The 111269-nt window shown below is 66.8% G+C and carries 119 protein-coding genes, 1 tRNA gene, 1 other RNA gene and 1 pseudogene (2 of these 122 only partly in view); 46 read left to right on the top strand and 76 right to left on the bottom strand.

Translation table 11 applies throughout. The features are described 5' to 3' along the window. The 7 genes in view from QGN30_RS09460 to ctaD are tightly spaced (at most 24 nt apart) and all read right to left on the bottom strand, a layout consistent with a single transcriptional unit that may run on beyond the window. A protein-coding gene (locus QGN30_RS09460) for a THUMP-like domain-containing protein (RefSeq protein WP_179960106.1) crosses the window boundary here: on the bottom strand, positions 1 to 177 show its beginning. It extends 1062 nt beyond the left edge of the window; only the first 177 of its 1239 coding nucleotides appear in the window; it begins with the start codon at positions 175 to 177; its stop codon lies off the left edge, out of view. Beyond that, positions 135 to 1106, bottom strand: coding sequence for a class I SAM-dependent methyltransferase (locus tag QGN30_RS09455; protein ID WP_248923177.1), 972 nt, complete (start codon positions 1104 to 1106; stop codon positions 135 to 137). Before QGN30_RS09455 ends, QGN30_RS09460 begins: the two co-directional genes overlap by 43 nt. Positions 1107 to 1116: 10 nt before the next feature. Then, positions 1117 to 1881 carry an enoyl-CoA hydratase gene (locus QGN30_RS09450; protein ID WP_051019792.1) on the bottom strand — a complete coding sequence of 255 codons (765 nt, stop codon included), beginning with the start codon at positions 1879 to 1881 and terminating at the stop codon, positions 1117 to 1119. Further along, complete coding sequence (locus tag QGN30_RS09445) at positions 1878 to 2708, bottom strand: NUDIX hydrolase (RefSeq protein WP_038537100.1); 831 nt, start codon at positions 2706 to 2708, stop codon at positions 1878 to 1880. Before QGN30_RS09445 ends, QGN30_RS09450 begins: the two co-directional genes overlap by 4 nt. Further along, the gene (locus QGN30_RS09440; RefSeq protein WP_095763605.1) at positions 2705 to 3565 is read right to left on the bottom strand and encodes an ABC transporter ATP-binding protein; all 861 of its coding nucleotides are present in this window, start codon (positions 3563 to 3565) and stop codon (positions 2705 to 2707) included. Before QGN30_RS09440 ends, QGN30_RS09445 begins: the two co-directional genes overlap by 4 nt. A gap of 24 nt (positions 3566 to 3589) precedes the next feature. Further along, positions 3590 to 4825, bottom strand: a complete 1236-nt coding sequence (gene serB / locus QGN30_RS09435) for a phosphoserine phosphatase SerB (RefSeq protein WP_038537105.1) — start codon at positions 4823 to 4825, stop codon at positions 3590 to 3592. 24 nt (positions 4826 to 4849) lie between these two features. Beyond that, positions 4850 to 6595 (bottom strand): aa3-type cytochrome oxidase subunit I, encoded by a 1746-nt coding sequence (gene ctaD, locus QGN30_RS09430; RefSeq protein WP_008259158.1) that lies wholly within the window; start codon positions 6593 to 6595, stop codon positions 4850 to 4852. 232 nt (positions 6596 to 6827) lie between these two features. On the opposite strand from ctaD, the gene QGN30_RS09425 reads away from it, so the two are divergent. Further along, positions 6828 to 7946 (top strand): iron-siderophore ABC transporter substrate-binding protein, encoded by a 1119-nt coding sequence (locus tag QGN30_RS09425; RefSeq protein ID WP_136245881.1) that lies wholly within the window; start codon positions 6828 to 6830, stop codon positions 7944 to 7946. Positions 7947 to 8047: 101 nt separating this feature from the next. Then, positions 8048 to 9088 carry an NAD(P)-dependent alcohol dehydrogenase gene (locus QGN30_RS09420; RefSeq protein ID WP_248923178.1) on the top strand — a complete coding sequence of 347 codons (1041 nt, stop codon included), beginning with the start codon at positions 8048 to 8050 and terminating at the stop codon, positions 9086 to 9088. 4 nt (positions 9089 to 9092) lie between these two features. Here QGN30_RS09420 and QGN30_RS09415 read toward each other — a convergent pair whose 3' ends face one another. Both QGN30_RS09415 and nrdF read right to left on the bottom strand, forming a co-directional pair. Beyond that, entirely contained in the window at positions 9093 to 9443 is a 351-nt protein-coding gene (locus QGN30_RS09415; RefSeq protein ID WP_038537111.1) for a DUF3349 domain-containing protein, read from the bottom strand. Positions 9444 to 9586: 143 nt separating this feature from the next. Beyond that, positions 9587 to 10561, bottom strand: coding sequence for a class 1b ribonucleoside-diphosphate reductase subunit beta (nrdF, locus tag QGN30_RS09410; RefSeq protein WP_009954743.1), 975 nt, complete (start codon positions 10559 to 10561; stop codon positions 9587 to 9589). Positions 10562 to 10771: 210 nt separating this feature from the next. Between nrdF and QGN30_RS09405 the strand changes: the two genes are divergently transcribed. Both QGN30_RS09405 and QGN30_RS09400 read left to right on the top strand, forming a co-directional pair. After that, a complete protein-coding gene (locus QGN30_RS09405; protein ID WP_008259170.1) occupies positions 10772 to 11218 on the top strand; it encodes an SRPBCC family protein in 447 nt (148 codons plus the stop codon). Next, positions 11202 to 11738, top strand: a complete 537-nt coding sequence (locus QGN30_RS09400; RefSeq protein WP_201358893.1) for a TetR/AcrR family transcriptional regulator — start codon at positions 11202 to 11204, stop codon at positions 11736 to 11738. Before QGN30_RS09405 ends, QGN30_RS09400 begins: the two co-directional genes overlap by 17 nt. 14 nt (positions 11739 to 11752) lie before the next feature. Here the strand turns inward: QGN30_RS09400 and QGN30_RS09395 are convergent, their stop codons facing one another. From QGN30_RS09395 to QGN30_RS09380, 4 genes are all read right to left on the bottom strand, one after another. Then, on the bottom strand, positions 11753 to 12211 hold the full coding sequence (locus tag QGN30_RS09395) for a universal stress protein (protein WP_008259174.1): 459 nt from the start codon (positions 12209 to 12211) through the stop codon (positions 11753 to 11755). A 51-nt stretch (positions 12212 to 12262) separates the two neighbouring features. Next, positions 12263 to 13816: a flavin-containing monooxygenase gene (locus tag QGN30_RS09390; protein WP_014383029.1), complete on the bottom strand. Its 1554-nt coding sequence runs from the start codon at positions 13814 to 13816 to the stop codon at positions 12263 to 12265. A gap of 155 nt (positions 13817 to 13971) precedes the next feature. Beyond that, on the bottom strand, positions 13972 to 14700 hold the full coding sequence (locus QGN30_RS09385; protein WP_026071260.1) for a TetR/AcrR family transcriptional regulator: 729 nt from the start codon (positions 14698 to 14700) through the stop codon (positions 13972 to 13974). 74 nt (positions 14701 to 14774) lie between these two features. Further along, positions 14775 to 15605, bottom strand: a complete 831-nt coding sequence (locus tag QGN30_RS09380; RefSeq protein ID WP_136245882.1) for a helix-turn-helix domain-containing protein — start codon at positions 15603 to 15605, stop codon at positions 14775 to 14777. 27 nt (positions 15606 to 15632) lie between these two features. On the opposite strand from QGN30_RS09380, the gene QGN30_RS09375 reads away from it, so the two are divergent. Further along, on the top strand, positions 15633 to 16100 hold the full coding sequence (locus QGN30_RS09375) for a VOC family protein (RefSeq protein ID WP_165576416.1): 468 nt from the start codon (positions 15633 to 15635) through the stop codon (positions 16098 to 16100). Positions 16101 to 16127: 27 nt separating this feature from the next. Here the strand turns inward: QGN30_RS09375 and nrdE are convergent, their stop codons facing one another. From nrdE to QGN30_RS09355, 4 genes are all read right to left on the bottom strand, one after another. Then, positions 16128 to 18245 carry a class 1b ribonucleoside-diphosphate reductase subunit alpha gene (gene nrdE, locus QGN30_RS09370; protein ID WP_014942701.1) on the bottom strand — a complete coding sequence of 706 codons (2118 nt, stop codon included), beginning with the start codon at positions 18243 to 18245 and terminating at the stop codon, positions 16128 to 16130. A 17-nt stretch (positions 18246 to 18262) separates the two neighbouring features. Next, entirely contained in the window at positions 18263 to 18715 is a 453-nt protein-coding gene (nrdI, locus tag QGN30_RS09365; RefSeq protein ID WP_008259183.1) for a class Ib ribonucleoside-diphosphate reductase assembly flavoprotein NrdI, read from the bottom strand. A 31-nt stretch (positions 18716 to 18746) separates the two neighbouring features. Further along, positions 18747 to 18986, bottom strand: a complete 240-nt coding sequence (locus QGN30_RS09360) for a redoxin NrdH (protein WP_008259184.1) — start codon at positions 18984 to 18986, stop codon at positions 18747 to 18749. Positions 18987 to 19514: 528 nt separating this feature from the next. After that, on the bottom strand, positions 19515 to 20057 hold the full coding sequence (locus QGN30_RS09355) for an NAD(P)H-dependent oxidoreductase (protein ID WP_248923689.1): 543 nt from the start codon (positions 20055 to 20057) through the stop codon (positions 19515 to 19517). A 103-nt stretch (positions 20058 to 20160) separates the two neighbouring features. Between QGN30_RS09355 and QGN30_RS09350 the strand changes: the two genes are divergently transcribed. Next, positions 20161 to 20775: a TetR/AcrR family transcriptional regulator gene (locus tag QGN30_RS09350; protein ID WP_009954736.1), complete on the top strand. Its 615-nt coding sequence runs from the start codon at positions 20161 to 20163 to the stop codon at positions 20773 to 20775. Positions 20776 to 20783: 8 nt separating this feature from the next. Beyond that, complete coding sequence (locus QGN30_RS09345) at positions 20784 to 21827, top strand: DNA polymerase IV (protein ID WP_248923690.1); 1044 nt, start codon at positions 20784 to 20786, stop codon at positions 21825 to 21827. Here QGN30_RS09345 and QGN30_RS09340 read toward each other — a convergent pair. Next, the gene (locus QGN30_RS09340; RefSeq protein WP_201407480.1) at positions 21762 to 22703 is read right to left on the bottom strand and encodes an SDR family oxidoreductase; all 942 of its coding nucleotides are present in this window, start codon (positions 22701 to 22703) and stop codon (positions 21762 to 21764) included. The genes QGN30_RS09345 and QGN30_RS09340 overlap by 66 nt on opposite strands. Positions 22704 to 22740: 37 nt before the next feature. Then, positions 22741 to 23376 carry a TetR/AcrR family transcriptional regulator gene (locus tag QGN30_RS09335; RefSeq protein ID WP_014383033.1) on the bottom strand — a complete coding sequence of 212 codons (636 nt, stop codon included), beginning with the start codon at positions 23374 to 23376 and terminating at the stop codon, positions 22741 to 22743. A 113-nt stretch (positions 23377 to 23489) separates the two neighbouring features. On the opposite strand from QGN30_RS09335, the gene QGN30_RS09330 reads away from it, so the two are divergent. Beyond that, a complete protein-coding gene (locus QGN30_RS09330) occupies positions 23490 to 24968 on the top strand; it encodes a cytochrome P450 (RefSeq protein WP_014383034.1) in 1479 nt (492 codons plus the stop codon). A gap of 119 nt (positions 24969 to 25087) precedes the next feature. On the opposite strand, the gene QGN30_RS09325 is transcribed toward QGN30_RS09330, so the two are convergent. The 5 genes from QGN30_RS09325 to QGN30_RS09305 form a co-directional block, all read right to left on the bottom strand. Continuing rightward, on the bottom strand, positions 25088 to 25582 hold the full coding sequence (locus QGN30_RS09325; RefSeq protein WP_136245798.1) for a homocitrate synthase: 495 nt from the start codon (positions 25580 to 25582) through the stop codon (positions 25088 to 25090). 294 nt (positions 25583 to 25876) lie between these two features. Next, on the bottom strand, positions 25877 to 26014 hold the full coding sequence (locus QGN30_RS09320) for a hypothetical protein (protein ID WP_168710553.1): 138 nt from the start codon (positions 26012 to 26014) through the stop codon (positions 25877 to 25879). A gap of 854 nt (positions 26015 to 26868) precedes the next feature. Then, entirely contained in the window at positions 26869 to 27861 is a 993-nt protein-coding gene (locus QGN30_RS09315; RefSeq protein ID WP_136245796.1) for a sensor histidine kinase, read from the bottom strand. 128 nt (positions 27862 to 27989) lie between these two features. Beyond that, positions 27990 to 29447 carry a FadR/GntR family transcriptional regulator gene (locus QGN30_RS09310; protein ID WP_136245795.1) on the bottom strand — a complete coding sequence of 486 codons (1458 nt, stop codon included), beginning with the start codon at positions 29445 to 29447 and terminating at the stop codon, positions 27990 to 27992. A gap of 18 nt (positions 29448 to 29465) precedes the next feature. After that, complete coding sequence (locus QGN30_RS09305) at positions 29466 to 30659, bottom strand: thiolase family protein (RefSeq protein ID WP_136245794.1); 1194 nt, start codon at positions 30657 to 30659, stop codon at positions 29466 to 29468. A gap of 62 nt (positions 30660 to 30721) precedes the next feature. Between QGN30_RS09305 and QGN30_RS09300 the strand changes: the two genes are divergently transcribed. Beyond that, complete coding sequence (locus tag QGN30_RS09300) at positions 30722 to 31057, top strand: Zn-ribbon domain-containing OB-fold protein (protein ID WP_008259204.1); 336 nt, start codon at positions 30722 to 30724, stop codon at positions 31055 to 31057. Between the two features lie 9 nt (positions 31058 to 31066). Here the strand turns inward: QGN30_RS09300 and QGN30_RS09295 are convergent, their stop codons facing one another. Both QGN30_RS09295 and QGN30_RS09290 read right to left on the bottom strand, forming a co-directional pair. Continuing rightward, positions 31067 to 33244 carry an acyl-CoA dehydrogenase gene (locus QGN30_RS09295; protein WP_136245793.1) on the bottom strand — a complete coding sequence of 726 codons (2178 nt, stop codon included), beginning with the start codon at positions 33242 to 33244 and terminating at the stop codon, positions 31067 to 31069. Between the two features lie 128 nt (positions 33245 to 33372). Next, positions 33373 to 34140, bottom strand: coding sequence for an SDR family NAD(P)-dependent oxidoreductase (locus tag QGN30_RS09290; protein WP_008259206.1), 768 nt, complete (start codon positions 34138 to 34140; stop codon positions 33373 to 33375). A gap of 112 nt (positions 34141 to 34252) precedes the next feature. Between QGN30_RS09290 and QGN30_RS09285 the strand changes: the two genes are divergently transcribed. The 3 genes from QGN30_RS09285 (at position 34253) to QGN30_RS09275 (ending at position 38068) form a co-directional block, all read left to right on the top strand. After that, positions 34253 to 35782: an ATP-dependent DNA ligase gene (locus QGN30_RS09285; RefSeq protein WP_038538758.1), complete on the top strand. Its 1530-nt coding sequence runs from the start codon at positions 34253 to 34255 to the stop codon at positions 35780 to 35782. An 82-nt stretch (positions 35783 to 35864) separates the two neighbouring features. Then, entirely contained in the window at positions 35865 to 37391 is a 1527-nt protein-coding gene (locus QGN30_RS09280) for an Hsp70 family protein (RefSeq protein ID WP_038537137.1), read from the top strand. Between the two features lie 14 nt (positions 37392 to 37405). Then, positions 37406 to 38068, top strand: coding sequence for a nitroreductase family protein (locus QGN30_RS09275; protein ID WP_198347195.1), 663 nt, complete (start codon positions 37406 to 37408; stop codon positions 38066 to 38068). A 3-nt stretch (positions 38069 to 38071) separates the two neighbouring features. On the opposite strand, the gene QGN30_RS09270 is transcribed toward QGN30_RS09275, so the two are convergent. Further along, positions 38072 to 39037, bottom strand: coding sequence for an LLM class F420-dependent oxidoreductase (locus tag QGN30_RS09270; RefSeq protein ID WP_038537143.1), 966 nt, complete (start codon positions 39035 to 39037; stop codon positions 38072 to 38074). 501 nt (positions 39038 to 39538) lie between these two features. On the opposite strand from QGN30_RS09270, the gene QGN30_RS09265 reads away from it, so the two are divergent. From QGN30_RS09265 to QGN30_RS09250, 4 genes are read left to right on the top strand one after another with little or no spacing between them, the layout of a single operon-like run. Continuing rightward, the gene (locus QGN30_RS09265) at positions 39539 to 40747 is read left to right on the top strand and encodes an acetyl-CoA C-acetyltransferase (protein WP_225331047.1); all 1209 of its coding nucleotides are present in this window, start codon (positions 39539 to 39541) and stop codon (positions 40745 to 40747) included. After that, positions 40744 to 41526, top strand: coding sequence for an enoyl-CoA hydratase/isomerase family protein (locus tag QGN30_RS09260; protein WP_009954717.1), 783 nt, complete (start codon positions 40744 to 40746; stop codon positions 41524 to 41526). The genes QGN30_RS09265 and QGN30_RS09260 overlap by 4 nt, the downstream gene beginning before the upstream one ends. Beyond that, complete coding sequence (locus QGN30_RS09255) at positions 41523 to 42668, top strand: CaiB/BaiF CoA transferase family protein (RefSeq protein WP_009954716.1); 1146 nt, start codon at positions 41523 to 41525, stop codon at positions 42666 to 42668. Before QGN30_RS09260 ends, QGN30_RS09255 begins: the two co-directional genes overlap by 4 nt. Beyond that, on the top strand, positions 42669 to 43964 hold the full coding sequence (locus QGN30_RS09250; RefSeq protein ID WP_248923179.1) for an acyl-CoA dehydrogenase family protein: 1296 nt from the start codon (positions 42669 to 42671) through the stop codon (positions 43962 to 43964). On the opposite strand, the gene QGN30_RS09245 is transcribed toward QGN30_RS09250, so the two are convergent. Then, positions 43961 to 44632: an MspA family porin gene (locus tag QGN30_RS09245; protein WP_008259228.1), complete on the bottom strand. Its 672-nt coding sequence runs from the start codon at positions 44630 to 44632 to the stop codon at positions 43961 to 43963. The two genes, QGN30_RS09250 and QGN30_RS09245, sit on opposite strands and share 4 nt — an antisense overlap. A 107-nt stretch (positions 44633 to 44739) precedes the next feature. On the opposite strand from QGN30_RS09245, the gene QGN30_RS09240 reads away from it, so the two are divergent. Then, on the top strand, positions 44740 to 45069 hold the full coding sequence (locus QGN30_RS09240) for a hypothetical protein (protein WP_225344783.1): 330 nt from the start codon (positions 44740 to 44742) through the stop codon (positions 45067 to 45069). A 6-nt stretch (positions 45070 to 45075) separates the two neighbouring features. Here the strand turns inward: QGN30_RS09240 and QGN30_RS09235 are convergent, their stop codons facing one another. The 4 genes from QGN30_RS09235 to QGN30_RS09220 form a co-directional block, all read right to left on the bottom strand. Next, positions 45076 to 46035, bottom strand: coding sequence for a phosphotransferase family protein (locus QGN30_RS09235; RefSeq protein WP_248923180.1), 960 nt, complete (start codon positions 46033 to 46035; stop codon positions 45076 to 45078). After that, the gene (locus QGN30_RS09230) at positions 46035 to 46832 is read right to left on the bottom strand and encodes an SDR family NAD(P)-dependent oxidoreductase (protein WP_014380797.1); all 798 of its coding nucleotides are present in this window, start codon (positions 46830 to 46832) and stop codon (positions 46035 to 46037) included. Before QGN30_RS09230 ends, QGN30_RS09235 begins: the two co-directional genes overlap by 1 nt. A gap of 61 nt (positions 46833 to 46893) precedes the next feature. Next, positions 46894 to 47334, bottom strand: coding sequence for a DoxX family protein (locus tag QGN30_RS09225; protein ID WP_014380798.1), 441 nt, complete (start codon positions 47332 to 47334; stop codon positions 46894 to 46896). Next, on the bottom strand, positions 47331 to 48341 hold the full coding sequence (locus QGN30_RS09220) for an alpha/beta hydrolase (RefSeq protein WP_014380799.1): 1011 nt from the start codon (positions 48339 to 48341) through the stop codon (positions 47331 to 47333). Before QGN30_RS09220 ends, QGN30_RS09225 begins: the two co-directional genes overlap by 4 nt. Position 48342: 1 nt before the next feature. Here QGN30_RS09220 and QGN30_RS09215 point away from each other — a divergent pair, with 1 nt between their 5' ends. From QGN30_RS09215 to QGN30_RS09185, 7 genes are all read left to right on the top strand, one after another. Next, a complete protein-coding gene (locus QGN30_RS09215; protein ID WP_041787211.1) occupies positions 48343 to 48666 on the top strand; it encodes a DMT family transporter in 324 nt (107 codons plus the stop codon). Positions 48667 to 48710: 44 nt separating this feature from the next. Next, entirely contained in the window at positions 48711 to 49370 is a 660-nt protein-coding gene (locus QGN30_RS09210; RefSeq protein WP_095580395.1) for a hypothetical protein, read from the top strand. Positions 49371 to 49380: 10 nt separating this feature from the next. Next, a complete protein-coding gene (locus QGN30_RS09205; RefSeq protein WP_009954707.1) occupies positions 49381 to 49566 on the top strand; it encodes a hypothetical protein in 186 nt (61 codons plus the stop codon). Between the two features lie 77 nt (positions 49567 to 49643). Continuing rightward, positions 49644 to 50069, top strand: coding sequence for a hypothetical protein (locus QGN30_RS09200; RefSeq protein WP_014380802.1), 426 nt, complete (start codon positions 49644 to 49646; stop codon positions 50067 to 50069). A gap of 147 nt (positions 50070 to 50216) precedes the next feature. Continuing rightward, complete coding sequence (locus QGN30_RS09195; RefSeq protein WP_009954705.1) at positions 50217 to 50615, top strand: MmpS family transport accessory protein; 399 nt, start codon at positions 50217 to 50219, stop codon at positions 50613 to 50615. After that, the gene (locus QGN30_RS09190; protein ID WP_248923181.1) at positions 50612 to 53440 is read left to right on the top strand and encodes an MMPL/RND family transporter; all 2829 of its coding nucleotides are present in this window, start codon (positions 50612 to 50614) and stop codon (positions 53438 to 53440) included. Before QGN30_RS09195 ends, QGN30_RS09190 begins: the two co-directional genes overlap by 4 nt. 44 nt (positions 53441 to 53484) lie before the next feature. After that, a complete protein-coding gene (locus QGN30_RS09185; RefSeq protein ID WP_014385529.1) occupies positions 53485 to 54312 on the top strand; it encodes a mycofactocin-coupled SDR family oxidoreductase in 828 nt (275 codons plus the stop codon). A 2-nt stretch (positions 54313 to 54314) separates the two neighbouring features. Here the strand turns inward: QGN30_RS09185 and QGN30_RS09180 are convergent, their stop codons facing one another. The 10 genes from QGN30_RS09180 to QGN30_RS09135 are packed head-to-tail and all read right to left on the bottom strand — an operon-like array spanning position 54315 to position 62576. Beyond that, complete coding sequence (locus QGN30_RS09180) at positions 54315 to 54869, bottom strand: carboxymuconolactone decarboxylase family protein (RefSeq protein ID WP_014385530.1); 555 nt, start codon at positions 54867 to 54869, stop codon at positions 54315 to 54317. Next, positions 54866 to 55708 (bottom strand): TauD/TfdA dioxygenase family protein, encoded by an 843-nt coding sequence (locus QGN30_RS09175; RefSeq protein WP_009954700.1) that lies wholly within the window; start codon positions 55706 to 55708, stop codon positions 54866 to 54868. The genes QGN30_RS09180 and QGN30_RS09175 overlap by 4 nt, the downstream gene beginning before the upstream one ends. 27 nt (positions 55709 to 55735) lie before the next feature. Next, entirely contained in the window at positions 55736 to 56074 is a 339-nt protein-coding gene (locus tag QGN30_RS09170; protein ID WP_009954699.1) for a hypothetical protein, read from the bottom strand. After that, positions 56071 to 57333 carry an aromatic ring-hydroxylating oxygenase subunit alpha gene (locus QGN30_RS09165; protein ID WP_009954698.1) on the bottom strand — a complete coding sequence of 421 codons (1263 nt, stop codon included), beginning with the start codon at positions 57331 to 57333 and terminating at the stop codon, positions 56071 to 56073. The genes QGN30_RS09170 and QGN30_RS09165 overlap by 4 nt, the downstream gene beginning before the upstream one ends. A 13-nt stretch (positions 57334 to 57346) precedes the next feature. Continuing rightward, a complete protein-coding gene (locus tag QGN30_RS09160; protein WP_014383055.1) occupies positions 57347 to 58090 on the bottom strand; it encodes an SDR family NAD(P)-dependent oxidoreductase in 744 nt (247 codons plus the stop codon). 20 nt (positions 58091 to 58110) lie between these two features. After that, the gene (locus QGN30_RS09155) at positions 58111 to 59205 is read right to left on the bottom strand and encodes a ferredoxin--NADP reductase (RefSeq protein WP_248923182.1); all 1095 of its coding nucleotides are present in this window, start codon (positions 59203 to 59205) and stop codon (positions 58111 to 58113) included. A 56-nt stretch (positions 59206 to 59261) separates the two neighbouring features. After that, the gene (locus tag QGN30_RS09150; protein ID WP_008259268.1) at positions 59262 to 59714 is read right to left on the bottom strand and encodes a MarR family winged helix-turn-helix transcriptional regulator; all 453 of its coding nucleotides are present in this window, start codon (positions 59712 to 59714) and stop codon (positions 59262 to 59264) included. 11 nt (positions 59715 to 59725) lie between these two features. Further along, complete coding sequence (locus QGN30_RS09145) at positions 59726 to 60979, bottom strand: metal-dependent hydrolase family protein (RefSeq protein ID WP_014383058.1); 1254 nt, start codon at positions 60977 to 60979, stop codon at positions 59726 to 59728. After that, on the bottom strand, positions 60976 to 61311 hold the full coding sequence (locus QGN30_RS09140) for a hypothetical protein (protein WP_248923183.1): 336 nt from the start codon (positions 61309 to 61311) through the stop codon (positions 60976 to 60978). Before QGN30_RS09140 ends, QGN30_RS09145 begins: the two co-directional genes overlap by 4 nt. Next, positions 61308 to 62576 carry an aromatic ring-hydroxylating oxygenase subunit alpha gene (locus tag QGN30_RS09135; RefSeq protein ID WP_014942713.1) on the bottom strand — a complete coding sequence of 423 codons (1269 nt, stop codon included), beginning with the start codon at positions 62574 to 62576 and terminating at the stop codon, positions 61308 to 61310. The genes QGN30_RS09140 and QGN30_RS09135 overlap by 4 nt, the downstream gene beginning before the upstream one ends. A 164-nt stretch (positions 62577 to 62740) precedes the next feature. Here QGN30_RS09135 and QGN30_RS09130 point away from each other — a divergent pair, with 164 nt between their 5' ends. After that, positions 62741 to 64186, top strand: a complete 1446-nt coding sequence (locus QGN30_RS09130; protein ID WP_014385535.1) for an aldehyde dehydrogenase — start codon at positions 62741 to 62743, stop codon at positions 64184 to 64186. A 43-nt stretch (positions 64187 to 64229) separates the two neighbouring features. Here the strand turns inward: QGN30_RS09130 and QGN30_RS09125 are convergent, their stop codons facing one another. Beyond that, positions 64230 to 64463 (bottom strand): hypothetical protein, encoded by a 234-nt coding sequence (locus QGN30_RS09125; protein WP_026071254.1) that lies wholly within the window; start codon positions 64461 to 64463, stop codon positions 64230 to 64232. A 209-nt stretch (positions 64464 to 64672) separates the two neighbouring features. Here QGN30_RS09125 and QGN30_RS09120 point away from each other — a divergent pair. Together QGN30_RS09120 and QGN30_RS09115 are read left to right on the top strand one after the other, a co-directional pair. After that, positions 64673 to 66306 (top strand): annotated as a pseudogene (locus QGN30_RS09120) (fatty acyl-AMP ligase). Between the two features lie 169 nt (positions 66307 to 66475). Further along, entirely contained in the window at positions 66476 to 66916 is a 441-nt protein-coding gene (locus QGN30_RS09115; protein ID WP_009954687.1) for a DUF5994 family protein, read from the top strand. Here the strand turns inward: QGN30_RS09115 and QGN30_RS09110 are convergent. From QGN30_RS09110 to QGN30_RS09100, 3 genes are all read right to left on the bottom strand, one after another. Beyond that, a complete protein-coding gene (locus tag QGN30_RS09110; RefSeq protein WP_014380809.1) occupies positions 66913 to 67107 on the bottom strand; it encodes a hypothetical protein in 195 nt (64 codons plus the stop codon). The two genes, QGN30_RS09115 and QGN30_RS09110, sit on opposite strands and share 4 nt — an antisense overlap. Positions 67108 to 67311: 204 nt before the next feature. Next, the gene (locus QGN30_RS09105) at positions 67312 to 67689 is read right to left on the bottom strand and encodes a type II toxin-antitoxin system death-on-curing family toxin (RefSeq protein ID WP_009954685.1); all 378 of its coding nucleotides are present in this window, start codon (positions 67687 to 67689) and stop codon (positions 67312 to 67314) included. Next, positions 67686 to 67892 carry a hypothetical protein gene (locus tag QGN30_RS09100; protein ID WP_026071253.1) on the bottom strand — a complete coding sequence of 69 codons (207 nt, stop codon included), beginning with the start codon at positions 67890 to 67892 and terminating at the stop codon, positions 67686 to 67688. Before QGN30_RS09100 ends, QGN30_RS09105 begins: the two co-directional genes overlap by 4 nt. Before the next feature lie 102 nt (positions 67893 to 67994). On the opposite strand from QGN30_RS09100, the gene QGN30_RS09095 reads away from it, so the two are divergent. Next, positions 67995 to 68210, top strand: coding sequence for a hypothetical protein (locus tag QGN30_RS09095; protein ID WP_009954684.1), 216 nt, complete (start codon positions 67995 to 67997; stop codon positions 68208 to 68210). 41 nt (positions 68211 to 68251) lie between these two features. Here QGN30_RS09095 and QGN30_RS09090 read toward each other — a convergent pair. From QGN30_RS09090 to pgm, 3 genes are all read right to left on the bottom strand, one after another. After that, positions 68252 to 68324 (bottom strand) — tRNA-Ala (locus QGN30_RS09090). Between the two features lie 40 nt (positions 68325 to 68364). Further along, positions 68365 to 69546 carry an MFS transporter gene (locus QGN30_RS09085; RefSeq protein WP_014385537.1) on the bottom strand — a complete coding sequence of 394 codons (1182 nt, stop codon included), beginning with the start codon at positions 69544 to 69546 and terminating at the stop codon, positions 68365 to 68367. Positions 69547 to 69638: 92 nt separating this feature from the next. Beyond that, positions 69639 to 71282: a phosphoglucomutase (alpha-D-glucose-1,6-bisphosphate-dependent) gene (gene pgm, locus QGN30_RS09080; RefSeq protein WP_014385538.1), complete on the bottom strand. Its 1644-nt coding sequence runs from the start codon at positions 71280 to 71282 to the stop codon at positions 69639 to 69641. Between the two features lie 102 nt (positions 71283 to 71384). Here pgm and crcB (QGN30_RS09075) point away from each other — a divergent pair, with 102 nt between their 5' ends. Continuing rightward, entirely contained in the window at positions 71385 to 71783 is a 399-nt protein-coding gene (crcB, locus tag QGN30_RS09075; RefSeq protein ID WP_008259297.1) for a fluoride efflux transporter CrcB, read from the top strand. Then, the gene (crcB, locus tag QGN30_RS09070) at positions 71780 to 72157 is read left to right on the top strand and encodes a fluoride efflux transporter CrcB (protein ID WP_009954680.1); all 378 of its coding nucleotides are present in this window, start codon (positions 71780 to 71782) and stop codon (positions 72155 to 72157) included. Before crcB (QGN30_RS09075) ends, crcB (QGN30_RS09070) begins: the two co-directional genes overlap by 4 nt. A gap of 1 nt (position 72158) precedes the next feature. Here crcB (QGN30_RS09070) and QGN30_RS09065 read toward each other — a convergent pair whose 3' ends face one another. Together QGN30_RS09065 and QGN30_RS09060 are read right to left on the bottom strand one after the other, a co-directional pair. Then, positions 72159 to 72776: a GNAT family N-acetyltransferase gene (locus QGN30_RS09065; RefSeq protein WP_009954679.1), complete on the bottom strand. Its 618-nt coding sequence runs from the start codon at positions 72774 to 72776 to the stop codon at positions 72159 to 72161. 1 nt (position 72777) lies between these two features. Further along, positions 72778 to 73134, bottom strand: coding sequence for a DUF488 domain-containing protein (locus QGN30_RS09060; RefSeq protein ID WP_029384705.1), 357 nt, complete (start codon positions 73132 to 73134; stop codon positions 72778 to 72780). Between the two features lie 55 nt (positions 73135 to 73189). On the opposite strand from QGN30_RS09060, the gene QGN30_RS09055 reads away from it, so the two are divergent. After that, positions 73190 to 74464: an HNH endonuclease gene (locus tag QGN30_RS09055; RefSeq protein ID WP_248923184.1), complete on the top strand. Its 1275-nt coding sequence runs from the start codon at positions 73190 to 73192 to the stop codon at positions 74462 to 74464. Positions 74465 to 74467: 3 nt separating this feature from the next. Here QGN30_RS09055 and QGN30_RS09050 read toward each other — a convergent pair whose 3' ends face one another. Further along, the gene (locus QGN30_RS09050) at positions 74468 to 75388 is read right to left on the bottom strand and encodes an HpcH/HpaI aldolase/citrate lyase family protein (RefSeq protein WP_009955149.1); all 921 of its coding nucleotides are present in this window, start codon (positions 75386 to 75388) and stop codon (positions 74468 to 74470) included. 341 nt (positions 75389 to 75729) lie between these two features. Between QGN30_RS09050 and QGN30_RS09045 the strand changes: the two genes are divergently transcribed. The 3 genes from QGN30_RS09045 to QGN30_RS09035 all read left to right on the top strand — a co-directional run bounded on the left by QGN30_RS09045 (position 75730) and on the right by QGN30_RS09035 (position 78252). Further along, positions 75730 to 76002, top strand: a complete 273-nt coding sequence (locus QGN30_RS09045) for a WGxxGxxG family protein (RefSeq protein ID WP_014380816.1) — start codon at positions 75730 to 75732, stop codon at positions 76000 to 76002. A 199-nt stretch (positions 76003 to 76201) separates the two neighbouring features. Beyond that, complete coding sequence (locus QGN30_RS09040) at positions 76202 to 76768, top strand: hemerythrin domain-containing protein (protein WP_248923185.1); 567 nt, start codon at positions 76202 to 76204, stop codon at positions 76766 to 76768. 20 nt (positions 76769 to 76788) lie between these two features. Beyond that, positions 76789 to 78252, top strand: coding sequence for a protein adenylyltransferase SelO (locus QGN30_RS09035; protein WP_009955147.1), 1464 nt, complete (start codon positions 76789 to 76791; stop codon positions 78250 to 78252). Between the two features lie 2 nt (positions 78253 to 78254). On the opposite strand, the gene QGN30_RS09030 is transcribed toward QGN30_RS09035, so the two are convergent. From QGN30_RS09030 to QGN30_RS09015, 4 genes are read right to left on the bottom strand one after another with little or no spacing between them, the layout of a single operon-like run. After that, on the bottom strand, positions 78255 to 79082 hold the full coding sequence (locus tag QGN30_RS09030) for an LLM class F420-dependent oxidoreductase (protein WP_009955146.1): 828 nt from the start codon (positions 79080 to 79082) through the stop codon (positions 78255 to 78257). 39 nt (positions 79083 to 79121) lie between these two features. Next, positions 79122 to 79520: a DUF4267 domain-containing protein gene (locus tag QGN30_RS09025; protein WP_009955144.1), complete on the bottom strand. Its 399-nt coding sequence runs from the start codon at positions 79518 to 79520 to the stop codon at positions 79122 to 79124. Positions 79521 to 79578: 58 nt separating this feature from the next. Next, positions 79579 to 79851 (bottom strand): hypothetical protein, encoded by a 273-nt coding sequence (locus tag QGN30_RS09020; protein ID WP_008259319.1) that lies wholly within the window; start codon positions 79849 to 79851, stop codon positions 79579 to 79581. Positions 79852 to 79865: 14 nt separating this feature from the next. After that, positions 79866 to 80462, bottom strand: a complete 597-nt coding sequence (locus QGN30_RS09015) for a TetR/AcrR family transcriptional regulator (protein ID WP_014380820.1) — start codon at positions 80460 to 80462, stop codon at positions 79866 to 79868. Positions 80463 to 80560: 98 nt separating this feature from the next. On the opposite strand from QGN30_RS09015, the gene QGN30_RS09010 reads away from it, so the two are divergent. After that, on the top strand, positions 80561 to 81565 hold the full coding sequence (locus QGN30_RS09010) for an oxygenase MpaB family protein (protein WP_014380821.1): 1005 nt from the start codon (positions 80561 to 80563) through the stop codon (positions 81563 to 81565). Here the strand turns inward: QGN30_RS09010 and QGN30_RS09005 are convergent. Further along, the gene (locus QGN30_RS09005; RefSeq protein ID WP_014942721.1) at positions 81546 to 81884 is read right to left on the bottom strand and encodes a DUF732 domain-containing protein; all 339 of its coding nucleotides are present in this window, start codon (positions 81882 to 81884) and stop codon (positions 81546 to 81548) included. The genes QGN30_RS09010 and QGN30_RS09005 overlap by 20 nt on opposite strands. Positions 81885 to 82013: 129 nt before the next feature. Here QGN30_RS09005 and QGN30_RS09000 point away from each other — a divergent pair, with 129 nt between their 5' ends. The 4 genes from QGN30_RS09000 to QGN30_RS08985 all read left to right on the top strand — a co-directional run bounded on the left by QGN30_RS09000 (position 82014) and on the right by QGN30_RS08985 (position 85378). Then, positions 82014 to 83468, top strand: a complete 1455-nt coding sequence (locus tag QGN30_RS09000) for a phospholipase D-like domain-containing protein (RefSeq protein ID WP_136245782.1) — start codon at positions 82014 to 82016, stop codon at positions 83466 to 83468. Between the two features lie 80 nt (positions 83469 to 83548). Further along, positions 83549 to 84412: a phytanoyl-CoA dioxygenase family protein gene (locus QGN30_RS08995; protein ID WP_248923186.1), complete on the top strand. Its 864-nt coding sequence runs from the start codon at positions 83549 to 83551 to the stop codon at positions 84410 to 84412. A gap of 54 nt (positions 84413 to 84466) precedes the next feature. Next, positions 84467 to 84973 carry a DUF2505 domain-containing protein gene (locus QGN30_RS08990; RefSeq protein ID WP_038538771.1) on the top strand — a complete coding sequence of 169 codons (507 nt, stop codon included), beginning with the start codon at positions 84467 to 84469 and terminating at the stop codon, positions 84971 to 84973. A 45-nt stretch (positions 84974 to 85018) separates the two neighbouring features. Beyond that, positions 85019 to 85378: a DUF732 domain-containing protein gene (locus tag QGN30_RS08985; protein ID WP_038537215.1), complete on the top strand. Its 360-nt coding sequence runs from the start codon at positions 85019 to 85021 to the stop codon at positions 85376 to 85378. Positions 85379 to 85394: 16 nt separating this feature from the next. Here the strand turns inward: QGN30_RS08985 and QGN30_RS08980 are convergent, their stop codons facing one another. The 9 genes from QGN30_RS08980 to QGN30_RS08940 form a co-directional block, all read right to left on the bottom strand. Beyond that, positions 85395 to 85727, bottom strand: a complete 333-nt coding sequence (locus tag QGN30_RS08980; RefSeq protein ID WP_014383065.1) for a hypothetical protein — start codon at positions 85725 to 85727, stop codon at positions 85395 to 85397. 172 nt (positions 85728 to 85899) lie between these two features. After that, complete coding sequence (locus tag QGN30_RS08975; protein WP_225331895.1) at positions 85900 to 86190, bottom strand: hypothetical protein; 291 nt, start codon at positions 86188 to 86190, stop codon at positions 85900 to 85902. A gap of 8 nt (positions 86191 to 86198) precedes the next feature. Then, positions 86199 to 88154, bottom strand: a complete 1956-nt coding sequence (locus QGN30_RS08970; protein WP_014383066.1) for a hypothetical protein — start codon at positions 88152 to 88154, stop codon at positions 86199 to 86201. A 9-nt stretch (positions 88155 to 88163) separates the two neighbouring features. Then, positions 88164 to 88466 (bottom strand): RNA 2'-phosphotransferase, encoded by a 303-nt coding sequence (locus QGN30_RS08965; RefSeq protein WP_225331030.1) that lies wholly within the window; start codon positions 88464 to 88466, stop codon positions 88164 to 88166. 80 nt (positions 88467 to 88546) lie between these two features. Then, positions 88547 to 90067 (bottom strand): adenylate/guanylate cyclase domain-containing protein, encoded by a 1521-nt coding sequence (locus QGN30_RS08960; RefSeq protein ID WP_014383067.1) that lies wholly within the window; start codon positions 90065 to 90067, stop codon positions 88547 to 88549. 54 nt (positions 90068 to 90121) lie between these two features. Next, positions 90122 to 90979, bottom strand: a complete 858-nt coding sequence (locus QGN30_RS08955) for a TIGR03619 family F420-dependent LLM class oxidoreductase (RefSeq protein WP_038537218.1) — start codon at positions 90977 to 90979, stop codon at positions 90122 to 90124. After that, positions 90976 to 91806 carry a TauD/TfdA dioxygenase family protein gene (locus QGN30_RS08950; RefSeq protein ID WP_248923187.1) on the bottom strand — a complete coding sequence of 277 codons (831 nt, stop codon included), beginning with the start codon at positions 91804 to 91806 and terminating at the stop codon, positions 90976 to 90978. The genes QGN30_RS08955 and QGN30_RS08950 overlap by 4 nt, the downstream gene beginning before the upstream one ends. A gap of 3 nt (positions 91807 to 91809) precedes the next feature. Continuing rightward, positions 91810 to 92133 carry a hypothetical protein gene (locus QGN30_RS08945; RefSeq protein ID WP_014380833.1) on the bottom strand — a complete coding sequence of 108 codons (324 nt, stop codon included), beginning with the start codon at positions 92131 to 92133 and terminating at the stop codon, positions 91810 to 91812. After that, on the bottom strand, positions 92130 to 93413 hold the full coding sequence (locus QGN30_RS08940; protein ID WP_008259341.1) for an aromatic ring-hydroxylating oxygenase subunit alpha: 1284 nt from the start codon (positions 93411 to 93413) through the stop codon (positions 92130 to 92132). Before QGN30_RS08940 ends, QGN30_RS08945 begins: the two co-directional genes overlap by 4 nt. A gap of 96 nt (positions 93414 to 93509) precedes the next feature. Between QGN30_RS08940 and QGN30_RS08935 the strand changes: the two genes are divergently transcribed. Together QGN30_RS08935 and QGN30_RS08930 are read left to right on the top strand one after the other, a co-directional pair. Then, positions 93510 to 94430: a LysR family transcriptional regulator gene (locus QGN30_RS08935; RefSeq protein ID WP_136245779.1), complete on the top strand. Its 921-nt coding sequence runs from the start codon at positions 93510 to 93512 to the stop codon at positions 94428 to 94430. Between the two features lie 76 nt (positions 94431 to 94506). After that, on the top strand, positions 94507 to 97044 hold the full coding sequence (locus tag QGN30_RS08930; protein ID WP_036389977.1) for an ATP-binding cassette domain-containing protein: 2538 nt from the start codon (positions 94507 to 94509) through the stop codon (positions 97042 to 97044). Between the two features lie 7 nt (positions 97045 to 97051). On the opposite strand, the gene QGN30_RS08925 is transcribed toward QGN30_RS08930, so the two are convergent. Further along, positions 97052 to 100177, bottom strand: coding sequence for a Kelch repeat-containing protein (locus QGN30_RS08925; RefSeq protein ID WP_136246366.1), 3126 nt, complete (start codon positions 100175 to 100177; stop codon positions 97052 to 97054). Between the two features lie 97 nt (positions 100178 to 100274). Further along, entirely contained in the window at positions 100275 to 102476 is a 2202-nt protein-coding gene (locus QGN30_RS08920; RefSeq protein WP_042791977.1) for an acyltransferase family protein, read from the bottom strand. 215 nt (positions 102477 to 102691) lie between these two features. On the opposite strand from QGN30_RS08920, the gene QGN30_RS08915 reads away from it, so the two are divergent. The 5 genes from QGN30_RS08915 (at position 102692) to QGN30_RS08900 (ending at position 105953) form a co-directional block, all read left to right on the top strand. Continuing rightward, positions 102692 to 103132 (top strand): nitroreductase family deazaflavin-dependent oxidoreductase, encoded by a 441-nt coding sequence (locus QGN30_RS08915; RefSeq protein WP_009954255.1) that lies wholly within the window; start codon positions 102692 to 102694, stop codon positions 103130 to 103132. Between the two features lie 123 nt (positions 103133 to 103255). Next, a complete protein-coding gene (locus tag QGN30_RS08910; protein ID WP_014380839.1) occupies positions 103256 to 103717 on the top strand; it encodes a DUF1942 domain-containing protein in 462 nt (153 codons plus the stop codon). Between the two features lie 704 nt (positions 103718 to 104421). After that, the gene (locus QGN30_RS25740; protein ID WP_080552517.1) at positions 104422 to 104613 is read left to right on the top strand and encodes a DUF3263 domain-containing protein; all 192 of its coding nucleotides are present in this window, start codon (positions 104422 to 104424) and stop codon (positions 104611 to 104613) included. Then, a complete protein-coding gene (locus QGN30_RS08905) occupies positions 104610 to 105323 on the top strand; it encodes a DUF4352 domain-containing protein (protein ID WP_029384585.1) in 714 nt (237 codons plus the stop codon). Before QGN30_RS25740 ends, QGN30_RS08905 begins: the two co-directional genes overlap by 4 nt. A gap of 171 nt (positions 105324 to 105494) precedes the next feature. Beyond that, positions 105495 to 105953: a hypothetical protein gene (locus QGN30_RS08900; RefSeq protein WP_009954259.1), complete on the top strand. Its 459-nt coding sequence runs from the start codon at positions 105495 to 105497 to the stop codon at positions 105951 to 105953. 96 nt (positions 105954 to 106049) lie between these two features. Here QGN30_RS08900 and ssrA read toward each other — a convergent pair. The 8 genes from ssrA to QGN30_RS08860 all read right to left on the bottom strand — a co-directional run. Continuing rightward, positions 106050 to 106417, bottom strand: a transfer-messenger RNA (tmRNA) gene (ssrA, locus tag QGN30_RS08895). A 165-nt stretch (positions 106418 to 106582) separates the two neighbouring features. Beyond that, positions 106583 to 107428, bottom strand: coding sequence for a maleylpyruvate isomerase family mycothiol-dependent enzyme (locus QGN30_RS08890; protein ID WP_248923189.1), 846 nt, complete (start codon positions 107426 to 107428; stop codon positions 106583 to 106585). A gap of 19 nt (positions 107429 to 107447) precedes the next feature. After that, positions 107448 to 108191: an EamA family transporter gene (locus QGN30_RS08885; protein ID WP_434089309.1), complete on the bottom strand. Its 744-nt coding sequence runs from the start codon at positions 108189 to 108191 to the stop codon at positions 107448 to 107450. Positions 108192 to 108286: 95 nt separating this feature from the next. After that, positions 108287 to 108796, bottom strand: a complete 510-nt coding sequence (gene smpB / locus QGN30_RS08880; RefSeq protein WP_009954261.1) for an SsrA-binding protein SmpB — start codon at positions 108794 to 108796, stop codon at positions 108287 to 108289. A gap of 2 nt (positions 108797 to 108798) precedes the next feature. After that, positions 108799 to 109692, bottom strand: coding sequence for a permease-like cell division protein FtsX (ftsX, locus tag QGN30_RS08875; RefSeq protein WP_009954262.1), 894 nt, complete (start codon positions 109690 to 109692; stop codon positions 108799 to 108801). Further along, positions 109693 to 110382 (bottom strand): cell division ATP-binding protein FtsE, encoded by a 690-nt coding sequence (ftsE, locus tag QGN30_RS08870; RefSeq protein WP_020415574.1) that lies wholly within the window; start codon positions 110380 to 110382, stop codon positions 109693 to 109695. 43 nt (positions 110383 to 110425) lie between these two features. Then, positions 110426 to 110914, bottom strand: a complete 489-nt coding sequence (locus QGN30_RS08865) for a hypothetical protein (protein ID WP_014380843.1) — start codon at positions 110912 to 110914, stop codon at positions 110426 to 110428. After that, positions 110911 to 111269, bottom strand: partial view of a mechanosensitive ion channel family protein gene (locus tag QGN30_RS08860; protein WP_026071243.1) — the final stretch only. It continues 619 nt past the right edge of the window; only the last 359 of its 978 coding nucleotides appear in the window; its start codon lies beyond the right edge, outside the window — the gene reads right to left on this strand; the stop codon is at positions 110911 to 110913. The genes QGN30_RS08865 and QGN30_RS08860 overlap by 4 nt, the downstream gene beginning before the upstream one ends.

Below are 111269 nucleotides of genomic sequence, written 5' to 3'. Positions count from 1 at the left end.
GGCGCGGGTCGCGGCGACGTCGGCGACCCGGGTGGCGTCCGTCAGCTCGAGTTCGGCGACGGCCGCCAGCGCCGCGGCGCCGGCTTGCGACCGCAGGTAGCCGACGTCGTCGGCGCTGAACCGCAGCCCACCGCTCAGGAGGGTTTGACCCCGGTCACCATCACGTTGTAGAACCAGCCCTTCGGCACCACGCGCCGCCACACATTGGCATCCGCCCAGCTCAGGGCCTTCCAGCCGTTGAACGCGAATTTCGCCCAGCCCCAGCCGAGCCGCCCGGCCGGCACCGACGCCTCGAAGGTGCGCACCGGCCAGCCGAACATCGCGGCGGTGAACTCCTCGCTGACGGTCCGCACCTCGGCGGCGCCGGCGTTGGCGGCCATCCGCTCGAGGTCACCGGGGGTGAAGGTGTGCAGGTCGACGATGGCCTCCAGCGCCGCGGCGCGGGAGGATTCGTCGAGCTCGGCCTGCGGGCGCCGCCAGCTGCCCAGGCCCGGCAGCTTGGTGACGTTGGTGGCGATCCGCCAGGTCAGCGTGGACAGCTCGCGGGCGTAGACGTCGCCGGCGCTGGTCGGTTCGCCGGCGAAGACGAACCGCCCGCCCGGGCGCAGCACCCGGATCACCTCGCGCAGCGAAAGCTCGACATCGGGTATGTGGTGCAGCACGGCATGCCCGACGACCAAATCGAAGGTGTTGTCCTCATACGGGATGCCCTCGGCGTCGGCCACCCGGCCGTCGATGTCCAGGCCCAGGGACTGCCCGTTGCGGGTGGCGACCTTCACCATGCCCGGCGACAGGTCGGTCACCGACCCGCGGCGAGCGACCCCGGACTGGATCAGATTCAGCAGGAAAAACCCTGTGCCGCAGCCCAATTCGAGGGCCCGGTCGTAGGGCAACTCACGCAGCACCGCGTCGGGCACGATGGCGTCGAAACGGCCCCGCGCGTAGTCGATGCAGCGCTGGTCATAGGAGATCGACCACTTCTCGTCGTAGGTTTCGGCCTCCCAGTCGTGATAGAGCACCTGGGCCAGCTTGCTGTCGTGCCGGGCGGCCTCCACCTGCTCGGCGGTGGCGTGGGGCGTCGGAACGGCGTCGGTCGAACTCGTCATGCAGGGCAGCCTAACGGCCGCCGGGATCCGCCCGATCGCCACCGCCCTGACCAGCGGAAAACACCTCCGCGTAGCGGCGGCGTTCGGCGGCGAGCCGCTCGGCGCGCTCCAGGTCGAACACGTCGTTGATCCCGGCCTTGGCGGCGGCCAGCGCGTGCCGGGGGCCGTCGAGGAAACGGCGCGCCCATCGTGCGGCGGCGTCGTAGACGTCGTCGGGCGCCACCATCTCGTCGATGAGGCCCAGCGCCAGGGCTTCCTCGGCGTCGAAGAATCGCCCGCTGAACACCAGCTCCTTGGCCTTGCTCACCCCGGCGGCCCGGGTCAGGCGGGCCATCGCGTCGCCGCCGGGCACCAGGCCGGCCAGGATTTCGGTCGCGCCGAACTTCACGTTGTCCCCGCTGATGCGCCAATCGGCGGCCAGCGCCAGCGTGAGCCCCGCGCCCAGCGCGTATCCGGTGATCGCGGCCACGGTCGGCTTGGGGATGGCCGCCACCGCGTCGATGGCCTCCTGCCGGACCCGGGCGGCGGTCTCGGCTTCGGCGCCCCGCAGCGTCCGCAGTTCGGGCATGTCATCGCCGGCCGAGAAGATCTCGTGGCCGCCGAACAGGATCACGACGGCGACGTCGTCCCGGCGCCCCAGTTCCTCGGCCGCGGCGATGACCTCCCGGTAGACCTGGCGGGTCATCGCGTTCGTCGGTGGCCGCGACAGCAGCAGCATGGCCAGGCCGGCGTCCTGCGAGCCGTCGCTGACCACGACGCTGACGAACTCGCTCAATGCCGCCACCCCAGCCCGCCCGCTTCCCGCGCCTGGTGGTAGCGGTCGGAATCGAAGAACTCGAAAACCCAGTTGTCGCCCTGGATTTCGAGGTGCGGCTGCACCGCCACGATCTGGCGCTCCACGGCCAGCACCTCGGCGACGGTCCGCCCGGCCAGCGAGTCCAGCTGCGTCCACGTCGGCGGCAGCAAAAAGCTACGTCCGGCCGCGAAGTCCTCGATCGCCGCCTCCGGCGTCGTCCAGCCCGCCCGGTCGGATTCGGTGTTCAAACCATCGGCGCGCTGCCCCTTCGGCAGGGCGCCCACGAAGAAATAGGTGTCGTAGCGCCGCGTGCGCTCGGCCTCCGGGGTGACCCAGTTGGCCCACGGCCGCAACAGGTCCGAGCGCAGCTCCAGGTTCTCCCGCCGCAGGAAATCCGCGAACGACAACGTCCCATCGGCCAGCGCCCGGCGGGCGTCGCCGTACACCGACGCGTCGCCAACGATACTGTCCGGCGCCGAACGGCCCCGGCCCGCCGGCCCCGCGAACAGCACCCCGGATTCCTCGAACGTCTCGCGGGCCGCGGCGCAGACCAGCGCCTCGGCCAGGTCGGGTTCGATGCCGAAGCGCTGCGCCCACCACTCCGGCGGCGGTCCGGCCCAGGCGATGTCGGCGTTGCGGTCGCGGTCGTCGACGCCGCCTCCGGGGAACACCATCGTCCCGGCCGCGAACTCCATCTTGGCGTGCCGCCGCATCAGGAAGACGCCCAGTCCCGGACCCGTGTCTCGGACCAGCATCACGGTCGCCGCCGGCCTGGGGACCAGCGGGGCTTCCTCGGGTGACGTCATAGTTGCCTCCGGTGGGCTGCGCGGGTGCGGACTCGCCGCGCGAAGTAGCGCCCGTCGACGACGTCGAGGGCGATCGCTTGGCCGAACGCGGTGGACAGATTCTCCGCGGTCAGCACGTCGGCGAGCAATCCCGCGGCCACCACCCGACCTTCCGCGAGCAGCATGCAGTGACTGAACCCGGGCGGGATCTCCTCGACGTGGTGCGTGACCAGCACCAGGGCGGGGGCGTCGGGGTCGGCGGCCAGGTCGGCCAGCCGCGCCACCAGCTCCTCGCGGCCGCCCAGGTCCAGGCCGGCGGCGGGTTCGTCGAGCAGCAGCAGTTCGGGGTCGGTCATCAGCGCGCGGGCGATCAGCACCCGCTTGCGCTCGCCCTCCGACAGCGTGCCGTAGGTGCGGTCCGCCAGATGCTCCGCGCCCAGGCTCTCTAGCATGTCGATCGCCCGGCGGTAGTCGACGTCTTCGTAGCGCTCGCGCCAGCGGCCCAGGACCGCGTAGCCGGCCGAGACCACGAGATCGCGCACCACCTCGTCGCCGGGGACGCGCTGCGCCAACGCCGAGGAACTGAGGCCGATGCGGGAACGCAACTCCGTCACGTCGACCCGGCCCAGCCGCTCACCGAGCACGAAAGCCACGCCGGACGAGGGATGTTCGGCGGCCGCGGCGATCCGCAGCAGCGAGGTTTTGCCCGCCCCGTTGGGCCCGACGATGACCCAGCGCTCGTCGAGTTCGACCGCCCAATCCAACGGCCCGACCAGGACGTTGCCGCCGCGCTGCAGCGCCACCTCGCGCAATTCGATCAGCAGATCGGGGTCGGCTGCCTCGCTTCCGTTTTCGGGCACCCGACCATGGTGCCGTATGCCCATCGGATCGACACAAGCAACCTACTCGGGCGGGATTTCCACCCGGCGGACCTCGCCGTCGATCGCGTCGGCCGCCTCGATCTCGCCGCGGGTGATGCCCAGCAGGAACAGCACCGTGTCCAGATACGGGTGGCTCAGCGACGCGTCGGCGACCTCGCGCAGCGCGGGCTTGGCGTTGAACGCGATCCCCAGCCCGGCGGCGGCCAGCATGTCGATGTCGTTGGCGCCGTCGCCCACGGCGACGGTCTGCGCCATCGGAACACCGGCGTGCTGCGCGAATTCCCTTAGCGCCGTTGCTTTTCCGGCCCGGTCAACGATGGGGCCGATCACACGCCCGGTGAGGGTGCCGTCGACGATCTCGAGCTCGTTGGCCGCGACGTAGTCCAGCATCAGCTCCTCGGCCAGCGGCTCGATGATCCGGCGGAAGCCCCCGGAGACCACGCCGCACGCGTAACCCAGCCGCCGCAGGGTCCGCAGCGTGGTCCGCGCGCCCGGCATCAGCTCCAGCTGATCGGCGACCTCGTCGATCACCGTGGCGGGCAGGCCCGCCAGCGTCGCGACCCGCTGCTCGAGCGACTGCGCGAAGTCCAGCTCGCCGCGCATCGCGGCGTCGGTGATCGCGGCGACCTTGCCCTCGGCGCCCGCCTTGGCCGCCAGCATCTCGATGACCTCACCCTGCACCAGGGTGGAGTCCACGTCGAACACGATGAGCCGCTTGGCCCGCCGCTCCAGCGTGTAGTCCTCGACCGCGACGTCGACGTGCTCCTCGCTGGACACCCGGTTCAGGGCGGTCCGCAGCCGGCCGTCGGTCCCGGGCGGCACCGAGACACGCAACTCCAGCCCCGTCACCGGATAGTCGGAGACCCCGCGGATCAGGTCGATGTTGACGCCCAGCGCGGCCACCTCGCGGGCTACCGCGCCGAACGCGCCGGCGGTGATGGGCCGGCCCAGGACGAAGATGGTGTGCGTCGAGGGTTCCCGGATGATCGGCACGTCGTCGCTGCGCTCGATGCTGACGTCCAGGCCCACCTTGCGGATGGCCGACTCGACGTCGTGGCGAAGCTCGTCGCCGTCGGCGACGGCCGCCGGGCAGCGCACCAGCACGCCGAGCGTCAGCCGGTGCCGGATCACCACCTGTTCGACGTTGAGCAGCTCGACCCCGTGCCGCGACAACGCCTCGAAAAGGGTCGCGGTCACACCCGGTTGGTCCACGCCGGTGACGGTGATCAGCACCGACACCTTGGGTGGTGAGTTCACTCGCGACAGCCGCCCGTCAGGCCATCAGCTGCGAACCTGGACGTCGTCCAGCCTGGTGACGTCCTTGTCCGCGGGCCCGTGCGCCCGGCCCACATGCGCCTCGGCGCGCAGCCGTTCCACCATGTGCGGGTAGTGCAACTCGAATGCCGGCCGCTCCGAACGGATTCGGGGCAGCTCGGTGAAGTTGTGCCGCGGCGGCGGGCAGCTGGTCGCCCACTCCAGGGAGTTGCCGTAGCCCCACGGGTCGTCGACCGTGACGACCTCGCCGTAGCGCCAGCTCTTGAAGACGTTCCAGACGAACGGGAACATCGACGCGCCCAGGATGAAGGCGCCCACGGTCGACGCGATGTTGTAGGGCTGGAAGCCGTCGCTGGGCAGGTAGTCGGCGTAGCGCCGCGGCATGCCGAGGTCGCCCAGCCAGTGCTGCACCAGGAAGGTGGTGTGGAACCCGATGAACGTCAACCAGAAGTGCAGCTTGCCCAGCCGCTCGTCGAGCAGGCGGCCGGTCATCTTCGGGAACCAGAAGTAGATGCCCGCATACGTCGCGAACACGATGGTGCCGAACAGCACGTAGTGGAAGTGGGCGACGACGAAGTAGCTGTCGGTGACGTGAAAGTCGAGCGGCGGGCTGGCCAGCATCACGCCGGTCAGGCCACCGAGCAGGAAGGTGAGCAGGAAGCCGACCGAGAACAGCATCGGTGTCTCAAAGGTCAACTGCCCCTTCCACATTGTGCCGATCCAGTTGAAGAACTTGATCCCGGTGGGCACCGCGATCAGGTACGTCATGAACGAGAAGAACGGCAGCAGAACGGCTCCGGTGGCGAACATGTGGTGCGCCCACACCGCGACCGACAGGGCCGCGATCGACAGCGTCGCGTACACCAGCGTGGTGTAGCCGAAGACCGGCTTGCGCGAGAACACCGGGATGATCTCGGTGACGATGCCGAAGAACGGCAGCGCGATGATGTAGACCTCGGGGTGGCCGAAGAACCAGAACAGGTGCTGCCACAACAGGACTCCGCCGTTGGACGCGTCGTAGATGTGGGCGCCCAGATGGCGGTCGGCGGCCAGTCCGAACAGCGCGGCGGTCAGGATCGGGAACGCGATCAGGATCAGGATCGAAGTCACCAGGATGTTCCAGGTGAAGATCGGCATCCGGAACATCGTCATCCCGGGCGCGCGCATGCACACCACGGTGGTGATCATGTTGACCGCCCCGAGGATGGTCCCCAGACCGGCGAGGATCAGCCCGGTGATCCACAGGTCTCCCCCAGCGCCGGGCGAGTGGACGGCGTCAGACAGCGGTGTGTAGGCGGTCCAGCCGAAGTCGGCGGCCCCACCCGGGACGATGAAGCCGGACGCGGCGATCAGCCCGCCGAACAAGAACAGCCAGTACGAGAAGGCGTTCAGCCGCGGGAACGCCACGTCGGGCGCCCCGATCTGCAGCGGCAGCACCAGGTTGGCGAAACCGAACACCACCGGGGTGGCGTAGAGCAGCAGCATGATCGTGCCGTGCATGGTGAACAGCTGGTTGAACTGCTCGTTGGACAGGAACTGCAGCCCGGGAGCGGCCAACTCGGTGCGCATCAGCAACGCCATCAGCCCGCCTATGAAGAAGAAGGCGAAGCAGGTGACGGTGTACATCACGCCGATCAGCTTGTGATCGGTGGTCGTGATCAGTTTGTAGACGAGGTTCCCTTTGGGGCCCATGCGGTCCGGGTACGGACGAACGGCCTCGAGTTCTCCCAAGGGGGGCGCTTCGGCTGTCAACAGCTTCTCCAAACATCCGGATCGGACACTGGCCCAACATCACTATTGAGTCGAATCTTAGCCGTCGATGATGGCGACGTCAGGGCTGGTCCTACAAACTGTCGTAAACGGGTCTGCGGGGCGCCGCGTCCTTCGTCGTGGCGCCGGGAGGGGTCGATGGTGGCGACCCGCTTCGCCCGGCTCCGCCGCGCTCGCGATCGCCATGGGGGTCGGCGATGTTAGCGTCTGACGCGTGTCGTTCGGCGTGATCAGACCCCCCCGGCTGGCCCCCGGGTTCGCCGTCGCCGCCGCCGTGGCGTCCGCGGTCGTGCTGGCATGCGGCGGCTGCGGATCCCACCGGCCCGCCGCCACGCCCCCGGCCCGTTCGCTGGTCACCCCCACCACGCAAATCGCGGGGGCCGGGGTGCTCGGAAACGACCGCCGGCCCGACGATTCGTGCGCCCGCGAGGCCGCCGAGGCCGACGCGGGGGCCGCGAAGCGGCGCGTCCACAACGCCGCCGGCGTCGAGCCGGACGTGGTGCAGGTGCCCGCCGACCCGCAGCGCATCGTGGTGCTCTCCGGCGATCAGCTCGACGCGTTGTGCGCGTTGGGCCTGCAATCGCGGGTGGTCGCCGCCGCGCTGCCGGACGGCTCGCCGACCCAGCCCGCCTATCTCGGTGGCGCGGTGCACGGTGTGCCCGGCGCCGGCACGCGCTCCCACCCGGACGTGAAGGCGATCGAGGCGGCCCACCCCGATCTCATCCTGGGCTCCCAGGGGTTGACGCCCACCCTGTATCCGCAGCTGGCGGCGATCGCCCCGACGGTGTTCACCGGCGCGCCGGGCGCGGGGTGGGAGGACAACCTGCGCGCCGTCGGCGCCGCCACCGCGCGCGGCACCGCGATGGACGGGTTGCTCGGCGGGTTCGCGAAACGGGCGACCGACGTAGGCGCGCGCCACGACGCCTCCCACTTTCAGGCGTCGATCGTGCGACTGACCACCGAGGCGATCCGGGTCTACGGCGCCAACAACTTCCCGGCCAGCGTGCTCGGCTCGGTCGGCGTCGACCGGCCGGCGACGCAGCGGTTCACCGACAAGCCCTACGTCGAGATCGGCGCCACCGACGCCGACCTCGCCAAGGACCCCGACCTGTCCATCGCCGACGCCGACGTGGTGTACCTGTCGTGCGCCACCCCGGCCGCCGCCGACCGTGCCGCCACGGTGCTCGACAGCGGCCCGTGGCGCAAGCTGTCGGCCAACCGCGACAACCGGGTCTATGTCGTCAACGACGAGATCTGGCAAACCGGCGAGGGGCTGATCGCGGCCCGCGGCATCGTCGACGACCTGCGCCTGGTGAACGCCCCCATCAACTGAGGCCGGGCCAGTCGAACGTGATGTTCGCCCCGATAGTTGGCGGAAGAACGTTACCCTAGCTAAAATTTTGGTCGAAGCCATCGGACCGAAGAGGAACATTCATGCGCACTGTTTCGGCATACGCCGCCACGTCGGCGACCGAACCGCTGACCAAGACCACCATCGAGCGGCGCGACCCGGGCCCGCGCGACGTGGCGATCGACATCAAATTCGCCGGCATCTGCCACTCCGACATCCACACCGCCAAGGGCGAATGGGGCACGCCGAATTACCCCGTGGTCGTGGGCCACGAGATCGCCGGCGTCGTGACCGAGGTCGGCGCCGAGGTCACCAAGTTCAAGGTGGGCGACCACGTCGGCGTGGGTTGCATGGTGAATTCCTGCGGCCGGTGCAGCAGCTGCGACGCCGGGCTCGAGCAGTACTGCAAGAACGGCGCGACCTTCACCTACAACTCGATCGACAAGGACGGCACGTCGACGCAGGGCGGGTACAGCCAGGCGGTCGTCGTCGACGAGAACTTCGTCTTGCGCATCCCCGACTCGCTGCCGCTGGACAAGGCGGCGCCGCTGCTGTGCGCGGGCATCACGCTGTTCTCGCCGCTGCGGCACTGGAAGGCCGGGCCGGGCACCCGGCTGGCGATCATCGGCCTGGGCGGCCTGGGGCACATGGGCGTCAAGCTGGGCGCGGCGATGGGCGCCGAGGTCACCGTGCTCTCGCAGTCGCTGAAGAAGATGGAAGACGGGCTGCGGCTGGGCGCCAAGCATTACTACGCCACCGCCGACCCCGAGACCTTCAAGAAGTTGCGCAGCAGCTTCGACCTGATGCTCAACACCGTCTCGGCGAACCTGAAGCTCAATGACTACCTGAGCCTGCTCGACGTCGACGGCACCCTCGTCGAACTGGGCATCCCCGAGCACCCCATGGAAGTCGGCGCGTTCGCGCTGGCGCTGGCACGCCGCAGCCTGTCCGGGTCGAACATCGGCGGGATCGCCGAGACCCAGGAAATGCTGGACTTCTGCGCCGAACACAACGTGACGCCCGAAATCGAGGTCATCGACCCCGACTACATCAACGAGGCGTACGAGCGCGTCCTGGCCAGCGACGTCCGCTACCGCTTCGTCATCGACATCTCGAAGCTGTAGCGGCTCAGGACGCCGTGTGGGGGGCCGGCTCGGCCTTACCGTTGGCCGCGCCGGGATTTTCGGCCGCCTCGGGCGGGTGTGTGATGCCCGCCAGCGGCCAGCCCGCCGCGGCCAGCCGGGCGGCCACCCGCGCGATGTTCTCCGGTCCCGCGTCGTAGTGGGTCATGTCGGAGATGAAATCGGCGATCACGTCGCGGTTGATCTCCTCGCCCGGCTTGGTTTCCTCGTCTATCGCGTCGACGACTTCCTTGATCTGGTCCTCGGTCAGCGGGGTGCTGCGCAGCAGCTCCAACAGCGGTACACGGTCGGGTCCGGGAACGCCGTCGGGGTAGCCGCATTGCAGCCACTGGATCACTGAACGGAAGAAAGCGGCCGTAGAAGATGGGGTAATCGCCACGCCCACCAGTCTCCCGGCAACCCGGCCGGCGGCGCCACCGGGCCGCCGCGGGGTCGCCACAATTCACGCGGCGTTCACACACCGCTTGGCTGAATGCGCTGCTAGAAGTCCCAGTCCTCGTCCTCGGTGACGACGGCCTTGCCGATCACGTACGACGAGCCCGAGCCGGAGAAGAAGTCGTGGTTCTCGTCGGCGTTCGGTGAGAGCGCCGACAGGATCGCCGGGTTCACGTCCGTCTCGTCGCGCGGGAACAGCGCCTCGTAGCCGAGGTTCATCAGCGCCTTGTTGGCGTTGTAGCGCAGGAACTTCTTGACGTCCTCGGTGAGCCCGACCTCGTCGTAGAGGTCCTGGGTGTATTCCACCTCGTTGTCGTAGAGCTCGAAGAGCAATTCGTAGGTGTAGTCCTTGAGCTCCTGCTTGCGTGCGTCGTCGACCAGCGCCAGGCCGCGCTGGAATTTGTAGCCGATGTAGTAGCCGTGGACGGCCTCGTCGCGGATGATCAGCCGGATCATGTCGGCGGTGTTGGTCAGCTTGGCCCGGCTCGACCAGTACATCGGCAGGTAGAAGCCGGAGTAGAAGAGGAAGCTTTCCAGCAGCGTGGAGGCGACCTTGCGCTTGAGCGGTTCGTCGCCCTTGTAGTACTGCATGACGATCTCGGCCTTGCGCTGCAGGTTGGGGTTCTCCTCCGACCAGCGGAACGCGTCGTCGATCTCGGCCGTCGAGCACAGCGTGGAGAAGATGTTGCTGTAGCTGCGCGCGTGCACCGACTCCATGAAGGCGATGTTGGTGTAGACGGCCTCCTCGTGCGGGGTCAGCGCGTCGGGAATCAGGCTGACCGCCCCGACCGTGCCCTGGATGGTGTCCAGCAGCGTCAGGCCGGTGAACACCCGCATGGTCATCTGCTTTTCGTGGGCGGTCAGGGTGCCCCACGACGGCAGGTCGTTGGACACCGGCACCTTCTCGGGCAACCAGAAGTTGCCGGTGAGCCGGTCCCACACCTCCGCGTCTTTTTCGTCCTGCAGCCGGTTCCAGTTGATCGCCGAAACGCGGTCAATCAGCTTCATGTTTTCGGTCACCAGAACCCCGCTTCACACGCCGTTTTGCCTGAGGGACGTCAGGCTCCAGACACTACCCCTGGGGTACGACAACCGAGCGCAACACAAGAAGTTGTGTTTTGCGTGTCGCGGACGCCCGCGGGCCGCCGGATTTGCCTCTTCACTCCAGTATGCGCGCGCGGGCCGACGTTTCGTGGCCACAACCGGGGAGCGGGATGTACCATTTGGTACATGATTACCGAAGACAGCGTCGAGATCGACGCGCCGGCGCACGTGGTGTGGAAGGTGTTCAGCGATGTCGAGCGCTGGCCCGAGTGGACGGCCTCGGTGACGTCGCTGGCCGCGGTGGACGGGCCCGGGCTCGCGGTCGGCAAGCGGTTCGCGATCAAGCAGCCACGCATGTCGAAGCTGGTCTGGAAGATCACCGAGCTCGAGCCGGGGACGTCCTGGACCTGGGAGCAACGCGCCCCCGGCGCGCGGGCCAGCGCCCGCCATGACGTGATCGCCCAGCCGGGCGGCGGCACCCTGGTGCGCCAGCGCATCGACCAGAACGGCATGCTCGGCGCGCTGGTCGGGCGGCTCATGCGATCGATGACCCGGCGATACCTCAAACTCGAGGCCCAGGGCCTCAAGGCCCGCTCCGAGCAGCTCAGCCGCGCCGATGGCGCGCACCCCTGACACCGAGCGGCGCCGCCACCTCCTCGATGCCCTCGTCACCGAGTTCGCCACCGGCGGCGTCGGCGACCGGTCGCTGCGCGCGGTGGCCGACGCGGTCGGCACCAGTCACCGAATGTTGTTGCACCACTTTGGGTCTCGGGAAGGACTGCTGGTAGCGATCGTCGAGGAGGTCGAGCGCCGCCAGATGGGACTGCTGGCCGAGTTGCCCGACGACCCGGTCGAGGGCTTCGCCGCCATGTGGGCCGATGTCCGCCGGCCCGAACTGCGACAGTTCGAGCGACTCTTCTTCGAGTGTTACGCCCGCGCCGCGCAGGGCGAAAAGCCTTTCGCGCGAATGGTTCCCGGCGCCGTCGACGGCTGGCTGGGCGAGGTCAAGGAGGCCGCCGACGGCCCGGTCGACCCCGCCCTGGCGAGGCTCGGGCTGGCCGTAATCCGTGGCCTGCTACTGGATCTCGTGGCCACCGACGATGACGCCGGCGTGGACGCGGCCGCGCGCGCCTTTGCGGAACTGCTCCGCTGATTCGTACCGGTGCCTCAGTTGGCGGTGTGCACGATCAGGACATCGGTCTTGACCCGGCGGGAGACCTCGGACGGCACCGATCCCAGCAGCCGCCCGGCGACGCTGTTGAGCCCGACGTTGCCCACGACCATCAGGTCGGCACGGACCTCCTCGGCGACCTGCACCAGCACGTTGATGGGCGCGCCGACGATCGACCGTTCCTCCACGTTATTGGCCCCCGCTTGGTGCGCCCGTTCCGTGGCGTCGCGAAGGATCCTGTAGTACGGGGCCTCCCCAACCGTCCGATAGTCCTGGCCGTGGTCGCTCCCCGGCGGGATGGCGTAGCGGCCGCGTTCCTTGGGGACGGGGAGGTGCGCCGTCACCACGATCAATCGCGCGCCGTGGTCCGCGGCGATTGCCGCCGCGCGCTCCACCGCGAGCAGCGACGAGTCCGAGCCATCGGTGCCGACCACGACGGTCTGATAGGCGCTCATTTCCCTGTCACTGTAACGCCCGGCGGCGGCCAAATCTCCAAACGAATTGGCTCAACTTTGCACGGCGGCCGCGTGCCTGCCCGTGCCGACCCCGAAGAACTGATACTCCGCGGGCCTGACCGAGCGCGTGGCCCGCCAGTACTCCCAGGTGTAGCCGCCCCACAGCACGGTGTTCTTGCCGTGCTCGTCCAGATACCAGCTGCTGCAGCCGCCGCTGTTCCACACCGACGGGCCCAGCCGGCGCTGCAGCTCGTCGTTGAACTCGTCCTGGGCGGCCCGGGTCGGGGCGAGCGCCTGCGCGCCCAGCTTGTCGCAGGTGGCGATCGCGTCGGCGACGTAACGGATTTGGGACTCGATCATGAACACCACCGAGTTGTGTCCCAGCCCGGTGTTGGGGCCCAGCAGGAAGAACAGGTTGGGCACGTCGGCCACGGTGATCCCGCGGTGGGCGCCGATGCCCTCGCGGTTCCAGCGGTCCACCAGATCCTCGCCGTGCAGGCCCTTGATCTGGACGTAGGTGTAGGAGTCGGTGACGTGAAAGCCGGTGGCGTACACGATCACGTCGGCCTGGCGGTGCGTGCCGTCGACGGTGTCGATGCCGTCGGCGGTGATCCGGGCGATGTGGTCGGTGACCAGTTCGGTCTTCGGGTCGGCGACCGCACCGTAATAGGTGGAGGAGTTCAGGATTCGCTTGCACCCGACGCGGTAGTTGGGAATCAGCTTGCGGCGCAACTCCCGATCCTTGACCGATCGCCGAATGTTGTACTTGCAGTACGCCTCGATGAACTTGAGCAGGTTGGGCCGCTTGGTCATGCCGAAGGCCAAAGCCTCCTGGCCCCAGTAGATGACAAGTCGCACGAGCGCGCGCAGGCCGGGCACGTTCTCCATGGCCCGGCGCACCGCCAACGGGATCTCGGGGTTCGAGCGCGGCACCACCCACGGCGGGGTGCGTTGGTAGAGCTGAAGTTCGGCGACCTGCCCGACGATCTCCGGCACGATCTGGATCGCGCTGGCGCCGGTACCGATCACCGCCACCCGCTTGCCGGTCAGGTCGACGCTGTGGTCCCACTCCGCGGAATGGAAAGCGGGACCGGCGAATTCGTCACGACCCTCGATGGCGGGCATGGACGGGATGTGCAGCGCGCCGGCGCCCGAGATCAGGAACTGCGCGACGTATTCGCGCCCGTCGGCGGTGAACACGTGCCAGCGGTGCTCGTCGTCGTCCCAGTGGGCCCGATCCACCAGCGAGTTGAACTCGATGTAGCGGCGCAGCCCGTACTTCTCGGTGACGCCCTGGAGATAGTCCCAGATCTCGGGCTGATAGGAGAACGGGTTCTTCCAGTCCGGCTTGGGCTCGAACGAAAACGAATACAGGTGCGACGGGATGTCGCAGGCGCACCCGGGGTAGCTGTTGTCGCGCCAGGTGCCGCCGATGTCGTCGGCCTTTTCCAGGATGACGAAGCCCACACCCTGCTTCTGCAGCGCGATGGCCATCCCCAGGCCGGAGAACCCGGTCCCGATGATGACGGCGCGGGTGTGGACGGGTTTGGAGGCCTTGGCCGCCGGAACCGGGGCGGTCTCGGTGTGTGTCACGACGTCGGTCACGGTCGATCGGTCTTTCTAGTCGGGCCAGTCTCGGGTCGGCGCTCGCCGGCATCCTCGGCCGTAGCCGCCCGGCTGGCGCAGATACCCAGTACCCAGGGTATCGGTTGGGACGAGTGTTGACGATCGCCAGGGCGATGTCAACGTGCCGAAGGTTCTCAGCCCGCGGCGCGGTTGGCCGGGACCACGCTGTGGATCGGCTGGTCAGGGTCCATGCGGATGCCGAGCGCCTCGGCGGTGCCGACGATGACCCCCATCATGATGGTCGTGAGGTGGGCGACGAATTGCTCGCGCGGCATGCGAAGCGGGCTGTCGGGGTCGGGGCCCAGCCACCACTCGGTGGCCGAGGCGGCGCAGCCGAACGCCGCGTTCCCGGCCAGCTCGACGGCCGCGTGGTCCAGCTCCATCTCGCGCAACTCGTTGTCGAACATGTCGGCCACCGCCAGGGTGATGCCGCGTCCCTCGTTGAGGATCTGGGGGCTCGCCGCCGAGCGGCCCTGAATGAAGACCCGCAGCACGTTGGGGTGCTTGTCGACCAGGTTGACGTACTCCTCGACGGCGCGCCGGATCACCTCGCGGGACGAGTCCGTTTTCAGGTCGATGGACGGGAAGATCGCCGCCCACAGCATGTCGCGCAGCCGCTCGCCGATCGCCTGGAACAGGTCGGACTTGTCGTGAAAATGCCGGTAGATCTTCGGTTTGGCGGTGCCCGCCTCCTCGGCGATCTCCCGCACGGAGAGCTCGGGTCCCAGGCGGTCGATGGCGCGGAACGCCGCGTCGACGATCTCGCCGCGCACCTTCTTGCGGTGCTCGCGCCAGCGTTCGCTGCGCGCGTCGACCTTGGCCCCCGGCTTGGCGGCCGGGTGGGGCCTGGGAGGTCGAGGCATTCTCACCACCTCACGCACTTTACCCCGTCGTCGCTTCTGACCTGGGCAGACTGGCCCAGACGAAGACACCGCGGTTAACGGTGCCGCTGGGCGTACTCCCCCGGGCTGCAGCCGAGCATCGACCGGAACTCGTTGGTGAAATGCGCCTGGTCATACCAGCCGAGCCGGACGGCCAGGTCGGCGAAGTCGACGCGTCGATCGCTCTCGATCGCCAACGCAGCTTGCTGCAGGCGGTAACGGCACAGCACCCACTTGACCGGCACACCGACATAGCGCCGGAACACGCGCTGAGTGGTTCGCGCGCTCCAGGGCGAGCACGCCATCACCTGCTCCACGCGGTGCAAAGCCTCGTCGTCGTGCATCCGGCGGAGCAGCGCCGTGAGGGCGTCGTAGGTCGGGTCGCAGATGGTCGCAGCGCCGATCGCCATGTCCAGTTGTGCGGCGGCGAGCTCGATGTCGTCGTCGAAAAGCGTTGGACCGCTGAACAAGTCGTCGTCGACTCGAACGATTCGGCCGGTCAGCGCAGCCGCATCGCGTCCGAATCGGGCGGTGAACCCGCCGGCGCGGAAGCGCGCACCGACAACCGCACCACGCCCCGACAACGTGATGGTGAAGACCCTCTCGACGACGCCGTGTACCAACGCGGCGGGCAAAGCGAATCCATGGCGCGGGGAGTCGGTGCCCCATTCATGGCTCAGGTTGATCGACGGGAAAGTGATCACCTGACTTTCACGCGGCGGCTGTCCCGTCAGATCCCAGCACACCGACCAAAAATGCTCGACGAACTTGGCTGCGGCCTGCGACGGCGCTTGGCGACGGAGGTCGAACGTCGATGCGCTGCCCGCGCGTCCGACCACCCCCGGCTGTGGACCGATCGCCTGTGGCGCGTTTTTCCAAGCCTCCACATGACGAATCTAGCCAACCTGGATTGCATGAATGTGCAACCGATTCCCGAGGGCTACACGAGTTTGACCCCGTTCTTGGTCGTCGATGGCGCCGAAGCCGCCATCAGCTTTTACATCGACGTCTTCGGCGCGACACTCGTCGAGAAGATGGCCGGACCGAATGACACGATCGCGCACGCGGAACTGGACTTCGGCCACGGCAGGTTGCAGCTGTCCGATCCCAACCCCGGCTACCACCTCGAAGCCCCCGGCCGGACAGAATCGGTGACCCATTCGGTGGTGTTTTACTGCACCGACGTCGACGCCGTGCTGGCGCGGGCCCAGCGAGCGGGCGCGACGGTACGCGAAGAGGCCCAGACCTTCGTCACGGGCGACCGGTTCGGCTCAATCGTCGACCCTTTCGGGCAACGCTGGTCGATCATGACAAGGGTCGAAGACATCGATCCCGCCGAGCGCGAACACCGGCTTGCCAGCTGGGGCGCCGACAACCTGTAAAGCACTCCCGGAGAGTGAATCGGTGTCCTACAGCATGCAGGATACGCAGCCCTCGACCTCAGTGCCCTCCAATGCCAGCTGGCGAAGACGGATGTAGTACAGCGTCTTGATTCCCTTGCGCCAGGCGTAGATCTGCGCCTTGTTCACGTCGCGGGTGGTGGCCGTGTCCTTGAAGAACAGCGTCAGCGACAGCCCCTGATCCACGTGCTGGGTGGCCGCGGCGTAGGTGTCGATGATCTTCTCGTAGCCGATCTCGTAGGCGTCCTGGTAGTACTCCAGGTTGTCGTTGGTCAGATACGGCGCCGGGTAGTAGACGCGGCCGATCTTGCCTTCCTTGCGGATCTCGATCTTGCTCGCCACCGGGTGGATCGAGCTGGTCGAGTGGTTGATGTAGCTGATCGACCCCGTCGGCGGGACGGCCTGCAGATTCTGGTTGTAGATGCCGTGCTCCTGCACCGACTCCTTCAGCCGCCGCCAATCGTCTTGCGTCGGAATGCGAATGCCCGCCTCGGCGAAGATCTCGCGGACCCGCGGGGTGGCCGGCTCCCACACCTGCTCGGTGTACTTGTCGAAGAACTCACCCGAGGCGTATTTCGACCTCTCGAAGCCACCGAACTTGCTTCCCCGTTCGATCGCAATGCGATTCGACGCACGCAGCGCGTGGTAGAGCACGGTGTAGAAGTAAATGTTGGTGAAGTCGACGCCCTCTTCGGAGCCGTAGTGGATGCGCTCGCGGGCCAGATAGCCGTGCAGGTTCATCTGTCCGAGCCCGATCGCGTGGGACTCGTTGTTGCCCTGCTCGATTGAGGGCACCGAGGTGATGTGCGTCTGATCGCTCACCGCCGTCAGCGCGCGGATCGCCACCTCGATGGTCTGGGCGAAGTCGGGCGAGTCCATCGTCTTGGCGATGTTCAGCGACCCCAGGTTGCACGAAATGTCCTTGCCCACTTTGGCATACGACAGGTCATCGTTGAACACCGACGGCGTGGAGACCTGCAGGATCTCCGAGCACAGGTTCGAGTGGGTGATCTTGCCGTCGATCGGGTTTGCCCGGTTCACCGTGTCCTCGAACATGATGTAGGGGTAGCCGGATTCGAACTGCAGCTCGGCCAGCGTCTGGAAGAACTCGCGCGCCTTGATCTTGGTCTTGCGAATGCGGGCGTCGTCGACCATCTCGTAGTACTTCTCGGTGACCGAGATGTCGGCGAACGGCAGGCCGTACACCCGCTCGACGTCATAGGGCGAGAACAGGTACATGTCCTCGTTCTTCTTGGCCAGCTCGAAGGTGATGTCGGGAATCACCACGCCCAGGCTCAGCGTCTTGATGCGGATCTTCTCGTCGGCGTTCTCGCGCTTGGTGTCCAGGAATCGGTAGATGTCGGGGTGGTGCGCGTGCAGGTACACCGCGCCCGCGCCCTGGCGCGCCCCGAGCTGGTTGGCGTAGGAGAACGAGTCCTCGAGCAGCTTCATGATCGGGATGACGCCCGAGGACTGGTTCTCGATGTTCTTGATCGGGGCGCCGTGCTCGCGGATGTTGCTCAGCAGCAACGCAACTCCCCCGCCGCGCTTGGACAGCTGCAGCGCGGAGTTGATCGATCGCCCGATGGACTCCATGTTGTCTTCGATGCGCAGCAGAAAGCAGCTCACCGGCTCGCCGCGCTGCTTTTTGCCCGAGTTCAAAAACGTCGGGGTGGCCGGCTGGAACCGCCCGTCGATGATCTCGTCGACGAGCTTCTCGGCGAGGATGGTGTCACCGGCGGCCAGCGTCAGCGCCACCATGACCACGCGATCCTCGAAGCGCTCCAGGTAGCGCTTCCCGTCGAACGTCTTCAGCGTGTAGGAGGTGTAGTACTTGAACGCGCCCAGGAACGTCGGGAACCGGAACTTCTTGGCGTAGGCCCGGTCCAGCAGCGTCTTGACGAAGTTGCGGCTGTACTGGTCGAGAACCTCGCGCTCGTAATAGTTCTCCTTGATCAGGTAGTCGAGCTTCTCGTCCTGATTGTGGAAGAACACCGTGTTCTGGTTGACGTGCTGCAGGAAGTACTGATGCGCGGCCTCGCGGTCCTTGTCGAACTGAATCTTGCCGTCCGCGTCGTACAGATTCAGCATCGCGTTGAGCGCGTGGTAATCCGTCTCCCCCGGCAACGCGTGGGCTCCGGTGGTTACAGGCTCTGCAGCGACGGTTGTTGACACGTCTGTTCCTTCCAGAAATCGGCTAAGCCCGCGCGGACGGCATCCACGTCGTCCTGGGTTCCCATGAGTTCGAAGCGATAGAGGTACGGGACGCCGCACTTGCGTGAGATCACGTCGCCCGCGTAGGCGAATTCGGCGCCGAAGTTGTTGTTGCCCGCGGCGATGACGCCGCGGATCAACGAACGGTTGTGCTCATTGTTCAAAAAGGCGATGACCTGTTTGGGGACATAGCCGCCGGCGTTGAGGTCAGGAGTGGCCCGCCCGCCGCCGTAGGTGGGCAGCACCAGGACGTACGGCTGGTCCACCTCGATACGGCCATGCAGCGGTATCCGCGTGGCGGGAATTCCCAGCTTCTCCACGAAGCGGTGGGTGTTCTCCGACACGGAGGAGAAATAGACCAGGTTGCGCCCCGTGGTGTCCATGGTGCGGCAACTCCTTACCTAACGTCTTTCCTTACGCGCTGAGTTCCACCGCGGCGAGCGCCTTGATGCGATCGGGCCGGAAACCCGACCAGTGGTCGTTGCCGGCCACCACGACGGGAGCCTGCAGATAGCCCAGCGCCATCACGTAATCACGCGCCTCGGAGTCCAGCGTGATGTCGACCGTGTCGTAGACGATGCCCTGCTTGTCCAGCGCCTTGTAGGTGGCGCTGCACTGCACGCATGCCGGCTTGGTGTACACGGTGATGCTCATAGAATGCCGCTCCTTTGCGGAAGAGGGGGACCCAATGGACTGGCAACTACTTTTGGACTGCGTCTTTGCTAGGTTCAGCGATCCGGCAGGCGCCCAGATTCCCGTCCTGCGGCGACCAGTGCCGAAGACCTGTCTTCGACCACTTCGCGCCGATTTCGGGGGGTTCACCGAGCCTGGCTGGCTTGGCGATCCTGGGATCCGCCGGTGCATCGAAACACTACACCTAGTGGCTGACAAGATGTCGAGATACAAGATGTTCTGAATAACATTTCTGAAATTCCCTGGTCGTAAGGCCTGTGTCGAACAAATTCGGGAACCCGCCCCGGCGTGTCGCAGATCACACGCCGAGGCCAAGGCGCCTCCGGGTATCGGTATAGCAGGGGCCACCGACAACCCCGGTTTCGAACCGCTGGCCGCGACGGGCCCAGCGACAGCTAGCAAAGCCGCCAGACGGTGCTGGCGGCTTTGGCTATTCGTCGGCGGCAACCCCGCTGGTCACCTCCCGGACGGCTTGTCGACTTCCGCCAATCAGCCGGCTTCGGCGGCGAGCTTGCCCACCACGTCGCGCACGTTCGCCGACAGCTCGGCGTGCTCGGCGGGCGCCCTGCCTTCCAGCGTCTTGAACGGCACGGACAGTTTGATCGAATCGACGACCCGCGCGCCGGCGATGCCGAAGGACTTGCGGGTCTCGTCGTGCGCCCACACCCCGCCGTACTGGCCGAAGGAGCCGCCGATGACGGCCAGCGGCTTACCCTTCAGCGCGCCGTCGCCAAACGGGCGCGACAGCCAGTCGATCGCGTTCTTGACCACCGCCGGGATGCTGCCGTTGTACTCGGGTGTGACCACCAGGGCGGCGTCGGCGTCGGCCGCCGCGGCGCGCAGCGCGGCCACCGGGGCCAGCGGCGGCGCGTCGGCGTTCATCGCGTCGTCGATCTCCTCGTTGTAGAACGGCAGGTCGGCGAGCCCCTCGAAGAGCGTGACGCTGACACCGTCGGAGGCGACCGCCGCCGCCAATTCGGCGATCTGGCGGTTGATCGACGCCGCGCGCAGGCTTCCCACTAACGCCAACATTTTGATTGCCACTCTCGCAGTTCCCTTCGGTCGTTGGTATACATCCTCGCACGACCTAAACGGACTGTGGTCCGATTTATTCCTCCGGCGTTAAAGTGCAGGGGTGAGCGGCGTCGAACGGTCGGGCGAGTTGCCGATGTGCGTGCCGCAGCTGCCGGCGCAGGAGCGGGGCGACGCCCTGCGCAACCGCGCGCTGTTGCTGGATGCGGCGCGTCGCCTGGTCGCCGAGCGCGGGGCCGACGCCGTCACCATGGACGACGTCGCCGCGGCCGCCGGCGTCGGCAAGGGCACCCTGTTCCGCCGGTTCGGCAGCCGGGCCGGCCTGATGATGGTGCTGCTCGACGAGGACGAACGCGCCAGCCAGGAGGCGTTTCTGTTCGGTCCCCCACCGCTGGGGCCCGACGCCCCGCCGTTGGATCGGCTGGTGGCCTTCGGCCGGGAACGGATGCGCTTCGCCCACACCCATCACGCGCTGCTGTCGGCGGCCAACCGCGACCCGCGGACCCGTTACGGGCCGCCGGCCGCCGTCCTGCGCAGGCACGTGCGCGTGCTGCTGGCCTCGGCGGAGACGTCCGGCGACCTCGTGGTCCAGGCCGACGCCCTGCTCGCCCTCCTCGACACCGACTACGTGGAGCATCAGCTGAACGACGGCGGTCACACCCTGCAGACGTTGGGCGACGCGTGGGAAAGCTTGGCGCGCAAGCTTTGTGGGAGATGAACGTCGGCATGTCCGCGGCGGCACGCGACTGGGTCCTGCACGTGGACCTCGACCAATTCCTGGCGTCGGTCGAGTTGCGCCGTCGCCCCGAATTGACCGGGCTGCCCGTCATCGTCGGCGGCAGCGGTGATCCCAGCGAACCGCGCAAGGTCGTCACCTGCGCCTCCTACGAGGCCCGGGAATTCGGTGTGCGGGCGGGCATGCCACTGCGCGCGGCGGCCCGCCGCTGCCCGGATGCGACCTTCCTCCCCTCCGACCCGGCCGCCTACGACGCGGCGTCCGGTGAAGTCATGGGCCTGCTAAGGGATCTGGGCCATCCGGTGGAGGTGTGGGGATGGGACGAGGCCTACGTCGCCGTCCACGCCGAGGACCCCGGCGAGGTGGCACAACAGATCCGCAGCGTCATCTCCACCGAAACCGGACTGTCCTGCTCGGTCGGCATCAGCGACAACAAGCAACGCGCCAAGGTCGCCACCGGATTCGCCAAGCCCGACGGCGTTTTCGTGCTCACCGATGCGAATTGGATGGCGCTGATGGCCGACCGTCCGGTCGACGCGCTATGGGGCGTGGGGCCCAAGACCGCGAAAAAGCTTGCGGATCTTGAGATTACGACGGTTTGGCAACTGGCCCACAGCGACGCCGAGTTGTTGACGGCCACGTTCGGGGCGCGCACCGGGCTGTGGCTCCTGCTGTTGGCCAAGGGTGGGGGCGACAGCCACGTCAGCGCCGAGCCGTGGGTGCCGCGCTCGCGCAGCCACGTCGTCACCTTTCCCCGCGACCTCACCGATCGCGCCGAGATGAACGCGGCCGTAACGGGTTTGGCCGAACAAGCGCTGGACGACGTGCTGGCCGAAGCGCGGGTCGTGACGCGGGTGGCGGTCACCGTGCGAACCTCAACCTTCTACACCCGCACCAAGATTCGCAAACTCGACGCGCCCACCACCGATCGCGACACGATCGTCGCTGCCGCCTTGCGCGTCCTGGATTTATTCTCCCTCGACCGCCCGGTCCGCCTGCTCGGGGTGCGGCTGGAGTTGCTCATGCCGGACTAGCGGCGCCGGGTTGGGCGGACCGGGCCGCAGCGCGCGGGTGAAGATCACGTTCACCCGGCGCATGGCGACGCTATAGGGCCACCACGCAAGCCTTTTGAACGCGTAGAGCGCCCGGATGTCGGCCGAGGTGTAGATCAGGTATCGGTTCTTGGCCACGCCGGCAAGGATCTTCTCGGCGGCCTTCTCCGGCGACACGGCGTGGCCGGCGAATCGCCGTATCCACCGGGCGACGTTGGGATCCTCGCGGTCCACACCGGCGATCTCCACGGTCCCCACCAGCGGGGTGTTCACCGCGCCGGGCACCACCAGCGACACCCCGATGCGGTGGCGGGCCAAATCGAAACGCAGCACCTCCGAGACGCCGCGCAGTCCGTACTTGCTGGCGCTGTAGGCGGCGTGCCAGGGCAGGGCGACCAACCCGGCCGCCGAGGACACGTTGACCAGATGGCCGCCCCGCTTGGCCGCCACCATCGGCGGCACGAACGTCTCGATGACGTGGATCGGGCCCATCAGGTTGATGGCGACCATCTTGCTCCACTGCTCGTGGGTCAGCCGGTCGACGGTGCCCCAGGCGGATACGCCGGCGATGTTGAGCACCACGTCCATGGCCGGATGCGCGGCGTGGATGTCGGCGGCGAACGCGGCCACCTGGTCGTAGTCGGCGATATCGAGCGCCCGATGCTCCCGGACCTGCGCGCCCAGCGCGCGCGCGTCGGCCACCGTCAGTGCCAGACCGTCGGAGTCGCGGTCGGTCAGGTAGAGCTCGGCCCCCTGGGCGGCGAGCCGCAATGCCGTCGCGCGGCCGATGCCGCTGGCCGCGCCGGTGACAAAGCACCGCTTTCCCGCGAAATACCGCCCGGACGCCTTGTTCGCCATGGCGGTGACGATACCGCCGGTATCACCCAGACCGGCGCTAGGGACGGCCGGACCACAGGGCGTGCAGCCACAACTGCTCGAGCACGCGCACCCGTCGGTCACGGTCGCTGTCGGATCCGGTCAGAACCGGGTCGCCGGTCAACACCAGCGCGGTGGTACCCGTCAGGGTGCGGATCAGCGTCGGAAGATCGTCGCTGATCGGCCTTGCGGTCCCCGCCTTCATCTCGGCCTCGACGATGGCGACGATCTGCGCCAGCACCACCTCGAACTGCTGGTCGAGCAGGTCGCGGATCTCCACGTCGGTGTGGCGGGCCTCGTTGCAGGCGGTCACCACCGGATCGTTGTGCTCGTAGACGGCGGCGGCGCTGCCGACCATCCGCTTGGCGAACTCCTCGGGTGACTCGCCCGCCTGGCGTGGCGCGAAGTACTGGGTGAGTTCCTCGAGCTCCTCGGTGGCCTCCGCCATCAGCTGTGCCAGCACGGCGTATTTGGAGTCGAAATAGAAGTAGAAGCCCGAACGGGCGACCCCGGCGCGCAGGCTGATGGTGCTGACGGACAACTCGGCGAACCGTTTTTCCTGCAGCAGTCCGCGCACGGCCTCCACGATCGCCTGGCGTTGCTTGTCGCCACGCCGACGCGCGCCCGGCTCCGGATTGGCGGGGTGGCTGCTCACTCCCTGACCTTGCACCACGCCGCGCAAAAAGCAAACTTGACAGCCGTCAAGTTTTTCAGCGAAGGTAATAATCAGTGACCGTTGTCACCCCGAGGGCACGCAAAGGAGCGTCTATGACCGCCACCATCAGCACTCCGCATTACCTGCTGGATCAGGCGCGGCGCCGATTCACCCCGACGCTGAACACCATCCCCGGCATGGGGGCGATCGAGAAGCATCTGCTCGCCCACGAATGGGACACGAAAGTCCTGGCGGAACCGCCCGCCGGCAGCGACCTGAAGCCCGTGATGGGTGACGCCGGGCTCCCGATCCTCGGCCACATCATCGAATTGTTTCGCGGCGGCCCGGACTACGCGTTGTACCTCTACCGGAACAAGGGCCCGCTGATCTACCTGGATTCGCCAATCATGCCGGCGGTCACGGCGCTGGGGCCCGACGCCACCCAGGCCGTGTTCTCCAACCGCAACAAGGACTTCTCGCAGAAGGGCTGGCACCCGGTGATCGGGCCGTTCTTCAACCGCGGGCTGATGATGCTGGACTTCGACGAGCACATGTACCACCGGCGCATCATGCAGGAGGCGTTCACCCGCAGCCGCCTGACCGGCTACGTCGAGCACATCGACCGCGTGGCGACCGACATCGTCGCCGGCTGGCCGACCAACGACGCCCGATTCCTGTTCCACCCGGCGATGAAGGAACTCACCCTCGACATCGCGTCCTTGGTGTTCATGGGGCACGAGCCAGGGTCCGACCACGACCTCGTCACCAAGGTCAACCAGGCGTTCACCACCACGACCCGCGCCGGTGGGGCGATCATCCGGCAGCCGGTTCCGCCGTTCAAGTGGTGGCGTGGCCTGCGCGCCCGCCAGCTGCTCGAGGACTACTTCAACGAGCGGGTCAAGGAGCGCCGCAACGCCACGGGCAACGACATGCTCACGGTGCTGTGCCACACCGAGGACGACGACGGCAACAGCTTCACCGACGAAGACATCGTCAACCACATGATCTTCTTGATGATGGCCGCCCACGACACCTCCACGTCGACGACCACCACGATGGTCTACAACATGGCCGCCAACCCGGAATGGCAGGAGCGGGCGCGCGAGGAGTCGGCCAGGCTCGGCGACGGTCCGCTGGACATCGAGTCGCTGGAGAAGCTGGAAACGCTCGAACTGATCATGAACGAATCGCTGCGGATGGTGACGCCGTTGCCGTTCAACATGCGGATGGCGGTGCGCGACACCGAGCTGCTGGGCCATTACATCCCGGCCGGCACCAACATCACCATCTGGCCCGGCATGAACCACCGACTGCCCGAATTGTGGACGGAGCCAGACAAATTCGACCCCGAGCGGTTCGCCGAACCGCGCTCGGAGCACAAGAATCACCGCTACGCCTTCGCACCCTTCGGCGGCGGCGCGCACAAGTGCATCGGCATGGTGTTCGGTCAGCTGGAGGTCAAGACCGTGGTGCACCGGCTGCTGCGCCGCTACCGCATCGAGTTGGCCCGGCCGGGCTACCAGCCGCGCTGGGATTACGGCGGCATGCCGATTCCGATGGACGGCATGCCGATCGTGCTGCGCCCGCTCTGAACTTCCGCGACGGCGTGTCACCGTCACCGCCGGCGCGGTAGAGACCGAGTTTCATTTGCGCTACCACCGGCGCTAGCGCAAATGAAACTCCCCTAGTTGGTTGCGCGAGGTGCGCGGCATCAGTCGACCGCGAGCAACCGGTTGGCGCACGCGATGACCGCGCGCAGCGCCGACTGCGTCGGATCGTCCGAGAGGCCCATCGCCCACTCGGCGCGGGCACCGTCGCTGCCGCGGATGAAAGTGGCTGTGCCGGTGGGCGACTGCATCTGATGAAAGTTCACGATTTCGACGGTGATCCCGCGCTGATGCAGCATCGCGGTCAGGGCCGCGATCGGGCCGCTGGCGGCCACGGTCGCGGTGCCGATGCGGTCGCCCAGGGCGATCACGGCCTGGAAGTTGCGGGCCTGCGGGCCGGGTCGCACCGCGCCCATGCACTCCCATTGGCCTAGCCGCAGCGGTCCCGTGCTGCGCCCGTAGGTCGCGAGGAAGGTCTCCCAGGACATGGCGTCGGCCTGCTCCCGCAGCCCGCGGGGCAACGAGACGCCGAAACGATCGCCAAACCACGCGGTGGCGGGGTCGAGAGGTTGGAGCGGGTTGCGCTCGGGAAAAGTCATGGTGCCGGTCTTCTCTGGTCAGCTGGTGCGACCGACGGCAGTAGCTTCCGACCCACAGCGGGGGGTCGGTCAGAATCAGACCCCGCTGCGGGTGCTAGCTACTACGAAACGCGCGAGAAGACGCATGAGCGTTGACATTAGCCCCCTTCGCTCCGCGCCTTCAACTCGGTTGATCGCACGAACGGACCGTACAAAAAAATATAGAAAATAATACGAAAAGTTTGGTTTACGCGCGTCTAACAGGGGGTATGAGGCGGAACGACAGTCAATTAGACGGCTGTTGAACACTACCCCTCACGTGAAAGGCACGATCATGAAGTCAATGCCGACACGGAACACCCTCAAAGCTGCCGTCGCGGCCGTCGGGTTGGCCGCGATGTTGCTGGTGCCCACCGGCTGTGCGGCTACTGCCGGCACGACCTGCACGATCAACGCGCTTGGAACCTGCGTCTAAGGCCTAAGACAAGTGGCCCGCTATAGCCACCGCGCCAGCGGATGACTTCTACCCGCGTCGATGCTTCCAGGAAGGCAAACAAATGAAGCCAACGACAACAAAGAGGACGGTCAAAACTGTGGCAACGGTCGCGGCGCTGATCGCGGCGCTTGTTCTACCGACGGGATGCGCCGCGCCTGCCCCGCCCACATGCTCGGTCGATGTGTTCGGTAATTGCATCCTCGGATAACCCGTAGGAACAAGCGGCCGGCTTGGCTACTCGTCTTAATTCGACCGTTATCTGAGTCGACCGAAAAATGCAATTGAGTACTAAATACCGCCGTTCGCGCGATGCGGCCCTTTCTCGCAATCTAATCACCGCGAGTTGCGATGTATTAAGGCCACCGTCAGTGTCATTATTGAGCGGATTTATTCACCGTTTCAAACGTCACCACCGGGGCCGCCATCGGCTGGGGCCATGCTGTCAATGACGTTGCAGTAGAGGATGATTGGACTACGTGTGCCTCCGCGACGGGGGGCCGAAAATAATAAAATTAAGCCTTTACGTGTGTCGAATTGTCGTTATAACATCCCTTTAGTAGCCGATGTACACACAAGTGATGACCTGGACGAAAGGATGAATTCCATGAGGGCGAAAAAGGTCCTTAAAGTTGCCGCAGCCGCGGCAGGATTTGTGGTGGTGCTATTCGCACCGACGGGATGTCTGGTAACGACGGCGACCACTGGCGGGACCACCAGCGGTGGTTTGGGCGATCTCCCGATTGTGGGCGGCCTGTTGGGCTAACCGAATACCCCAGCGACCCGCCGGATCCCCTTGCCGGCGGGTCGCTTGTTACCCCGCCGGACTGGCCGCCGACTCGAAGCGCAGATACGCCTGAATCGTCGTACCGGTCCTGGTGGTATGCGTGCGCACCAAGTCCGAAATGGCGTTGACCAAGTACAGGCCGCGGCTGGCGGGGCCGCACGGACCCGGGTCGAGGCGGCCCACCAGCGGATCGTCGAGCTGTCCGGTGTCGCGGGCCTCGCACACCAGATATCCGTCGTCTTTCCAGAAGGCCAACCGGCAGGCGCCCCCGGTGTACATCAGGCTATTGGTGGCCAACTCGGTGGCGACCAGCTGCAGATCCTCGATGCACTCCTGGGAAAGCCCCATCCACCCCGCATAGTCGACGGCGAACGAGCGGGCGGGCCGAAGATCCGCGGACTTCCTCACCATGTAGGTGACGGCGCCGGGATTCGCGGCCAACGGTTGGTTGCAACGCTGCAGCACTTCGTTCGGCGCGTAGTCCGGGCTGCGGTGCAGCGCACCGCTTTTCCACAACAACGGGTGCGTCGCTCGGGCATCCATCAGGACTTCGTCGCCGATCGCGCTCGCGTCGTAGAGGCACAGGCTTGTCGCCGGGTATGCGTCCATCGCCGTGTTGACCAGTGCTTCGTGCTCGATGCAGGCGACGAACTCCTCCTCGGTGCGGCCCGGCCACGCGAGCTGGCTGACGATCCGCACCCGCCGATCCGGGTGCTCGTCGATGAACGCGCCCTCCATCGCCATGAACCGGCTCGGGTTCCGGGCGGCCTCGGTGACGTCGGTCATGTACACGTCGGCGGGCAACGCCTCGCCGTCGTACAACTCGCCCTGCAGCAGGGCCAGGGTCTCGGGAGGCACGGCGAGCAGCACCGCCTCGCCTGACGCCAAACCGTCGCCGACGAAGCGGCCCACCAAGTCCAAAAGCTCCTGCTGAGAGTGATAAATCAGTGCGGAGTGGACGAAACCGTATTGTCTGGTTTCGGTATCCGCCGCCACTTCAGCGCTCTCGCTTTCGATCACTTGCGCCAACCCCCTGCTGGATCGGCTGTCGCCCATCCCCCCTTTCAGTACCCAAGACGGGCCTTCGCTATGCCGCGCAACAGATCACATTTGCGCGCACACGCGCGGGGCGACATCCGGTGGCGCGATCACAGCCACCAGGAGGCGGCGGCATCGAGGTGACGCCGGAGGCGATAGCAGGCGACGCTCTCGTCGGCGGCCTCCACCGCCTCGACAATGCGCAAGTGAGCGTGGTGCACGGCCAGCACGTCCGACCAGGTGGGTAGCGCCTGCCCGGTGCTCGACCAATGCCGGCGGAACAACTCGACGATGATCCGGAGGAACAGGTCGAGCAGCGCGTTGCCGGCCAGCTGCGCCAACCCGACGTGGAAATTGAATTCCTCCGCGATCGCCCGCCGAACGTCGTCGGACGTAGGCTGCGCGGCGTCCGGCAGCCGTGACCGATGCGCGGCGAGGAATGCCGCCACCCCGGGCTCGTCGAGCCGCTTGGCGACCTTGGCGACGTTGTCGATCTCGATGGCGTCGCGGACGCACCGTAGGTCTTCGCGGCTCGGGTCGCGGTACTGCAGGTACAAAGCGATCGTGTCGATGCTGGCCTGGGCCGCGGGTTCGGCGATGACGAGTCCGCCCCCGGGTCCGCGGCGCATGTGGGCGATCGAGTGGTATTCGAGCAGGCGCACCGCCTCGCGGAACACCGCGCGGCTCACCCGGTAGCGCTCCAGCAGGGCCGCCTCGGTGCCGAAGACCGACCCGACGTGCCAGCCGCTGGCGGCGATGTCGTCGCCGATGGTGACGGCCAGCATCTCGGCCAGCTTGCCGCGGGGCACCTCGGAATCGAGACGCCGCCGCCGCGTGCGCCCGCGGACCCTGTCGCCGGGATGGTGCCGTTGCAGCCAGCCCGTCACCGCCTCGACGTGTCGCTCGGACAGCGACTTGGCGCGCGCGGAATCACCGGCCGTGACCGCGGCGACGATCTTGGAGTGGTGGGCGTGCAGGTGTTCGACCGCCTCGATGGCCTCGGTCGCCGAGTCCGTTCGCGACGCCAGCGCGTAGCGCGTGGTGAGCCGCATCAGGACGTCGATAAACAGTTGCAGCACGGGATTTTTCGATTGCTCGGCCAGCGCGATGTGGAACTCGTCGCGCGGCGCCGGCAAGCCCGGCTGCCACTTTTCCTCGGCGTCTAACACGGCCCGCAGCCGGGCGATGCCGGCTTCGTCGATGCGCTCGGCGGCGAGCGAGGCCGCCAACGGCTCGAGCACCAGACGCGCGTTGAGCAGATCGCCCAGCGTCGTGCCCAGATATTCGAGATAGATGACGACGGCGCGGGTGGCGGGCCCGGCGTCGGGCTCACAGATGTACAGCCCGCCGTTGGGGCCGCGCCGCATCCTTGCGACCTGGTGGTGCTCGACCAGGCGAACGGCCTCGCGCAGCACCGATCGGCTCACGCCGAAGCGTTGTTGCAGGGCGAGTTCGGATCCCAGCGATTCGCCGACGGCCCAGCCGCGGCGGACGATGTCCGCCTCGATGTCGCGGGCGAGGATCGACGCCAGTTTGTCGGCCTGGCCGGCCTTCAGGTCCTCACTCATTTGAGCTCAATCACACGCTCAACAGGTGAGCATCATGCACCCCGCGACGGGCCCACCGCCGACGGAAACGACGCCGACCTCCGGGCGGCGGGCGACCTGCCGCTCCCCCGCATCGCCGCGCAGTTGCAGGCACCCCTCGTGCAACGCCCAGTAGCCGTGCATGCGCCCCGCCGACAGTTGGCCGCCGTAGGTGTTCAGCGGCAGCATGCCGTCGCGGGCGATCCGCGCGCCGCCCTCGACGAAGGGCCCGGCCTCGCCGTCCCCACACACACCGAGGGCTTCCAGCCACGCCAGCGTGAGATAGGTGAATCCGTCGTACAACTGGGCGACGTCCAGATCGGCGGGCCGCAGCTGCGTCCGCGACCACATCTGCGCCGTGGCGTCCGACATCGCCATCTTCGGGTAGTCGTCGCGGTGAAACCAGCCACCGGCGCCGTCGGATCCGCCGATCGCCTCCACCCGCACCGCGCGGTGCGGACAGTCGGCGCCGTACTCCGCGTGGGACACCACCACCGCGATCGAGCCGTCGATCGGGACGTCGCAGTCCAGCAGTCCCAGCGGGGTGGAGACCGGCCGCGCCCCCAGGTAGTCGGCCATCGTCATCGGATCCCGGTACACCGCACGGGGATTCAGCGCGGCGTTGCGCCTGCCGTTGAGCGCTATCCACCCCAGCTGCTCTTTGGTGGTCCCGTACAGCTCCATGTGGCGACGACAGTTCAGCGCCAGCCAGTTGGCGGCCGAATAGGCCTGCGCCGCAACCAGATCGTTGACGTCGTCCATCGCCCCGACGGCGGGCTTCGGCTCGCCCTCGGGTGTCTCGAACATCCGCGCCAAGGGAGGGGCGGGAGCGTTCTCTTCCTGCTTGACCGGGACGGTGCCGCCGAGCATCTGGATCGTCCGGTACACCACCACGTGCCGGGCTCGGCGTTCGGCGACCGCGCGGCAGGCCGACATCACCGGCGACAGCAGGCCGCCGGTGCCGAACCCGGATCCGCAGTCCGCGGCGTCGATGCGCAGTTGCGCGTTGACGTCTTCGGCGGGTGTGTCGCCCAGCGTGGCGATCCCGTCGATGTCGGTCGCGGCCAATCCGGCGTCCTCGATGGCCCCGCGCACCGCCTCCATCGTCAGCTCCAGGCCCGGAATGCCGGTGCGACGGCCGATCCGCGAGATCCCGATGCCGGACAAGATCGCGTCTTTTTCGAAATGCGTCATGTACACCGCCCGTCAGACCACACCGTCGCCGCGTCGAATCAATTGAGTGTACTGTATTCGTCGTGTCAGACGGGGCGCTGCTCATCGAGTACTGCGACGGCTGCGCACGCTGGGTGCATCCGGCAAGCGGCGAATGCCGCGAGTGCGGGGGCTCGCTGGTGGCGCGCGAGGTGTCGGGGCGCGGCACGGTGTTCACCTACACGGTCAACCACCACCCGTACAACCCGGAGATCCCCACCCCCTACGTCATCGCCATCGTCGAACTCGCCGAGCAGCGTGGCCTGCGGGTGGCGGCCAATATCGTTGACTGCGAACCCGATTCGGTGACCTGCGGGATGCCGGTCACGCTCCGCCCGGAGCGGGGCGCCGCCGGTGCGCCGCAGTTCGCGCCGGCGTGAGCCGCGGAATCAGTTGATCAGCGGGTCGCGCGGCATGCCGAGGATTCGCTCGGCGATCTGATTGCGGGTCACCTCGGAGGTGCCGCCGGCGATCGCCATGCCGCGCGCTCCCATCATCAGCCGGCCGGCCAGCGCGCCGGCGCCGTCGAGCAGCGCGACCTCGGGACCCAGCAGCGCCGCCATGATCGCGGCGCCTTCCACCATGTGCTCGGCCAGCTTCAGCTTGGTCACGTTGCCCTCGGGGCCCGGGCCCGCGCCTTCGACGCTGCGCGCGGCGCGCCGCAGGTTCAGCAGGCGCAGTGCGGTCTCCCCGGCCAGATAGTTCCCGACCCGAACGTGCCCGCCCGCCAACCGATCCGGGCGTTCCCGGGTCAGCTGCACCAGTTGCGAGGCCAGGCCCTCGTAGAACGACCCGCTGCCGCCGATGCTGACCCGCTCGTTGCCCAGCGTGGCGCGGGCGACCGTCCAGCCGGAGTTGGGCTCCCCGACGACGTCCTCGTCGGGCACGAACAGGTCGTTGAAGAAGACCTCGTTGAAGTCCGAGCCGCCGGTGATCTGCCGCAGGGGCCGCACCTCGACCTCGGGTGCTTTCATGTCGACGATCACCGTGGTGATGCCGGCGTGCTTGGGGGCGTCGGGGTCGGTGCGCACGGTGGCCAGCCCACGCGCGCAGTAGTGCGCCCCGCTGGTCCACACCTTCTGGCCGTTGATCTTCCAGCCACCGTCGACGCGGGTGGCCCGCGTCTTGATGGACGCGGCGTCCGAGCCGGCGTCGGGTTCGGAGAACAGCTGGCACCAGATCTCGTCCTTGCGCAGCGCCTTCTCCACGAATCGTTCGATCTGCCAAGGCGTTCCGTGCTGGATGAGGGTCAGGATCACCCACCCGGTGATCCCGTAGTCGGGCCGCTTGATACCGGCCGCGCGGAACTCCTCCTCGATCACCAGCTGCTCGACGGCGTCGGCCGCGCGTCCCCACGGCTTGGGCCAGTGGGGCATCACGTAGCCGGTCTCGATCAGCTTGTCGCGCTGGCCGTCCTTGTCCAGTGCGGCGATCTCGGCGACGTCGGCGCGGACGCCGGCGCGGAGTTCTTCGGCCTCGGGCGGCAGGTCGAGGCTGTTTTCGCGGACGGCGCCGGCGGCGGTGCGCTCGAAGACGTCGGCGGCCGGGGCGTCACCACCGAACAGCGCCGTGGTCACCACGGCACGCCGCAGGTGCAGGTGCGCGTCGTGTTCCCAGGTGAAGCCGATGCCGCCGTGCACCTGGATGTTGAGTTCGGCGTTGCGGACGTAGGCCGGGAACGCCAGCGCCGCGGCCGTCGCGGCGATCAGGCGGAATTGCGCCTCGTCCTCCGAGGCGTCCTCGCCCGCCGCGCGGGCGGCGTCCCAGACGGCCGCGATCCCGGACTCCGCGCCCACCAGCATGTTCGCGCAGTGATGCTTGACCGCTTGGAAGGTGGCGATGGTGCGCCCGAACTGCTGGCGCACCTTGGCGTAGTCGACGGCCGCCTCGACGCAGTCCGACGCCCCGCCGACCGCCTCGGCGGCCAGCAGGGTGCGGGCCCGGGCCAGCGCCGACTGCCGCGCCCCCGCCAGGATGTCGTCGTCGGACACCCGCACGTCCTGCAGGCGCACCCGGCCGGATCGCCGTGTCGGATCGAAGTTTTCCGGCACCTCGACCGAAACGCCGGCGCGGTCGCGCTCGAGCACGAGCACGTCGTCGCCGGCGGCGATCAGCAGCAGCTCGGCAAGGCCGGCGCCCAGCACGATTCCGGCCTCGCCGTTCGCGACGCCGTTGGCGACCTGCACCTGGCCGTCCAGTCCGACGCCCGCGGTGACCGTTCCGTCGATCAGGCCGGGCAGCAGCCGCGACTTCTGTTCGGCCGCACCGTCTTTGGCGATTACCGCAGACGCGATCACCGTCGGCACGAAGGGCCCCGGCGCTACCGCGCGGCCGAGCTCTTCGATCACCACCACCAGTTCGGGCAGCCCGAAGCCGGAGCCGCCGTACTCTTCGTCGACGTGCAGGCCGAGCCAGCCCAACTCGACCAGGTTCTGCCAGAATCCGGGCCGGGGCTCGTCGGTGGCGTCGAGCAGCGATCGCGCGGCCCAGCGCGCCTTTTGCGCGGTCAGGAACCCGCGAGCCACCTCGGCGAGTTCACGATGGTCGTCGGTTAATGCGATTCCCATGAGGGGCCCTCCTCGCGCGCCGCATGCCAGCCGGGTGTGATTGCTGGGTGCCTGCCCCGCTTCGAGGGGAAGCGGGGCGGCTGGCTAAAGAGTGTACTTAATGCGGGGAGGGCCCCAGCGGGCGGCGCCTACTTGGGGGCGAACCGCTGCCCGGCGTCCAGGCGCAGGCATTGGCCGTTGAGCATCGGGTTGTCCACGATGGCGGCCACCAGCTTGGCGTACTCCTCGGGACGGCCCAGGCGCTTGGGGAAGGCCGCGTCTTTGGTCAGCGCCGCCGCGAATTCGTCGGGAATGCCCTGGGTCAGGCCCGTCGCGAAGAGGCTCGGGGCGATCCCCAGCACCCTGATGCCCACCGAGCCCAGGTCACGCGCCATGGTCAGGCACATACCGGCGATGCCCGCCTTGGCGGCGGTGTAGGCGACCTGCCCGATCTGGCCCTCGAAGGCCGCGATCGACGCGGTGTTGATGATGACGCCGCGCTCGCCGGTGTCGGGGTCTTCGGGCTCGTTCTTCGCCATGTGCGCGGCGGCGAGCCGGCTGATGTTGAAGGTGGCGATGAGGTTGAGGTCGATCACCGACTGGAAGGATTCGAGGTCGTGCGGCCCGGACTTGGTCAGGGTCCGCTTGGCGATCCCGCCACCCGCGGTGGTGATCACGACGTGCAGCCCGCCGAGCTTGTCGACCGCGGCCTGCAGCGTCTCCTCGGTGCCGGTGAAGTCGGTGACGTCGACGGGATAGAAGGTACCGCCGATGCCTTCGGCCACCGTCTTACCGTCGGAGCCTTCGCGGTCGAGCACCGCGACGTCCGCGCCGCGATCGTGCAGCAGCTCGGCGCTGGCGCGACCCATCCCCGAGGCGCCGCCGATGACGACGACCTTCTTTCCTTTGATCTCCATCCGGACCTCCCATTTGTTGCTTGTCAGAATCGAAGCAATCTGTAACGTTACGTAGGCACGCTAGCGTGTCCGCTCCGGACGCTTGTCACCGAGCCATGCCAAGCTGGCAACCGTGCTCCTCCTCGACGTGGCAAAGGCGTCCACCGACGTCGGAAGCACGTCGTCGCGGCTGAGAAAAGTCGCCCACATCGCCGACCTACTGGCGCGGGCCGCACCCGATCCCGCCCTCGTCATGATCGTCGTGTCCTGGCTGTCGGGCGAGTTGCGGCAGCGCCAGATCGGGGTCGGCTGGGCGGCGTTGCGCTCGCGCCCGCCGCCGGCCTCCCACGCCACGCTGACCGTGGGCGCCGTCGACGCCACCTTCTCCGAGATCGGCGCCGTGTCCGGCAAAGGCGCACAGGCGCGCCGCGCCGCGCTCCTTACCACCCTGTTCGCCGCCGCCACCGAAACCGAGCAAACGTTCCTGCTGCGACTGCTCGGCGGCGAACTGCGCCAGGGCGCACTGGCCGGAATCATGGCCGACGCGGTGGCCAAGGCCGCCGGGATCCCGGCGGCCGCGGTGCAGCGGGCCGCGATGCTGGGCGGGGACCTGCCCGCGGTCGCGGCGGCGGCCCTGTCCGGCGAACCCGCCGCCCTGCAGGCCTTCACCCTGCGCGTCGGCCGCCCGGTCGGCCCGATGCTGGCGCAGACGGCGCCCAGTGTGGCCGACGCGATCGAACGCCACGGCGGGCGGGCGATTTTCGAGGCCAAGCTCGACGGGGCGCGAGTGCAGATCCACCGCTCCGGCGACCAGGTCACCGTCTACACCCGAAGCCTCGACGATGTCACCGCCCGGGTGCCCGAGGTGGTGGAGGCGACGCTGGCGCTGCCGGTGAACGACCTGATCGCCGACGGCGAGGCGATCGCGCTCCGGCCCGACAACCGGCCGCAGCGCTTCCAGGTCACGGCATCCCGGTTCGGCCGCTCGGTCGATGTCGCCGCGGCCGTTGCTGCGCAACCACTTTCGGTGTTCTTCTTCGACATCCTGCACCGCGACGGCGTCGACCTGCTCGACGCGCCGACCACCGACCGGCTGGCGGCCCTGGACGCGTTGGTGCCGTCCGCGCAGCGGGTCGATCGGCTGCTCACCTCCGACCCCGTGGAGGCCGGCGCCTTCCTGGACGCGACGCTGGCCGCCGGCCACGAGGGTGTGATGGCCAAGGCGCCGGACGCGCAGTATCAGGCCGGCCGCCGCGGGGCGGGCTGGCTGAAGGTCAAGCCGGTGCACACCCTGGACCTGGTGGTGCTCGCCGTGGAATGGGGGTCGGGGCGCCGCCGCGGCAAGCTTTCCAACATCCATCTGGGCGCCCGCGACCCGGACAGCGGCGAATTCGTCATGGTGGGAAAGACTTTCAAGGGCATGACCGACGCCATGCTGGACTGGCAGACCGCCCGGTTCAGCGACCTGGCGATCGGCGGGACGGACGGCTACGTCGTGCACGTAAGACCCGAGCAGGTGGTCGAGGTGGCCCTGGACGGCGTGCAGAAATCGTCGCGCTACCCCGGCGGGCTGGCGCTGAGGTTCGCCCGCGTGGTGCGGTATCGCGACGACAAGGGCCCCGCCGAGGCCGACACCATCGACGCCGTGCGCGCGCTGTACTAGGCGAGGCCTTTCTTACAGGCGACCGGACGCGCCGAACGAAAAGGTTGTGCCCAAGCCCGAGGCGCGGTCCTAAACTTGCGCGATGAGAGTCGGCATCGACTTTGGCACCACCCACACCGTCGTCGCGGCCGTCGATCGAGGCAACTATCCCGTCGTCTCCTTCGACGGCGTCGACGCGTGGCCGTCGATCATCGCCGCCAATGCCGCCGGCGAGTTGCGCTTCGGCGCCGACGCCGCGGCCGTCCGGCACGATCCGGGGTGGTCGGTACTGCGCTCGTTCAAGCGTCTGCTCAACGACGCCGGCCCGCAGACCCAGGTCAACCTGGCCGGGCGTGACTACCGCCTGGCCGATCTGCTCACCGGGTTCCTGGCGCAGCTCAAAACCGACCTGCAGCGTCACTCCAACGCCGACCTGGCCTCCGGCGAACTGATCGAAGCCGCGATCAGCGTGCCGGCCAACGCCTCGAGCGCCCAGCGCCTCCTCACGCTGGACGCCTACGTGGCCGCGGGATTCCGCGTCGTCGCCCTGCTCAACGAGCCGTCGGCGGCCAGCCTGGAATACGCCCACCGGTACCGCTCCACCATCACCGCCAAACGCGAACACGTCCTCATCTACGACCTGGGCGGCGGCACGTTCGACGCCTCACTGCTGAAGATGACCGGGCACGCGAACGAGGTCGTCGTCAGCGAGGGCATCCAGCGGCTGGGCGGTGACGACTTCGACGAGGCCATCGTCGAGCTGGTGCTGGCCGGCGCCGGCGTGCCCCGCGTCGACGCCGCCACGCGCGACCTGCTCGCCGAGGAATGCGCCACCCGCAAGGAGGCGGTCGGGCCGCAGACGCGACGCTTCCTGGTGGACCTCTCCCCCGTCGATCGTCCCCCGTTCTCCTGCCCCATCGACGACGTCTACGCGGTGTGTGCGCCGCTGGTCGACCGCACGATGGAGCTGCTCGACCGGGTCCTGCGCGACCCGGCGCGCGGCCGCAAGGACGTGGACCTCTCGGAGGTGGCGGGCATCTACGTCGTCGGGGGCGCGGGCGGTTTCCCGCTGGTGTCCCGGATGCTGCGCAGCACCTTCGGCGACAAGCGGGTCAAGCGCTCGCCGCACCCCTTCGCCGCCACGGCCATCGGCCTTGCCGTCTTCCTCGACAAGGAATCGGGTTTCGCGCTGTCCGAACGCTTTTCGAGAAACTTCGGCGTCTTCCGGGAGGCGGAGGCCGGCGCCGGGGTCGTGTTCGACCCGATCGTGTGCAAGGACGTCTCGCTTCCCGACGACGGCCGATCCCCGCTGGTGGTGAAGCGCAGATATCGGGCGGCGCACAACATCGGGCACTTCCGGTTCGTGGAGTGCAGCCGCCTGGTCAACGGACGGCCGGACGGCGACGTCACGCCGTACGACCCGGTGCTGTTTCCGTTCGACCCTGCCCTGCGCGACCGGGACGACCTCGGGCGTCAGCCGGTCGGCCGCTGGGCGGAGGGGCGGGACGGCCCCGATGTCGAGGAGCGCTACGTCATCGCGCCCAGCGGGGCGGTGGAAGTGACCCTGACGACGCACCCGGCCGGGTTCGAGCGCACCTTCCGCCTGGAGCGGTGCGGGTCGGCGAGTTGATGAGCCGCCCCGGCATGCAGCTCTACGACGTGATGCGAACGGCGTTCGCCGCAAGGGAATTCACCGACGATCCGCTGCCCGACGAGGTGCTGGGGCGCATCTTCGACAACGCTCGCTTCGCGCCCAGCGGCGGCAACCGGCAGGGCGCCCACGTCACCGTGGTGCGCGACGCGGCGGTGCGGCGCAGGCTGGCCGAACTCGGGATGCCCGCCGCGCGCCGGTACTTCGCGCAGCTGCAGGCGGGTGAAAACCCCTGGAATTCGATCCATCCCAGCGCGGTGCCGCAGAAGGCCATCGAGGAGACGGAGATCCCCGACACGTTCGTCGCGCCGATCGCGAAAGCGCCTGTGGTTCTGGTGGTTTCGGTGGATCTGACCGTCGTCGCCGCCCTCGATCAACATCTGGACCGCGTCGGCATCGCCGGCGGGGCGTCGGTCTATCCGCTGATTTGGAACATCCTGCTCGCCGCGCGCAGCGAGGGCTACGGCGGCACCATCACGACGATGGCCATCGCCGCCGAAGGGGACGTCCGCGGGCTGCTGGGCATCCCCGATCGGCACGCGGTCGCCGCGGTGGTGCCGCTCGGCAAACCGGTGCGGCAGCTGAGCAAACTGCGCCGTCGGCCGGTCGCGGAGTTCATCACCCGGGATCGGTTCGACGGCCCGCCGTTCGGCTGAGGTTCAGCGGGTTTCGCCGCGCAACTCGGGCAACACGGCTTGGCGCCACGCCGCGAAGAAACCGTCCATGTCGGGACCGATCTGCTGCACGTAGATCTCGTCGATGTCGGCGTCGATGTACTGGCGCACCTGCGCGATGTGCTTCTCGGGGTCCGAGCCGCAGGCGACGCTCTCGGCGACCGTCTCCGGTGGCACCAGCGACATGAGTGCGGCGAAATCCTTGGGCCGCGGCAGGATCTGGGAGGTCTGGCCGGGCAACCCCTCATTGGCCCACAACCGATGCGCCGTCTTGAGCGCGGCATCGGCGTCTCGATCCCAGCAGACCTTGGTCCCCGCCTGTACCGGTTTGTCGCCGCCGCCGGCCTCGCGGAATTGCTTGACCAGATCGCCGTCGGGCATGGCGATGCTGTACCCGTCGCCGATGCGGGCGGCCAGCTCCACGGCCTGGGGACCGAACGCGGACACGTAGATCGGCACCGGCTGTTCCGGCCGCGTGTAGACCCGCGCTTCCTGCACCTCGTAATGCTTTCCGTGGTGGCTCACCTCGCCACCCTGGTGCAGCTTGCGGATGACCTCGACCGCCTCCTCCAGCATTTCGAGGCGCACACCGGCGGACGGCCATGGGTCGCCGAGAATGTGCTCGTTGAGGGCCTCGCCGCTGCCCACCCCCAGCACGAAGCGCCCGTCGAGTTGCACCGCCGCTGTCGCCGACGCCTGCGCGATGACCGCCGGATGGATCCGGATGGTCGGGCAGGTCACCGCGGTGCTGACGGGCAGCGACGTCGCCTCCGAGAGGGCACCGATCACTCCCCACACGAACGGGCTTTGCCCCTGCTCGTCGTTCCAGGGGTGGTAGTGGTCGGAGATCCACAGCGCGTCGAAGCCGGCGTCCTCGGCGCGCTTGGCCTGGTCGATGAGCTCCTTGGGGCCGAATTGCTCGCAGGTGAGAAAGTATCCGATCTTGGTCATGGCGCCCGGCTACCCGCTCAGCGCCCGGTTATGCGCGGCCGATGGGGGTTGCGTGAACGGGGCTGCGGCGCAGCGTGTTTGCGCCCAACCGCGCGGCACGCAACATCGGCCCCATTGGTCGCGTCCGGGAAGGGCAGTAGCGAATGCCCACCTCCCAGCGACAACGGCACCGCGCCGGGCCCCCCGCACGACGGCACCGCGCCGGGCCCCCCGCACGACGGCACCGCGCCGGGCCCCGCACGACGTTGTCGCTAGGAGGCGGGCAAACAGCTTGCGCCCCCCGCCGGGGGCCGGTGTGGCAGATGTGACTGGGGCCCCCTCAGCGGCCCACCGGCGCCACAGGCGGCGCTGGCCCCCGCAAGCACCGCCCGCACAGCCCCGCGTCCCGCGAGAATCGCTTCGCCAATTCGGAGAAGGTGGTTCTCCGCGGCCGAGAGACGATTTACGATCGCTGGTGACCTGAGCCGACCACGACGATCGGAGTCCGCCATCGACGCCTGGATTCTCGACGCGGTACGCACGCCGCGCGGGCGAGGCCGCCCCGACGGCGGACTGCACGCGGTGCACCCGCAGGCCTTGCTCGCGCGCTGCCTCACCGCGCTGGCCGAGCGGACCGACTTCGATCCGGTCGACGTCGATGACGTGATCGCCGGCAACGGCATCCTCAGCGGGGACCACGGCGACGACATCGCCCGAATGTCCGTTCTGTTGGCGGGGTGGCCGGAGACCGTGCCGGGGATGACGTTGAGCCGGTTCTGCGGCTCGGGCCAGCAGGCCGTCACCGTTGCTGCGGCGGGCATCGCCGCCGGCAGTGAGGATTTGGTGATCGCCGGCGGTGTCGAGTCGATGTCGCGGTGGGGGGTAACGGCCGGGGTCCCGACGATCGACGGCAACAATCCCGATCTTCGCGCGGTGTACCCGACTGTGCCACAAGGCATTTCGGCCGATCTGATCGCGACCCTGGAGGGATTCGGCCGCGAGGTCGTCGACGCCTACGCCGTGCAGAGCCAGAGCCGCGCCGCCGTGGCCATCGAGGAGCGGCGCTTCGATCGTTCCCTGGTCGACGTGGCCACACCGGAGGGCCGCGTGGAATGCGACGAGCATCCGCGCCCGGGCACCACCGCCGAGACGCTGTCACGCCTCAAACCGGCCTTCGAGGCGATGGGGGCCGCGCGCGCCGACGGCGAGCAACGCACGTTCGACGAGATTTGCCTCGAGCGCTATCCCGGCGTCGACCGCATCGATCACGTGCACCACGCGGGCAATTCGTCCGGCGTGGTCGACGGCGCCGCCGCCGTGCTGCTCGCCTCCTCCAACTGGATGCACACCCACCGCGTGACCCCGCGGGCGCAGATCCGGGCGACCGCGGCCATCGGCAGCGAACCGATCATCATGCTCACCGCGCCCGGCCCCGCGGCGCAGCGGTGCCTGGAACGCGCCGGCATGACGGTGGCCGACATCGATCTGTGGGAGATCAACGAGGCCTTCGCCGCGGTCCCGCTCAAGACGATGCGCGATCTGGACATCGATCCCGACGTGGTCAACGTCAACGGCGGCGCGATCGCCCTCGGGCACCCGATCGGCGCCACCGGCGCCATGCTGATCGGCACCGTTCTCGACGAACTCGAACGTCGTGACCTGACAACGGGACTGGTGACCATGTGCACGGGCGGCGGGATGGGCACGGCGACGATCATCGAGCGGGTGTGAGGGTGCCGACCACGCTGGAGCTCGACCGGCCCGGTGACGGTGTCGCCGTCCTGCGTCTGAATCGCCCGCAGCGCCTCAACGCCATCAACGAGACGATGCAAACCGAATTGCGCGGCCTGCTCGGCGATTTGGCCGTCGACGCCGCGGTGCGCGCCGTGGTGCTGACCGGCGCCGGCCGCGGGTTTTGCGCGGGCATCGACGTGCGCGACTTCGGGCCGTCGATGCTCGAAGCCAGCGCGCCGGCGCTGGAGCGGATGCGCTTCCAGGAGAGGATGGCCGCCCTTGCCGAGGCGGTGCGCGCCCTGCCGCAGCCCGTCATCGCCGCCGTCAACGGCCCCTGTGTCGGGGCGGGCCTCGCGCTGTGCCTGGCCGCGGACATCCGAATCTGCTCGGCCGCCGCCACTTTCGGCAACGCCGCGATCCTGCTGGGGCTCTCCGGCGCCGAGATGGGCATGAGCTATCACCTGCCGCGCATCGTCGGCACCAGCGTGGCCGCCGATTGGATGCTCACCGGCCGCACGGTGTCGGCCACCGAAGCCGATCGGCGCGGGCTGGTCAGCGAAGTCGTCGCGGCGGATGGGTTGGCCGGCCGCGCGGTGGAGTTGGCCACGTTGATCGCGGGCCATGCCCCGCTCGGAGCGCAACTGACCAAGCGCGCCCTGCAGGTCAACACCGACGCCGCGAGCTTCGAGTCGGCGCTGGAACTGGAGAACCGCAACCAGGTGATCACGCACGCGACGGACGAGGCGGCCGAACGCCGCAAGAAGTGGTCTTCATGACCGGACCCCTGCGCGGCGTCCGCATCGTCATGATGGGCGGGCTGGGGCCCGCGCCGTTTTGCGGAATGTTGTTGGGCGACTTGGGCGCCGACGTCGTCCGCATCGACGCCGTAGCGGGGGTCGACGGGCCGTTGCCGATCGACTATACGGTCCGGCGCGGCCAGCGGTCGCTGGCCGCCGACGTGAAAGACCCCCGTGGGCGGGAACTGGTGCACCGGCTGGCCGCCGGCGCCGACGCCTTCGTCGACGTGTACCGCCCGGGGGTGGCCGAACGGCTGGGCATCGGGCCGGACGCGCTGACCGAGCGCAACCCGCGCCTGGTCTACGCCCGCATGACCGGGTACGGGCAGGACGGGCCGCTGGCCGGTCACGCCGGTCACGACATCAACTACCTGGCCCTCACGGGCGCGTTGCACGCCATCGGCACCGCCGAATCACCGGTGCCGCCGCTGAATCTGATCGGCGACTACGGCGGCGGCGGAATGCTTTTGGCGGTCGGCCTGCTCAGCGCGATCCTCGAGGCGCGCGAGTCCGGGGTGGGTCAGGTGCTCGACGTCGCGATGGTCGACGGCGTGGCGACGCTGTTGGCGCCCTACTTCGGGATGCTGCCGGCCGGCACCTGGCGCGACGAACGGGAAGCCAATCTGCTCGACGGCGGCGCGCACTTCTACGGCGTCTACGCCACGGCCGACAGTGGTCACATCGCCGTCGGTGCCATGGAGTCGAAGTTCTACGCCGAACTGTGCGATCGCCTCGGCGTCACCGTGCCCCAGGACGACGACGCGCCGGCCGCGTGGGCCGCGCACCGCGCCGCCCTGGCCGCCCGTTTCGCCGAGAAGCCCCGCGATGAATGGGAACGCATCCTCGACACGCCGGGATGCTGTGCCACACCGGTGCTTTCGCTGACCGAGGCGCCGCGGCATCCGCACCACGTCGCGCGGCAGACGTTCGTCGAACTCGACGGCATTACCCAGCCCGCCCCGGCGCCGCGCTTCTCCCGCACGCGACCGGCTACGCCGTCGGCCCCCGCGCTGCCGGGCGACCACACGCAAGCGCTGCTGCGCGAGGCGGGATTGGACGCGCAAACCATCGCCGAACTCGTCGACTCCGGCGTGGTGGCACAGAGCGAGAGGAGACGCTGAATGTCGTGGGACTTTTCCACCGACCCGGAATGGGCCGAGCAACTGGAATGGGTCGAAGGCTTCGTCCGCGAGGAATGTGAGCCGATCGACCTGATCGTCAAGGAGTCTCACGACCTGGGCGATCCGGTGCGCCAGGCGCTGATCCCGCCGCTGCAGGAGATCGTCAAGCAGCGCGGGCTGTGGGCCACGCACCTCGGCCCGCACCTGGGCGGCCCGGGCTACGGGCAGGTGAAGCTGGCGCTGCTCAACGAGATTCTCGGTCGCTCGGAGTGCGCTCCGATCGTCTTCGGCTCACAGGCGCCCGACTCCGGCAACAGCGAGATCCTGGCGCACTACGGCACACCCGAGCTCAAGGCGCGCTACCTCGAGCCGCTGCTGGACAACCGCATCATCTCCTGCTTCTCGATGACCGAGCCGCAGGGCGGCGCCGACCCGAAGGTGTTTCGCACCACCGCGGTGCAAGACGGCGGCCACTGGGTCATCAACGGCGAGAAGTGGTTCTCGTCGTTCGCCTCCATGGCGTCCTTCCTCATCGTGATGGCGATGACCGACCCCGAGGCGCCGCCGTACGAGCGCTACTCGATGTTCGTCGTTCCCGGCGACACCCCCGGCATCAACGTGCTGCGCGACGTGGGACTGGGCTACCAGCCCACAGGCGGCGGGCGCGAGGGCTATGTCCGCTACGAAAACGTCCGCGTGCCGGCCGATCACATGCTGGGCCCGCGCGGCGGGGCGTTCATCGTCGCGCAGACCCGGCTGGGCGGTGGGCGCATTCACCACGCGATGCGCACGGTGGGGCTGGTCCGCCGGATCTTCGACATGATCTGCGAGCGGGCGGCGTCGCGCTACACCCAGGGCGAGGTCCTGGCCAACAAACAACTCGTGCAGCAGATGGTCGCCGACTCATGGATGGAGATCGAGGCCTTCCGGCTGCTGACCCTGCAAACCGCTTGGAAGATCGATCAATTCAACGACTACCACGCCGTGCGGGCCGACATCTCGGCGGTCAAGGCGATGATGCAGAAGGTGCTGCACGACGTCTCCTCGCGGGCGCTTCAGCTGCACGGGTCGCTGGGCACCACCCACGAGATGCCCTTCGTGCAGTACCTGGTGGAGTCGTTCGTGCTCGGGCTGGCCGACGGCCCGACCGAGGTGCACAAGGTGACGCTGGCGCGGCTGTTGCTGAAGGACCGCGAGCCCGCACCCGACCTGTTTCCCTCCGAGCATTTGCTGCGGCTGCGCGCGGCGGCGGAGGCGAAGTTCGCCGACAAGCTGGCGGGCATCCCCCGCGGCTAAACCGCTTTCGTGACGCCCACGTAGGACAGCACCACGTCGGAGAGGTCGGTCTGGCGGGTCAGCACCGCATAGGAGCGGATGAACGACTGACCCACGCAGCCGTCGATCTTGACGTGGAAGTTGCTGATCATCACCCAGGGATTCGCGCCCTTGAACTGCTTCTTGATCACCGGCACCACGATCACCAGGCCCGGTTTGAGTCCCACGCTCATCACGCCGTTGATGGGGGCCGACACGAACGGCAGCAAGGGCGGCAGCGTGCCGGTGGCGTCGAACGTCGGGCTGACGCCGGGGATGATCCCGGCGCCGCCCTCCATGATCACACCGTTGGAGGTGCTCATGTCGATCCCACAGCCGATCTGGTAGCCCACTTCCAGGACTCCGTGGGCCTCTTCGGGTCCGCGGAGCGAGCCGACGAAGATGCCGCTGGACATGTATTCGCGCGACGAGATCGCGGTGGTCAGCGGCGCTACCGGAACCTGCATCTCGTCCTTGGCGCCCAATCCCAGCGTCCAGCCGTCGGGGGTGTTCAGGATCGCGGGGGGATTCGAGGGCACCGCCGCGCCGGCAGGCGGCGCCGCATCGGGCGGGGCGGGACCCAGCTGGGGTTCGGAGTCGGCCGAGGGCGCCGCGATCACCGACATGGCGAGGCACACGGCGATAGCCATGGCACGACGGACGACGATGGCTACCGGCCTCACGGGCGAAACCGTACGCAGGGTCGCATTTGGTGCGCGAAATTTGCTGGCCGGCAATCCACATTTGTTGTTCGTTCGTGACTGTTATGCAATGTAGAATCGGCAGTAGCGTTTCGACAATCTCCAGTATCCGGCGGATCACGGAGAGGGTAACGATGATTTCTCGCAGGTGCGCTTGCCTACTGGTCGCGGGTTCGACGGTCCTCGCGGCGCTGACCGGCGGCACCGGGACGGCACTTGCGAATCCGGACGCCGGCCAGCAGCCCGACATCCCGGCGATCGACGAATGGCCGATACAGTTCCCGACCACGATGACGAATCCGATCGACGATGATGAAAACGAACTGTCGACCACCGGCGGCGGTGTCGGAATGGTTTGTCAAAATCTCGGGGCCCACTGCGGCTGAGTACCGTCAGTCCAGCATCGACAGGGCGCGCGCCAGTAGCCGCGGCAGACTGGGTGCCATCGCTTCCAATTCGGCCCGCGGCGATCGCCTTCGGCGGTTGTGCTTGACGATCAGCGACCACGTCGCCACCGATTTGTAGCACGCCAACGCGGTGGACCAGCCCAAATCGGTTGTCTCGCAACCCAACTCGCACCGATAGATCTCGGCGAGTTCGGCGGTCGGCGGTGCCATCCCGTCCGGCGCCCGAACCCTGCGGTAGGTGTCCGGGTCGCAGTTGATCAGGAACCAGCCCACATCGATGCGCGGATCGCCGATCGACCAGATCTCCCAATCGATCACCGCGTTGATCCGCGCCCCGGAGGCGAGCAGGTTGCCCAGCCGAAAGTCACCGTGCACCACGCCCGGCGCCATCGCGCTTGGCGCGCAGGCCAATAGGGCGTCGCGGACGTTCGGCCAGCCGGGCGCCAGCGCCGGATCGACGGTGCTCAGCGTGTCGGACCAGCGGTGGACTTCGGCGACCGGGTCGACGACGGGTTCATCGCCCAGCCCGAGCTCCGTCGGCGAAAGCCGGTGCAGCGCGGCCATGGCCCGGCACGCGTTCCGGTACCGATCGGTCACGTCCGCAACGGGCGCGCATCCGTCGAAGAGCGGTTCGACACAGTCGCCGTCGACCCGGGACATGACATACAGCGGCGGTGTGTCCGGGGGATGTCCCGGGTCCTCCCGCAGCACATCGGGAACCGGAACACTGGTCGCGGCAAGGGCTTTGAGGATACGTGCCTGGCGCAGCACGTCGCGATGAGCGACCGGTTCGACGCCCGGTGGAGCGACCTTGATCACCACACGCCGGCCACCCAGATCACCCCCGAAGGTCAGGCTGGAGGCGCCCCCGGACAGTGGAGCGACGTCCGTGACCCCCGCATCGGCGAGGCGCGCGCGCAGTTCGCCCAGGTCGAGCTCAGCCATCAGCCCGCCGGTGCGGTCCAGCCGACCTCGGCGAGGAACGGCTGGGTGTGGGCGATGCGCCCGGTCAACGACTTTGGATCGCCCGTGCACAACCGGAACGCGGTTTCGGTGATCAGGGCGATGTCTTCGGTGTCGGTCTTGGCCAGGTCGAGGGCGCCGGCGCCGGGCGTGGCGACGGGGTTGGACGGTGCGGCGGCGTTCACGGCGATGCCGTCGTCGTACAGTTCTGCCGCAAGGCTTTTCGTCAACCGATTGAGGGCGGCCTTGGCCGTCCCGTAGATGCCGAAGCCCGCGGTCCGGTCGAACTCGGAGAACGGCGGGCCGGGCGGCAGGTCGCCGCCCACCGACGTGAGGTTCAGGATCCAGCCGCGCCCGCGCTCGCGCATCGCGGGGATCGCCAGCTGGCACAGGTGCAGCGGGCCGAGGACGTGCATCTCCATCATCAGCCGGGCGCGCCGCTCGGGGAACCCGTCCAGGGGCCGCAGGAAGGTGACGGCGGCGTTGTTCACCAGGATGTCCGGTGCGCCGACGGCGCCGGTCACCTCGGCGAAGAGCCGTTCGCGGTCTTCGGCTTGGGACAGATCCGCTTGGACCGCAATGGCTTTCCCGCCGGCGGCGACGATCTCGTCGCGCGTCTGGCTCAGCGAGCCCTGGTATTTGGGGTCGGGCTCCATCGTGCGGGCGGTCAGCGCCACGGTGGCTCCGCTCTCGGCCAGGCGCGCGGCAATCGCCTTGCCCAGGCCCCGGCTGCTCCCGGTCACGAGAGCCACCATCCCGTCGCACTGCTGCACGCTCATTGGTCGTCCTCCTCCGGAACCGCCGTCATCGGAAATGGCTTCTCCGCATCAGAGAATGCCATTATCGCCGGTTGAGGGGAAGCCTCCTGCCGCGCGCCGCGTCGAGCGAGTAGGGGCCGCCGCCGATGAAGACCAGCAGGAAGAACGCGAAGCAGAAGAGGATGGACAGCGCGCCGCCGTTGCCCCCGGGCGGGTCGGCGACGGGCCAGAGGGCCATGGGCTGATGCATCCAGAAGTAGGCGACCGCCATCTCGCCCGACGCGATGAATGCGGCGGTGCGCGTGAACAACCCGGCGGCGACGAGCAGGCCGGCGACGATCTCGATCAGGCCGGCATACCAGCCGGGCCAGGATCCGAACTCGACGACAACGGGCGAGCGGACGGGCCAATCGAACAGGCTCCTCGACCCGTACGCGGCGAAGAGCAGGCCGTAGACGAGGCGAAACGCGGACAACGCGGCCGGGGCGTGGCGGGCCAGGCGGCGGTCGAGACCCTTCGTCACGATCCACACGTTACGGTCGCGGTCCAGTCCAGCAGTCGCCGCCACAGCCGGTGCCGGCTCGACGCCATGTTGTGGCAGTGCGCGCTGTCGGCCAACACCACCGTGGTGATGTCGGGGCAACTCCGGTACAGCGCCGCCTCGGCGCGGGGATCCGGTGAGACGTCGACGGCGCCGAAACCGACCAGCACCGGGACGTCGATGCGCGCCGCATGGTCGGCCACGATGCCGGGGATCATCGCCGTGCCGAACACCCGCGGCACCACCGACTTGGCGGTGACGGAGTCGGCGGCGACGACGGCCGCGGGAACGTCGGCGAGGTGAAACCAGCTCTGCAGATGCTCGCGCGGGCCCTCGAAATACGGCTGCGGCAAGGCCGAAAGGATTTCCTGGGCGAGCTCGGCGCGCCCCTGCGGGGATCCGGCGCGAGCGATGAGCGCCGCATCGAGGTTCAGCGGCGCGACGTGCCGATTGGTGCACCCGAGGAGCGCCATGCCGGAGTAACTGGGGAACAGCGCTTGCTGGGTGAGGGCAAGGTAGCCGCCCAGCGAATGCGCCACGGCCACCGGCGGCGCATGGACGCCGATGGTGTCCGGCAGAGCCGCCACGGCGCAGGCCAGCGTGGCGGCGATGTCGGCGAAGTCGAAGTCGCGGGCCGGTTGCGAGCTTTCGCCGGTGCCCAACGGATCGATCGTCACGACCGCGTAGCCGTCGCCGGTGGCGAATTCGGCGAAGCTGTACCCGTCGTGGCCGGGAATCTCGAGGTCCCAGTACTCGCGGCTGTAGGTGCCGCCCGGCAGGCAGACGAGGATGGCGGCCGCGCCGTCGCCCGCGCGCGCCGGGTAATAGGTCGCCGCCAGCGATGCCCGCTCGCCGATCGCGCCGCTGACGTCGAGGCTCAACACGTGAGCGGGAAACGCCATCGCACGCAACTCCTTTCCGAACGGACGCCGCGCCAGGGTGATCAGTGTGTCAGGTTCGCCGTACCCGCGGCTAGCGTTGTCGGGCATGTTGACCTACCTGTACCTGCTCGGCGCGATCTTCGCGGAAGTGGTGGCGACCAGCCTGCTCAAGAGCACCGAAGGTTTCTCTCGACTCTGGCCGACCGTGGTTTGCCTGGTCGGTTACGCCATCTCGTTCGCGTTGCTGGCGGTCTCGATTTCGCGCGGCATGCAGACCGATGTCGCCTACGCGTTGTGGTCGGCCATCGGCACGGCCCTCATCGTGTTGATCGCCGTGCTGTTCCTGGGCTCGTCGATATCGTTGACCAAGGTCGTCGGCGTCGGCCTGATCATCGCGGGTGTCGTCACGCTCAATTTGAGTGGCGCCCACTGAGGGCAGCAGCCAGGATCGACGCAACGACTCGTGGCAGGAGAAAAGTGACCTTTCGATTCCGTGGCCTCGCCCTCGTTGCGTTGACCATGGCGCTGGCATTGCTGCTCGCTCCGCGCGGCTCGGCCGACGCCTACACCGACGAGCTGGTGGCCCAGTTCAACGCCGAGACGCATGTGGTGACCGACCCCGGGGCCAGGCCGCCGCTGCGCAATGTCGGCGAACTGAATCGGCAGATCCTCGCCGGTCCGTGGACGTGGAGCTCCCAGCCACCGGTCTGGGTGGCGGCGGTGGCGCCCGGCAACAGCGGTGTGACCACGGCGGATGCCATCCACGGCGCGATGTCGGCGCGGGAGCCCAAGTTCAGCGGCGTCATCGTCGTCATCGACTCGCACGGCTACCACGTCCGTGCCTACAAGGTGCCCAAAGTCATTGCGGACCGCGTCGATGAATTGATGAATCAGTCGGCCACCGAGCACGGACCCGACCCGTACGCGACCACCAGTGCGTTCGTCAGCAGGCTGGCCGCCCTCGACGTCCCCGCCAACGCGCCGGTGGCCACCTCTGCGGTCGCCCACGAGAAGCACGACGACTGGGCCTGGCTGAAGGTGACGCTGGTCATTTCCGGCATCGCCCTGGCGATGGGCGCGCTGCTCTGGATCGTCGTGCGCCGAAATCGCAAGCACCGCAAGCCAATCGACAAGTGAGGTCTTCCCGATGAGTACGAACAAGATCAATCGCGGCATCCTGCTCGCCATGGTGCTGATCGGAACGATCGCCTACGGCTTGCTGTACAGCCACGCGTCGACGGTGTTCAAGCTGCTCGTTCCGCTCGCCCTGCTGTTCCTGCTGGGGATGGTCATCCGCGATGTGCTCAAGGACCGGGACTCCGGAAAGCCCTGACGTCGCGCCGCGACGACTGGGGTAGCGTTCTCCGGAAAGTTTTCGCCTCGTGCGTCGGCGGAGAGCAGGGACTGAGAATGAGTGCGAGTCTGTATGGCCTTCTGACCGCGATCAGCCTCGCGCTGGCAGTGCTATTGGCGGCCGTCGCCGGCTTCTACGTCAATCGCCTGGAGCGCCGGCCGACCCTGCCGATCAGCGAGGAAATCGGCAGCGCTAAAGCGGTTTTGCACAAGGTGCGCAAGCGCGAACCGATGTCGCAGGACGAGGTGGACTACGCCAGGCAGGTCGTCGCCGATCGTCGGTCGGTGATGGCCCTGTGCATCCCGGGCGCCCTGTTCATGTTGAGCTGTTTTTTCGTCTTCGGCAGCCTGTACCACCTGCATGGAGCGACGCCTTCCGAGCGCACGTTCCTCGGCGTGATCCCCATGCTGACCTCGACGAACCTGGCCGTTCAGCTGCGCCGCAGCGCGAGTCTGAAGCGCCGGCTGCAGAAACTGCCTTGACTCTGTCCGTTGAGTACATGACCGTCTACTATCCGTATGGGCTCCGAGGCCGGGGCCGCGGCAGAACACGATGTGCAAAACGGATTCTTCAGAGGTGATCGAGTGGGCCCTCGTTCAGTCGGGCGGACTGTCCTGGCGCGAATCTGGATGCCGTTGGTCGCCGTCGTCGCGGTCGGTGTGGGCCTGCTGTGCATGTACAAGGTGCACCAGTTCTCCGAGCCGGAGCCGGTCATCACCGTCAACGGTCCGCAGGCCCCCGAGCAGTTCAACCCCAAACGGATCACCTATGAGGTGTTCGGCTCCCCCGGGCAGGGCGGCAAGCTCGTCTACATCGACATCGAGGGCCACCCGCATCAGGTTGATTTCACGACCCTGCCGTGGACCCACACGGAGACCACCACACTCACGGTGGCGTCCGGCAGCATTTCGGTGCACGTTCGTGGCGGCCAGGTCGGCTGCCGGATGCTGGTCAATGGCGTAGTCCGCGACGAACAGTCGGATGACCATCAGGACGCCGACGTCCAGTGCAGGGTGAAATCGGCATGAGCGAGCATCGCTCCGATGAGCCGAGTGTCAAGCGCCCGTTCATCCCCAGGATGGTCCGCGCTTTCGCGATACCGATCATCTTCTTCTGGGGCCTGCTCGCGGTCACGACGAATACCTTTATGCCCCAAGTGGAACGGGTCGCAGAGGAACTCGCCGGGCCCATGGTCCCGCACTACGCCCCCTCCCAGCGGGCGCTGTTGCACATCGGCGAAAAGTTTCAGGAATCGAACTCGACCAACCTGACCATGGTGGTCTTCGAGGCGAACCGGCAACTGGGAGACCAGGATCACCGGTACTACGACGACCTGATGCGCCGCCTCCAAAACGACACCAAACACGTGCAATACGTGATGGATTTGTGGGGCAAGCCTTTCACGGCGGCGGGGGCGCAAAGCGTCGACGGCAAGTGCACCTACGTGCTGCTGCGTCTCGCCGGCGATATCGGCCAGATTCAGGCGAACCAGTCGGTGGACGCCGTCCGCGACATCATCAGGAAGGACACCCCGCCACCCGGGCTCAAGGTCTATGTCAGCGGCGCGGCCCCGCTGGCCTCCGACACCCTCGCCATCGCCAACGCCAGCCTGAACAACGTCACCATCGTCACGATCATCCTCATCGTCGTGATGCTGCTGCTCGTGTACCGCACGCCCTCAACCCTGTTGGTGCCCTTGCTCGGCGTCCTCATCGAGATGCTCGTCGCCAAGGGCGTCGTCTCGACCCTGGGGCATTACGGGTACATCGAACTGTCGTCGTTCGCGGTGAACATCGTCATCGCGCTGACCCTGGGCGCGGGGACGGATTACGGCATATTCCTGATGGGCCGATACCACGAGGCGCGGCAGGCCGGCGAAAGCCGGGAGGACAGTTTCTACATCGCCTACAAGGGCGTCGCACCCATCATCATCGGGTCCGGCCTGACGATCGCCGGCGCGTGCTACTGCTTGACGTTTGCGCGCCTGAACTACTTCCACACCATGGGGCCGGCCGTCGCGATCACGATGCTGTTCACCATCGCCGCGGCGATGACGCTGGGCCCGGCGGTGTTGACCGTCGGCAGCCTGTTCGGGATGTTCGACCCGAGAACCAGCACCAAGGGACTGTTGTACCGGCGCATCGGGGCGAGCGTGGTGCGCTGGCCGGTGCCCATCCTGGCGGCCAGCTCCGCGGTCGTCATGATCGGGGCGATCTTCGTCCCCACCTACCGGCAGAACTACGACGACCGGCAGTACCAGCCGGCCGGCGCGCCCGCCAACCTGGGTTTCCAGGCGGCGGATCGGCACTTTCCCAAGAGCAAGCTGTTCTCCGAGATGCTGATGGTCGAAACCGACCACGACATGCGCAATTCGGCCGACTTCATCTCGCTGGACCGAGTCGCCAAGGCCCTGATCCGGTTGCACGGCGTGGCGATGGTGCAGGGCATGACCAGGCCCCTGGGCCGGGCGCTCGAGCACGCCAGCATCCCGTACCTGTTCACCACGCAGGGCAGCGGCAACGGCCAACAACTCCCGTTCAACAGGGAGCAGAACTCCAACACCGACGCGCAGGCCGAGATCCAGGCGCACTCCGTCGCGGTGTTGCGAAAGGAGATCGGCTTTTTCCAAAAGGTGTCCGACGAATTGCACCAGACGGTGCTCACCGTGGAGGACCTGCAACGGGTCAGCGAAGAGATGAACGAGGAAGTCTCGAATCTCGACGACTTCTTCCGCCCGATCAAGAGCTACTTCTATTGGGAGAAGCACTGTTTCGACATCCCCATCTGCTGGGCGTTCCGATCCTTGTGGGACACCATCGACCACATCGACCACCTGGCCGAGGACATCAACCACGCCAGGATCTCGCTCACGGAGGTGGACAAGGCGTTCCCGCAGATCATCGCCCAACTGAAAGCCACCGCCGACGACACCGAGGCGCTGCAGTTGAAGTTGGTCAACAGTTACGGGTCGGCGGATCTACAGTCCATCCAGACCGACCAGACGTTCGACGACCTGATCAACGTGGGCAACGACTTCGACAGGTCCCGCAGCGACGACTACTTCTACATCCCGCACGAGGGTTTCGACAACGAGGACGTCAAGACGGGCATGAAGTTGATGATGTCGCCCGACGGCAAGGCGGCCCGCTTCATCGTCACCCACGAGGGCGACGCGATGGGACCCGAAGGGGTGGAGCACGTCGAACAGTTCCCCGACGCGATCAAGACGATCCTCAAGGAGACCTCTCTCGCCGGCGCCCGGGTCTACATCGGCGGTTCGGGGTCCAACGACAAGGACATCAAGCAATACGCGATGTCGGACCTGCTGATCGCGGCGATCGCGGCGTTTGTGCTGATTTTCTTGATCATGATGTTCATCACGCGAAGTCTGGTGGCGGCGTTGGTGATTCCCGGAACGGTGGCCTTCTCCTACGCCGGCGCGTTCGGCCTGTCCATACTTTTCTGGCAGCACCTCGTGGGCCTGCATTTGCACTGGCTGGTCCTGCCGCTGACGTTCATCATCCTGGTGGCCGTCGGGTCGGACTACAACCTGCTGCTGATCAACAGGGTCAAAGAGGAGTTGCACGGCGGCATCCACACCGGTCTCATCCGCGCGCTCGGCAGCACCGGGGGCGTGGTCACATCCGCGGGCCTGGTGTTCGCGTTCACCATGCTGGCCATGCTCACCAGCGATCTGCGGACCATCGGTCAGGTGGGTTCCACCGTGTGCATCGGCCTGCTGCTCGACACCCTGATCGTGCGTTCGTTCGTCGTGCCGTGCATCCTGCGCATCCTCGGGCCGTGGTTCTGGTGGCCGACGCTGGTGCGTTCCCGCCCGCTGCCCCAGCGCTGATCCCGCAATCCCACCGCCACCCCGACACGGAAGGCCCAAATCGCATGAGCGCCAACGACACTCCCCTGGCCGGTCGAGTCGCCTTCGTCACCGGCGCCGCGCGTGGGCAGGGCCGCTCCCATTGCGTCCGGTTGGCGCGGGCCGGCGCCGACATCGTCGCCATCGACGCGTGCGCCCCGGTCGCGGCGCACAATGGCTATCCGGCCTCGACACCCGAGGACCTTGCCGAGACGACGCGCCTGGTGGAAAGCGAAGGCCGCAAGATGCTGGCCGACCAAGTCGATGTCCGGGACGCCGCGGGGCAACAGCGGGTGGTCGACGAGGCGATCACCCAATTCGGCCGCCTCGACATCGTCGTCGCCAACGCCGGCGTGCTGAACTGGGGCCGACTCTGGGAGATCTCGGCGCAGCAATGGCAGGACGTCCTCGACGTCAACCTGACCGGTGTGTGGAACACCATCAAAGCCACTGTGCCCGCGATGATTCAGGCCGGCAATGGGGGCTCGATCATCACCATCAGCTCGGCCGCGGGCGTGAAGGCCGTACCGGGGTGTGGTCACTACTGCGCCAGCAAGTTCGGTGTGGTCGGCATGACCAACTCCCTGGCGGTCGAGCTCGGCGAGCACGGCATCCGGGTGAACTCGGTGCACCCGTATGGCACCGACACCCCGATGGGCAACGACCCCTCGATGTGGCAGCTCTTCGCCGACCACCAGACCTACATTCACAGCTTCTCCCCCGGCGCGCTGCCCACCGATTCACTCGCCGACCCGGACCTGGTCTCCGACATCGTGCTGTGGCTCGCCAGCGACGCGTCCTCGCTCGTCACCGCCGCGCAGATCCCCGCCGACAAGGGTTACCTGAAAATCTGATCTCAGTGGTGCGCCTCGTCTTGGACGCCGAAAGTGTTGACGGCCAAGGCCAGCAGCAGGTAGCCACCGATGGTGAAGATCAGATCCATGCATTGCTGCTCGGTGAACAAGCGGCACAGGTCATCCCAGGTCGTCTCGGCGACCGTGCTGTCGGCCGTGAGATCGTCGACGGCGGCGATCACGGCCCGGTCGGTCTCATCGGCGCAGCGGCCGGTCCCAATGTCGTCGATCTCGGATTCGGACAGCCCCGCTCGCGCGGCGATGGGGAGGTGGTGCGACCACAGATAGCCGCACTTGCTCCGGTGCACCACGCGAAGCAGCGCGACTTCTCGCACCCGCGGCGACAGCGTCGATCGGGTCAGCAGGTACGCGTTGAACGGCAGGTAGGCCGCGGTCAGGTCGGGATGGCGGACCAGGGTGGACAAAACATTGCCCGCGCCAACGGGATTCGCCCGCTCGGTGGGGATCAGGGATGCCAGCGATTCCCGGGCGCGCTCGTCCCATTCCCCGGCGGGCAGCGGCGTCAGGCGCAGCGGGTGACGACCGTCCGTGGTCATTCGATCGGCTCGTCGCCGAGCACGGTGGTGCGCAGCATTTCGCGTTGGGAGTCCGGGTCGTACGGGGCCGCACGGTGCAGCACCCCGCGGTTGTCCCAGATGACGGTGTCCCCGACCGACCAGCTGTGGCTGTAGACCTTCTCGGGCGTCGTCGCGCGCGCCAGGAGCTCGTCCAAAAGGGCGCGGCCCTCGTCGAGCTCCATGCCGACGACGTAGTCCGCGGAGGCGCCCAGCACGAGTGATTTGCGGCCGCTGCGGTGCGTCCACACCAGGGGATGCTCATGCGTGCGCCGAGATCGCCAGCGCTGCACCTGTTCCGGGGAGGGATCGGGATACACGCGGCGCTGGGAGGCTTCCAGCGAGTGCACCACGCGCAACGTGCCGAACCGCTGCTTCTCCTCATCGGTCAGGTCGTCGTAGGCGGCGTAGCTGTTGGCGAACTCGGTTTCCCCGCCCCATTCGGCCACCCGCACCGCCGAGAGCACCGTGGCCTTCTGGGGGCATTCGTCGCCCAGCGGCGTGCAGCCATCGATGTGCCAGTCGAAGGTGGCCTTCAGGTAGGCGGCCGAGGCGTTCTTGGACTTGTCCAGCGTGATCGGGTAGATCCCGGCCACCGGGTGATGGCCGTCCGAGGAGTGATCGACCTCGCCGAGGAGGCGGCAGAAGCCGACCTGGGCCACAGGATCGAGGTGCAGGCCGCGGAAGACCAGAACGCCGTTGTCTTCCAACGCATCCAACACCGCCGCGCCGACCGAGTCGTCGGCCAGCTCGGTGGGCCCCAGGCCCGCGACCTCGGCGCCGACGGACTCGGTGAGTTTGGTGATGGTGAGCAGACCCATGGTCGCTCCTTTCCGGAGAGGGATGAATCAGGGCACCGGCCAGCCGGTCCGGGTCATGACCGCGTCGGCGGCGTCGACCGGGGCCGGTTGATGCATGATCTCCACCGCCATGGCGACCATGACCAGCGAATAGATCATGTGCAACAGGTTGAGCGCATCGTCGGGCAGGTTGTCGAGCGGAAACTTGTCGCAGTAGTCGATGGCCTCTTCGAGGCGCGGAAAAAACGCGTTGTAGAAGTCGAGTAGCTGCGGCATCGACGCGCCGACCCGGGCGTTCCAGCGCTCGGTTTCGGTTGCCAGGCACCAGGTTTGGGCGTAGTCCTCCAGCTCGGCGAATGCGCTGGGCAACATGGGATGCATGGTCACACCCCCACCGGATCCTGTTCGCGGCGATAGGCTTCGACCCAATCGACGACGACCTTGTGCAGGTGGCGTACCAAGATCTCTTGGTCGTTGAGGGGAAAGTCGTCGACGATGCCGTATTCCAGCGCCGCCTGGGTCCCGCCGAGCATTCCGGCGTCTTGTAGCGCAAACTCTTTGAGCACCACCGCGGCGACCTCGTGCTCGATGCGCTCGCGCACGGTGCTCGCCGGGTGGAAGTAGGTGTACGCCTCGAACCGGTGCGTGTTGTGCGAGGTGGGCCAGTACCGGTACAGCAGATACCATCCGCCGTAGATCAAAATCTCGATGTTCGGGAAGATCTGGAAATTGCTGATCCCCCAGGGCTCGATCCCACCAGGGTTGAGCCCGGCCGGCAGCTCGCCGATGTCCGGGGTCTGCCACGGCCCCACCAGCCCGCTGCGGGTGGCGCGCTCGATCGGGTACATGTATTCCGGCGGCAACAGCCAGCGGCGCCGCCCGGCGGTGGAGACCAGCCGGTGCGGGCCGTCGAGTTGGAAGTGCCCGCAGGTGAATCCGGCGTTGGGGTCGCGCACCTCCGCCGGCACCTGCTGCGAGTGCAGCGACGGCACGTGGTAGTACTCCTGGAAGGCGTCGGCGAAGATCTTCCAGTTGCTGTTGTTGTGGGCCACCCAGTCGTAGCGTTCGGTCAGCTTCCCGAACGGATAATCGTCGAGCCCGGTGATCATCGGGCCGAGGAACTCGCGCAGGCTCTGGCGCGGCTCGGTGTCGAAGTTGATGAAGACGAAGCCGTTCCACACGTCGCAGTGCACCGGACGCAGCCCATACTTCGCGGGATCGAGGTCGAAGAACTCCGATTCCTGCTGCACGAACTTCAGCGCGCCCTGCAGGTCGTAGCGCCAGCCGTGGTACTTGCAGGTGAACTGCCGGCAGGTGCCGCGGGTCTCCTCGCCGGGATAGTCGTTCCACACCAACTTGTTTCCGCGATGCCTGCACACGTTGTAGAAGGCGCGGATTCGCTCGTCTTTGCCCTTGACCACGATCACCGACGCCCCGACGACTTCGATCTCTTTGGTCAGGTAGCTGCCGACGCGGGGCAATTCCTCCACCCGGGCGACGTTGAGCCACGCGCGCTTGAAGATCGCCTCCCGCTCGAGTTCGTAGAACTCGCGGGACGTCGAATCCCTGAAAGAGACGGGGCCCGTGCCCAATTCGGGGTAGTGCTCGGTCCAGGAGCCTTCCGGCGGCCGGCCTGATCTCGTCATCGCATCCTCACTATCACATCACCGATCCGCCATTGACGCCCAAGACCTGACCGGTGATGTACCTCGCTTCTTCCGAACACAAAAAGCCCACCGCGGCCGCGATGTCGGCCCCGGTGCCCAGGTAGCCCACCGGGATATTGCTGGCGATCTGCTCGTTGGAGGGCAGGTACCCGGCGGCCTGGCCCTGGTGCTGCATCGGGGTCTCGATGCCCGAGGGCGGGATGTTGTTGACGGTGATCCCGTTCGCCGCGTATTCGCGGGCCAGCGACTTGGTCAACGTGATCACCGCGCCTTTGGACGCCGCGTAGTGGGCGGCGAACGGGGATCCGCGCTGGGCGCTCGACGACGAGATCATCACGATTCTCCCCCAGTTCGCCTCCACCATGTCCGGGAGCGCGACTTGGCAGCAATGAAACGTGCCGGTCAGGTTGACATCGATGATCCGCGACCAGGATGCGGCGGTGATGTCCAAGAAGGGCGAAAACCCGAACATCCCGGCGCTGGTCACCAGGACCGTCACCGGTCCCAGTTCGCTGCGCACCTTCGCGAACGCCTGCTCGACGGCGGACCGATCGGTGACGTCGGCGCCCACCGCTAGCGCGGTCGCACCTTCGGCGCGCAGGCCGTCGGTGACGCGTTGCGCCGCATGCTCGTTGACATCGAGGACGGCCACCTTGAGGCCGCGCCGGCCCAATTCGTGACACGTCGCCTCACCCATGCCTGAGGCGCCGCCGGTCACCACCGCCACCCTGGTCATCGCATCCGCCGCCCTATCGCTCATTCGTAGACCACCCGCACCGTGGGACTGGTCGGCACGGCCTGACACGTCAGCACCCAGCCGTCGTCGACCTCATCCTGGTCGAGCGCATCGTTGTTGATCATCCGGGCGCTACCCTGCGTCAGGCGCCCCATACACGTTCCACACGAACCGATTTCACACGAGGACGGCGCCCGCAGCCCCGCCATGCGGGCTGTCTGCAACAGCGTGTTGCCCGCGTAGTACGGCGCGGTGGTCGTCGATCCGTCCAGCACGATGGTGACCTCGTCGGTGACCGCGTCGGTCTCCGGCGGCGCCGCCGCGGCCACGTCGGCCACGTCGAAATGCTCGATGTGCAGGCGGCCGGTGGGCACGCCCGCCGCGCCCAGGGCGGTTCGCACCGTATCCATGAACTCGTTCGGCCCGCAGACGTAGAAGTCGGCGCCGTCGGTGTTCTCGACGAACGCGGCGATGTCCGCCTGGGTGGCGAAGCCGCGTTGGTCGTCGAGATGGTGGTGCAGGACGAAACGGTCCGCGTGGCGCTTTTCCAGCGTTTTGAGGGCCTCGTCGAAGATCACCGCGTCCCGGTTTCGGTTGGCGTAGAACAACCGCGCGCCGCGCGTGCCGGACACCAGCGCGGTGCGCAACAGCGAAAACACCGGCGTGATGCCGCTTCCGCCGGCGAACGCGACCACGTTCCGGCCGGTGTCGTCCAAGACGAAGCGTCCCTGCGGTGGCAGGGCGTAGAGCAGGTCGCCGGGTGCGGCGGTGTCGTTGAGCCAGTTGGACACCGCGCCGCCGCGGTCGCGTTTGACCGTGATGCGCAGGTCTTCACCGACCGCGGGGGATGACGACATCGAGTAGCAGCGCCGGTACTCGCGCCCGTCGACGCGGACCAGCAGCGTCAGGAATTGCCCGGCTTGGTAGCCGAACCGTGCCGCGCTGCCCCGGGGAACATCGAGAACGATCGACACGGCGTCGCGGGTTTCGGGTATCACGTGCTTGACCCGAAGGGGCACAAAGCCTTCCGGGACATCGGCCATGTCGACAGCGCCCGCTGCGCCGCCGGTCACGGTCGCCGGACCGGCGTTCGCTGTGCTGTGGTGATCGCCCATCTCCGTCAGAGTATCAACTACTTGCGATTAGTCTCAAGTACTAGATATTGGTCACGTCATCCGTCGACGTGATCGTCGAACAGCTCATGGCCGGTGCCCTTTTCGACCACGCGGCCCAGCAATTCGCGCAGGGTCCGCTGCTCTTCCTCGGTCAGCACGCCGAACACCTCCTGGTGTGCGGCGATCGCGTCACTGACCACCGTTTCGGCGACTTTGCGGCCCTCGCCGGTCAGGTAGGCACGCAGGATGCGCGCGTGCTGGGGGTCCTGCTTCCTTTCCACCAGGGCGCGACGTTCCAAGGCGGTGAGCGCGAGCTGGACGCCTTGCGGGCTGATCAGCAGCCGCCGCGCCAATTCGGCGCCGGACAACCCGGGTTCGTTGGCCAATTGGCGCAGCACACCGATCTGGGCGGTGCTCACGCCGTGTTCGCGCATCGCCTCGTTGATGGTGGTCAGGGAGTAATAGAAGGCCTGCTTGAGCAGCCACAGGATGTTGTCGGTGAGTTCCATACCTGCCTCCGTCAGGCCGCGGGGCTTTTGTAGATCTGTCCGTTCTTCATGACAAAGCGGACGTCGAGCGTCTTGGCGATGTCGTCGAACGGGTCTCCCGGCACAGCGATGATGTCCGCGAGATAGCCGGGCGCCAGCCTGCCCAACTCGTCGTCGGCGTCGATCAGCTCGGCGGCCACCACCGTGGCCGCCCGGATTGCCTGCGCGGGAGTCATGCCCCGCTGCACCAGCGCACCCAGTTCTTTGGCGTTTTGGCCGTGCGGGATGGCCGGCGCGTCGGTGCCGCACGCAATCCGGACGCCCGCGTCGATCGCCTTGGGCAGCATGGCCTTTGCGCGCGGAAACACCTCCAGCGCCTTCTTGCGCAGCTCCGGCGCGATGCGGTCGATGGCCATGGCCTCCGTCAGATACGTGGTCGAGACCAGGAAGGTGCCGTGGTCGACCATCATCTGGATCGTTTCGTCACTGGCCAAAAAGCCGTGTTCGATGCAGTCGATGCCCGCGCGGATGCAGGCCTGGACCGCGGTGTCCCCGACGGCGTGCGCGGCCACGCGGACTCCGGCCCGGTGGGCTTCGTCGGCGATCGCGGCGAACTCGGCGTCGGAGTACTGCTGGGCGCCGGGCGCGGTGCTGTGCGACATCACCCCGCCCGAGGCCGACACCTTGATCAGCTTGGCGCCGTGCCGGATTTGATAACGCACGCAGGCGATCACGTCGGGTACGCCGTTGGCGATGCCCTCGGCCACCGAGAGCGGCATGACCCCGGGCGCCAACCGCTGAAAGACCGTCGGGTCCAGGTGCCCGCCGTACGGGGTGACGGCATGGCCGGCGGGATAGATGCGCGGCCCGACGTGCCAGCCCTGGTCGATGGCGCGCTGCAGCGCCACGTCGAGCAGATACCCGCCGGTCTTGACCATCAGCCCGAGATTGCGCACCGTGGTGAACCCGGCCTCCAGGGTGGTGCGCGCGTTGACCGCACCGCGCAACGTGCGATAGGCGGGGTCGTCCTGCACGCCATGCATGGGCGACGGCAGGCCCTCCGGCCCGCCGGGTCCGCCGATGAGCAGGTTGAGTTCCATGTCCATCAGGCCCGGCAGCAGCGTCACGTCGCCGAGATCGACGATGGCGGCCGAGTCCGGCAGCGGCCCTTCGGGATTGATCGCGGAGATGCGTTCGCCGTCGACCACGATCACCGCCGGAGCGTGGATCCGGCCCGTCACGACGTCGGCCCACCGCGCCGCCCGCAGGACGATCGCCTCGGTCATGGAACCGGCTCGGACACGCAGTCCAGGGTCGAAGCACCCGAGTCGGGGACGCGGGGTTGCTTCCAGCACTCCACCGGGAACGACACCATGATCATGGAGTAGAGCAGGTGCATCAGATTCAGAACGTCGTCCGGCAGGTCGTCGAGAGAGAACTTGTCGCAGAACGACAATGCCTCTTCGGCCCGCGGGGTGATCGCGTCGTAGAAGGCCTTCATTTCGACCATGGAACTGGCCAGCCTCTTGGCGTAACGTTCGGATTCGCTCGCCAGGCACCAGTCGGCGAACGGTTCGAGGTCGGCGAACTCGGCGGGCAGCATCGGCATCTCGTTCACACCCCCGCGCTCGTCGTCCGGCGATAGTCATCGATCCAGGCGGCGGTCTCCTTGTGGAGGTGACGGATCAGGACCTCCTGGTCGCACAGCAAGAACTCGTCGATCACCTGGGATTCGAGCATCGTCTGGGTCGCCTCCAGCGTGTTGGCGTCCTGCAGCCCGTATTCCTTGAACGACACCGCCGCCAGTTCCTGAGCGACGCGCTCACGCGGGGTGCGCGGCGCCGGGAAGTACAGCGTGCCCTCGAAGAGGTGACTGTTATACGACGTCGGCCAGTAGTGGTAGGTCAGATACCAGCCCTGGCCCCAGAACAGGATGACGAAGTTGGGGAACAGCTGGAACGAATCCAGCCCCCACGGATCACATTTCGCCGGGTTGAGCCCCTCGGGCATCGGGCCCAGATCGGGCTTGTCCCATGGCCCGAACAGCCCGCTCTGGCAGACGTCCTCCATCGGCTTGCGCATCTCGTCGGCCATTTCCCAGGCGCGCACCCCCGAGGTGCTGACCAGCCGGTGCGGCCCGTCCAGCCGGTAGTGCGGGGCCTCAAAACCCGCCTCGGCGGCCGCCTTCGAGTACGCGGTCGGTGACTGGTTCGCGTGCAACACGGGCGCGTGATAGAACTCCTGGAACGCGTCCATGTAGAGCTTCCAGTTCGCCTTGACCTCGGAGCGATAGCACCAGCGCGAGACCATCTTGTCGAAGGGATAACCTTCCAGCCCGGTGATCATGGGTCCGAGGAACTCTCGCAGCGACTGCTCGGGCTTCTTGGCGAAGTTGACGAAGATGAACCCTTCCCACACGTCGCAGTGCACCGGCACCAGCCCGTAGCGGCCCTTGTCGAGGTCGAAGAACTCCTCCTCCTGCTGCACGAAGGTGAGGTTGCCGTCCAGGTCGTAGCGCCAGCCGTGGTACTTGCAGGTGAACTGCCGGCACACCCCGGCTGTTTCTTCCTGCGGCATGTCGTTCCACACCAGCTTGTTGCCGCGATGCCGGCACACGTTGTGATAAGCCTTGATGTCGCCAGACGTGGTGCGCACCAAGATGATTGAGGTGTTGACAACCTTCAGCTCGCGGGTGAGGTAACTGCCTTTGCGCGGAAGCTGTTCAACACGACCGACATTGAGCCAGGCACGCTTGAAGATGGCGTCACGTTCCAACTCATAGATCTCGGGGCTGATCGAGTCCCGGTAGGACACCGGCTCGGTGCCCAATTCCGGGTAATGCTGGGTCCAGCTCCCCTCCGGCGGTTTAGGAAATCGAGCCATGATCGCTCCTTAGCAGTCCAATCTCAGCGAAACTGCAGCAATGCCTGCGCGAAAACAACCACCCGCGCACCGGTTTCACCGATCCCTGAGGGCTCCGTCACGGCCGACGGTATATCCTCGTGTCACCAATAGCAAGTAGTTGATACTGGCCCCGGGAGGCGCGGATGGACCATCACCCCGCAGTGCAGATCGCCGGAAGCGATGGGGCGCGGCCGCAGGCCGGCGTCTTGCACGTCATCTCTCCGCACACCGAGGAACCGATCGCCGAGGTCAATGCGGCGGGATCCGACGACGTCGACGCGGCGGTGGCGGCGGCGCGCGCGGCCTTCGGGCCCTGGGGCCGCAGCGAGCCGGCGGAACGGGTCGCCGCGATCCGGCGCCTGGCCGACATCTACGACGGACGCCGCGCGGAGATGGCCACCACGATCACGGCCGAGATCGGCGCCCCGATCAGCTTCGCCCAGCGGGCCCAGGTCGGCCTGCCGGCATTCATGATGCGCGCGTTCTGCGACCTGGCCGAACGGCACCCGTGGCAGGAGACCAGGCCCGGGTTCTTCGGAAGCGACGTGCACGTCCGCAAGGAACCCGTCGGCGTCGTCGCGGCGATCGTGCCCTGGAACATGCCCCAGTTCCTCATCGTCACCAAACTGGTGCCCGCGCTGTTGGCCGGCTGCGCCGTCGTGCTCAAACCCGCCCCCGAAAGCCCGTTGGACGCGCTGCTTTTAGGCGAGATGATCGCCGAAGCCGGCCTGCCGCCGGGCGTGGTCAGCATCCTGCCGGGCGACGGTGCGCTGGGCGCCTACCTCGTCGCCCACCCGGGCGTCGACAAGGTGTCGTTCACCGGCTCCACCGCGGCGGGGCGGGCGGTGGCCGCATCGTGTGCGGTCAACCTCACCAAAGTCAGCCTGGAACTCGGCGGCAAGTCCGCCGCCCTGGTTCTCGACGACGCATCGCCGGACAAGGTGGCCGCCGGGGTGCGATCCGCGAGCCTGTCCAACAGCGGCCAGATCTGCAATGCGCTCACCCGGGTCCTGGTGCCGCAGGGGCGCCACGACGAGTACGTCGACGCGCTCGCCGCCGAGATGGCCGGCCTTCGCGTCGGCGATCCCAACGATCCCGACACCCAGCTCGGTCCGTTGGTGTCCCGGCGCCAGCAGCGACGCGTTCGCGACTACATCGAGATCGGCCAGAACGAGGGGGCGCGCGTCGTCATCGGCGGCACCGACATGCCCGACGGACTCGACCGCGGCTGGTATGTCCGGCCCACCCTGTTCGCGGCGGCCGACAATTCGATGCGCATCGCCCGGGAGGAGATCTTTGGGCCCGTCATCACCGTCATCCCCTACCGCGATGACGAGGAGGCGCTGGCGATCGCCAACGATTCCGATTACGGCCTGGCCGGCTCGGTGTGGAGCAACGACAGCGACCGTGCGCTGGCGATGGCCACCCGCATCCACACCGGGACCGTCGGCGTCAACCAGGGCTACACGATGGATCCGTTCGCGCCCTTCGGGGGCGTCAAGGCCAGCGGCTACGGCCGCGAACTCGGGCCCGAAGGCCTCGACGGTTACCTGGAAACGAAGTCGATCGCCATCGCCGCGGAATCCTAGATCCGTTGGCGCCCTTGGCGTTTGGCACGAATCTACGGCATCGTCATGCCGCTTTGGCGTATCTGCGAACCACGTCGTCCTCGCCGAACGTGCTGGTGCGCTGTTGGCCGTTGTCGTCGCGGCTGAAGAATGTCCATTGCCGCGGACCGCTCTGCGGACCACTGATCATCTTGACGGTCAGGCGCAGTTCCGTGGGGCGGCGCGTGCCGATGACGTCGCCGACCCGGATCTGCGACGGGTGAATCTCGGGTGCGTCGCACCAATTCTGTGTGGACATGACGTCCATCCTCCCTTGTTCCCAACAGCCTATCCGTAGTTCGGCGTTTCTCGCGGACGGATCAGCTTGCCGCGCCGTCAGCCTGACCCGGACAAGCGGCGCGCCCTCCGGGGAGACGCGCCTGAGGTCAGTAGCATGTCCTCGGCACCTCATACGTCCCGAGATGACCAAAACAGGCCTGTAGCTGGCCTGACACAGGGGAGGTGGCGGTGAGCAGATTCGTTGACGCGATGCTCTGCGCTGCGGAGTCGAGTACCCATGGCCTGGTGACCGGCGAACCTGGTTCGCCGGTTCGGTCTAGCTGGGCCGAAGTACATCAGAGCGCCCGACGGGTAGCCGGCGGACTGGCCGCCCTCCGGGTCGGCGCGGGCGATCGGGTCGGTGTGCTGGCCGGCGCTCCGGCGGAAGTCGCGCCGATCGCGCAGGGGGTCTGGCTGCGCGGCGCGTGTTTGACGATGCTGCATCAACCGACGCCACGCACCGATCTGCAGGCGTGGGTGCGCGACACCTTGGCGGTCATCACGATGATCGAGGCAACCGTCGTGATCGTGTCGGAGCCGTTCATGGCCGCGGTGGACGTGTTAGCCGAGCACGATGTCGCGGTGGTGACGATGGCCGAGCTATTGAGCGCCGCACCGACCACCGTCGTCGACAGCGATGAGAACGATCTGGCGCTTCTGCAGTTGACGTCTGGCTCGACGGATTGCCCTAAAGCAGTGATGATCACCCATGCGAACGTGTTCGCCAACGCCGAGGCGATGTTCGTCGGTGCCCAGTACGACTTGGACACCGACGTGATCGTGAGCTGGTTACCGCTATTCCACGACATGGGAATGACCGGATTCTTAACGGTGCCAATGCTATTCGGTGCCGAGTTGGTCAAGATCACGCCACTCGACTCTTGTCCGATATCTTGTTGTGGCCCAAGTTGATCGACAAGTACCGAGCGACCATGACCGCGGCACCGAATTTCGCCTACGCGATGCTCGCCAAGCGGTTACGGCGGCACGCAAAGCCCGGTGATTTTGATCTGTCGTCGTTGCGGTGGGCATTATCAGGTTCCGAGCAGGTCGAACCGGCCGACGTGGAGGAACTGTGTTTGGCCGGCGTGCCGTTCGGACTGCGTCCAGAAGCGATCTTGCCCGCTTATGGAATGGCCGAAACGACTGTGGCGGTGTCATTTTCGGAGTGTGGCCGTGGACTCGTCGTTGATGAGGTGGACGGCGATATGCTGGCGGTGCTGCGCCGCGCAGTGCCCACCGCCGCCGGCCGCACTCGTCGACTCGCATCGCTGGGGCCGCTGCTGAAGGGTATACAGGCACGCGTCGTCGATGAGGACGGCGCCGTTCAGGCGCCCCGCGGTGTGGGAGTCATCGAGTTGCGGGGAGATCCGGTCACGTCCGGGTATCTCACGACGGCCGGTTTCATGGCCGCTCAAGACGACCAGGGGTGGTTGAACACCGGCGATCTGGGTTATCTCACCGAGCAGGGCCACGTGGTCGTGTGCGGTCGGGCCAAAGACGTCATCATCATGGCCGGACGCAACATCTACCCCGCTGATGTCGAACGTGCTGCCGGGCGCGTCGTCGGGGTGCGCGCAGGGTGTGTGGCCGCCGTGCGGCTCGATGCCGGCCGTTCGCGGGAATCGTTTGCCGTTGCGGTGGAGTCGAACGACGTCGACGATCCCGCGCAGGTGCGGCGCATCAAGCATGAGGTCGCTCATGAAGTCGTCACCGAAGTCGCGGCGCGGCCACGCAGTGTGGTGGTGCTGGCCCCGGGGGCGATTCCCAAGACGCCGTCCGGCAAGCTGCGTCGCGGTTACGCGCTGCCCCTGGTCACATGAGCGCGCTCCTATAGCGAGCAAATCTCGGTGGTGGGGTAGCGTCGTAGGTGAGCCGTTTCGTTGTCCGCGGTGTTCCACCGCAATGGGCGCAGTGAACACCCAAAGGCAATGCGATTCCTCCACTCGCCACGCGACCGCGGACGAGCGATGCCGAACTTAGGAACAATCTGTGTATCGCACGGCGAGCCGACGCACGGCCGTCCCCGTCCGGGTCTCGGTCGCCCGCCAGTTAGGCGGCGACATCGACGGAGCGTGGTGGCCACGCGCGGACCGCATCACCAACGAATTACCCGGCCTTGTCGCGGCGCTGACACCCCTGCTCGGCGACATCTGCTCTGTCAACGTCAACTGGCCGGCACTACAACGACCGCCCGATTTCAACTGGCACGGATGGGAACACAAGCGCCAGCACGTGATGACGTTCATCGGCGGCGAGGAGCGGGTGAACCTTTTGATCGTTCCTTATGCGACATACAGCGGGCTTGCACTGATGGTGCTGCGCCGCGCGGCCGGACTGCCCGTCGAGGCCAAGGATCGCGACAAACCCGCGTTCGTCACCGCCGGCTCGATCCTGCAGGCCGCCCGACAACAACGCGCCCTCGACCGTTAGGCGATTTCGCTCACGACGTAGACGGCGACATAACCGATCGGGATGCCGGTCCAGGTTGCGATGCATTCGCGCGCGGCCAGTTCCACAGCGGCCCGACTTGTCGTGCGGGTGGACCTGCCGATCTCGGGGACGGTGATCGCCCATCCGTCGGCGTCGCGGGTGACTTCGATGTCGAAGCACTGACCGACCATCGGACACTTCACGCGGGGGACGACCCGCTGTCGACGAACGCCGCGCGACGCTTGTCGGCGCAGCAACGTGGGCTGAACAGGCATGGCTGCTTTCCTGAGTCGCAATCGAACCGCGGGCTAGATTAATGCGACCCAGGACGAAAACCTAATTGGCGGATCGCGCCGCATAACGGCGTTGCCCGAAGCCGGCGTGGTTCGCAGCGGTCACGGGTGGCTCCAGCCGCGCAGTTGTGCCGCAATGTCGTCGAGACCGGCCATCGCACCGGTGGCCACCCGGATCACCAAATCGAAGCGATCGTCCTCGGGCGCACTGATCCACTGGGCGTTGATTGCCAGGAACGTCCGGCAGGCCGCCCACCCGAGTCGCTTGTTCCCGTCCACCAGCGCGTGATTCCGTGTCAGCGAATGCAGCAGTGCGGCGGCCTTGACGTGGGGATCCGGGTAGGCGTCCTGGCCGAAGATGGAGGCTCGAGGACGCGCCAGAGCGGATTCAAGCAAGCCGTAATCCCGGACAATGACGTCCACTCCGACGGCTTTTCGGGCAATTTCCAGAAGATCCTCGAGGTCCAGATAGTCCGTCATGCGTCCTTGAGGCGCTCCAGAACACCTGCCTCCTCGCGAAGCACGCGCTGCAGCGCATCGGCGACCTTGGCCTTGTGCGCCCGCCGGGCGATGTACTCGTCGATGGCCGACAGCGCGACGGCCTGCATCGATCGGCCTTCCGCACTGGCCTGCCTGCGCAGCGCTTCCGCCTGCTGTTCACTGGGCCGAAGAGTCATTCCCATAGCCGAATGATACCGGACTGATACCACGGCGCGCCTAGTGATGTGTGATGCAGGCCACATCTGCGCGTTATATGTTGCGGGCGTCACAACCAAGGAGATTTCATGGTGGGCGTGAATCGTACGAACAAGGCCATGGTCACGCCTCGTTCCGGCGCAGCGGTCAATTCGCACCGGCTGTTCATGGCGTTTCTGGCCGTCACGATATTCATCAGCGCGGTCGCCGGCGTCGTCGCCGCGGCGTCGACGGGACACGAGACCGCCGCGCTCGTCATCGCGCTCGTGGCCGGCGGGAGTTTCATGACCGCCGCATTCTGCTAAATCCGCGACGTCGATCGGCGCGATGCGCCCAGTTATTTCGGTGGAGCTAAGGGGACTCGAACCCCTGACCCCCACACTGCCAGTGTGGTGCGCTACCAGCTGCGCCATAGCCCCAAGTCGTGCTCATCGAAGCTACACCACCGGTAACCGTCCTTCAAAGTTGCTGCTCAGGAAGATTCAGCGTGTGCGGAGACGGCAAGGGGTCGGGCTCCGGAACGGGCACCGTCCGGGTCTCCGGCGCCACCACCCAGCCCACCGCGGCGATCAGCAAAACGATGCCGCTGATGATGAAACCCCAGCCGTAGCTCAGCCGCTCGGCGACCCAACCGAGCGTCATGGATCCGACGATCGCGCCCAGGTCGGACATCATCTGCACGGCCGCCACCGGACTGCCCGCGCGCGCCTCACTGCCCAGGATGTCGGCGACGGCGGCCTGCATCGGCGACATGTAGATGCCCGTCACCGCCCCCACCACCACCGCGGCGACCAGAAACCTCGGCAATGACGACGCCGCGCCCAAGAAGATGGTCGCCGCGCCGGACAACGCCAGGCCCACGATCATCAACGTGCGCCGTCCCATCCGGTCGGACAGGTAGCCACTGGGGATCATGGCCAGCGCGTTGCCCCCGGCGAATGCCGCGAGCGCAATGCCGATGACGCCGACGCCGCGGCCCATGACGTCGGTGATGAACAAGGGGACCAGGGCGACACGAAGGCCGAACGCCGACCAACCGGTCGCGAAATTGGCCCCGAGCGAGGACCAATAGGCGCGCACGCGCAACGCCTCTCGCATCGTCACCGTCGACCGCGTCGGCGGCCCCGGGGCCGCCAGGGCCGAATTCCGCAAGCCGAAAAACAGCACCACCGCCACACCGAGCAAAGCGACGCCGTACACGATGAACGGCGCGGTGAGCCCCCAACCGGCCGCCAGGGCGCCGACGGCCGGGCCGCCCACGGCCCCGACCATGAACGACGTGGTGAAAAGGCCCGCGACCCGTCCGCGGGCGTCGGGCGGGCTGATATGGATCATCAGTCCCAGCGCCGAAACATAAAACATTGTCGATCCGATTCCGCTGATGACGCGGAAAGCCATCAATTGCCAGTAAGCCTGGGAAAACGCACACGCGCCGGTGGAGACCGCGACGATCACCATCCCGCCGATGTAGATCCGCCGCTCCCCCAACCGCTGGACCAGCTGCCCGCTGACCGGCGCAAAACACAGGCGGGCCAACGAAAAGACGGTGACTAAGAAAGTCACCGCCTTGATGCTGACGCCGAAACTGCGGGCGAAAGACGGCAGCGCCGGTGAAATGACTCCGTAACCAAGCGCGACCATGATATTTGCCCAGCTAAGGATCCAAACTTCGCGCGGCAGACGGGTCGAACGCGACGCGCGTCCCCCCGGACGGGTAAGGCGGAGGGAAAGGGTCACCCAATGACTTTATTAACTACCTCGCGCGCAGTTTCTTGCACCTCGGCTAAATGCTCTTCTCCGTTGAAAGATTCCGCATAAATCTTGTACACGTCTTCGGTTCCCGACGGTCGCGCGGCAAACCACGCGTTGGCTGTCGTCACCTTCAATCCGCCCAATGCGGCCCCATTCCCGGGTGCCGCGGTCAGCTTGGCGGTGATGGGCTCCCCCGCCAGTTCCGTCGCGGTCACCTCGTCGGCGGACAGCTTGGCGAGCCGGGCCTTTTGGTCGCGGTCGGCGGGCGCGTCGACCCGCGCGTAGAACGGCGTGCCGTATTCGGCGGTCAACTGTTGATAGCGCTGGGAGGGACTCGTCCCCGTGACGGCCAGCATTTCCGAGGCCAGGAGGGCCAGGATGATGCCGTCCTTGTCGGTGGTCCACACGGACCCGTCGCGCCGCAGGAACGACGCACCGGCCGATTCCTCGCCGCCGAAGCCGATGCCGCCCTCGATCAGGCCGTCGACGAACCACTTGAAGCCGACCGGCACCTCGATGAGCTTGCGGCCGATGCCGGCGACCACCCGGTCGATCATCGACGAACTGACCGCGGTCTTGCCGACCGCGATGCCGCCCGGCCACGACGGCCGCTGCGTGTACAGGTATTCGATGGCCACCGCCAGGTAGTGGTTCGGGTTGAGCAGCCCCGCGTCGGGCGTGACGATGCCGTGGCGGTCCGAGTCGGCATCGTTGCCCGTGGCGATCTGGTAGCGGCCGGGGTTGTCGGACATCCCGCGGATGAGTCCCGCCATCGCGTCCGGTGAGCTGCAGTCCATCCGGATCTTGCCGTCGTGGTCGAGCGTCATAAACCGCCATGTCGCGTCGACCAGCGGATTGACCACGGTCAGATCCAGGCGGTGACGGGTGGCGATCTCGCCCCAGTAGTCCACGCTCGCCCCGCCCAGCGGGTCGGCGCCGATCCGCACCCCGGCCGCGCGGATGGCATCGATGTCGACCACGTTGGGCAGGTCGTCGACATAGTTACCGAGGTAGTCGTGGCGCTGCGCGGTCTGTAGCGCGCGGGCCAGCGGGATGCGCTTGACGCCCGAGCCGTCGCGCAGAATCTCGTTGGCGCGCTTGGCGATTGCGTTGGTGGCGTCGGTGTCGGCCGGGCCACCGTTGGGCGGGTTGTATTTGAAGCCTCCGTCCGAGGGCGGGTTGTGCGACGGCGTCACGACGATCCCGTCGGCCGGCGCGTCGGTGCGACCGCGGTTGTAAGTGAGGATGGCGTGGCTGACCGCCGGGGTCGGCGTGTACCGGTCGCGGGAATCGATCATGGCGACGACGTCGTTGGCGGCCAGCACCTCCAGCGCGGAGACCCAGGCCGGCTCGGAGAGGCCGTGCGTGTCCCGGCCGATGAACAACGGGCCTGTAATGCCGTGGGCGGTGCGGTACTCGACGATGGCCTGGGTGATCGCCAGGATGTGCGCCTCGTTGAACGCCCCATTGAGCGCCGACCCGCGGTGGCCCGACGTGCCGAATGCCACCTGCTGGGCGACGTCGCCGGGATCGGGCTGAATCGAGTAATAGGCCGTCAGCAGGTGGGGCAGATCGACAAGGTCTTCGGGTTGGGCCGGCTGACCGGCGCGAGGGTTGGCCACCATGGTTACCAATTCTGCCCGTCTCCCGCCGCCCCCGGCCTGCGCCGGTCTGGACTCCCGCCATACGCTGCGTAGCGCACCGGCAAACGAAGGGAATCGACGCCAGTGGCGCAACGGGACTATCGCGAATTGGCCGCGGTGTTTGCCGGTGGGGCGCTGGGTTCCCTGGCCCGGGCCGCCCTGAGCGACCTCGCCGGTGGCCACCCAGAGAGCTGGCCGTGGCCGACGTTCACGGTCAACATCGTCGGGGCGTTTCTGGTGGGCTACTTCACCACCCGGCTGCTGGAGCGGTTGCCGACGTCGAGCTATCGGCGCCCGCTGCTGGGCACCGGATTGTGCGGCGGTTTAACGACTTTCTCCACGATGCAGGTCGAGACGGTGAGGATGATCGAGCACGGTCATTGGGGGCTGGCCGTCGGCTACACCGTCGCCAGCATCGTGCTCGGGCTGCTGGCGGTGCACCTGGCCACCAAGTTGGTGCGCCGGGTGCGGGTGCGCCGATGACCACCGCGACGACTGCCGTGGTGTGGCTGGGCGTCGCGTTCATCGGCGGCGTCGGATCGGTGCTGCGCTTTGTGATCGACCGTGCGGTCGCGCGCCGGGTGTCCCGGCCGTTCCCGTTCGGCACGCTCGTCGTAAACATCAGTGGCGCAGCGCTTCTCGGATTTCTCGGGGGTCTGGCGCTCAACAAGGAGGCCGCCCTGCTGGCCGGCACGGCATTCGTCGGCGCCTACACCACGTTTTCGACCTGGATGCTCGAAACGCAGCGACTCGGCGAGGAGCGCCAGCTGCGCTCCTCGCTCGCCAACATCGTCGTCAGCGTGGTGTTGGGCGTAGCGGCGGCGTTCATCGGGCAGCGCCTCGCCGAGCTGTTCTGAGTCAGGCGCGCGGGATGTCGTCGGGGGTGCGGGGCAGCACGTACAGGGCCATGCGCCGATTCGCCATGTCGTGTTCGCCGAGGAATGCGCAGCCGCCGCGCTCACAGAACTTGCGCGCCAACGCATTGCGGTGGTCGGGGTCGAACATGATTCGGCGACACCGGGGATCGAGCGTGAAGATGCTGCCCACCAAGTGCGGCAGCAGGTAACCGACGTGTCCCCGCTGGATGTAATCCAAATCGGCGACCGCGACGTGCAAGCCCAGATCGTAGGGATCGTGGTCGTAGCGGGTGGCGATGGAATCCTTTGCTGCCCTGTACAACTCGATATAGGCGCGGTCCACCCCGTCGTGCAGCGCCAGGAACGGACGAGAAAAGCCCCCGTCGAGCTGCGCCCGCAGGTATCGATGCCACCGCGCCACCGGCCAGTGGGACTCCCAGGCTTCGACCAGGTGCGGGCGGCCCATCCACTCGGCGATCATCTCGGCGTCGGCGTCCGGCTCGGCAAGACGCAAACCGTACGGCTCGGGCAGGTCCGGGATCGGCGGCGGCGGGACGCTGCGGATCTCCTCGGGAAGATCAGTCAATTCCCGGGGGAGGACGCGTTCCGCGTCGCTCATGTCAGTGGGCTCCGAGGACCTTCGCCAGGACGACCGCCTGGCTGATGTCCACCTCGCGGGTGGCCGTGACCAACGTGACCGGGCCCCGCTTGGCAAGCTTGCGCAACTCCGCCAGCGCGGCGCTGTCGCGCAGTTCCGCCTCGTAACGGGAGGTGAACTCGTCGAATCGTTCGGCCCGGTGTTGGTACCACTCGCGGAGGTCCTTCGAGGGTGCGACCTCCTTGCACCAGATGCCCACCCGCGGGTCGTCTTTGCGCATGCCGCGCGGCCAGACCCGATCGACCAGCACGCGCTGACCCTCGTCAGCGCTGACGTCGTCGTAGACCCGCACGACTCGGATCCGCCCTCTGGGGCTCACATGCCCAGAGTAGCCACGGGCCCGCTTGTCAGTGGGCACAATTACTATCGAAAGTATGTTCGAGGAATTGACCGCCGTCGATCCGGCAGCCGACGAATCGTCGCTGGTAGAGCGTATCGCCGAGCTGGAGACGCTCAAGTCCGCGGCGGCCGCCGGCCAGGCCCGGGCGGCGGCCGCCCTGGACGCGGCGCGTCGAGCCACCGAAGCGGCCACCGGGGTGCCCGCCGCGCGCCGCGGACGCGGCGTGGCAAGCGAGGTTGCCCTGGCGCGACGGGACTCCCCCGCGCGGGGCGGCCGGCATCTGGGTTTCGCCAAAGCCCTGGTGCACGAGATGCCGCATACGCTGGCCGCCCTGGAATGCGGGGCCCTGTCGGAGTGGCGGGCGACGCTGATCGTGCGCGAGAGCGCATGCCTGGACGTCGAGGACCGTCGCGCCTTGGACGCGGAGATGTGTGCCGACCCGTCGAGCCTGAGCGGCATGGGCGACGCGCGAGTGGCCGCGGCCGCGAAGGCGATCGCCTACCGGCTCGATCCGCACGCCATCGTCGAGCGGGCGGCCAAGGCCGAGGAAGGCCGCACCGTCACCATCCGCCCGGCGCCCGACACCATGAGCTATGTCACCGCGTTATTGCCGGTGGCTCAGGGGGTTTCGGTGTATGCCACGCTGCGCCGCGAGGCAGACACCTGCGGCGACGGGCGAACGCGCGGGCAGGTGATGGCCGACACCCTGGTGGAAAGGGTCACCGGCCGCAGCGCAACGGTCCCCACCCCGGTCGCGGTCAACCTCGCGCTGACCGACGAGACGCTGCTCGGCGGTGACGATGCGCCGGCCGACGTCGCCGGCTACGGCCCCATCCCCGCGTCGGTCGCGCGCAGCATGGTCGCCGAGGCCGCCGCCGATCGACGTTCGCGAGCGACCCTGCGCAGGCTCTACACGCATCCCCAATCCGGGGCGCTGGTGGCCATGGAGTCACGAGCGCGACTCTTCCCGCAGGGCCTGGCCGCGTTCATCGGGCTCCGCGATCAACACTGCCGCACTCCCTACTGCGACGCGCCGATCAGGCACCGCGACCACGCGCAGCCGTGGGCCGACGGCGGCCCGACCACCGCGGACAACGGCCTCGGATTGTGCGAACACTGCAACTACGTCAAGGAAAATGCGGGGTGGCGGGTGAGCACGAGCGTCGACGAAAACCACACCCATACGGCGCTTTTCACGACGCCCACGGGCACAACCTACTGTTCGACGGCGCCGCCGCGCGGCCCCACCATCACGATGAGCAAGCTCGAAGTCCGCGTCGGCGTCGCGCTCGCGCGACATGCGGCCTGACACTCAGTAGTGATAGGTGTCCGACGGCGCGGGTGAGTGATCGCGCTCTTCCTCGTCGATGTCCAACGCCTCGATACCGTACGCGCGAGCCAGCTCGAGGATCTTGGTCGCCCGAGCGATGCGGGGCAGATCGGAGCCGTTGCGGATCTCTCCCCCGTCACGTTCGAACTCGGCGAAAAACTCTTTCGCCCAAGAAATTTCGTCCTGCGACGGCGACAGACCCTCATTGACGACGGCGCACTGGTCGGGTGTCAGGCAGATCTTGCCGGTCATCCCGAACTGGGTGGAGACCGCCGTGGCCTCGATCAGTTTCAGCGGATTGGAGCCGATGGTCGGGCCGTCGATCGCGCTGGGCAGGTCGGCGGCCTTGGAGGCGATGGTGAAGCGAGATCGCGTGTAGGCCAGCGTCGCCGGGTCGTCCCCGAAGCCGGTGTCGCGGCGGAAGTCCCCGATACCGAACGCCAGCCGGAAGGTTCCCTTGGTCGCGGCGATCTCGGTGATGCGCTCGAGGCCTCGGGCCGTTTCGACCAGGGCCACGATCGGCACGTCGGGCAGCCGCTTCGCGGTCTCGGTGACGTGGTCGACCGATTCGACCATCGCCAGCATCACCCCGCCGACCGGGGTGGTGGCCAGGGCGGCCAGGTCGTCCGCCCACCAGGGGGTGCCGAAGCCGTTGATGCGGACCCAGTCCACGTTGCCGGCGCCCAGCCAACTCACCACGTTGTCGCGCGCGACGTGCTTGTCTTTGGGCGCGACCGCGTCCTCGATGTCGAAAACGACGATGTCGGCGCGCGAGTCCACCGCGGACTGGAACCGGTCGGGATGCGTGCCGTTGACCAGTAGCCAGCTTCGGGCCAGTACCGGGTCGATGCGAGAGCCGATGTCTTCGGGTGCGGCGGCGCTGCTGTTGACCTGTTCGTACATTTCGCTGATCTGTCGTCTTCTCGTGGTTTCGAACGGCGGGCGTGTGCCCCTTAACCGTAGCGATGTCCCGAACAACTGGTCGGGCAATCCCCCGCGGACGTGCTGACGCCTCGGCCGCGCCGCCCGCGGAGTTCCTGAGCGGAGCGGCGAATCGCCGGACGGGCCAGCAAACGAAACGCACCCGCCGCTGAGTTTCGCCGTGGCCGCCCGGGGTAGCCACCTTCCTGGACGTCGCGGCCGCCGGCCGACGCCGTTTCCTGCGGAGACTAGAGCACCCTGGTCCCCAAATGCCTCTCGATCAGCCGTCTGGCCGCGACCGAGAAAACCCATTAGGAGTAAACATGCGTAGGGCCATTGCAATCGTTTCAACCACCGGGGCGCTGTTGTTCGGTGGAGCAGGTGTCGCCAATGCCGCCGTTCCGAGCGCCCCGGCGCCGTCGCCGACCACAACGACGTTGGCGGACAACGACAATAGTCAGCACAGCGACAACAGCGGACTGTGGGGCCTTCTCGGCCTCCTCGGCTTGGGCGGGCTTGCCGGGCTGATGCGCCGCAAGGACGCCGCCGCGCGGCCCGGCGTCGCACCGACCACCCCTCGCGACCGCGGCGTCTAGCCCCTTCGCCGACCTGTGGGCACCGGGTTTGGCGACGAAATATATTGTTTCCCAACGTATCCCGGTTTCAGTTAGCCCTGCCGAACGGTGTCCCGCACCGCGGGGCGCCGTTTGGCCGTTTCTGCAGCGGGTATACCTAGCCAAGCCGCACACAGCCCAGCGTGCGTTTCACAACTCCCGATCACTGGAGGTATCGGCGATGGCCGACATGATTATCCAGTCACCCGACGAGGTCGTCGCGTTCCTGAAAGCACAGCACAACCTCATCGAGGACATGTTTGACCAGGTGCTGCACGCTACGGATCCCAAAGCGCGGGAAGAGCGGTTCGCGGCGCTGCGCCAACTGCTGGCGGTCCATGAAACCGCCGAGGAAATGATCGTGCACCCGCGCGCACGCAAGGAGGCCGACGACGGCGACGCCATCGTCGACGCCCGCCTGAATGAAGAGCATGGGGCCAAGGAGCTGCTGTCGCAGATCGAGCAGCTCGACGTCACCTCGCAGCGGTTCATCGACGAACTCACCAAACTGCGCGAGGCCGTGCTCGAGCACGCCAAGCAGGAGGAGACCGAGGAATTCCCGGTCCTCACACGCCAGCTCGACGACGACGATCTCAAGCGGATGGGCACGGCGGTGCGCGCCGCCGAAGCCATCGCGCCGACCCACCCCCACCCAGGCGTCGAGTCGGCAAAGCTGAACTTTGCACTCGGCCCGTTTGCCTCCATGCTCGATCGCGCCCGCGACCTCATCGGACATGCCGTCGGCTGAGTTTCCGTAGGCTCGATCAAATGAGCGTTGCCCCGGACACCACCGTTGCCCTGCAAGACCGGTTCTTCCGCGAATTGCCGGAAATGGCGGTCCGCCGGCAAGCCGAGACATTTCCCGGGTTGCGGTTGCTCGTGCTCAACGACCGGCTCGCCGAGAGCCTCGGGCTCGACGCAGCCTGGCTGCGCGGCGACGACGGGCTGCGCTTCCTGACGGGCAACCTGGTGCCCAGCGGGGCCGCCCCCGTCGCCCAGGCCTATGCGGGGCATCAATTCGGCGGCTTCGTCCCTCGATTGGGCGACGGGCGCGCGCTGCTCCTCGGCGAGCTCGTCGACACCGACGGGCGGCTGCGCGACATCCACCTGAAAGGCTCCGGAGCCACACCGTTCGCCCGGGGCGGGGACGGCCTGGCGGCCGTCGGACCGATGCTGCGCGAATACATCGTCAGCGAGGCGATGCACGCGTTGGGCGTTCCGACGACACGGTCGTTGGCCGTGGTCGGCACCGGCCGCCCGGTGTATCGCGAGACCACACTGCCGGGCGCCGTGCTGACCCGGGTGGCCAGCAGCCACCTGCGGGTGGGCAGCTTCCAATACGCCGCGGCCACCGGCAACAAGGACCTGCTGCGCCGCCTCGCCGACCATGCAATCGCCCGCCATCATCCCGCCGCGGCCGAGGCCGAACGCCCTTATCTCGCATTGTTCGAAGCGGTCGTCGCGGTCCAGGCCGCGCTGATCGCCCAGTGGATGTTGGTCGGGTTCGTTCACGGGGTGATGAACACCGACAACATGACGATCTCCGGGGAAACGATCGACTATGGTCCCTGCGCGTTCATGGACGCCTACGACCCGGACACGGTCTACAGTTCGATCGATTTCTGGGGCCGCTACGCCTACGGCAACCAGCCGGTCATCGCCGGTTGGAACCTCGCGCGCTTCGCCGAGACACTCCTTCCGTTGCTGTCGGACAGCAGCGAGGAGTCCATCGCACTGGCGGAGCAGTCGTTCGGGGTGTTCCAAGCCCGCTACGACGCGGTGTGGACCTCGGGCATGCGGGCCAAACTCGGCCTCTCCGCCGGCGTCGACGCCGAATTCGCCACGGCCTTGGTCGAGGAGCTACTCCTTCTGCTCAAACAGAACCACGTCGACTACACGTCGTTCTTCCGACAGCTCAGCCATGTGGCGCGAGGCGACGCGGAGCCCGCGCGCGGACTGTTCATGGACCTGGCCGGCTTTGACGCGTGGTTGGCGCGTTGGCAAGCATTGCGCCCCGACGCCGACGCGATGGATCGCACCAACCCGATCTATATCCCGCGCAACCATCTGGTCGAGGAGGCCCTCACCGCGGCGACGGACGGCGATCTCGCGCCCGTCGAGCGGCTCCTGGCGGCGGTGACCGAGCCGTACGTGGAACGGCCCGGTTGGGAGCGCTACGCCAGTCCCGCCCCCGAGGACTTCGGGAAGTACCAAACCTTCTGCGGCACTTAGCCTTACGCTAGCTTAGCGAACTCGTCCTGCAACTCATCGAGGCGTTGCAGCGTCTGATCCCGCGGTTCCGTCGGCAGGTTCACCAAGAGGTGTTGCAATCCCAAATCTCGGTAGCCCTCGAGCTCAGCCGCCGTGGCCTCCCCGCCGTGGAAGTGGATCACCGGCACGTCCTGGCCGACCAGCTCGCGCAGTTGGTCCAGCTGCGGTGCTAGCTCTCCCGCCGAGCCTGTCATCGAGAGCCAGCCCGCGTTGAGCCGGGCGATGCGTTTGAAGCCCGCGGGTCCACAGCCCAGATACAGCGGCGGATACGGTTGCTGCACGGGCTTGGGCCAGCTGTAGATGGGGTCGAAGTCCACGAATTCACCATGAAATTCGGCCTTTTCGCTCGTCCAGATCTGGATCATCGCGTCGAGGCGCTCGTCGACCACGCGTCCCCGGACCGCGGGATCGACGCCGTGGTTGGCGATCTCTTCGCGCAGCCACCCCACGCCCACGCCGAAGCGGAATCGACCCTGCGACACCAGGTCCAGCGACGCAACCTCCTTGGCGACGTGGATCGGATCGCGCTGCGGCACCAACGCGATGCCGGTGCCCACGAGGAGCCTCTCGGTGACGGCCGCCGCCGCCGTCAGCGCGACAAACGGATCGAGTGTGCGGTAGTACTTTCGCGGAATCGGTCCCCCGCTGGGGTACGGAGTTTTCGCGTCGACCGGAATGTGCGAGTGCTCGGCGAGAAAGAGCGATTCAAAACCGCGCTGCTCGAGCGCCTTACCCAAGTCCGCCGGAGCGATGCCCTCGTCGGTAACAAATGTCAGCACACCGAAACCCATGCCGCTCAGTCAACAGCATCTCCGCTCGGCTGTCAGCGCTCAGGCAGGCTCTGGCGCTTCGCCCGTCCGCCTGGCCGGACGTACCGCGCCCCACAGCCCAGTGACGATCCCGACGACGGCGCCGCCCAGGCCGATCAGTTGCTGCGAGGGCTTCAACTCGCTGTGCACGCTCAACCCGCCGACCAGGTCGGCCACGTCGGCTCCGGCGGAGGCCAGGAACCAGCCGCGGGTGTTCTTGCCGCGCAGCGCCGCGCCGGCCAGCAGTGCACCGATCAGCGCGTCGCGATAACCCATCGATCGCAACAACAGTTGCGCCGTCGGCGTCGGCTCCTCGGGGTCGCCCCACAATTTGTTTGCGCGCAGGGGGTCAACGAGAAACGAAACGCCAGAGGCGAGCCGAATGGTGCCCGCGGAGAGGCCGAACCGGTCGATTGACATGGTCCCTGAGCCTAGGAGCAAAAGCCCGTCTCGCGCACGCATTCGCTCCGAATGCCGGTCATGGCGCCGGGCATGCGTCGGCGATCTGCAGCGCGGCCGGCCACAGCACCGTGGCCACACCGAAGGCGAAGGCGTCGGCGGCGGCGGGTGACACCACTTCTATCCTTGCGTGAATTCGCTGGGTCTGCTCGGGGTGAAAAACGGTCCACGCGAAACCGATACAGAGGTAGGGAATCGCGAGCCACACGGCCAGCTCGATCAGCCCGCCGATGCTGACCTTGCGCCCGAGGACGCGCCGTACCGGGTCCATCGCATGTTCGATTTGGCCCATCACCGCACTCCCCGCTACCGCAACACCAGCTTCAAAGCGTAATCGACGACCGCGTCGAGATCATTGCCCAAATGACCGGCGAGCCACTGCTGGGCAAGCTCGGCCATCGCGCCGGTGTACATCGCCGCGGCGACCTCGGCGGCCACCGGATCGGAACCCGGGTTGAGACGCCAGCCCTCGGTCAGTACCCCCTGGCGCAACATGTCCTGGGTGGCGCGGCGGCGAGCGGCCAGCACCCGGTTGGTGCGCGCATCGGTGAACAACACGCGGCCGCGCCGCGGATCGGCCGAGGAGAAGCCCAGCACGGCCGCGATGCCGGCGCGGGTGCGCGCGCCCAGCGAATCCCCCGCCTCCTCGATAGCGGCCGCGATCACCTCGGCGAGCTGCTCACTCACCCGGTCGTACACCGCGCCGAGCAGATCGTCGGTGTCGCCGAAGCTCTCGTAGAAATACCGGGTATTCAACCCGCACTCCCGGCAGACCGAGCGCACCGAGACGGCGGCCTCGCCCCCGCTGCCGAACAGGCGATACGCGGCCTCGACGAGCAGCGCACGACGCTCGGCGCGGCGGTCCTTGAGCGGTACACCGGCCCACCGGGTGGGACTCGACATCCCTACAGCGTAGGTCGACACGGCGCGGGTCTTGTCACACCCGTAACCAAAACATATTCTGGTTACAGTCGTGACCAGAAGTCCCGAGGGAGTGATTCGTGTTCCTGCCACACCAGATAGTCGGGCAGATGATCAACAAGCGGTTGGACGACACCATGCGGCGGCGCTTCTTCCGCGGCATGGAATTCGCCGCGCCCGTCGGCGATCCGGGCTGGTTCGGTCCCGACAGCGCCGTGTGGCGCGTGCATTCGCACCTGCCCGCCTTGATCTTCGGCCTGTATTGCGCCGCCTTCATGGAATCCCTGGACCCGTCGATCTACTGGATGGGCATGCACCATTCGCGCCTGATCAAGCGCGACAGCAACGGAAACCCGATATCGCGCGTGCCGCAGATCGACCCCGAGGGCGCCGCGACGCGGCTGGGCCACTCGGTCGCCTTCTTCATCGGCACGGCGTACGGGTCGACGGAAACCGCCGAGCGCCTGGCGACGTCCGTGCGCGCGATGCATCACACCATCAAGGGCACCCGTCCCGACGGAGCCCGCTACGACGCCGACGATCCCGAGTGGCTGCGATGGAACTACGCGACGGTCGTCTGGGGGCTGGCCACCGCGCACGAGCTTTATCACCCAATGCCGTTGCGCGGCAAGAACCTCGACCGCTATTACGGCGAGTTCGTCCGGGTCGGACACGCCCTGGGCGGTACCGATCTGCCGACCACCAAGGCCGAGACGCTCGAGTGCCTGGAGTCGTACTTGCCGAAATTGGCTGTGACTCATGGGAAAGCGATGGGCACCGGCCCCAACGTCCCCATGCCGCAGGCGGCCGTCGATTGGGCCATTCGCGACACGATGCCGAAATGGGCCAAGCAGCTGCTGCAGCACCGTGACCCCAACATCATCGAACGCACCGCCCGTCGTACCGCGGTGTGGTCGATCATCAACGGGATCAACGCCGCGGCGGGCCCGACACCGGAGTTTCGGCAGGCCCAGGCCCGGGTCAAAGGAGGCACCACCGTTCCCCACACCGTGCCGATCTACGTGCCCGGCACCGATCAGGTCCGCACCCGCTCCGAGGTGGAGCTCAGCTTCCAGTCGGTGTAACCGGCTGCCCTAGGTGCTGGGGGCAGTAAGCGCTCGCGGCGATCATGGTGAACTGCGCGGCGCCGTCCACGGTGAACCCCGGATTGCTCGACGACACGTTGTGGATGACGTCGACCTGGGGATGGCCCTGGTCCATCAGCTCGCACGCCCTTTTGCCGACCCCGACCGCGGTGGCGGGGCTCTCATAGGTGATGCCGGCCTTGTTGAGCGCGGTCAGGAAGCTCACATCCGCGGCTGAATTGCCGGCCGGATCGGCGTGCGCAGGCGTGGCCACACCGATGAAGACGACGAAGCCCGCAAGCACTACAGGGATGCGCATGGCTTTCATCTTGGTACAGAGCCGCGGTCCTGGCGCCGGCAGCCCTTGGCCACCTGGGCGAAGGGCCTGGGTGTGGTACACAGTGGCTATGTCCGCGCTGACCCATCAACCCTGTTGAGAGCCCCAGCGGTGCACGACGATCGACTGCTGAGTCCCGGCCAGACGTGCTGGCGTACGGCGCGTGCCGACAAGTTCGCCCCCATCGTCGATGCGGCGGACTACTTCAAACACGCCAAGGCGGCGATGCTGCGCGCCCGCCGCCGAATCATGCTGATCGGCTGGGATTTCGACTCCCGAGTGACGTTCGAGCGCGGCCGCAAGACCCTGCCCGGCCCGAACCAGCTGGGCACCTTCCTTTATTGGATGCTGTGGAAGCGGCCGGGTCTGGACATCTACCTGCTGAAGTCCAATTTGCGTCTGCTCCCGGCCTTCGATGGCCTCTGGTACGGGCTTGCCCCGGTATCGCTGGTGAACCAGATCAGCAGTAAGCGAATGCATTTCGCCATCGACGGCGCCCATCCGCTCGGCTCGGTGCATCATCAGAAGATCGTCGTCGTCGACGACGCGGTGGCCTTCTGCGGCGGCATCGACCTCACCCTTGACCGCTGGGACACCCGCGCCCATGAGCATGTCAACCGCCACCGCCGCACGGCACGCCGCAGCTACGGGCCACGGCACGACGTCGCGGCCGCGGTCGACGGTGCGGCGGCGCGGGCCCTTGGCGAGCAAGCGTTGGCGCGGTGGCAAACGGCGACGAAACAAGCGTTGGCGCCCGTGGAGGCACGGCACAGCGCGTGGCCCGGCAAGCTGGAACCGACGCTGCGCAACGTGGACATCGGGATCGCGCTCACCCTGCCAGAGCTGGACGATCGCCCCGAGGTCCGCGAGGTCGAGGCGCTCAACCTTGCCGCCATAGCGGCGGCCCGCGACACCATCTACGTGGAGAACCAATACCTGGCGTCGCGCACCATCGCCGACGCCCTGGCGGCGCGGCTGCGAGAAGCCGACGGCCCGGAGATCGTCATCGTGCTTGCGCGCAAAGGCAATAACCCGCTCGAACGGGGAACGATGGACAGCGCACGCCACCTCCTGCTTCACCAGCTGTGGGAGGCCGACGAGCATGACCGGTTGGGCATCTACTGGCCGGTGACCGACCGCGGCGCGCCGATCTACATCCACTCCAAGGTGCTGGTGGTCGACGATCGGCTGCTGCGGATCGGGTCGTCGAATTTCAACAACCGGTCATTGGGATTCGACAGCGAATGCGATGTGGCCATCGAGGCGCCGCCGGCGAGTTCCGACGATGACGTGCGCCGTGAAATCGCCTCCGTGCGAAACGGTTTGGTGGCCGAGCACTTAGGGGTGTCGCCCGGCGAGCTCAACAGAGCGATCGCCGAACACCGGTCGGTGCACAAGGCCGTCGAGGCGCTTCGAGGCGACGGCAAGACGTTGCAGCCCTTCACCGAGCGCACCGTGGCCGATGAGGCGGGCCCGCTGGCCGAGAACGAGCTGATGGACCCCGACCATGTGCCACGGTCGCTGAGCCGAAGCGTGCAACGCTTCATCACCGGCCTTCGGGGTTAACGCGCCGGCGATTAGGGTGTGAGTCGAACCGGACTCGGCCTAGTCTGGGCAGAAGTGCCAGTGGACTAAGGACGAGCACCATGAGCATCGACGACGAATCCGTCACCACGTTGGAGGACCTTCGGGGCGACCTGGCGCAGCGGTACAAGAGGACGCCGACGGGCGGAAGTTCGATCGACAGCGCAATCGCCGAAGCCGACATGGCGGACCTCGACCGCGACGGCTACGTCATCTGGGAGAACCTGCTGAGCGCCGAAGAATGCGCGCACATTCGGCAGACCGTGCGGCCGTGGCTCGGGCATACCGGACGCAACTCGTTCGAGGGCCGGCGTACGCAGCGGATCTACAGCGTGCTGAGCAGGACACGGGTGTGCGATCGGCTTGTCGACCATCCCCGGGTGCTCGCCGCCCTCGACCGGTTGCTGATGCCCAACTATCTGCTTTCGGCGTTGCAGGCCATCAACATTCAGCCCGGCGAGGCCGCACAGCTGGCTCACCATGACGACGGCTTTTACCCGATTCCGCGCCCTCGCGCGCCGCTGGCGGCCGCCACGATCTGGGCGATCGACGACTTCACCGCCGACAACGGCGCCACGGTCCTGTACCCGGGGAGCCACCGGTGGGGCAGGCGCCGGCCGGACTCCGACGACGAGGCGTTGCCGGTGGTCATGCCCGCCGGCTCCTGCGTCTTCTTCGTCGGCACCCTCTGGCATGGCGGGGGTGCCAACAACACCGCCCACGAGCGGCTGGCCATCACCGCTCAATACTGTGAGCCGTGGCTGCGGCCGATGGAGGCCTATACGTTGTCGGTGTCGCGCGACATCGCGCGCACGGTCTCCGACGACATCCGCCGCATGCTCGGCTACAGCATCCACCCGCCGTTCGTCGGCAACGTCGATGGCTTGCATCCGTTGCGGCTGTTGGGATCTGGTCCCGAGGCGTAGATGCGGGGCGGCTTCACCGCCTCGGACGATCCGCCTCTGCAAGAATGGTCCGATATGTCGCGCTCATTCGACGTCCTGACCGAGTCGCCCGCCAGCGTTGAGCAGATTCACGCCGCGTTCGGCCGCGAGGACTATTGGCTGGCCCGCATCGCGGCCGGTGCCGCCGACACCACCTTGGATTCACTGGTGGCCGACGCCGACGGCACGGTGACGGTGCGCACGACTCAACGCCTCGGTCGTCAGCTCCTGCCCGGGCTGGTCGCCAAATTCGTTACCGGCGAGTTGAAGATCGTGCAGACCGAGACGTGGCGTCCGGACAGCGATCGCCAGGTGCGTGGGCGGGTCACCGTGTCCGCTTCGGGCGGATTGGGATCAGGCCATGCGGATACGTGGCTGGCGCCGACGGATGACAGCGGTTCGCAACTGCGCGCCGCCCTTCAGGTGAACGTCAAAATCCCTTTGGTGGGCGGCAAACTCGAAAAGTCCATCGGGGCAGGTTTGGCGGAGGGCATCCCCGAGATGCTGCGCTTCACCACTACGTGGATCGCCGAAAACACATAAAACTTCGCTTCGCAGCATTTACGCTCCCTGTCCATGGACCCGAGAGTGTCGGCCGGCATCGGCCACGGCAAGGCCTTGTCTCGGTCGGCACTGATTGCCGCATCGCTGACCGGGCTGGTGTGGCTCGCGCCCACAGCCCACGCCGACCCCGATCCCATCTCCGTCGGCGCTTATCCGCACACACTGAACGTGTTGCATGTGCCGTACGACAATCCGGGCAGGATTGTCGACATCGGGAACAACGTCTGCCAGCAAGCGCGCGGCGGCACCGACTTCGACACCATCTACCCGACGGTGGCGAGCAACGGCTACGCGTCCGCGCAAGCGGGCCAGATCATGGGCGCTGCCGTCGGGACATTCTGTCCCGACATGGAGGCTGCTTTCGACCGCTGGACCAACAGCTAGGCGGGGCCTACTGGCGTCATAACGGTTCGCCGATGTCAGGGAGTAAGGCGATGTCCTCTGGCTGGCCATTACGGAACATCGCTGCGAGGTCGCGGACGCGTCTCTTTGCCCAGTCAACATTGAATTGACTCAAAATCTGATACTCGTATTTGAAACGTTGCGCTCGGTCGCCGACTTGTTTAGCGGCATGGCTCGTAACCACCCCTTCGGTGTACCAGTAGAGAAGGTCGTCGAGGCTGCCCGCCCGGTCGAAGCGGAGTTTTCCGCGCTCGTAGAAGGTGAAGTGGTAGGAACCGTCCTCGGCAACGAAAATGTTCAAACCATCGGTCGTCCGGAAGCCAACCGGCATGGGACGCACGCCGAGCCTTTCCGACAAGCGATCGATTTCACTGTGAAGCGCCGCAGATTTATCGTCCAAGGTGCGGTCCGTGATCATCATGGAAAGGAGTACCCAATAGCGCCTCGTTTACGCCATCTTCGCATGCGGTCGCTGCCCACTACTTTTGACTCCGGGTTCAAACTTAACGCATCTGAAAGGTGTAAAAGTTGCCGATAGCCGTGAGTGCCTGTTTCGTGAGAGTCGGATGCCTTTCGCGCATCACAGCTTCGACATAGTCGCCAGCCTCATTGAGGCTCATGCGATTCCAGTCAGGCTCCACCCTCATCGCTTCGTTAAGAATCGCATGCACCCTCTCATTTGCAACCGTAGCCCTTGATCCGAAATGCTCCTCGAACTCAACTCCATTGCTACCGGGGTAACGGCGCAGATATAGAACAATCGCTTCATTGATGTCGATACCGTCATTCTCCAAGGTCCACCTCACCCATGCCTCTCAAAAATCGTTACTGCTTCTCCTGTGTCTGGATCGATCTGCACAATGCGGCTTATGTTAAGGTTTTCCATCAGACGAGGTATCTCAATATTTTGCCAGACGTTGCCTGGGCGCAAGTTGGAACCAATGATTGCGGTAACTTCTCCTTGCGCGTTTTCCGCGTATGCCGTCGAAGCATCGTCCCAGAACTGTACCGATACCGGATCATGGCGATTCCAGACTGGGAGCGGATCAATCCCGTTGTCTGCGAGCGTCATTTCTAACGTCCTGCCCCCAGTTCCATGAGCGATCAGTTCCGCTACCCCTGAGCCATCGGGACCAACTCCGATCCCGTCGGCTGTTCTGCCCGACCAGTAATATGCGGTATTTGGCTGCGTGGTCGTGATTTCTAGAAGCTGTTCGTACGACGGCAGACTTCCGGGCAGATAGTGACCCGCACTGTCCATTGGGTAAGGGCCATCACCATGGTTACCGTCCAGGATGGAATGGTCGGCCACAAAGGGATCGTGGTGCTCACCAATTGCGGCGGGAAGGTGATCGCCAGCACCTATCGGCGGATGGCTGCCGACGAAGTCGTGTGGGAGAGTGGCGGCGGCGTCGAGGTCAGCCAATTCCCCCGCACGTACGACGGCCGCTCCTTCGCCACCGAAGAGCATCGTGGGCAGCGTGGTGGCGGCGTCGGAGGTCTTGCCGCCCAAATAGTAAGCGAGACTTGGGGAGTCTATTGCGCTCTTGATTTCCGTGAGCCCGGTGCCCACGGGGTTCAGGGCCGTTTCGGCGGTGCCTTTGAGCATCTGCTCCCATGACTTGAGCACACTTGGAGCTCCGGGGCCTCCCTGCCCGAAAAGGTTTTTGATCCCTTGCTCGGTAGCGAACCAACGGTCACTAAAGCCTTCGGAAAATCCCGGTGGCGGCGGGGCCTTCGGCTCGGGTGGAACGTAGTTGGGCATCCCGTTGTCGATCCACTGCTGTGTCTGGCTCACAACGTCATTCAGCCGCGCCTCGATCTGATTCGGCGGCACACCGTCGCGAATCATGGTCTGGCGCGCCATCGCCTTGAAGCTCTCGACATCTGCTGGGTTCAGCCGCGGCGGCGGGACACCGCCGCGCCCGGGTCCGGCAGGTCCAGCCGGCAACAGCATGTCTTGCAGCGACAGGGGCTTGCCAACGGCGCCCGCGGGAACAGGCGGGCCCTTCGGCGAGGCGCCGTCCGTGCCCGCGGTTGCAGGTCCGGCCGGCAACAACATGTCTTGCAACGACCGCGGCGGACTCACGGCGCCGGCGGGAACCGGCGGGCCCTTCGGCGAGGCGCCGTCCGGCCCAGCGTCTGCCGGGCCATCGGGCAACAACATGTCTTGCCACGTCCGTGGCTTGCGCCCTGCTGCCGGATTGGGCGGACCTTGCGGCGGTGCGCCACCACTTGGTGCATGACCGCCGGTATCCAGCGGGACTTCGCCCACGGCAAAGCGGACGGCGGTGGCAAGCTCGTGATCGGCACTGTGGGCGTGCACGTTCAACGCTATGAGCTGATCCTGCAGCAGCTGTTGTTGCGCGGCGAACTCTATGGGATCGCGCCCAATCCACGTGTCGCCCACGTCAATTCGCCAGTCCGGCGTGATGGTCCAGCCATTGGCCTCAGCGGCCCGCTCGATGTCCTCGAGTTCGCGCTTGCATGCGCGCACATCCCCCTCGGCGCGTGCCACCGCCGCGGCTACCTGCCGGGACTCCTGACCGTCGGCCTCGATGTCACGTCGAGCCTTACCGAGGTCAGCGCGAAACGCCTCTCCGGCTTCCCCCTGCCAGCCGCTGAGAACGTTATGCACCTGCTGGAGGTTCTCCCCCAACGCCTGCAAGGTGTTGGCGCGTCCGTTCGCGGTCTCGAACACCTTCTGGATCGCGCCGAGATCCCAACGCTTGACGTCATTGGGGGTCAGCTGCCCCACTCGTGACCCCTACTCCCGCACCGACCGAAAAGCTCGCGCCGACTCGTCCTCGTTGGTGAGGTAGCCGAGCATCGCCTCGGCGACGTGCGACCCCAGGCCGTCCACCTGCAGCTGGTGGTGGTCGTGGCGGGCCTGCCAGCGCGCCGAGAGCTCACCCAGCGCCAGCTCCGAGGATCCGATCCAGCCGGGCGCGGCCGCCGCAAGGCCGTCCTCATGGCTGAAGAAATCCAACGCGGCCTCGCCGATCGCGTTGAACATGTCGTTGCTGCCGACGTGCAGTGCGGCGGGATCGACCTTCAATCCATCTGCCACGAATGTCTCCTACGGCTCGCCGGGATTGCGCTCCGAATCTTAATTTGCTGCGTAGGACCGCGCACTTCACCTCTTGCGGGTCAAGGCGCTGACCAGCTTCTTTCTTCCAGAGTGAAGACCTGCACCGCTGCGGATTTGCCCTTGAGGGTGTGGGGCCCCCGATCGACGAGGCCGACAGGTCGAGAAGCCAGCGCATCGACGCACGACTGGGTGAGCAGGATCGCGTCGCCCGTCGTCTTGGTTAGCTGCTCGACGCGCGCGGCTACGTTGACGGTGTCACCGATCAGCGTGAACTCGAGCTTGCCTCCCCCGCCGATGGTGCCGGCAATTACCACCCCGGTGTTGATCCCGATGCCGATCCGCAGTGCTCCGCCGAAGCGCTCCGCGACCAGCCGCTGGATCCCGACAGCGACATGTACCGCGGCATCGGCGTGTGCCGCAAGGTCGTTCGGTGCGCCGAAGACGGCGAGGGCTCCGTCGCCAAGGAACTTGTTGACGTGCCCCCCGGCGTGGACGACGGCGGGCACGACGATCTCGAACAGCGAGTTGAGCCGGGCGACGGTGTCCTCGGCGGTATTGGCTTCGGCGAACGGGGTGAAATCGCGAATGTCGATGAACATCACGGTCACCTCGCGGCGCTCACCAGTAAACACGTCGTCGCCCTGTTCGAGCAGCCGCGCCGCTAGCGCCGGATCGACGTAGGTGCCGAACGCGCTCTGAAGCCGTTGCCGCTCAGCCAAACCCGCCTGCATGCGGTTGAACGACGCGGCCAGGGCGCCGAGGTCGTCGTCCTGGACGACGGGTAGGCGCTGGCTATAGTCGCCGGCCGCAACGCGTTCGGCGCCCTCGGCGAGGTCGCGGATGGGTTGCAAAGACCTCGAGAATCCGAAACCGACGGTCACCGGCACCGCGAAGGCAACCGCCATCGCGCCTCCGATCAGGATCGAAAGGATCGGGGCGGCAGTGACATTGGACACTCCGGCGAGCAATGCTCCCCCGGTGGCGTACGCGAACGTGGCGGCGACCACCGACACGTTCGATCGCCGGGCGAAAGTCGGGCGGGCGCGTGGCAGCGAATCGCCAAGCTCCGTGTCACCGGCGAGGGCGATCCTGGCTGGGCGGAACGCTCCCTCCACGATGTTGTGATAGGCGACCAGCTGGATCGCCGCCACCACCACAGTGGCCACGATCCCGTATTGCACCAGCCGTGTCCCACCCGCCCCGACCATCGCACCGACGACGACCGCCAACGTGGCGGCCCAGACAGCGGCGCCCCAGACCGCTCGGACAGTCGCCCTGCGAGCGTAAACATAGGTGCCCTGCAACGCTGCCACCCGATCGACGTGGTGGCCGGCCGCCCATTGCTCCGCAGGGCGCACCCACCGGCGCCCCGGGAGTATGAAGATGCACGCAAGCACCACGACCGCGCCGATGGTGACGGACCCGACCTCGATGTAGCGGCCGGACTTCTCGAACGCGACGATTGGCAACGATATGAGTACGGAGTAGATCGGGAGCGAAATGACAAACGCAAGCACCCAACACGCCAAGAGATAACGCGGACCAAACCGATCCCACGTCCACTGTAAGAAGCGGTCCATGCCAGGAGATTAAGCGTCTCGCATCTACGACGCGGCCGTTCTGATGCTGCCTGGTCAGAACGTTTTGCCGTGCAACTCTGCCAGCGCGTGAATCTGTTCGAGGTAGTGCTCGAGCGAATGGTGGATGAACCTGGCCGACAACGTGGTGGTCCCGGCGCCGGCGATGGTGTGCAGCGCGTCTTCGGTTTTCGCCGGCTCACCCACCGGGTCCAGTGGCTGGTCCGCGGGCAAGACGACCTCGAAGCCGTCCGGCAGCTCTCGCGCCCGCAGCCACTCGGCGGCGGTGGCAATGGACACGTAGTACGGACACCAGCCGTCGGCGAGCGTGAGCGCACGGCGCAACGACCGCTTGGTGCGCCCGCCGACCCAGATCGGCATATGTGGCTGCAGCGCACAGGGATCGATGGTGAGCCCACCGAACGAGTAGTACTCGCCGTCATACACCGGCTCGTTGGTGGGCAACGCCGCCCGCAGCGCCTTCAGGGCGTCGTCGGCACGAGCACCGCGGTCGTCGAACGGCGCGCCCAGCAGGTCGAATTCCTCCCTGAGGCTCCCGACGCCGACGCCCAGGATCACCCGGCCGCCGCTGACGTGATCCAATGTGCCATAACGCTTTACGATCGCGAGCGGGTGGTGATAGCCAAGCACCAGGGTCATCGTGACGAGCCGAATCCGGCTGGTGCGCGCCGACACGTAGCCGAGCGTGGCCAGCGGGTCCCAGTATCGGGAGCCGCGGCGGGCGGCCTCGGTCGACGGTATGCCGATGTGCTCGCTGCAGGTGAGGTGGTGATAGCCAAGGCCGTCCGCCGTTTCGGCGACGCGACCGATGTCTTCGATGGTGGCCGTCTTCTCCCACGTCAACGCCGCGCCGGCGACGTTCGTGACGACGGGTGTAGCGATGCCGAGTTTCAATCCAGCGGCTCTTCACCGGCAAGGACCGTGCGGTGCATGAGCCGACCGCTGTCAGCGGCATACGGCAGCGCCCGGTGCATGGTCCCGGTGTTGTCCCACATGAGCAGGTCGCCCAGCTGCCACTCGTGGCGGTAGACGTAGCGCGGCTGGGTCGCCCAGTCACGACGGCGCGCAAGCAATGCGCGGCTTTCTTCCACCGGCAGGTCGATCACGTAATCCGCCGTCGCACCGAGCAGCAACGACTTACGCCCCGATCGGTGAGTCCACACCATGGGGCAGGATTTCGTAGGCGATTTCTGCCAGAACGCGATCTCCTCGTAGCTCATCTCGGGTCGCACGTAGTACTGCGAGCGCTCCGCGCTATGCACCACCCGAAGGCCGGCGATCGTCTCCTTGTCGGCCTCCGGCAACTCCTCGTAGGCCGCGTAGGTGTTGCAGAACTCGGTCTGACCGCCGGAGTCGGACAGTTTCATGGCGCGCAACAGCGTGGCCAGATTCGGATAGGGCTGCAGCGAGCCGTCGAAATGCCAGAACAGCGAGCCTTTCAGGTATTCGGCGCGCTGATTGACGTTCGTGTCGAGCGAGATCTTGTAGATCCCGCCCTCACCCTCGTTCTGCACAATGCTGCCAAGGGTTTTCGCGAAGGTGACCTGCTGTTCGTCGCTGATCTGCAGTCCGCGAAAGAAGACCACCCCGCGCTGCTCGAGGATCGCGCGGATCGCCTCGGCTTCGCGACCACTGAGCAGCGTGTCGAGATCGGTCTTGATCTCGCTGCCGATCAACGGCGTGCAGTCGATGACGTCGAGTCGTGTGGTGGACAGTCCCATGCGTCAGCTCAATCTCGTGAGAATGGTCTTCGCCGAATGCTTTACCCGCGGCTGCCTCCACAACTCCACCGCCAACGAGACCGTGATCAGCGAGTACAGCAGATTGCGCAGGTTCGCGACGTCCTCGGGCAGCGGCTCGGCATAGTCGAACTTGTCGATGTAGGCGACCGCGTCCTCGGCGTGCGGAAAAACCTCGTCGTAGAACGCCTGTATCTCGGCCATGGAGCTGTTCACACGCTTCACGTAGCGCTCATGCCCATCCTCGATGGCCCATTCGGGCACCAGGTGCTCGAGTTGCGAGAACTCGTGCGGCAAAAGGGCGTTCATCGGCCGGCCTTCGCCTTCTCGCCGGCCGCCACATAATCGCCCACCACCTTGTGCAGGTGACGCAGCAGGATCTCCTCGTCATTCATCGTGAAATGCGTGAGCGCACCGCTGTTCAGCATCGCCTGCAACCCTTCCGACGGGCTCGCGTCTTCCAGGATGATGTCGTTGAGGAAGGTAACGGTGAGCTCTTGGCCCAGCCGTTCTTTGTGCGTCTTGGGCGGCTGGTAGAACATCTCGACTTCGAAGATGTGCGAGTGCGGGCCCGTCGGCCAGTGCGTGTGCGTACTGAAACCGGACGAACCGAAGATCAGCACGAAGTTGGGGAAGAACTGGAACGAATCGAAGCCGTACTTTTCCGAACGAGTCGGATTGAGCCCGGGCGGCATCGGGCCGCGATCGGTCCGCTTGTTCCACGGCCCGGCCGCGCTCGCCTCCATCACGCATTCAATGGGCTTGGAGTACGGCGTCTTCTGCGACGGCTCGCCGGCGAAGGAAAACATCCGGTGCGGACCCTTGAGCCGGTAGGCCAGCGCGTCGGTGAACGGGTTCGGCTGGTCGAAGGCGTCTCGCGCCTCCGCGGTGAGGGCGCCGAACGAGGACGCGTGCAGATACGGCCCGTGGTAACTTTCGGCGAATCCGTCGACGAAAATCTTCCAGTTGCACTGCAATTCGACCTTGAACCGATACACCTGGTGTGGCCCCGCAAACGGATAGCCTTCGATGCCGTGAGCCAGCTCGCCGAGGTAGGACCGCAGCGGCTCGGTGTTGTGCGGGTCGAGGTTGACGAAGATGAACCCCTCCCACACCTCGCATTGGATCGCCGGCACCCGACAGCTCTCGGCGTCGAAGTCGAGCAGCAGATCCTTGCGGGTGGCCGCGTGCAGCGAACCGTCCAACTTGTAGCGCCAGCCGTGGAATCGGCAGTACAGCACCGGGGCGCGACCTTGCACCTCTTCGAACGGGTCGTCTTCCCACAGCATCTTGTTGCCGCGGTGCGGACAGATGTTGTGGAAGGCGCGGATCACGTCGTCCTTGCCGCGAACGATGATGATCGACGTGTCGAGGAATCTCAGCTCGCGGGTGAAGTAGCTTCCCGACTTCGGCACCCGCTCAACCCGTCCGACGTAGAGCCAGGTTTTTTTGAAGACGTGCTCGCGTTCCTTCTCGTAGAACTCTTCTGAGACACAGTCCTCGAGTGACACTGGGCCACGGCCCAATTCGGGATAGGCATCCGTCCAGTGCCCGCTCGACGGCTTCGTCACCAAGACGTCCTGACTCATCGGGCCCTCCTCCGCCTCTCGGCCGAAGGTAGCACTTGACCAAATGCGCAAATAGGCCTTCAATTGCAACACCCTGTTGCAATTTTGGAACACCACGTGGAGCAGAACCTGCCGTTCGACCTCGATGCCTTGCTCGTATTCGGCAAGGTGGTCGAGTGCCGCAGCCTGTCGAAGGCGGCCGCGCTGCTGGGCATGCCCAAGTCCACTGTCAGCCGCAAGCTCAGCAAGCTCGAGGCGGACCTCGGGATCAAGCTGCTGCGCAAGAACACGCACCAGCTCACCGTCACCGACCTTGGCGAGAAGATCTACAGCCACGGCGTGACCATCTTGGCCGAGGCCAACGGGGTGCGGGCGCTGGTGGAAGGCAGCAAGCTCGAGCCGCAGGGTGAATTGCGCGTTGCCATCCCGGTATTTGTCGGCATCGACTACGCATCGCGAGTCGGCGCCAAATTCCTGAAGCAATATCCCCAGTCGCGGCTGGATATCCGCTTGGTGGACAACGTCGTTCATCCCGTCCACGACGGGTTCGACGTGGTTTTCGGCACGGGGCCGCTGCAGGACTCGACGCTGATCGCGCGCAAGGTCTTCAGCCTCGAACTGTTCCTTTGTGCATCACCGGAGTTCATACGGGAACTACCCGAACCCATCACCGCTCCCACCCAATTGGATACCGTGCCGTTCATCGACTGCGGAGTCAGCGAGGGACCGCGCAGGCTCACCGTCGCCAAGAACAAGCGGCGCCATGAGCTCTCGCCGATGGTTCGGGCGCGAGCCAACAATTTTCAGGTGTGCAAGCAGTACATCCTGAACGGGCTCGGTGTCGGTGCGATGCCGAGCCAGATCATCGTCACCTCCGAGTTGCGGGACGGCAGCATCGTGCCGGTGCTGCCCGAATGGCGCCTCGAGCAGCTTGACGTCTACATGATCCATCCCTTCCAGCTCTCGTTCTCCACGTTGATCAGCGCGTTTTACGAGACGGCGTGCGACATCATCACCGAGAACACCGCGCGAAGCTGAGGCGGCAAAACCGGCCGTCTGCACCTATAAAGCGAAAAAGTGAGCGTTTGCTGGCGGCGAGTCCAATACTTAGGTGATGAGTAGGCCTGCACCGCCCGTGCTGACGGTTCAATCGGAGTGGTCACAGCGCAGTTTCGCGCCGGGCCACGACATCGTGGTCGGAAGTGACCTCCGCGCCGACATGCGCGTCGCCCATCCGCTGATCGCCCGCGCCCACCTCCTGCTGCGCTTCGACGGGGCCAAATGGATCGCGATCGACAACGGTTCGCCCTCCGGCATTTTCGTCAATGGTCACCGGGTACGGGCCGTCGACATCCACGATCGCCAGAGCCTCAACCTCGCCCGGCCCGACGGGCCGCGTCTGAGCTTTGGGATCGGCCGGCACGACGGGGCGGTGGGCCAACTACCGCCCACCCTGGAGGCGGTGCCGGTGATCGCGCCGCCGGGCGCCCCGAAGACCGCCCGTCCGGAACCGCCACGGCGGCCCGGCGTCCCGCCGCCCCGCATCGCGCGACCGCAACCCGCCCCGCCGCGCTACCCGCCCGCCGGCCAGCCCCCGCGCGCTCCCCACCCGGCGCCGCAGCCGGCGGGGCTCCAGCCGCTCACCGAGATCGGGGCACAGACCCTTGAAGCCTCGGGCTTCGACAGCGCCAACCTGCGGCGCGCCGTGCAGCGGTCACGTTCGAGGCTCGGGGCGCCCCCCGCGGGGGCGGCGGTCATCGGCCGCGCGGAAGACAGCGACATCGTCATCTCGGACGTCTTGGCGTCGCGCCATCATGCCTACTTGGTGCCGGGCCCCACCGGCATGGAGATCCACGACGCGCAAAGCATCAACGGGACTTTCGTCAACGGCACCCGCATCTTGTCGGCACCGCTCACCGAGGGTGACGTGGTCACGATCGGCAACGTCGACCTGGTTTTCAACGGTGAAATCCTGCTGCGCCGCGCCGAAGCGGCCACCCGCACCGGCGGGCTGGAAGTGCGGGAGGTCGACTTTCACGTCGACAACAAGCGGCTGATCCAAAAGGTGTCCCTGACGGCGCGGCCCGGGACGCTGACCGCGCTCATCGGTGGGTCGGGAGCGGGCAAGAGCACGTTGTCCCGGCTGATCGCCGGCGCCACCTGTCCGACCTCGGGCTCGATCACGTTCGAGGGCCACGACATCCACGCCCAGTTCGCGTCGTTGCGCAGCCGGATCGGGATGGTGCCCCAAGACGACGTCGTGCACCGCCAGCTCACGGTGACCCAGGCGCTGAACTACGCGGCCGAGTTGCGGCTGCCGACCGACACCAGCAAGTCCGACCGCGCACAGGTCGTCGCGCAGGTCATCGAGGAACTCGGCTTGACCAAGCACGCCGACACGCGAGTCGACAAGCTGTCCGGCGGGCAGCGCAAGCGCGCCTCGGTGGCCCTGGAACTGCTCACCGGGCCGTCGCTGCTGATCCTCGACGAGCCCACGTCGGGCCTGGACCCCGCATTGGACCTGCAGGTCATGACGATGCTTCGGCAGCTGGCCGACGCCGGCCGCGTCGTGCTGGTGGTGACGCACTCGCTGAGCTACCTCGATCTGTGCGACCAGGTGTTGCTGATGGCGCCGGGCGGCAAGACCGCCTACTGCGGTCCACCCGGCGACATCGAAGCGACCATGGGAACCACCAACTGGGCCAAGATCTTTGGAATGGTGGGCGCGGACCCCGACGAAGCCAACCGTCGATTCCTGGCCCAAGCCAAACCGCCGCCTCCTGTATCCGACGCGGACAAGCCGGCCGATCTCGGCGCTCCGGCGCGCTCCAGCACCTGGCGTCAATTCTCGACGATCGCCCGCCGCCAGGTCCGGCTGATCGTCGCCGATCGCGCCTACTTCATCTTCCTGGCGCTGCTGCCGTTCGTGATGGGCGCGCTGGCGCTGACCGTTCCCGGCTCGACGGGATTCCGCGTGGCCGATCCGAACGGCGACGGGTCCGACGAGCCCGGATCGGTGTTGATGTTGCTGACCATGGCCGCCGTCTTCATGGGCACCGCGCTGACGATCCGCGATCTTATCGGCGAGCGCCCGATCTTTCGCCGCGAACAGGCGGTCGGCCTGTCGACCAAGGCCTATCTGCTCGCGAAGATGGCGGTCTTCTTTGTGTTCGCCATCGTCCAGTCGACGATCGCGACCACCATCACCATTCTGGGGAAAGGCGCGCCGACCCGGCCGGCCCTGCTCCTTGGCAGCGCCACACTCGAGCTGTACGTCGCCACCGCCGCCATGTGCGTGGCCGCGGCGATGATCGGCCTGGTCCTGTCCTCGCTGGCGCGCTCGAACGAGCAGATCATGCCGCTCCTGGTGGTGTCGCTCATGTTGCAGCTGGTGCTCTGCGGTGGGATGGTCCCGGTCACCGACCGGATCGGGCTGGATCAGATGTCCTGGGCGGTCCCCTCCCGTTGGGGGTATGCGGCGCAGGCTTCGACGGTCGACTTGTGGACGATCGAGCCCGGGCCGCTCGCCCCGAAAGACCGCCACTTTAAACACACGGCGGGGACATGGCTGTTCGACGTCGGCATGCTGGTGTTGCTGACGGTCGTGTACGCGGGAATCGTGGGGTGGCGCAGCCGGCTCAAGCGCCATTGATCCGTCGCTAGACGAAGTCCAAAGCCTCGACCGTCGCGACGGGGCCCTCATGGGTGGGCCGGTTTGCACCGCCAATGCAGTACACGGTGTTGCCCACCGCCGCGACCGCCTCAGCGTGACGCGGCGTCGGCAGCGGGGGCAGCGTGGACCACTTCGCATTTGCGATGTCGTACATTTCTGCGACTCCCAACACCTGGGTTGGTTCCTCACCACCGACCGCCACGATTCGGCCATCGATGAACGCGGCGCCGTAACTTCCACGCGGAGTTGGCATGTCGACCAACTTGGTCCAGGTCCCTGCTTGGGGATCGAACCGTTCGAACGCCGCGGAATTCTTGTCGGCGGACAGGAACCTCCCGCCGACCGCGTACATGTAGGTGCCGTCGGACGCCGCGGCCAAGTGTTCGCGCGGGGTGGGCATGTTGGCCGCGTCGCGCCACGAGCTGCCGTCGAAGACCTCGGTCTGGCCGACGAGCTGCTTGGCGTTCTGTCCGCCGGCGACGACGAGCTTGTCACCGACCACCGCGGCCGCCGGTGCCGCCCGCGCGTGGCTGAGGCCGGCCAGCTCCACCCAATTGCCGCCGCGCAACGCGAACACCTTGGTGGACGCCTGCGTGAGGTCGCCGCTGGCGCCGCCGAGGACCACCACCTCGTTGCGATACGTGGCCGCGGCGGCGTGGTGGAGCGGGACGGGCAGCGGGGGTTGGGCTTGCCAGGCGCCGGTGCGCGGGTCGTAACTCTCGACCGTCTGAAGTGCGACTCCGTCGCGCAGTCCGCCCATGATCCAGATCTTGTCGCCCAGCACGGTCCACGCCGTCATCAGCCGGGGTGTGGGCGCGTCCGGTAGCGAACGCCACTGCGCGGCCGGCTGGGCCAGGCGTGGCGGCAGCTGTAACGCCTCGGCCGTCGCGGTCACCTGGTCGTCACCGACGGCCGTCGACCCCCCGACGGCGTAGATGGACTTCCCCACCGCATCGACCGCCATGCCGTGGCGCGCAGTCCCCATGTCCGGCAAGCCATCCCACGTCTTCGTCGACAGATCGAACACCGCCACGCTCTTGAGGACTTGCCCCGCCGACTGACCCCCGGCGGCGACCAGGCGCCGGTCCGCGATCGCCACGCCAAGGTCACTGCGAGGCTGGGGAAGGTCGGGCAATTTCGTCCAGGTTTTCGCGGCCGGGTCGTACGCCTCGACCGCTACCAGGTCGGCGTTCCCGTTGGTCCCGCCGACCGTGTACACCAGTTTCCCGTCCGAGGCCGCGGCCAGCATCTGTCGCGGGGTCGGGATGGGGGTGCCGAGGGTCCAGGCGTTGCCGTCGAAGATCTCGGTGGAGTTCAGCAGCGCTCCGTTGGCGTCGACGCCGCCGGTGACGATGATGCGGTCACCCACCACGGCCGCCGCCGCTGCCGCGCGGGGCTGCAACAGGTGGGGCAGCTCCACCCAGTGACTGTTGACCACGCGCCAAACCTGGTCGCTGGCAACCTTTTGCGCGCCCGCGGCGCGCCAGCCGCCGAGCACGATCGGGTTTCCCTGCCACGTCACGGCCATGGCCTGTTGAACCGGGACCGGGAGATCGTCGCCGCTCTTCCAGCTGTCGATGACGGGGTCATACCCCTCGTGGTTTGCGACGACGGCGTGGTTGCTGCCGATTCCGCCGAATATCCAGATCGTGCCGTCGGCCTGGGTGGTTGCCGCCGCGTCGCGTGCGATGCGCGCGTTCGTGATCGGCTGCCACTTCACCGACGCCTGGCTCGGCTGGCTCGCGGCGGCCTGGGGGTGCCGCTTGCCGTGCGTCAGCAGCACGTAGACGCCGCTGCCCAGCACCAACACGGCCACCACGATCGCGACGGCGATCAGCGCCGCGGTGGCGCGGCTTCGCTTCGCTTTCGACGGTTTCGGCCACGCCACCGCGCCGGTCGCCAATCCGCGCGGCGTATCCGGAACACGGTCGGCAGAACTCGTCGGCGCGATCGCGTCGGTGACACTTGTCTGTTCGGGGATCATCTGGGTGGGCTCGGACGTGTTTGGGCCGCGCGAGACAGCGGGTGCGCGGCCCGGCTGCGGGCGACCGGGCGGCCGTGACGGCGGATGCGGTGGCGTCGAGGTGGTGCGATCTCCCAGCGCATTCATCAGCGAGGTGGCACTTTCCGGGCCGGCGATCCGTGGGCCCGGTTTGGCGATCCTCGGCGGTCTCGGCACCGGCCGCGCGATGCGCCCCGAACCCGCACCCGCGGCGGTAATCGCCATGGAATCGGGCTTTAATCCGTTGCGGCGCAGGCTCTCCTGCAATTCGCGGCCGAACTCCGCCGCTGACGCCGGCCGTTCGGCGGGATCGAACCGCATCGCTTTTTCGATCGCCGAACAGACCGCGTCGGGGATCCCATTGGGGCGCAGGTCCGGGACCCGCGTGCTTTTGATCCGGGTGTACTGCGCGAGGAGGTCTTCGCCGCTGCGGCGCTCGCATGCGGCGTTGCCGGCGATGAGCGCATAGAGCGTGGCACCGAGCGAGTAAACATCGGTCTCGACCGTCGCCGGATCGCCGGTCATGACCTCGGGCGCGAGGAAATCGACTGTGCCGGAAAACAACCCGGACGCCGTTTCATAGCCTCCAGCGACGTGCGCCGTCCCGAAATCGGTGAGCTGCGGTTCGCCGTAGTCGTTGACGAGAACGTTCGCGGGCTTGATATCGCGGTGCAAAGTTCCTGTCAGGTGAGCGGTTTCGAGCGCCCCGCACAATTTCACACCGATCCGCATCGCTTCGGGCCAGGCGATCGGCCCCTCTCGCTGCACCCGCAGGCCCAGGGAACCGGCGGCGCAGTACGACATCACGATATAAGGCCGGCCGCCCGCGGTGACGCCGACGCGCAGAATGTTGACGATGTTCGGATGGCCCGACAGGCCGCCCATGGCGTAGCCCTCGCGGAGAAATCGTTCGCGACTCTCGTCGTCGCCGAAGGTCGGCAACACCTTGATGGCGACGTTGCGACCGAGCGCAGTCTCGCGACAGCGATACACCACGCCGGCGGCGCCTCGAGCGATCTGGCGCGCGTTGTCGAATCCGGCGGCAGCCAACTCCGCGACGATGTCGCTCGGTCCCGGCGCCCGGGGGCGAGCCTTGGGTCTTTCAGCCATTTCGTGGCCTCAACTTCCCAGGCAACTGATGATCGAGTTAAGGGTAGCGAACATGAGCGCACCGGCTGAACGGTTCCGGTGAGGATCGTCGCAAAGCTCAGCCGGGGAGCAGCGCGCGATCGGCCAGCGCGCCCATCACCGGCGCCAGTTCCCGGGCGTATTCGAACGTCAGATGGTTGGCGTCGTGGAACACCACGGTGTTGCCGACGATGACCGGGCACCGGTTCAAGGTGCAGAACAGCTCGGTGAGGTCGGCGTACTGTCCGCCGCCGGCTTTGGTGGCCGCCGCCTCGGCGGCGATGCCCGGATCGTTCACCGCCGTCGATCTCGGCGGCGCGCAGGCCGTCGCGTCATCGAGGTGACCGGACAGGCAGGTCGGCACCAATGCGTGCGGATCCGGGGCCGGCCCGAGCACCAGCACCTTGGCACCGGTACCGCGCAGCTGCTGGACGAGTCGGGTCAGGCTGCCGAGCCAGGCCGAGTCGTATGACGTGACACCGGCCGGAAAGTCGTAACGGTCACCGTATTTGCGCCACAGGCTCAACACGACCAACTGTGGATGCTGGTTGCGCAGGCGGGCGACGACCAGATCGCGCCACTTGTCGCACTCGGTGAATTCCCGGCGCAGGAACGGGTTGATGATGGGCAGGTCCAGCATCGGGCAGCCGCCTTTGGTCAGGGCCTCCAGCCGCCAGTGCCGCCGCCCGGTGACCTGCTGGAATGCAGGGATCCACATCGCTGCGGTCGAGTCACCGACCAGGGCGACGCCGGTCTTCGACGCCCTGTCGCCGCTGATGCACTCGGGCTGATCGGCCTCCAAAAAATTGCGCAAGCAGCCCTTGAAGTAGGCGATCGGGTTTTCGGCTGAAGCAGCGCCGATCGATGGGTCGAGATTCGACGGGACTGCCTTGAGATCGGCGGATACCGCGACCATCGTCTGCACTTGCGCAAACGCGTACTGCACCGCCGCGTCGTACGCGTCGAGGCTGTCACCCGCCGGTGGTATCGGCCCGGTGACTTTCAGCGCCGCCGCCGGGGCACCGTGACCGACGGGGGCGGGGATCGCCACCAACAACGCCGCGCCCACGCATACCGCCACCGCGGTCGCACCGCCACCGAGCAACAGGCTGCGGAACGCGGACCGGCGCACGAAAGGGGCGAAGCGGAGCGGGTTTTCGATGAAGCGCAGGGTGAGCACGGCCAGACCGCCGGATATCGCGACCGTCGCCAGCCTGCCCACCAGTCCCAGCGGATGGCCCAGCAACGGCGGCGCGAGCAACAACACGGGCCAGTGCCAGAGATACCACGAATACGAAATTCGGCCGATGGCTCCGATCGGCGACCACGCCAAAAGGTGCCCGCACCCTCGGGTGGGGTGGACACAGCCCGCGCCGATCACGAGTGCGGTGCCGAGCACGGGCAGCAGGGCGGCCGTGCCCGGGTAGGGCGTCATCACGCTCAAGACCGTGCAACCCAGCAGGATCAGTGCCAGGCCCGCCCATCCCGCGATCGCGGCGGGCAGCGCCGCCAGCCGGCGCCACTGGGTGGTCGTCAGGGCCACCAGGCCGCCCACGGCCAACTCCCACGCCCGGGTGGGCAGTGAAAAGAACGCGACGGAAGGCACGATCGGGGTGGCCAGCAGTGACGCGGCAAACGACAGGACCGCGACCAGCGCAAGGACCAGGAGATAAGGACGCTCGGACGACACGCCCGCGGCGCGCCGACGCCGCCGCCGGGTGGCCCAGGCCGTACCGATGATGACGGCCGGCCACACCAGGTAGAACTGCTCCTCGACGCCCAGGGACCAGTAGTGCTGGAACGGCGACGGCGGCGTGTAGGCAAGTTGGTAGTCGATGCCGTGGAAGACGAACCAGTAGTTGCCGATGTACAGCGCGCTGGCGATGCCGTCACCGATGACGCCCTCGGCTTGCAACGGGGGCAACAGGATCGCCGAGGCGATCGCGGTGACAACGCCCACCGCAGCCGATGCCGGCAGCAGCCGGCGGGCTCGCGCCCCGTAGAAGCGGCCCAGCCGGACGGTGCCTGCAGTGCTTACCTCGCGGTAAAGCATTCCGGTGATGAGGAATCCCGAGATGACGAAGAACACGTCGACGCCGGTGAACCCACCGCCCACACCGGGCACGCCGGCATGAAAGAGCACGACGGCCAACACCGCGACGGCACGCAGGCCTTCGAGGTCTTGGCGAAATGCCGGCTTCGGCGGACGCAGGCCCCGCGCTTGCGTGACGGGGCTGACGCTCTCAACGTCTGCCATCGTCACCAACTGGGTGAAGGGCAACTCTCGAGAATGGTAGATACATGCGAAATCGCGACGGGGCAGCTATGTCAGTATCTGCGCCAATTACCGTCTGACCCCCCTTGACCCCAACCGCCCCTTCAGTCCGAGGTGACTATAGCTATCTCCGCGGCCATGTGCGGATATACGTCCGAATTGCCTCCCGCTTCGAGGAACCCCCTGGCAAATACCGGCGCCGCCGAGCGAAACTGACAGCTATGAGTTTCGTGGAGGAAAAGGTGCTTCCGCAGCTGCTGCGAGTGCACGACACGGTGTATCAGAAGACGAATGGCTGGATCGGTCACCGCGCGCTGTGGATACCGAGCCTGCTGCTGCATACCGTCGGCGCGAAGACCGGTAAACGACGCACGACGTCGCTGACCTATGCCCGCGACGGTGACAAGTATCTGGTCGTCGCCTCCAAGGGCGGCGCCCCCGAAGCCCCCGGCTGGTACCACAACCTGAAAGCCAACCCCGACGTCGAGATCAACGTCGGACCACGGCGTTTCGCCGTCACCGCGCGACCGGTGCTGCCCGATGACCCCGACTACCCGCGGCTATGGCAGATCGTCAACAACAACAACCAAAACCGCTACGTGGAGTATCAGAAGCGGACGTCACGACCCATCCCGGTGGTCGTCCTGAGTCCGAAAGGCTAGAACGATTCACCCTCTGACCTCGCCCGAGCAGGTTTGAAACCGGCGAGTCTGGATACCTCCCGGGGATGTCGAGCAAGCGGCTAGCGCTTCTTGACCGCAGGGACCTAGGGAAGGGGTTTTGCCATGGTGCTCTCCAAGGTTGCCATGAAGACGACGGCGGCCGCCGCCGGCATCGCGACGGCGGGAATTCTGATGGCGTCGCCGGCGCTGGCGGATCCGCAAGTCGTAGCGTTTGGCCAATCCGCAGAGATTCCGAGCGCAAACGGCGCAGAAGCCATCAACTACACCGTGAACAACTTGCAGCCCAGCGGCCACAACGATGGCATCTGGTACTCCGACGTCACGGCCACAGGTGTGCGCGGTAATGCGACTCCGGTCATTGCCGACTTCAACGCGCGTGCCGTCAACAGCTCGACCTACGCGGTCATGAAAGGGCATGAAGTAGACGGCCTGCCGAACCAGCCGATCGCGCCGGGCGCCCAGGCGACCGGGCGGCTCTACTTCGACGTTCGAGGCGGCACGGCGCCGGACAGCGTTGTCTACCGGGATGCCGCCGGCGTCGACAAGGTCGTCTGGAAGAGCTAGCGAGTAGGTGAGCTTGGACCGTGACCGCGGGAGGGTTCCCCGTGTTCACTGAGCACGTCACCACTGCCGGAATAGCAGACTTCGCCTAGGGCGTCCGGTTGGTGTCATGCCTCGGGTGCCGACGAGGTCGGTCTGCCCAACGTGGCTACTGCTGACTTTGAAAACCGGACAAGGCTTAGGGCTCTGGCTAGCTGATTTTGACTTTCGCGCATCGAATCCGATTCGCTGCCGGACGCAGGCCGGGGTCTAGAGGGGGCGGGCGGCGATCGAGTACATCGGCGCGACAGCTTCGGCCGTTGTTGGCGGGGCGCGCGCCGTCGGGCATTGTTGGGCCGCGTGGAAATGGGCCACGCTGGGAGCGCCTGACCTCTCAGGTCAACGCACGTCTACGTTGGGAATCGCAAAAGGCTGTCACCGCCGACGGCGACCACCTCCCCCCACTGCCTTGAGCAAGATTTGGCGGCAGGAAGTTCTGGTGCCCTTAGCGGGCGTCGATGAAATCTTGGCCAATCCAGAGGTCAGCCTGGCCTCGGAACCGGCAGCGCATCGAAATCTTGGGCGGCGGGAATGCGGCTTTTCGACGCCACGGCGAAGACCGACCCGACTTACCACGCTCGACCCAATACAGGTAGCCGAGCTCCGAGCACCAATGGACGGAGACTGGCTATGGACTCGCTGACCGAGAACAGCGGGCGATCATCGATATGGAGCGTCAGCGTTGGGCGACCGTCGGTGGGAAAGAAACGGCGGTTCCCGAACGGTTCAGCACGACACCCATTTGTTATTACCAGCTGACGATCCAGGTTCTCGCCTCGGCTTTTACGCCTGCCTACGATCCATTAATTACGAATCAGCTCCGTCGAATTCGTCTGCGACGTAAGGTTTGTGAACTATGACGACTCCCCCATCGCCTCCGCCCGGGTGGTACCCAGACCCGTCAGGGACACCCAATACACGATACTGGGACGGCCAGCAGTGGGGACCCGCGGCGCCGAGCACACCTCCACCCGCTGTCGCGCCGGCAGCACCTCCCAAAAAGAAGACCAGCACAGGCCGGATCATCGCAATAATCGCGGCCGTCTTCGTCGGGCTGATAATTCTCGGCTCGATCGGCAACCACGACAAGCAGCCAACAACATCGACGTCGACTTCCTCGGCATCCACACCTGGTTCCTCCGCCGAGACACCGAAGACGCCGTCGTCAGCCTCCAAACCGATTGCGTCGATTGGCCAAGAAGTCAGGGATGGCCAGTTCGCATTCACCGTGGTCTCGGTAGACCGCTCTAAGCAGGCTGGCGACTTGAGCAATCAGTTCGAAATCGTAACGGCGCAGGGCGAATTCCTCAACGTGCACATGACGGTTGCGAACACCGGCAATCACGCTCAGTCATTTTTCGCCACGAACCAGCATCTGAAGATCGGCGGCAAAACGTACGACGCAAACGGCATGGCCGCATTGTGGACGAGCTCAGCGAATGAAGAAGTTAACCCGGGCAACAGCATTCAGGTAGTGGTGTCGTTCGATGTGCCGCCGGGCGCCAGCGGCGGCACGCTTCAGCTGCATGATTCTGCCTTCTCTGGTGGCGTGCAAGTGGGTCTTCCCTGACACTGCGGGCGCGAGGGCTTTCGGGCGGGGCTAGCGGGCCGCGAGCTGCGGCGCGAATACGGGAACACCCGGCCATACTGGCCGTGCAATTCATACTTGATTGACTCCTTCGACCCGGTTATGGCGTCTCTGACCTAGGCGGCGAACCGAACCGGAGGCACGATGTCTCTCATGGTCGCCGTCTACCGCGCGCCGATGCGTTCCCGCAACGATGCCGTCGATCCACAACCTGCGATCGATCGCGCCCGACGGCTCGGCCTGTGCGGCTTCGGGCAATACGTGGATCGGTCGGGCGAACAGGAACGGCTTGTCCGTCGGGTCGGCCGATTCGCCGAGGTCGACGACGGCTCGTTTGTGTGGACCCGCGACACCGACGGGTGGTTCTGGTTAGGCCGCATCGCCGGGCCGTACTTCTATGACGCCGACGAACAGGCCGCGGCAGTGGATTTGGTGCACGTGCGACCGTGCGAGTGGCTGTCGTCACCGATGCCGGAGCAGGATGTGCCGTCCGCCGTCATTGCCACATTCGGCCGCGGTGGACGGAACTTCCAGGAAATCCACCACCCCTCGATCGGTGAGCGCACGCAAAGGATTTGGGATGCTCGCGGGAATCAGTCTGCAGGCGACTAGCCGAACCTGCAGACCGCGGACAGCTTAAGCGCTACGACCTGGGCCCAAAAAGGAAGCAGGCCAGGCGCGATAACACCGCCTGACCTGCTTCTTCCCTTGTGGAGCTGCCGGGAATCGAACCCGGGTCCTACGGCATTCCCTCAAGACTTCTCCGTGCGCAGTTCGCTATGCCTCTACTCGGATCTCCCGGTCACGCGAACAAGCCGAGATGACGATCCCAGTCGCTGTTGGTGTCCCGATAAGTCCCGCGACCGGACTCATCGGTGGATCCCTCTAGCTGACGCCAGGCTCCGGGTCGAGGGCGTTCCCGGTCTGACGGACTAGCTGTCGCTTAGGCAGCGAGAGCGTAGTCGCGCTGATGTGAATCGGCGCTTATCTGTTTGCAACGACGCTTACGGTGGTCGGTTGCCTGCACCGGCACGCTTCCCTTGATTCGATGCGCGAAGTCGAAACCTTTCAGCCCCTCGCATCCCGCCGACTTTCGGCAGGAATATCAATGGTACCCGCCTATCAACCAGCGGCAATGGGATTATCTTCCCCGCCGGGCCACGAGCGTCGACTCGTTGCGCGAAAAACCCCCATATCAACGCATCAATCCGACGTTCGTCGCGAAAGGCGACGAAGAGCGGTCAGGTCACGAAGTTGAGGTGCTCGACGATCTGGCCGGCCACGTCTTTGTCGCCACCGAGTTCGACGTCCTGGGCGCGCGCGGGGCACATCGGCCGGCCGCCGGCGAGCCTGGTGAACTGCAGCCCGTCCAGCCGGATCGTCGCCGTCGGCTCTCGTCCCGCGAAGCTGTCGACGACGGCGGCCCGACCGTCGACCCTGACCCGGATGGTGCGGGCCAGCGGGCCGGTGAGTTCGAATTGGACGCGCGAACCCTCGGGGGCCTTGGCCAGCCTGCCCACGACGTAGCCCATCGTGGCGGCGATCTCGTCGACGGCAAGCGAGGCCGCCGGGCCGGCGAGCTCGTCGTCGGAGGGCGGCCGCTCCAATGCGACGCGGATGTCTTGCTCGTGCATCCAGCAATCGAACACCCGGATCCGCATGAACCGGCCGTAGGTGTCCGGACCCGTGGGAGTCGCCGTCACCGCGTTCCACTCCTCATCGGACAGGGCCGTCAGGGCCGCGCGCCGGTCGTCGGTGATCGCCCGGAAGCTTTCCAGCACATCGGCATCCGCGTGGGTGCCCAGATGGCGAACCCAACACTCGTTCATCGCTCCGATGTCGTTGCGCACGTGCTCCAGCACGGAGACATCGATGTCGGGCTGGGGCGCGGCGATGCCGGCGAGGAAGGACTCGGTGCCGATCATGTGCGACACCAAGGCCTTGACGTCCCAGCCCGGCAGCGGACTCGCCGCCCGCCATTGCGCCTCGGACAGGCCCGCCAACAGCGCGTCGAGGTCGTCCCAAACGGCGAACAGACCGGTGAGCACGGTGGACTTGTCGAGTTTGGTGACGGGGCGATCGGCCATGGTCAGGATCGTAGGCCGGTCAGGCCGACGCGATCATCGCCACGGACCCCATCGCGAGCACCATGCCGATCCCCTGCCAGCGGGTCACCCGCTCCCGCAGCACGACCATCGCCAGGACGACCGTCGCCGCCGGATACAGCGAGATCAGGATGCTGGCCAACGACAGCAGCCAGGTGTGCAGGGCCGCCAGCATGGTGATGTTGGCGAAGATGTCTAGGACGGCGACGGCGACCGCCAACCGCAACGGCTTGCCGCGCGGCATCTTCAGGTTCTGGCTGGTTGCGGCCATCGCGAAGATCACCAGGCTGGCCGCCACCCGGGCGAACACCAGCGGCCAGAGCTTGCAGACGTGGGGTGCCTGGTGCAGAAACACCAGGTTCAGTCCCATCGCCGAGCCCGCAACGACCGTGAGCCAGGCCACTTTTGGGGTGAACCGATATGGGGTCCCCTCGACGGGGGCCTCGCGGCTGACCAGCATCACCGCCCCCAGGGCCAGCACGACACCCACCAGGGCCGCCTGCCCCGGCCGCTCCCCCAGAGCCATACCCACTGCGACGGGTACCGCGGCGTTCAGCACGGCCGCCAGCGGTGAGACGACGGAGATCGGTCCCGAACCCAGCGCCGCGAAGAACGCCCACATGCCGAACGCCATGCCGATTCCGTAGAGGGTCCCCCACAGAACGGCCCCGACATGAATAGGGCCACCGACGAAGATGGCCATCACACCGAGTAGGACTGTCTCGATCGGATAGGCGACCAGCATGACGCGCAGCGCGGCCACCCGCCGAGCTGCGACACCGCCCACAAAATCGCTGACACCGTACGTAACGGCTGACAGCTGGGCGTACGCGGCGCCGATCAGGTCATGCCCTTCGCTCGGCGCCCTAGTTCACGGACCACTTCGCGCTGTGCGTCGCGCTGGGCCATGTCCTGGCGTTTGTCGTAAGCCCTTTTGCCGCGCGCAAGGGCCAGTTCGACCTTGACCTTGCCCTCGGAGAAATACAGAGACAGCGGCATCAAGGCGAGGTTACCATCTCGAATCTTGCCGACCAGCCTGTCGATTTGTTGCCGATGTAACAACAACTTTCGGTTGCGCCGGGGGTCATGATTGGTCCAGCTACCGTGCTGGTACTCCGCAATGTACAAGTTGCGCAACCACACTTCGCCGTCGTCGATCGTTGCGAAGGCGTCAGCTAACGAAGCTTGGCCCTCGCGCAGGCTTTTGACCTCGGTGCCTTGCAGCGCGACCCCGGCCTCGAACGATTCGATGATCGAATAGTTATGCCGCGCTTTGCGATTGGTGGCCACAACTTGTTTGCTGCCGCCTTTGCCGCCCGCCGCCTTGGCCCGGCCGGATCCCTTGGCCACAGCTACCGCCGGATATAGAGGCGCAAGGTCGCGTACGCCGTCAGGGCCGCCATCGACACGCCGAGCAGGAACAGCCACGGCGAGATATAGAGGATGTCGGCGTAGTCGACCTTGGCGATCAGGTGAGCTTGGTAGAACTGGCTCAGCGCGTTGTCCAGGAACAAGGCCCGCACCAACATCAGGCCGATGACCGCGATGGCGACACCGATGGACGCGGCCAGCATCGCCTCCACCAGGAAGGGCAGCTGGGTGTACCACCGGCTGGCGCCCACCAGCCGCATGATCCCGATCTCCGTGCGTCGCGTGTAGGCCGCGACCTGCACCATGTTGGCGATCAACAGGATCGCCCCGACCGCCTGCACCAGCGCGACGGCGAACGCGGCATCCCGCAACCCGTCGAGCACCGCGAACAGCCGGTCGATCAGGTCCTTCTCGTTGAGGATGCTGCGCACCCCCGGCTGCCCCTGCATCGCGGCGTCGAATTCCGCGTGCTGTTCGGGGTTGTTGAGTTTGACGATGAACGACGCGGGGAACGAGTCCTTGCCCGCGACGTCCTTGAACTCCGGGAACTTCTTGATGGCGTCGTTGTAGGCGTCCTGCCGGTTGACGAACCGCACCGACTTGACGTCCTGTCGCGCATCGACCTTGTCGCGCAGCGCCTTACACGGAGCGGACGCGCACGTCGCGTCGTTGGCGGAGATGTCGTCGGTGAGGAAGACTTGCGTCTCGACGCGGTCGAGATAGATCTCCCGGGAGTTGTCGGCCAGCCGTACCACCAGCAGGCCGCCGCCGAACAGCCCGATCGAGATGGCAGTCGTCAGGATCATCGCGGCCGTCATCGTGACGTTGCGGCGAAGGCCGGTCAGGACCTCGTTGAGCAGGAAGCCGAAGCGCACTTAGCGGTCCATCCCGTAGACGCCACGCTGCTCGTCGCGCACCAGCCTGCCCAACGACAGCTCGACGACGCGCTGGCGCATCGAGTCGACGATGTGATGGTCGTGCGTCGCCATCAACACCGTCGTCCCGGTGCGGTTGATCCGCTCCAACAAATCCATGATGTCCTTACTGGTATCTGGGTCGAGGTTGCCCGTCGGCTCGTCCGCCAGCAGCACCAACGGCCGGTTGACGTAGGCCCGCGCGATCGCCACGCGTTGCTGCTCGCCGCCGGACAGCTCGTGGGGCAGCCGGTTTGCCTTCCCCGACAGGCCGACGGTTTCCAGCACGTCGGGCACCACGCGGTTGATCGCGTCGCTGCGTTTGCCGATCACTTCCAGCGCGAAGGCGACGTTCTCGTACACGGTCTTCTGCTGCAGCAGGCGAAAGTCCTGAAAGACCGTTCCGATCACCTGACGCAGCTTCGGTACGTGACGACCGCGCAGCTTGTTGACGTGGAACTTCGACACTCGGATGTCGCCGGAGGTCGGGCTCTCCTCGCCGAGCAGCAGCCGCATGAACGTCGACTTGCCCGAACCCGACGGGCCGATCAGGAAGACGAATTCACCCTTGTCGATCTTGACGTTGACGTCCTCCAATGCGGGACGGGCCGCGCTTTTGTACTTCTTGCTGACGTGGTCCAGGGTGATCATCACGGCACGCCAGTGTAGCGGTGATTTTCGCTGGCAGGCGAAGTCAACGGGCCGGGGGCGACGTCGTGGGGGTCGGACCGGGGCCCGGCTGCGGTTGCTCGGGCGTCGGCGTGGGCGGGCTCGTGCTCGGCGGGCAGAACGGCGCCGGGAGGATGCACGGCAGCTGCGGCATCTGGAACGGCGGCGTAGTGGTGGTGGTCGTGGTCACCGGGGGTGGCGGCGGTGGAGGCGGCGGCGTGGTCGTCGGGGTCGGCGTATAGGTGACGGTGGCCGGCGGCTGCTGCACACGGCTGCGCGGCACCCACGTGTAGTTGGGATCGGGCACGAACCCCGGCGGCACCACTTGCTGGGCCGGGGGCTTGGGCGCCGGTGCCGGGCGGTAGGTGTCGTAGGTCCACCACACCAGGAAAAAGGCGATGATCAGCACCAGGGTCGACGTGCGCATCCGCCCGCCGAAGACGTAATTGGGCCAGCGATGTTCGGCATCCGTGTCGTCGCCGCGCTTCTCGAGGATGTTCAGGGTGAATTTCACCGCTTTTGCCCCGCACCTTGGACGTCATTATCGGTTTGCCGTTCGGCGGCCGGGACGGACGCGTCGTCGACCAGCTCCACCCGCGCGTCCGCCGCCGTCACGATCCCGACGCGGGCCAGCGCGCGGATGACCAGGACACGCAGCTGCCGGCCGACCTCGAACTGCTTACCGGGCAGGGTGCGGGCCACCATTCGCAAGGTGACGGTGTCCACTTCGATGCTCTCCACCCCCATCACGGTGGGCGCATCCAGCAGCAATGCCCCCAGCACGGGGTTGTCCATCGCGCGGTCGCATTCCTGGTGCAGGACCTCGTTGACCCGGTTCAGGTCGGCGCTGGTCGACACCGGAATGTCCA

It is taken from the genome of Mycobacterium sp. 3-98 (assembly GCF_035918355.1).
GTDB classification, from domain to species: Bacteria; Actinomycetota; Actinomycetes; order Mycobacteriales; family Mycobacteriaceae; genus Mycobacterium; species Mycobacterium intracellulare.
Note: the sequence above shows the minus strand (reverse complement) of the source record. Positions and strands in the feature narration are given on the sequence as shown.

Excerpts from the sequence above, each read along its gene's own strand:
- QGN30_RS09455 (WP_248923177.1), bottom strand. The coding sequence starts at position 1,106 with ATGACGAGTTCGACCGACGCCGTTCCGACGCCCCACGCCACCGCCGAG.
- QGN30_RS09445 (WP_038537100.1), bottom strand. The coding sequence starts at position 2,708 with ATGACGTCACCCGAGGAAGCCCCGCTGGTCCCCAGGCCGGCGGCGACC.
- QGN30_RS09420 (WP_248923178.1), top strand. The coding sequence starts at position 8,048 with ATGCGCACTGTTTCGGCATACGCCGCCACGTCGGCGACCGAACCGCTG.
- QGN30_RS09405 (WP_008259170.1), top strand. The coding sequence starts at position 10,772 with ATGATTACCGAAGACAGCGTCGAGATCGACGCGCCGGCGCACGTGGTG.
- QGN30_RS09400 (WP_201358893.1), top strand. The coding sequence starts at position 11,202 with ATGGCGCGCACCCCTGACACCGAGCGGCGCCGCCACCTCCTCGATGCC.
- QGN30_RS09395 (WP_008259174.1), bottom strand. The coding sequence starts at position 12,211 with ATGAGCGCCTATCAGACCGTCGTGGTCGGCACCGATGGCTCGGACTCG.
- QGN30_RS09385 (WP_026071260.1), bottom strand. The coding sequence starts at position 14,700 with ATGCCTCGACCTCCCAGGCCCCACCCGGCCGCCAAGCCGGGGGCCAAG.
- QGN30_RS09375 (WP_165576416.1), top strand. The coding sequence starts at position 15,633 with ATGAATGTGCAACCGATTCCCGAGGGCTACACGAGTTTGACCCCGTTC.
- nrdI (WP_008259183.1), bottom strand. The coding sequence starts at position 18,715 with ATGGACACCACGGGGCGCAACCTGGTCTATTTCTCCTCCGTGTCGGAG.
- QGN30_RS09360 (WP_008259184.1), bottom strand. The coding sequence starts at position 18,986 with ATGAGCATCACCGTGTACACCAAGCCGGCATGCGTGCAGTGCAGCGCC.
- QGN30_RS09355 (WP_248923689.1), bottom strand. The coding sequence starts at position 20,057 with ATGTTGGCGTTAGTGGGAAGCCTGCGCGCGGCGTCGATCAACCGCCAG.
- QGN30_RS09345 (WP_248923690.1), top strand. The coding sequence starts at position 20,784 with ATGTCCGCGGCGGCACGCGACTGGGTCCTGCACGTGGACCTCGACCAA.
- QGN30_RS09340 (WP_201407480.1), bottom strand. The coding sequence starts at position 22,703 with ATGGCGAACAAGGCGTCCGGGCGGTATTTCGCGGGAAAGCGGTGCTTT.
- QGN30_RS09330 (WP_014383034.1), top strand. The coding sequence starts at position 23,490 with ATGACCGCCACCATCAGCACTCCGCATTACCTGCTGGATCAGGCGCGG.
- QGN30_RS09325 (WP_136245798.1), bottom strand. The coding sequence starts at position 25,582 with ATGACTTTTCCCGAGCGCAACCCGCTCCAACCTCTCGACCCCGCCACC.
- QGN30_RS09310 (WP_136245795.1), bottom strand. The coding sequence starts at position 29,447 with ATGAGTGAGGACCTGAAGGCCGGCCAGGCCGACAAACTGGCGTCGATC.
- QGN30_RS09305 (WP_136245794.1), bottom strand. The coding sequence starts at position 30,659 with ATGACGCATTTCGAAAAAGACGCGATCTTGTCCGGCATCGGGATCTCG.
- QGN30_RS09295 (WP_136245793.1), bottom strand. The coding sequence starts at position 33,244 with ATGGGAATCGCATTAACCGACGACCATCGTGAACTCGCCGAGGTGGCT.
- QGN30_RS09290 (WP_008259206.1), bottom strand. The coding sequence starts at position 34,140 with ATGGAGATCAAAGGAAAGAAGGTCGTCGTCATCGGCGGCGCCTCGGGG.
- QGN30_RS09280 (WP_038537137.1), top strand. The coding sequence starts at position 35,865 with ATGAGAGTCGGCATCGACTTTGGCACCACCCACACCGTCGTCGCGGCC.
- QGN30_RS09275 (WP_198347195.1), top strand. The coding sequence starts at position 37,406 with ATGCAGCTCTACGACGTGATGCGAACGGCGTTCGCCGCAAGGGAATTC.
- QGN30_RS09270 (WP_038537143.1), bottom strand. The coding sequence starts at position 39,037 with ATGACCAAGATCGGATACTTTCTCACCTGCGAGCAATTCGGCCCCAAG.
- QGN30_RS09255 (WP_009954716.1), top strand. The coding sequence starts at position 41,523 with ATGACCGGACCCCTGCGCGGCGTCCGCATCGTCATGATGGGCGGGCTG.
- QGN30_RS09250 (WP_248923179.1), top strand. The coding sequence starts at position 42,669 with ATGTCGTGGGACTTTTCCACCGACCCGGAATGGGCCGAGCAACTGGAA.
- QGN30_RS09245 (WP_008259228.1), bottom strand. The coding sequence starts at position 44,632 with ATGGCTATCGCCGTGTGCCTCGCCATGTCGGTGATCGCGGCGCCCTCG.
- QGN30_RS09235 (WP_248923180.1), bottom strand. The coding sequence starts at position 46,035 with ATGGCTGAGCTCGACCTGGGCGAACTGCGCGCGCGCCTCGCCGATGCG.
- QGN30_RS09230 (WP_014380797.1), bottom strand. The coding sequence starts at position 46,832 with ATGAGCGTGCAGCAGTGCGACGGGATGGTGGCTCTCGTGACCGGGAGC.
- QGN30_RS09220 (WP_014380799.1), bottom strand. The coding sequence starts at position 48,341 with ATGCCCGACAACGCTAGCCGCGGGTACGGCGAACCTGACACACTGATC.
- QGN30_RS09205 (WP_009954707.1), top strand. The coding sequence starts at position 49,381 with ATGAGTACGAACAAGATCAATCGCGGCATCCTGCTCGCCATGGTGCTG.
- QGN30_RS09200 (WP_014380802.1), top strand. The coding sequence starts at position 49,644 with ATGAGTGCGAGTCTGTATGGCCTTCTGACCGCGATCAGCCTCGCGCTG.
- QGN30_RS09195 (WP_009954705.1), top strand. The coding sequence starts at position 50,217 with ATGCCGTTGGTCGCCGTCGTCGCGGTCGGTGTGGGCCTGCTGTGCATG.
- QGN30_RS09190 (WP_248923181.1), top strand. The coding sequence starts at position 50,612 with ATGAGCGAGCATCGCTCCGATGAGCCGAGTGTCAAGCGCCCGTTCATC.
- QGN30_RS09185 (WP_014385529.1), top strand. The coding sequence starts at position 53,485 with ATGAGCGCCAACGACACTCCCCTGGCCGGTCGAGTCGCCTTCGTCACC.
- QGN30_RS09180 (WP_014385530.1), bottom strand. The coding sequence starts at position 54,869 with ATGACCACGGACGGTCGTCACCCGCTGCGCCTGACGCCGCTGCCCGCC.
- QGN30_RS09175 (WP_009954700.1), bottom strand. The coding sequence starts at position 55,708 with ATGGGTCTGCTCACCATCACCAAACTCACCGAGTCCGTCGGCGCCGAG.
- QGN30_RS09165 (WP_009954698.1), bottom strand. The coding sequence starts at position 57,333 with ATGACGAGATCAGGCCGGCCGCCGGAAGGCTCCTGGACCGAGCACTAC.
- QGN30_RS09160 (WP_014383055.1), bottom strand. The coding sequence starts at position 58,090 with ATGACCAGGGTGGCGGTGGTGACCGGCGGCGCCTCAGGCATGGGTGAG.
- QGN30_RS09155 (WP_248923182.1), bottom strand. The coding sequence starts at position 59,205 with ATGGGCGATCACCACAGCACAGCGAACGCCGGTCCGGCGACCGTGACC.
- QGN30_RS09150 (WP_008259268.1), bottom strand. The coding sequence starts at position 59,714 with ATGGAACTCACCGACAACATCCTGTGGCTGCTCAAGCAGGCCTTCTAT.
- QGN30_RS09145 (WP_014383058.1), bottom strand. The coding sequence starts at position 60,979 with ATGACCGAGGCGATCGTCCTGCGGGCGGCGCGGTGGGCCGACGTCGTG.
- QGN30_RS09135 (WP_014942713.1), bottom strand. The coding sequence starts at position 62,576 with ATGGCTCGATTTCCTAAACCGCCGGAGGGGAGCTGGACCCAGCATTAC.
- QGN30_RS09130 (WP_014385535.1), top strand. The coding sequence starts at position 62,741 with ATGGACCATCACCCCGCAGTGCAGATCGCCGGAAGCGATGGGGCGCGG.
- QGN30_RS09125 (WP_026071254.1), bottom strand. The coding sequence starts at position 64,463 with ATGTCCACACAGAATTGGTGCGACGCACCCGAGATTCACCCGTCGCAG.
- QGN30_RS09110 (WP_014380809.1), bottom strand. The coding sequence starts at position 67,107 with ATGGTCGGTCAGTGCTTCGACATCGAAGTCACCCGCGACGCCGACGGA.
- QGN30_RS09105 (WP_009954685.1), bottom strand. The coding sequence starts at position 67,689 with ATGACGGACTATCTGGACCTCGAGGATCTTCTGGAAATTGCCCGAAAA.
- QGN30_RS09100 (WP_026071253.1), bottom strand. The coding sequence starts at position 67,892 with ATGGGAATGACTCTTCGGCCCAGTGAACAGCAGGCGGAAGCGCTGCGC.
- QGN30_RS09095 (WP_009954684.1), top strand. The coding sequence starts at position 67,995 with ATGGTGGGCGTGAATCGTACGAACAAGGCCATGGTCACGCCTCGTTCC.
- QGN30_RS09085 (WP_014385537.1), bottom strand. The coding sequence starts at position 69,546 with ATGGTCGCGCTTGGTTACGGAGTCATTTCACCGGCGCTGCCGTCTTTC.
- pgm (WP_014385538.1), bottom strand. The coding sequence starts at position 71,282 with ATGGTGGCCAACCCTCGCGCCGGTCAGCCGGCCCAACCCGAAGACCTT.
- crcB (WP_009954680.1), top strand. The coding sequence starts at position 71,780 with ATGACCACCGCGACGACTGCCGTGGTGTGGCTGGGCGTCGCGTTCATC.
- QGN30_RS09065 (WP_009954679.1), bottom strand. The coding sequence starts at position 72,776 with ATGAGCGACGCGGAACGCGTCCTCCCCCGGGAATTGACTGATCTTCCC.
- QGN30_RS09055 (WP_248923184.1), top strand. The coding sequence starts at position 73,190 with ATGTTCGAGGAATTGACCGCCGTCGATCCGGCAGCCGACGAATCGTCG.
- QGN30_RS09050 (WP_009955149.1), bottom strand. The coding sequence starts at position 75,388 with ATGTACGAACAGGTCAACAGCAGCGCCGCCGCACCCGAAGACATCGGC.
- QGN30_RS09045 (WP_014380816.1), top strand. The coding sequence starts at position 75,730 with ATGCGTAGGGCCATTGCAATCGTTTCAACCACCGGGGCGCTGTTGTTC.
- QGN30_RS09040 (WP_248923185.1), top strand. The coding sequence starts at position 76,202 with ATGGCCGACATGATTATCCAGTCACCCGACGAGGTCGTCGCGTTCCTG.
- QGN30_RS09035 (WP_009955147.1), top strand. The coding sequence starts at position 76,789 with ATGAGCGTTGCCCCGGACACCACCGTTGCCCTGCAAGACCGGTTCTTC.
- QGN30_RS09030 (WP_009955146.1), bottom strand. The coding sequence starts at position 79,082 with ATGGGTTTCGGTGTGCTGACATTTGTTACCGACGAGGGCATCGCTCCG.
- QGN30_RS09025 (WP_009955144.1), bottom strand. The coding sequence starts at position 79,520 with ATGTCAATCGACCGGTTCGGCCTCTCCGCGGGCACCATTCGGCTCGCC.
- QGN30_RS09020 (WP_008259319.1), bottom strand. The coding sequence starts at position 79,851 with ATGGGCCAAATCGAACATGCGATGGACCCGGTACGGCGCGTCCTCGGG.
- QGN30_RS09015 (WP_014380820.1), bottom strand. The coding sequence starts at position 80,462 with ATGTCGAGTCCCACCCGGTGGGCCGGTGTACCGCTCAAGGACCGCCGC.
- QGN30_RS09005 (WP_014942721.1), bottom strand. The coding sequence starts at position 81,884 with ATGCGCATCCCTGTAGTGCTTGCGGGCTTCGTCGTCTTCATCGGTGTG.
- QGN30_RS08995 (WP_248923186.1), top strand. The coding sequence starts at position 83,549 with ATGAGCATCGACGACGAATCCGTCACCACGTTGGAGGACCTTCGGGGC.
- QGN30_RS08990 (WP_038538771.1), top strand. The coding sequence starts at position 84,467 with ATGTCGCGCTCATTCGACGTCCTGACCGAGTCGCCCGCCAGCGTTGAG.
- QGN30_RS08980 (WP_014383065.1), bottom strand. The coding sequence starts at position 85,727 with ATGCCGGTTGGCTTCCGGACGACCGATGGTTTGAACATTTTCGTTGCC.
- QGN30_RS08960 (WP_014383067.1), bottom strand. The coding sequence starts at position 90,067 with ATGGACCGCTTCTTACAGTGGACGTGGGATCGGTTTGGTCCGCGTTAT.
- QGN30_RS08950 (WP_248923187.1), bottom strand. The coding sequence starts at position 91,806 with ATGGGACTGTCCACCACACGACTCGACGTCATCGACTGCACGCCGTTG.
- QGN30_RS08945 (WP_014380833.1), bottom strand. The coding sequence starts at position 92,133 with ATGAACGCCCTTTTGCCGCACGAGTTCTCGCAACTCGAGCACCTGGTG.
- QGN30_RS08940 (WP_008259341.1), bottom strand. The coding sequence starts at position 93,413 with ATGAGTCAGGACGTCTTGGTGACGAAGCCGTCGAGCGGGCACTGGACG.
- QGN30_RS08930 (WP_036389977.1), top strand. The coding sequence starts at position 94,507 with ATGAGTAGGCCTGCACCGCCCGTGCTGACGGTTCAATCGGAGTGGTCA.
- QGN30_RS08925 (WP_136246366.1), bottom strand. The coding sequence starts at position 100,177 with ATGGCTGAAAGACCCAAGGCTCGCCCCCGGGCGCCGGGACCGAGCGAC.
- QGN30_RS08915 (WP_009954255.1), top strand. The coding sequence starts at position 102,692 with ATGAGTTTCGTGGAGGAAAAGGTGCTTCCGCAGCTGCTGCGAGTGCAC.
- QGN30_RS08910 (WP_014380839.1), top strand. The coding sequence starts at position 103,256 with ATGGTGCTCTCCAAGGTTGCCATGAAGACGACGGCGGCCGCCGCCGGC.
- QGN30_RS25740 (WP_080552517.1), top strand. The coding sequence starts at position 104,422 with ATGGAGCGTCAGCGTTGGGCGACCGTCGGTGGGAAAGAAACGGCGGTT.
- QGN30_RS08905 (WP_029384585.1), top strand. The coding sequence starts at position 104,610 with ATGACGACTCCCCCATCGCCTCCGCCCGGGTGGTACCCAGACCCGTCA.
- QGN30_RS08900 (WP_009954259.1), top strand. The coding sequence starts at position 105,495 with ATGGTCGCCGTCTACCGCGCGCCGATGCGTTCCCGCAACGATGCCGTC.
- QGN30_RS08890 (WP_248923189.1), bottom strand. The coding sequence starts at position 107,428 with ATGGCCGATCGCCCCGTCACCAAACTCGACAAGTCCACCGTGCTCACC.
- QGN30_RS08885 (WP_434089309.1), bottom strand. The coding sequence starts at position 108,191 with ATGCTGGTCGCCTATCCGATCGAGACAGTCCTACTCGGTGTGATGGCC.
- ftsE (WP_020415574.1), bottom strand. The coding sequence starts at position 110,382 with ATGATCACCCTGGACCACGTCAGCAAGAAGTACAAAAGCGCGGCCCGT.